The organism is Ruegeria sp. CDSB086, from assembly GCF_059611065.1.
On the sequence record NZ_JBXWOV010000002.1, the window covers coordinates 110202 to 225544 of the forward strand.

General features: G+C 57.8%; 109 protein-coding genes and 3 tRNA genes (1 of these 112 only partly in view). 45 read left to right on the top strand and 67 right to left on the bottom strand.

The window, feature by feature from the left end; translation table 11 throughout:
• From AC2FIO_RS04180 to AC2FIO_RS04190, 3 genes are all read right to left on the bottom strand, one after another.
• A protein-coding gene (locus tag AC2FIO_RS04180; protein WP_109313492.1) for an NAD(P)(+) transhydrogenase (Re/Si-specific) subunit beta crosses the window boundary here: on the bottom strand, nt 1–841 show its 5' portion. The gene continues 614 nt to the left of window position 1, outside the view; only the first 841 of its 1455 coding nucleotides appear in the window; its start codon is at nt 839–841; its stop codon lies beyond the left edge, outside the window.
• A 13-nt stretch (nt 842–854) separates the two neighbouring features.
• Nucleotides 855–2426, bottom strand: coding sequence for a Re/Si-specific NAD(P)(+) transhydrogenase subunit alpha (locus tag AC2FIO_RS04185; RefSeq protein WP_496695862.1), 1572 nt, complete (start codon nt 2424–2426; stop codon nt 855–857).
• A gap of 127 nt (nt 2427–2553) precedes the next feature.
• Nucleotides 2554–3003, bottom strand: a complete 450-nt coding sequence (locus tag AC2FIO_RS04190; RefSeq protein WP_282168805.1) for a methyltransferase family protein — start codon at nt 3001–3003, stop codon at nt 2554–2556.
• 217 nt (nt 3004–3220) lie between these two features.
• Here AC2FIO_RS04190 and kynU point away from each other — a divergent pair, with 217 nt between their 5' ends.
• A complete protein-coding gene (kynU, locus tag AC2FIO_RS04195) occupies nt 3221–4414 on the top strand; it encodes a kynureninase (RefSeq protein WP_496695864.1) in 1194 nt (397 codons plus the stop codon).
• On the opposite strand, the gene AC2FIO_RS04200 is transcribed toward kynU, so the two are convergent.
• The gene (locus tag AC2FIO_RS04200; RefSeq protein WP_496695866.1) at nt 4407–4985 is read right to left on the bottom strand and encodes a TetR/AcrR family transcriptional regulator; all 579 of its coding nucleotides are present in this window, start codon (nt 4983–4985) and stop codon (nt 4407–4409) included. The genes kynU and AC2FIO_RS04200 overlap by 8 nt on opposite strands.
• A gap of 99 nt (nt 4986–5084) precedes the next feature.
• Between AC2FIO_RS04200 and AC2FIO_RS04205 the strand changes: the two genes are divergently transcribed.
• Nucleotides 5085–5549 (top strand): (2Fe-2S)-binding protein, encoded by a 465-nt coding sequence (locus tag AC2FIO_RS04205; protein WP_282168808.1) that lies wholly within the window; start codon nt 5085–5087, stop codon nt 5547–5549.
• A gap of 3 nt (nt 5550–5552) precedes the next feature.
• On the top strand, nt 5553–7793 hold the full coding sequence (locus tag AC2FIO_RS04210; protein WP_496695867.1) for a xanthine dehydrogenase family protein molybdopterin-binding subunit: 2241 nt from the start codon (nt 5553–5555) through the stop codon (nt 7791–7793).
• Nucleotides 7794–7839: 46 nt separating this feature from the next.
• Here the strand turns inward: AC2FIO_RS04210 and AC2FIO_RS04215 are convergent, their stop codons facing one another.
• From AC2FIO_RS04215 to AC2FIO_RS04225, 3 genes are all read right to left on the bottom strand, one after another.
• Complete coding sequence (locus tag AC2FIO_RS04215; protein ID WP_496695868.1) at nt 7840–8619, bottom strand: gamma-glutamyl-gamma-aminobutyrate hydrolase family protein; 780 nt, start codon at nt 8617–8619, stop codon at nt 7840–7842.
• Between the two features lie 225 nt (nt 8620–8844).
• Nucleotides 8845–9270, bottom strand: a complete 426-nt coding sequence (locus AC2FIO_RS04220; protein WP_496695869.1) for a GlcG/HbpS family heme-binding protein — start codon at nt 9268–9270, stop codon at nt 8845–8847.
• A gap of 25 nt (nt 9271–9295) precedes the next feature.
• On the bottom strand, nt 9296–11428 hold the full coding sequence (locus AC2FIO_RS04225; protein WP_496695871.1) for a malate synthase G: 2133 nt from the start codon (nt 11426–11428) through the stop codon (nt 9296–9298).
• A gap of 206 nt (nt 11429–11634) precedes the next feature.
• On the opposite strand from AC2FIO_RS04225, the gene pepN reads away from it, so the two are divergent.
• The 5 genes from pepN to AC2FIO_RS04250 all read left to right on the top strand — a co-directional run bounded on the left by pepN (nt 11635) and on the right by AC2FIO_RS04250 (nt 18170).
• A complete protein-coding gene (gene pepN / locus AC2FIO_RS04230; protein WP_496695878.1) occupies nt 11635–14187 on the top strand; it encodes an aminopeptidase N in 2553 nt (850 codons plus the stop codon).
• The gene (locus tag AC2FIO_RS04235; protein ID WP_058274358.1) at nt 14184–14612 is read left to right on the top strand and encodes a hypothetical protein; all 429 of its coding nucleotides are present in this window, start codon (nt 14184–14186) and stop codon (nt 14610–14612) included. The genes pepN and AC2FIO_RS04235 overlap by 4 nt, the downstream gene beginning before the upstream one ends.
• A gap of 130 nt (nt 14613–14742) precedes the next feature.
• Nucleotides 14743–16005: a hypothetical protein gene (locus tag AC2FIO_RS04240; protein ID WP_496695880.1), complete on the top strand. Its 1263-nt coding sequence runs from the start codon at nt 14743–14745 to the stop codon at nt 16003–16005.
• 70 nt (nt 16006–16075) lie between these two features.
• Complete coding sequence (gatB, locus tag AC2FIO_RS04245) at nt 16076–17587, top strand: Asp-tRNA(Asn)/Glu-tRNA(Gln) amidotransferase subunit GatB (RefSeq protein ID WP_109313088.1); 1512 nt, start codon at nt 16076–16078, stop codon at nt 17585–17587.
• A 172-nt stretch (nt 17588–17759) separates the two neighbouring features.
• Complete coding sequence (locus AC2FIO_RS04250; protein WP_282119147.1) at nt 17760–18170, top strand: DUF4177 domain-containing protein; 411 nt, start codon at nt 17760–17762, stop codon at nt 18168–18170.
• A 36-nt stretch (nt 18171–18206) separates the two neighbouring features.
• On the opposite strand, the gene AC2FIO_RS04255 is transcribed toward AC2FIO_RS04250, so the two are convergent.
• The gene (locus tag AC2FIO_RS04255; RefSeq protein WP_058274355.1) at nt 18207–18596 is read right to left on the bottom strand and encodes a VOC family protein; all 390 of its coding nucleotides are present in this window, start codon (nt 18594–18596) and stop codon (nt 18207–18209) included.
• Nucleotides 18597–18636: 40 nt separating this feature from the next.
• Between AC2FIO_RS04255 and AC2FIO_RS04260 the strand changes: the two genes are divergently transcribed.
• Complete coding sequence (locus AC2FIO_RS04260; RefSeq protein WP_282119146.1) at nt 18637–19173, top strand: winged helix-turn-helix transcriptional regulator; 537 nt, start codon at nt 18637–18639, stop codon at nt 19171–19173.
• A 20-nt stretch (nt 19174–19193) separates the two neighbouring features.
• Here AC2FIO_RS04260 and AC2FIO_RS04265 read toward each other — a convergent pair whose 3' ends face one another.
• Nucleotides 19194–19448, bottom strand: coding sequence for a BolA family protein (locus AC2FIO_RS04265; protein WP_282119145.1), 255 nt, complete (start codon nt 19446–19448; stop codon nt 19194–19196).
• 108 nt (nt 19449–19556) lie between these two features.
• Here AC2FIO_RS04265 and AC2FIO_RS04270 point away from each other — a divergent pair, with 108 nt between their 5' ends.
• Complete coding sequence (locus AC2FIO_RS04270; RefSeq protein ID WP_058274352.1) at nt 19557–20183, top strand: J domain-containing protein; 627 nt, start codon at nt 19557–19559, stop codon at nt 20181–20183.
• Nucleotides 20184–20188: 5 nt separating this feature from the next.
• On the opposite strand, the gene AC2FIO_RS04275 is transcribed toward AC2FIO_RS04270, so the two are convergent.
• The gene (locus AC2FIO_RS04275; protein WP_496695884.1) at nt 20189–21094 is read right to left on the bottom strand and encodes a Hint domain-containing protein; all 906 of its coding nucleotides are present in this window, start codon (nt 21092–21094) and stop codon (nt 20189–20191) included.
• 321 nt (nt 21095–21415) lie between these two features.
• Between AC2FIO_RS04275 and cobS the strand changes: the two genes are divergently transcribed.
• The 5 genes from cobS (at nt 21416) to AC2FIO_RS04300 (ending at nt 26985) form a co-directional block, all read left to right on the top strand.
• Nucleotides 21416–22402, top strand: coding sequence for a cobaltochelatase subunit CobS (gene cobS / locus AC2FIO_RS04280; RefSeq protein WP_058274350.1), 987 nt, complete (start codon nt 21416–21418; stop codon nt 22400–22402).
• Nucleotides 22386–22844 (top strand): hypothetical protein, encoded by a 459-nt coding sequence (locus AC2FIO_RS04285; RefSeq protein ID WP_496695886.1) that lies wholly within the window; start codon nt 22386–22388, stop codon nt 22842–22844. Before cobS ends, AC2FIO_RS04285 begins: the two co-directional genes overlap by 17 nt.
• The gene (cobT, locus tag AC2FIO_RS04290; RefSeq protein WP_058274349.1) at nt 22837–24714 is read left to right on the top strand and encodes a cobaltochelatase subunit CobT; all 1878 of its coding nucleotides are present in this window, start codon (nt 22837–22839) and stop codon (nt 24712–24714) included. Before AC2FIO_RS04285 ends, cobT begins: the two co-directional genes overlap by 8 nt.
• Nucleotides 24715–24787: 73 nt before the next feature.
• On the top strand, nt 24788–26578 hold the full coding sequence (locus AC2FIO_RS04295) for an aminopeptidase P family protein (RefSeq protein WP_496695889.1): 1791 nt from the start codon (nt 24788–24790) through the stop codon (nt 26576–26578).
• A 65-nt stretch (nt 26579–26643) separates the two neighbouring features.
• Entirely contained in the window at nt 26644–26985 is a 342-nt protein-coding gene (locus tag AC2FIO_RS04300; RefSeq protein WP_496695891.1) for a DUF427 domain-containing protein, read from the top strand.
• Between the two features lie 5 nt (nt 26986–26990).
• Here the strand turns inward: AC2FIO_RS04300 and AC2FIO_RS04305 are convergent, their stop codons facing one another.
• Complete coding sequence (locus AC2FIO_RS04305) at nt 26991–28316, bottom strand: hypothetical protein (RefSeq protein ID WP_282168815.1); 1326 nt, start codon at nt 28314–28316, stop codon at nt 26991–26993.
• Between the two features lie 749 nt (nt 28317–29065).
• On the opposite strand from AC2FIO_RS04305, the gene AC2FIO_RS04310 reads away from it, so the two are divergent.
• A complete protein-coding gene (locus AC2FIO_RS04310) occupies nt 29066–30433 on the top strand; it encodes a DUF3179 domain-containing protein (protein WP_496695892.1) in 1368 nt (455 codons plus the stop codon).
• Here the strand turns inward: AC2FIO_RS04310 and AC2FIO_RS04315 are convergent.
• The 17 genes from AC2FIO_RS04315 to AC2FIO_RS04395 form a co-directional block, all read right to left on the bottom strand.
• Complete coding sequence (locus tag AC2FIO_RS04315; RefSeq protein ID WP_282119140.1) at nt 30430–32115, bottom strand: chloride channel protein; 1686 nt, start codon at nt 32113–32115, stop codon at nt 30430–30432. The two genes, AC2FIO_RS04310 and AC2FIO_RS04315, sit on opposite strands and share 4 nt — an antisense overlap.
• A 100-nt stretch (nt 32116–32215) precedes the next feature.
• Nucleotides 32216–33865, bottom strand: a complete 1650-nt coding sequence (gene recN / locus AC2FIO_RS04320; RefSeq protein ID WP_496695894.1) for a DNA repair protein RecN — start codon at nt 33863–33865, stop codon at nt 32216–32218.
• Between the two features lie 35 nt (nt 33866–33900).
• On the bottom strand, nt 33901–34743 hold the full coding sequence (locus AC2FIO_RS04325) for an outer membrane protein assembly factor BamD (protein ID WP_058279586.1): 843 nt from the start codon (nt 34741–34743) through the stop codon (nt 33901–33903).
• 127 nt (nt 34744–34870) lie between these two features.
• On the bottom strand, nt 34871–35791 hold the full coding sequence (gene lpxC / locus AC2FIO_RS04330; RefSeq protein WP_113789279.1) for a UDP-3-O-acyl-N-acetylglucosamine deacetylase: 921 nt from the start codon (nt 35789–35791) through the stop codon (nt 34871–34873).
• A 213-nt stretch (nt 35792–36004) separates the two neighbouring features.
• Nucleotides 36005–37624, bottom strand: a complete 1620-nt coding sequence (gene ftsZ / locus AC2FIO_RS04335; protein WP_496695896.1) for a cell division protein FtsZ — start codon at nt 37622–37624, stop codon at nt 36005–36007.
• A gap of 349 nt (nt 37625–37973) precedes the next feature.
• A complete protein-coding gene (locus AC2FIO_RS04340; protein WP_496695898.1) occupies nt 37974–38387 on the bottom strand; it encodes a hypothetical protein in 414 nt (137 codons plus the stop codon).
• Nucleotides 38374–39708, bottom strand: a complete 1335-nt coding sequence (ftsA, locus tag AC2FIO_RS04345) for a cell division protein FtsA (protein WP_058279582.1) — start codon at nt 39706–39708, stop codon at nt 38374–38376. The genes AC2FIO_RS04340 and ftsA overlap by 14 nt, the downstream gene beginning before the upstream one ends.
• Nucleotides 39709–39716: 8 nt before the next feature.
• Nucleotides 39717–40712, bottom strand: coding sequence for a cell division protein FtsQ/DivIB (locus tag AC2FIO_RS04350; protein WP_496695900.1), 996 nt, complete (start codon nt 40710–40712; stop codon nt 39717–39719).
• Nucleotides 40700–41623, bottom strand: a complete 924-nt coding sequence (locus AC2FIO_RS04355) for a D-alanine--D-alanine ligase (RefSeq protein WP_282119136.1) — start codon at nt 41621–41623, stop codon at nt 40700–40702. The genes AC2FIO_RS04350 and AC2FIO_RS04355 overlap by 13 nt, the downstream gene beginning before the upstream one ends.
• 102 nt (nt 41624–41725) lie before the next feature.
• Nucleotides 41726–42655, bottom strand: coding sequence for a UDP-N-acetylmuramate dehydrogenase (murB, locus tag AC2FIO_RS04360; RefSeq protein ID WP_496695902.1), 930 nt, complete (start codon nt 42653–42655; stop codon nt 41726–41728).
• Nucleotides 42656–42708: 53 nt separating this feature from the next.
• Entirely contained in the window at nt 42709–42999 is a 291-nt protein-coding gene (locus AC2FIO_RS04365) for a hypothetical protein (protein ID WP_282168822.1), read from the bottom strand.
• Nucleotides 42996–43250 carry a DUF2484 family protein gene (locus AC2FIO_RS04370; RefSeq protein WP_496695904.1) on the bottom strand — a complete coding sequence of 85 codons (255 nt, stop codon included), beginning with the start codon at nt 43248–43250 and terminating at the stop codon, nt 42996–42998. Before AC2FIO_RS04370 ends, AC2FIO_RS04365 begins: the two co-directional genes overlap by 4 nt.
• Entirely contained in the window at nt 43247–43495 is a 249-nt protein-coding gene (locus AC2FIO_RS04375) for a DUF2484 family protein (protein ID WP_199913475.1), read from the bottom strand. The genes AC2FIO_RS04370 and AC2FIO_RS04375 overlap by 4 nt, the downstream gene beginning before the upstream one ends.
• Nucleotides 43496–43571: 76 nt before the next feature.
• Nucleotides 43572–44981 carry a UDP-N-acetylmuramate--L-alanine ligase gene (murC, locus tag AC2FIO_RS04380; protein ID WP_496695906.1) on the bottom strand — a complete coding sequence of 470 codons (1410 nt, stop codon included), beginning with the start codon at nt 44979–44981 and terminating at the stop codon, nt 43572–43574.
• Nucleotides 44978–46075, bottom strand: a complete 1098-nt coding sequence (locus AC2FIO_RS04385) for a UDP-N-acetylglucosamine--N-acetylmuramyl-(pentapeptide) pyrophosphoryl-undecaprenol N-acetylglucosamine transferase (protein ID WP_496695908.1) — start codon at nt 46073–46075, stop codon at nt 44978–44980. The genes murC and AC2FIO_RS04385 overlap by 4 nt, the downstream gene beginning before the upstream one ends.
• Nucleotides 46075–47238, bottom strand: a complete 1164-nt coding sequence (gene ftsW / locus AC2FIO_RS04390) for a putative lipid II flippase FtsW (protein WP_058279575.1) — start codon at nt 47236–47238, stop codon at nt 46075–46077. Before ftsW ends, AC2FIO_RS04385 begins: the two co-directional genes overlap by 1 nt.
• Before the next feature lie 141 nt (nt 47239–47379).
• Nucleotides 47380–48192 carry an arylamine N-acetyltransferase family protein gene (locus tag AC2FIO_RS04395; protein ID WP_496695910.1) on the bottom strand — a complete coding sequence of 271 codons (813 nt, stop codon included), beginning with the start codon at nt 48190–48192 and terminating at the stop codon, nt 47380–47382.
• 149 nt (nt 48193–48341) lie between these two features.
• Between AC2FIO_RS04395 and AC2FIO_RS04400 the strand changes: the two genes are divergently transcribed.
• Nucleotides 48342–49523, top strand: a complete 1182-nt coding sequence (locus AC2FIO_RS04400; protein WP_496695912.1) for a BaiN/RdsA family NAD(P)/FAD-dependent oxidoreductase — start codon at nt 48342–48344, stop codon at nt 49521–49523.
• Here AC2FIO_RS04400 and AC2FIO_RS04405 read toward each other — a convergent pair.
• The 9 genes from AC2FIO_RS04405 to mraZ all read right to left on the bottom strand — a co-directional run bounded on the left by AC2FIO_RS04405 (nt 49520) and on the right by mraZ (nt 59177).
• The gene (locus AC2FIO_RS04405) at nt 49520–49894 is read right to left on the bottom strand and encodes a glycine zipper family protein (protein ID WP_233493524.1); all 375 of its coding nucleotides are present in this window, start codon (nt 49892–49894) and stop codon (nt 49520–49522) included. The genes AC2FIO_RS04400 and AC2FIO_RS04405 overlap by 4 nt on opposite strands.
• 105 nt (nt 49895–49999) lie before the next feature.
• Complete coding sequence (gene murD / locus AC2FIO_RS04410; protein WP_496695914.1) at nt 50000–51400, bottom strand: UDP-N-acetylmuramoyl-L-alanine--D-glutamate ligase; 1401 nt, start codon at nt 51398–51400, stop codon at nt 50000–50002.
• A 150-nt stretch (nt 51401–51550) separates the two neighbouring features.
• Nucleotides 51551–52633: a phospho-N-acetylmuramoyl-pentapeptide-transferase gene (mraY, locus tag AC2FIO_RS04415; RefSeq protein WP_058274330.1), complete on the bottom strand. Its 1083-nt coding sequence runs from the start codon at nt 52631–52633 to the stop codon at nt 51551–51553.
• Between the two features lie 39 nt (nt 52634–52672).
• A complete protein-coding gene (locus AC2FIO_RS04420; RefSeq protein WP_496695916.1) occupies nt 52673–54064 on the bottom strand; it encodes a UDP-N-acetylmuramoyl-tripeptide--D-alanyl-D-alanine ligase in 1392 nt (463 codons plus the stop codon).
• Nucleotides 54061–55542 carry a UDP-N-acetylmuramoyl-L-alanyl-D-glutamate--2,6-diaminopimelate ligase gene (locus AC2FIO_RS04425; RefSeq protein WP_496695918.1) on the bottom strand — a complete coding sequence of 494 codons (1482 nt, stop codon included), beginning with the start codon at nt 55540–55542 and terminating at the stop codon, nt 54061–54063. The genes AC2FIO_RS04420 and AC2FIO_RS04425 overlap by 4 nt, the downstream gene beginning before the upstream one ends.
• A gap of 21 nt (nt 55543–55563) precedes the next feature.
• On the bottom strand, nt 55564–57351 hold the full coding sequence (locus tag AC2FIO_RS04430) for a peptidoglycan D,D-transpeptidase FtsI family protein (RefSeq protein ID WP_109313115.1): 1788 nt from the start codon (nt 57349–57351) through the stop codon (nt 55564–55566).
• Nucleotides 57348–57716 carry a cell division protein FtsL gene (ftsL, locus tag AC2FIO_RS04435; RefSeq protein WP_058274326.1) on the bottom strand — a complete coding sequence of 123 codons (369 nt, stop codon included), beginning with the start codon at nt 57714–57716 and terminating at the stop codon, nt 57348–57350. Before ftsL ends, AC2FIO_RS04430 begins: the two co-directional genes overlap by 4 nt.
• Nucleotides 57713–58705, bottom strand: a complete 993-nt coding sequence (gene rsmH / locus AC2FIO_RS04440) for a 16S rRNA (cytosine(1402)-N(4))-methyltransferase RsmH (protein ID WP_282168833.1) — start codon at nt 58703–58705, stop codon at nt 57713–57715. Before rsmH ends, ftsL begins: the two co-directional genes overlap by 4 nt.
• A 4-nt stretch (nt 58706–58709) precedes the next feature.
• The gene (gene mraZ, locus AC2FIO_RS04445) at nt 58710–59177 is read right to left on the bottom strand and encodes a division/cell wall cluster transcriptional repressor MraZ (RefSeq protein ID WP_496695921.1); all 468 of its coding nucleotides are present in this window, start codon (nt 59175–59177) and stop codon (nt 58710–58712) included.
• A 943-nt stretch (nt 59178–60120) separates the two neighbouring features.
• Between mraZ and AC2FIO_RS04450 the strand changes: the two genes are divergently transcribed.
• Entirely contained in the window at nt 60121–60345 is a 225-nt protein-coding gene (locus AC2FIO_RS04450) for a DUF1127 domain-containing protein (protein ID WP_058279568.1), read from the top strand.
• A gap of 408 nt (nt 60346–60753) precedes the next feature.
• On the opposite strand, the gene AC2FIO_RS04455 is transcribed toward AC2FIO_RS04450, so the two are convergent.
• On the bottom strand, nt 60754–63150 hold the full coding sequence (locus AC2FIO_RS04455; RefSeq protein ID WP_496695923.1) for an ATP-dependent helicase: 2397 nt from the start codon (nt 63148–63150) through the stop codon (nt 60754–60756).
• Between the two features lie 181 nt (nt 63151–63331).
• On the opposite strand from AC2FIO_RS04455, the gene AC2FIO_RS04460 reads away from it, so the two are divergent.
• The 4 genes from AC2FIO_RS04460 to AC2FIO_RS04475 all read left to right on the top strand — a co-directional run bounded on the left by AC2FIO_RS04460 (nt 63332) and on the right by AC2FIO_RS04475 (nt 70335).
• On the top strand, nt 63332–65116 hold the full coding sequence (locus tag AC2FIO_RS04460) for a sensor domain-containing diguanylate cyclase (protein WP_496696509.1): 1785 nt from the start codon (nt 63332–63334) through the stop codon (nt 65114–65116).
• 39 nt (nt 65117–65155) lie between these two features.
• On the top strand, nt 65156–66313 hold the full coding sequence (locus AC2FIO_RS04465; RefSeq protein WP_496695925.1) for an alpha-hydroxy acid oxidase: 1158 nt from the start codon (nt 65156–65158) through the stop codon (nt 66311–66313).
• Between the two features lie 124 nt (nt 66314–66437).
• Nucleotides 66438–69875, top strand: a complete 3438-nt coding sequence (locus tag AC2FIO_RS04470; RefSeq protein WP_496695927.1) for a pyruvate carboxylase — start codon at nt 66438–66440, stop codon at nt 69873–69875.
• A 76-nt stretch (nt 69876–69951) separates the two neighbouring features.
• The gene (locus tag AC2FIO_RS04475; RefSeq protein ID WP_082637226.1) at nt 69952–70335 is read left to right on the top strand and encodes an MAPEG family protein; all 384 of its coding nucleotides are present in this window, start codon (nt 69952–69954) and stop codon (nt 70333–70335) included.
• A 15-nt stretch (nt 70336–70350) separates the two neighbouring features.
• On the opposite strand, the gene AC2FIO_RS04480 is transcribed toward AC2FIO_RS04475, so the two are convergent.
• Nucleotides 70351–70503: a hypothetical protein gene (locus AC2FIO_RS04480; RefSeq protein WP_158507079.1), complete on the bottom strand. Its 153-nt coding sequence runs from the start codon at nt 70501–70503 to the stop codon at nt 70351–70353.
• A gap of 149 nt (nt 70504–70652) precedes the next feature.
• Here AC2FIO_RS04480 and AC2FIO_RS04485 point away from each other — a divergent pair.
• From AC2FIO_RS04485 to AC2FIO_RS04500, 4 genes are all read left to right on the top strand, one after another.
• Nucleotides 70653–70727 (top strand) — tRNA-Gly (locus AC2FIO_RS04485).
• A gap of 35 nt (nt 70728–70762) precedes the next feature.
• Nucleotides 70763–70837 (top strand) — tRNA-Gly (locus tag AC2FIO_RS04490).
• Between the two features lie 85 nt (nt 70838–70922).
• Nucleotides 70923–71789: a GNAT family N-acetyltransferase gene (locus tag AC2FIO_RS04495; protein WP_496695929.1), complete on the top strand. Its 867-nt coding sequence runs from the start codon at nt 70923–70925 to the stop codon at nt 71787–71789.
• A gap of 55 nt (nt 71790–71844) precedes the next feature.
• The gene (locus AC2FIO_RS04500) at nt 71845–72447 is read left to right on the top strand and encodes a hypothetical protein (RefSeq protein WP_496695931.1); all 603 of its coding nucleotides are present in this window, start codon (nt 71845–71847) and stop codon (nt 72445–72447) included.
• Nucleotide 72448: 1 nt separating this feature from the next.
• On the opposite strand, the gene AC2FIO_RS04505 is transcribed toward AC2FIO_RS04500, so the two are convergent.
• Nucleotides 72449–72688, bottom strand: a complete 240-nt coding sequence (locus AC2FIO_RS04505; protein ID WP_058274459.1) for an Lrp/AsnC family transcriptional regulator — start codon at nt 72686–72688, stop codon at nt 72449–72451.
• A 153-nt stretch (nt 72689–72841) separates the two neighbouring features.
• Between AC2FIO_RS04505 and hisB the strand changes: the two genes are divergently transcribed.
• A complete protein-coding gene (gene hisB, locus AC2FIO_RS04510; protein ID WP_282151628.1) occupies nt 72842–73429 on the top strand; it encodes an imidazoleglycerol-phosphate dehydratase HisB in 588 nt (195 codons plus the stop codon).
• The gene (gene hisH, locus AC2FIO_RS04515) at nt 73430–74068 is read left to right on the top strand and encodes an imidazole glycerol phosphate synthase subunit HisH (protein ID WP_496695933.1); all 639 of its coding nucleotides are present in this window, start codon (nt 73430–73432) and stop codon (nt 74066–74068) included.
• A 4-nt stretch (nt 74069–74072) separates the two neighbouring features.
• Here hisH and AC2FIO_RS04520 read toward each other — a convergent pair whose 3' ends face one another.
• Nucleotides 74073–74474, bottom strand: a complete 402-nt coding sequence (locus tag AC2FIO_RS04520) for a DUF2147 domain-containing protein (RefSeq protein WP_058274317.1) — start codon at nt 74472–74474, stop codon at nt 74073–74075.
• 134 nt (nt 74475–74608) lie between these two features.
• Between AC2FIO_RS04520 and hisA the strand changes: the two genes are divergently transcribed.
• Complete coding sequence (gene hisA / locus AC2FIO_RS04525; protein ID WP_496695936.1) at nt 74609–75328, top strand: 1-(5-phosphoribosyl)-5-[(5-phosphoribosylamino)methylideneamino]imidazole-4-carboxamide isomerase; 720 nt, start codon at nt 74609–74611, stop codon at nt 75326–75328.
• Here the strand turns inward: hisA and AC2FIO_RS04530 are convergent, their stop codons facing one another.
• Nucleotides 75329–75775 carry a DUF302 domain-containing protein gene (locus tag AC2FIO_RS04530; protein WP_282119114.1) on the bottom strand — a complete coding sequence of 149 codons (447 nt, stop codon included), beginning with the start codon at nt 75773–75775 and terminating at the stop codon, nt 75329–75331.
• A gap of 418 nt (nt 75776–76193) precedes the next feature.
• Between AC2FIO_RS04530 and AC2FIO_RS04535 the strand changes: the two genes are divergently transcribed.
• From AC2FIO_RS04535 to AC2FIO_RS04550, 4 genes are all read left to right on the top strand, one after another.
• Nucleotides 76194–78242, top strand: a complete 2049-nt coding sequence (locus AC2FIO_RS04535; protein ID WP_496695938.1) for a fused MFS/spermidine synthase — start codon at nt 76194–76196, stop codon at nt 78240–78242.
• A gap of 115 nt (nt 78243–78357) precedes the next feature.
• Nucleotides 78358–79119 (top strand): imidazole glycerol phosphate synthase subunit HisF, encoded by a 762-nt coding sequence (gene hisF / locus AC2FIO_RS04540; RefSeq protein ID WP_496695939.1) that lies wholly within the window; start codon nt 78358–78360, stop codon nt 79117–79119.
• Nucleotides 79116–79433 carry a phosphoribosyl-ATP diphosphatase gene (locus AC2FIO_RS04545; protein ID WP_282151633.1) on the top strand — a complete coding sequence of 106 codons (318 nt, stop codon included), beginning with the start codon at nt 79116–79118 and terminating at the stop codon, nt 79431–79433. Before hisF ends, AC2FIO_RS04545 begins: the two co-directional genes overlap by 4 nt.
• A gap of 72 nt (nt 79434–79505) precedes the next feature.
• Entirely contained in the window at nt 79506–80081 is a 576-nt protein-coding gene (locus AC2FIO_RS04550; protein WP_282168843.1) for a hypothetical protein, read from the top strand.
• A gap of 3 nt (nt 80082–80084) precedes the next feature.
• Here the strand turns inward: AC2FIO_RS04550 and AC2FIO_RS04555 are convergent, their stop codons facing one another.
• The 4 genes from AC2FIO_RS04555 to rlmB all read right to left on the bottom strand — a co-directional run bounded on the left by AC2FIO_RS04555 (nt 80085) and on the right by rlmB (nt 82379).
• The gene (locus AC2FIO_RS04555; RefSeq protein WP_496695942.1) at nt 80085–80555 is read right to left on the bottom strand and encodes a CoA-binding protein; all 471 of its coding nucleotides are present in this window, start codon (nt 80553–80555) and stop codon (nt 80085–80087) included.
• Nucleotides 80556–80753: 198 nt separating this feature from the next.
• Entirely contained in the window at nt 80754–81206 is a 453-nt protein-coding gene (locus AC2FIO_RS04560) for a YHS domain-containing (seleno)protein (protein ID WP_282151636.1), read from the bottom strand.
• A gap of 104 nt (nt 81207–81310) precedes the next feature.
• Entirely contained in the window at nt 81311–81625 is a 315-nt protein-coding gene (locus AC2FIO_RS04565; protein ID WP_200833257.1) for a hypothetical protein, read from the bottom strand.
• Nucleotides 81606–82379 (bottom strand): 23S rRNA (guanosine(2251)-2'-O)-methyltransferase RlmB, encoded by a 774-nt coding sequence (rlmB, locus tag AC2FIO_RS04570; protein WP_282151637.1) that lies wholly within the window; start codon nt 82377–82379, stop codon nt 81606–81608. The genes AC2FIO_RS04565 and rlmB overlap by 20 nt, the downstream gene beginning before the upstream one ends.
• 116 nt (nt 82380–82495) lie before the next feature.
• Here rlmB and AC2FIO_RS04575 point away from each other — a divergent pair.
• Together AC2FIO_RS04575 and AC2FIO_RS04580 are read left to right on the top strand one after the other, a co-directional pair.
• Nucleotides 82496–82579 (top strand) — tRNA-Tyr (locus AC2FIO_RS04575).
• A gap of 71 nt (nt 82580–82650) precedes the next feature.
• Complete coding sequence (locus tag AC2FIO_RS04580; RefSeq protein ID WP_496695945.1) at nt 82651–83994, top strand: hypothetical protein; 1344 nt, start codon at nt 82651–82653, stop codon at nt 83992–83994.
• Nucleotides 83995–84001: 7 nt separating this feature from the next.
• Here AC2FIO_RS04580 and AC2FIO_RS04585 read toward each other — a convergent pair whose 3' ends face one another.
• The 7 genes from AC2FIO_RS04585 to AC2FIO_RS04615 form a co-directional block, all read right to left on the bottom strand.
• Nucleotides 84002–85123 (bottom strand): alanine racemase, encoded by a 1122-nt coding sequence (locus tag AC2FIO_RS04585; RefSeq protein WP_496695947.1) that lies wholly within the window; start codon nt 85121–85123, stop codon nt 84002–84004.
• The gene (locus AC2FIO_RS04590) at nt 85120–86367 is read right to left on the bottom strand and encodes a D-arabinono-1,4-lactone oxidase (protein WP_496695949.1); all 1248 of its coding nucleotides are present in this window, start codon (nt 86365–86367) and stop codon (nt 85120–85122) included. The genes AC2FIO_RS04585 and AC2FIO_RS04590 overlap by 4 nt, the downstream gene beginning before the upstream one ends.
• A gap of 86 nt (nt 86368–86453) precedes the next feature.
• Nucleotides 86454–86975: a DUF2478 domain-containing protein gene (locus tag AC2FIO_RS04595; protein WP_496695951.1), complete on the bottom strand. Its 522-nt coding sequence runs from the start codon at nt 86973–86975 to the stop codon at nt 86454–86456.
• 72 nt (nt 86976–87047) lie between these two features.
• A complete protein-coding gene (locus AC2FIO_RS04600) occupies nt 87048–87713 on the bottom strand; it encodes an NnrU family protein (protein ID WP_496695953.1) in 666 nt (221 codons plus the stop codon).
• A 108-nt stretch (nt 87714–87821) separates the two neighbouring features.
• Entirely contained in the window at nt 87822–89888 is a 2067-nt protein-coding gene (locus AC2FIO_RS04605; RefSeq protein WP_496695955.1) for an ABC transporter permease, read from the bottom strand.
• Nucleotides 89885–90934: a quaternary amine ABC transporter ATP-binding protein gene (locus AC2FIO_RS04610; RefSeq protein ID WP_496695957.1), complete on the bottom strand. Its 1050-nt coding sequence runs from the start codon at nt 90932–90934 to the stop codon at nt 89885–89887. Before AC2FIO_RS04610 ends, AC2FIO_RS04605 begins: the two co-directional genes overlap by 4 nt.
• A gap of 10 nt (nt 90935–90944) precedes the next feature.
• Nucleotides 90945–91895 (bottom strand): ABC transporter substrate-binding protein, encoded by a 951-nt coding sequence (locus AC2FIO_RS04615; RefSeq protein ID WP_058275748.1) that lies wholly within the window; start codon nt 91893–91895, stop codon nt 90945–90947.
• Between the two features lie 416 nt (nt 91896–92311).
• Here AC2FIO_RS04615 and AC2FIO_RS04620 point away from each other — a divergent pair, with 416 nt between their 5' ends.
• Together AC2FIO_RS04620 and AC2FIO_RS04625 are read left to right on the top strand one after the other, a co-directional pair.
• Entirely contained in the window at nt 92312–92974 is a 663-nt protein-coding gene (locus AC2FIO_RS04620; protein WP_496695958.1) for a DNA-3-methyladenine glycosylase I, read from the top strand.
• Nucleotides 92975–93033: 59 nt separating this feature from the next.
• Nucleotides 93034–93708 carry a hypothetical protein gene (locus tag AC2FIO_RS04625; RefSeq protein WP_496695960.1) on the top strand — a complete coding sequence of 225 codons (675 nt, stop codon included), beginning with the start codon at nt 93034–93036 and terminating at the stop codon, nt 93706–93708.
• A gap of 3 nt (nt 93709–93711) precedes the next feature.
• Here AC2FIO_RS04625 and AC2FIO_RS04630 read toward each other — a convergent pair whose 3' ends face one another.
• Nucleotides 93712–94110, bottom strand: a complete 399-nt coding sequence (locus tag AC2FIO_RS04630) for a c-type cytochrome (protein ID WP_496695962.1) — start codon at nt 94108–94110, stop codon at nt 93712–93714.
• 92 nt (nt 94111–94202) lie between these two features.
• Between AC2FIO_RS04630 and AC2FIO_RS04635 the strand changes: the two genes are divergently transcribed.
• Complete coding sequence (locus AC2FIO_RS04635) at nt 94203–94640, top strand: DMT family transporter (protein ID WP_058275676.1); 438 nt, start codon at nt 94203–94205, stop codon at nt 94638–94640.
• Here the strand turns inward: AC2FIO_RS04635 and AC2FIO_RS04640 are convergent.
• From AC2FIO_RS04640 to AC2FIO_RS04650, 3 genes are all read right to left on the bottom strand, one after another.
• Nucleotides 94624–95310: an ABC transporter ATP-binding protein gene (locus tag AC2FIO_RS04640; protein ID WP_496695965.1), complete on the bottom strand. Its 687-nt coding sequence runs from the start codon at nt 95308–95310 to the stop codon at nt 94624–94626. The genes AC2FIO_RS04635 and AC2FIO_RS04640 overlap by 17 nt on opposite strands.
• Nucleotides 95303–96598, bottom strand: a complete 1296-nt coding sequence (locus tag AC2FIO_RS04645; protein WP_282168854.1) for a lipoprotein-releasing ABC transporter permease subunit — start codon at nt 96596–96598, stop codon at nt 95303–95305. Before AC2FIO_RS04645 ends, AC2FIO_RS04640 begins: the two co-directional genes overlap by 8 nt.
• Nucleotides 96599–96662: 64 nt before the next feature.
• Nucleotides 96663–97649, bottom strand: a complete 987-nt coding sequence (locus tag AC2FIO_RS04650; protein ID WP_496695966.1) for a DUF6492 family protein — start codon at nt 97647–97649, stop codon at nt 96663–96665.
• A 337-nt stretch (nt 97650–97986) separates the two neighbouring features.
• On the opposite strand from AC2FIO_RS04650, the gene AC2FIO_RS04655 reads away from it, so the two are divergent.
• The gene (locus AC2FIO_RS04655; protein ID WP_058275672.1) at nt 97987–98337 is read left to right on the top strand and encodes a hypothetical protein; all 351 of its coding nucleotides are present in this window, start codon (nt 97987–97989) and stop codon (nt 98335–98337) included.
• Between the two features lie 5 nt (nt 98338–98342).
• On the opposite strand, the gene AC2FIO_RS04660 is transcribed toward AC2FIO_RS04655, so the two are convergent.
• On the bottom strand, nt 98343–99236 hold the full coding sequence (locus AC2FIO_RS04660; protein ID WP_496695969.1) for a glycosyltransferase family 2 protein: 894 nt from the start codon (nt 99234–99236) through the stop codon (nt 98343–98345).
• Nucleotides 99220–100560: a proline--tRNA ligase gene (proS, locus tag AC2FIO_RS04665; protein WP_496695970.1), complete on the bottom strand. Its 1341-nt coding sequence runs from the start codon at nt 100558–100560 to the stop codon at nt 99220–99222. Before proS ends, AC2FIO_RS04660 begins: the two co-directional genes overlap by 17 nt.
• Before the next feature lie 168 nt (nt 100561–100728).
• On the opposite strand from proS, the gene AC2FIO_RS04670 reads away from it, so the two are divergent.
• The 5 genes from AC2FIO_RS04670 (at nt 100729) to AC2FIO_RS04690 (ending at nt 106516) form a co-directional block, all read left to right on the top strand.
• Nucleotides 100729–102093 carry an FAD-dependent oxidoreductase gene (locus AC2FIO_RS04670; RefSeq protein ID WP_496695972.1) on the top strand — a complete coding sequence of 455 codons (1365 nt, stop codon included), beginning with the start codon at nt 100729–100731 and terminating at the stop codon, nt 102091–102093.
• Nucleotides 102093–103067 carry an isopenicillin N synthase family dioxygenase gene (locus AC2FIO_RS04675; protein ID WP_496695974.1) on the top strand — a complete coding sequence of 325 codons (975 nt, stop codon included), beginning with the start codon at nt 102093–102095 and terminating at the stop codon, nt 103065–103067. The genes AC2FIO_RS04670 and AC2FIO_RS04675 overlap by 1 nt, the downstream gene beginning before the upstream one ends.
• 90 nt (nt 103068–103157) lie before the next feature.
• On the top strand, nt 103158–104231 hold the full coding sequence (locus AC2FIO_RS04680; RefSeq protein ID WP_496695976.1) for an AI-2E family transporter: 1074 nt from the start codon (nt 103158–103160) through the stop codon (nt 104229–104231).
• A 1-nt stretch (nt 104232) separates the two neighbouring features.
• Nucleotides 104233–104922 (top strand): HdaA/DnaA family protein, encoded by a 690-nt coding sequence (locus AC2FIO_RS04685; protein ID WP_496695978.1) that lies wholly within the window; start codon nt 104233–104235, stop codon nt 104920–104922.
• Between the two features lie 49 nt (nt 104923–104971).
• Nucleotides 104972–106516 carry a Ppx/GppA family phosphatase gene (locus tag AC2FIO_RS04690; RefSeq protein ID WP_496695980.1) on the top strand — a complete coding sequence of 515 codons (1545 nt, stop codon included), beginning with the start codon at nt 104972–104974 and terminating at the stop codon, nt 106514–106516.
• A gap of 3 nt (nt 106517–106519) precedes the next feature.
• On the opposite strand, the gene AC2FIO_RS04695 is transcribed toward AC2FIO_RS04690, so the two are convergent.
• The 6 genes from AC2FIO_RS04695 to scpA all read right to left on the bottom strand — a co-directional run bounded on the left by AC2FIO_RS04695 (nt 106520) and on the right by scpA (nt 111975).
• The gene (locus tag AC2FIO_RS04695) at nt 106520–106894 is read right to left on the bottom strand and encodes a hypothetical protein (RefSeq protein ID WP_496695982.1); all 375 of its coding nucleotides are present in this window, start codon (nt 106892–106894) and stop codon (nt 106520–106522) included.
• 37 nt (nt 106895–106931) lie between these two features.
• Nucleotides 106932–107927: an endonuclease/exonuclease/phosphatase family protein gene (locus AC2FIO_RS04700; RefSeq protein WP_496695984.1), complete on the bottom strand. Its 996-nt coding sequence runs from the start codon at nt 107925–107927 to the stop codon at nt 106932–106934.
• A gap of 3 nt (nt 107928–107930) precedes the next feature.
• Nucleotides 107931–108611: a molecular chaperone DjiA gene (locus tag AC2FIO_RS04705; RefSeq protein ID WP_058275662.1), complete on the bottom strand. Its 681-nt coding sequence runs from the start codon at nt 108609–108611 to the stop codon at nt 107931–107933.
• Between the two features lie 9 nt (nt 108612–108620).
• Nucleotides 108621–109145: a GNAT family N-acetyltransferase gene (locus tag AC2FIO_RS04710; protein WP_496695987.1), complete on the bottom strand. Its 525-nt coding sequence runs from the start codon at nt 109143–109145 to the stop codon at nt 108621–108623.
• Entirely contained in the window at nt 109142–109744 is a 603-nt protein-coding gene (locus AC2FIO_RS04715) for a VOC family protein (RefSeq protein ID WP_496695989.1), read from the bottom strand. The genes AC2FIO_RS04710 and AC2FIO_RS04715 overlap by 4 nt, the downstream gene beginning before the upstream one ends.
• Before the next feature lie 104 nt (nt 109745–109848).
• Entirely contained in the window at nt 109849–111975 is a 2127-nt protein-coding gene (gene scpA / locus AC2FIO_RS04720; RefSeq protein WP_282119085.1) for a methylmalonyl-CoA mutase, read from the bottom strand.
• 168 nt (nt 111976–112143) lie between these two features.
• Here scpA and AC2FIO_RS04725 point away from each other — a divergent pair, with 168 nt between their 5' ends.
• The gene (locus tag AC2FIO_RS04725; RefSeq protein WP_058275658.1) at nt 112144–112590 is read left to right on the top strand and encodes a DUF4174 domain-containing protein; all 447 of its coding nucleotides are present in this window, start codon (nt 112144–112146) and stop codon (nt 112588–112590) included.
• Nucleotides 112591–112666: 76 nt separating this feature from the next.
• On the opposite strand, the gene AC2FIO_RS04730 is transcribed toward AC2FIO_RS04725, so the two are convergent.
• Both AC2FIO_RS04730 and AC2FIO_RS04735 read right to left on the bottom strand, forming a co-directional pair.
• Entirely contained in the window at nt 112667–114712 is a 2046-nt protein-coding gene (locus AC2FIO_RS04730) for an ATP-binding protein (RefSeq protein WP_496695992.1), read from the bottom strand.
• Between the two features lie 117 nt (nt 114713–114829).
• Entirely contained in the window at nt 114830–115033 is a 204-nt protein-coding gene (locus AC2FIO_RS04735) for a hypothetical protein (RefSeq protein WP_058275656.1), read from the bottom strand.
• Between the last annotated feature and the right edge of the window lie 310 nt (nt 115034–115343).

Consider the following 115343-nt stretch of genomic DNA (forward strand, 5'->3'; position numbering starts at 1 on the left):
TGTAAGACAGGATCGCACCCGACGAGCCCACAAGCGCACCAACCACGATCAGCAGGTCGTTACCGAGGCTGAAGCCGATCGCCGCAGCCGCCCAGCCCGAGTAGCTGTTCAGCATCGACACAACCACCGGCATGTCGGCACCGCCGATACCCATGATCAGGTGATAGCCGATGAACAGCGCCGCCAGCGTCATCAGGAACAGCGGGAAGAAGCCGCCCGATGCGGTGTACCAAATCAGACAGATCAACGAGAGACCCGCCGCTGCCGCGTTCAGCGCATGACCGCCCGGCAGCTTGGTTGCCGTAGACGTCACCTTGCCCGCCAGCTTGCCATAAGCCACGACCGACCCGGTAAAGGTGATCGCACCGATGAAGACGCCCAGGAACAGTTCGACATGCAGGATCGACAATTCCGCCGGGGTTTTCTTGGCGATCAGTTTGGCAAACCCTCCGAGGCCCGTGTACAGAACTTCTTTCGAGGCATCTGAGACCGCCATCACCTCGGCGACATTCAAAACTTCAAAATGCGCGTTGTATCCGACGAACACAGCTGCCAGACCGACCAGCGAGTGCATCGCGGCCACCAGCTGCGGCATCTCGGTCATCTGCACGCGCTGTGCGACGTACTGACCGATCAGACCACCGCCCGCGATCAGCAGCAGCGACAGCAGCCACAGACCCGAACCGGGACCAACCAGCGTGGCAAAAACCGCCAGCGCCATACCGACGATGCCATACCAGACCGCGCGCTTGGCGCTTTCCTGGTTCGACAGGCCGCCGAGCGAAAGGATGAACAGAACAGCCGCAACAACGTAGGCGGCAGTAGTGAAGCCAAATTCCATGTGCCCGGCCTCCTTAAGATTTCTGGAACATGGCGAGCATGCGCCGGGTTACGAGGAAGCCGCCGAAGATGTTGATCCCGGCCATGAAGATAGACAGCGCCGCCAGCAGAATGACCAGGATCGACCCCGATCCGATCTGCATCACAGCCCCGACGATGATGATCGACGAGATCGCGTTGGTGATCGCCATCAGCGGTGTGTGCAGGCTGTGCGCGACGCCCCAGATCACCTGGAAGCCCACAAAAATGGCCAGCACAAAGACGATGAAATGCTGCATGAAGCTGGCCGGAGCGATCAGCCCCACCAACAGCATCAGCGCGCCACCAACACCCAGCAGGGTGAACTGCTGTTTGGTCTGCGCCTTGAAGGCCGCAACCTCCTGTGCCTTTTTCTCTTCCGGGGTCAGTTCCTTGACTTCCGGTTTCTTCTGCGCCGCGATCGCCTGCACCTTGGGTGGCGGCGGCGGGAAGGTGATGTCCCCTTCAAATGTCACAGTCGCACCGCGGATCACGTCATCTTCCATGTCGTGATTGATCTGGCCGTCCTTTTCAGGCGTCAGGTCAGTCATCATGTGACGGATGTTGGTCGCGTACAAAGACGAGGATTGCGCCGCCATCCGGCTGGGGAAGTCGGTATAGCCGATGATGGTGACGCCATTGTCGGTCACGATCTTCTCATCCGCCACGGTCAGCTTGCAGTTGCCGCCCTTTTCCGCCGCAAGGTCAACAATGACCGAGCCCGGCTTCATCGCCTCGACCATATCCATGGTCCAAAGCTCGGGCGCTTCGCGGTTCGGGATCAACGCGGTGGTGATCACGATGTCTATCTCGGGCGCCAATTCACGGAACTTGGCAAGCTGCGCCTCGCGGAATTCATCCGACTGAACGCTGGCGTAACCACCGGTTGCTGCACCGTCCTGCTGGTCTTCTTCGAAGTCCAGATAGACGAACTCGGCGCCCATGGATTCAACCTGCTCGGCCACTTCGGGGCGTACGTCGAACGCATAGGTGATCGCACCCAGCGAGGTCGACGTCCCGATCGCGGCCAGACCGGCCACACCGGCACCAACGATCAGCACCTTCGCAGGCGGAACCTTACCGGCAGCCGTCACCTGACCGGTGAAAAAACGGCCAAAGTTGTTGCCCGCCTCGATCACCGCGCGGTAACCGGCGATATTGGCCATCGACGACAGCGCGTCCATCTTCTGCGCGCGGCTGATCCGCGGCACCATTTCCATGGCGATGACATTGGCACCCTTGGCCTTGGCCGCCTCCATCCCCTCTTCGTTGCCCGCAGGGTTGAAGAAGGAAATCAACGTCTTACCCTTGGTCAGACGCTTCAGCTCAGCCTCGTTCGGTTGACGCACCTTGGCAACAATGTCGGCCTGCTTCCACAGCGACGCAGCCGTCTTGACGACCTCAACCCCAGCTGCCTCATACGACGCATCCGAAAATCCAGCCGCAGCACCAGCACCCTTCTCAATCAGACATTCATAGCCCAACTTCTGAAGCTGCAACGCTGACTCTGGCGTCATCGCAACACGGTTTTCACCGTCATAAGTCTCTCTCGGTGTGCCTATCTTCACTGGCAGTCCCCCTAATTTTCACTCTGACCGAGCGGGTGGTCGGTATTGTTTGTTAAGCAAAGGTGTATCCTGCGCAACATTATTTCGCAAGCGCAGCATTATTACGTTGTGTCATTACCACATCACCTCATATCCATCGGCGGGTTTGGCGTTCATATCGGGCAAAGTCGGCGCGAAAAGTTCTGCGCATTCTGTCCTCTTCTGGCACGATGAAACGACGTTCCAGAAGCCATACAAATATTGGAATCAGAACCAAGGACGCAACCGCATCAAACCGCAGGATCAGGCCGGCTAAGATCAGCACATCGCCAACGTATATGGGGTTTCGGCTACGCTTGAAGATCCCCGATTGCACCAGCGATGTAGGCGTTTCATGCGGAATGATCGTGGTGCGATGACGGCGAAACTCGGCCGCAGCCAGGACGATCAGGATAATGCCGCCCCCGATCAGAACCCCGCTGAGCAAATCAACAAACCCATTGTCGAGCGACAAACCCATTGGGAAATGCCGCGCCTGCAGCCATGCCAGCACCGCAAAGCCCAGCAACCACACCGGAGGGACGTCGATTTTTCGCATGTCTGGCAGTCTTTCTTATCCGGGCGAAACAAAGTGTCGCTTTTGCCCGATGACCTACCGCTTTTTGCCGGAAATAGCAAAATCACAGTTGGTCGCAGCCGCGCAATCGACGCGGGTCCGGACATGGCTGCAGAGAGGGTCTTCGATGATGGACAGCCGCTTTTGGATCAGATAGCCATTTTGCATCAACAATTGCACACACAATGATGAGAAAACGATGACCGACTTTGCCGCGACAAAAGCCATGTTCAACCTTCCCCAAGGCGTCGTTTATCTGGACGGAAACTCGCTTGGACCGCTGCCCCGAGCCGCCGGAGATCGGGTCAGTGGCATGATGGTTCAGGAATGGGGGCAGATGCTGATCACCGGCTGGAACAAGGCAGGCTGGATGGCGATGCCGACCGGTTTGGGTGATCGCATCGGACGGCTGATTGGCGCAGAACCCGGTAGTATCGTCACCGGTGACACCCTGTCGATCAAGGTTTACCAGGCCGTTGCTTCAGCGCTGGAATTGTGCCCGGACCGCAAGGTCGTGCTTTCGGACAACGGTAACTTTCCTTCCGACCTCTACATGGTGGATGGCCTGCTTCGCTCACTCGGGCCGGAATATGAACTGCGCGTCGTCGCACCGGAAGACGTAGCTGACAATGTGACCAAGGATGTAGCCGTTTTGATGCTGACCGAGGTGGATTACCGCTCGGGCCGGATCCACGACATGAAAGCTTTGACAGAACTTGCCCATGCAAACGGTACAGTGACAGTCTGGGACCTAGCCCATTCAGCTGGCGCGATTCCCGTCAATTTGGCGGCATGCAATGCAGATTTCGCGGTTGGTTGCACCTACAAATACCTGAACGGCGGGCCGGGTGCGCCCGCATTCATCTATGTCGCCCCGCGCCTGACGGGACAGGTGCGCCCCGCTTTGTCCGGGTGGTTGGGCCACGAGTCGCCTTTTGCCTTTGATCTGGACTATCGCGCCGGCAACGGGATCGAAAGAATGCGTGTCGGTACGCCTCCGATTCTTCAGATGGTCGCCCTATCCGCAGCGATGGACATATGGGATATGGCTGACATGCAGGACGTACGGACCAAATCCATTGAATTGACCGAGTTGTTCATCAAACGTGTCGAAGCCGCCTGCCCCGATTTGCAACTGGCAAGCCCGCGTGATCCTGCCCAGCGCGGTAGTCAGGTGTCTTTCCGATTTGCCGACGGCTATGCCGTCATGCAGGCCCTGATTGCCCACGGTGTGATCGGAGACTTCCGCGCGCCTGACATCATGCGGTTTGGCTTCACGCCGCTGTACATTGATGAGCAGGATGTTGAAAATGCAGTCGGAATCTTGGCGGACATCATGCAGAACCGACTGTGGGACACCCCAGAATTCAAGGTGCGCCAGCGGGTTACCTGACTTCTAGCCCTGCCCCTACCAGAGCGGCAAACTGGGCAACACGGGTTTCATATTCTTCCGCGCCAATAGCGCTTGCCTTCAGCCCTTTCAGAGTGGCCGTTATCGTTTTGGCCGTCTCGTCTGCCTCCACCTGCAATCTGACTCGCCCGGCCTGATCTTCGCGCTTCAGCCACTCGGCATATAGGCGCGCAAGCTTAGCCTCGCCTTGCGATATGATTTCTGACGACATGGATTTGGTCGTATCCAACATTTCAAACCCATGTGGGGACGCTAGGATGGTGGCCATCCCTTCGGTTTGAGCTTGAACCGCGCCCTTGAAAATGTCCGAAACTGAGCCCGGTTTGGTCAGCGCCGCAGCCACTGCAACGCTTTTCGCGGCATAGTAGAGTTCGGTCAGCTTAGTGACGATCGCCTCTTTATTTTTAAAATGCAGATACACTGCCGGACGGGACATCCCTGCGCCCTGCGCTATGTCATCCATCGAGGTCTTGCGGAATCCATAAGTCGCAAAGGCCCGAAACGCCGAGTCCAGGATCGCCTGTTGCCGTGAATCTTCAGTTACATCTGCCATCCCCGAACTCGTGACACTTTTTGTTCATTTTGTCAATTGACATACTGACACTTTTCACCAATTATGTCAGAGACCAGCCACAGTTACGAGAGGTGCGCCATGGCGACCGCCCTTAAGATCAATGGAACGCAACATCAGGTTGACCTGCCCGATGACGTCCCCCTGCTTTGGGTTCTACGGGATGAGGTCGGCTTGACTGGCACCAAATTCGGCTGCGGCGTGGCCGCTTGCGGGGCGTGCACCGTGCACATTGACGGCGAGGCTGTGCGTTCGTGCCAAGTGGCCCTGTCCGATGTCTGGGGCGATGTGACCACGATTGAAGGCATTGGTACCCCGGACGCGATGGCCGCGATTCAGCAGGCCTGGGTCGATCATCAGGTGGCGCAATGCGGCTACTGCCAGTCGGGCCAGATCATGCAGGCCGCAGCGCTGCTGGCCGAGAACCCTGCGCCTTCGGATACCGATATCGACGATGCCATGCAGGGCAATTTGTGCCGCTGTGGCACCTACCCCCGCATCCGCGCTGCAATTCACGACGCGGCATCCAAGCTGAAAGAGGCATAAACGATGGCATCTGTTGGAAAAATCCTCCGTCGTACGTTCCTGATCGGCTCGGCCGCGATTGTCGGCGGCGTGGCATTCGGCGCCTATTACGTCAGCCGTCCGGCCGCCAATCCGCTCAAACCTGCTAAGGGCGAAACCGCGCTCAGCCCCTTTGTTCTGATTGATCAGCAAGGCGTCACCCTGTTCGCCCCGCGTGCTGAGATGGGACAAGGTGTAATGACCACGTGGGCGGCGCTGATCGCAGAAGAACTGGATGTGGAACTGGACCAGATTCGCGTTCTGCACGGCCCTGCAGCGACGGCCTACTACAACTCTGCCCTGATTGGGGAAGGCTTGCCGAACAAGGGTTATGACATCTCGGGCTTCCAGCACAATCTGGGGGAAGCGCTGGGTGTGTTAGGTCGAACGCTGGGCCTGCAAGTTACCGGTGGCTCGACCTCGATGAAGGACGGGTTCGAGCGTATGCGCGAGGCGGGTGCGACCGCGCGCGAAACGCTGAAACAGGCCGCTGCCGACCGTCTGGGCGTGGATCGTGCGCAACTGAAAACCGAGAATGGTGCTGTAGTCGCGCCGGACGGGACGCGCATTCCTTACACTGAGCTTGCCGAGGCTGCCGGCCAGATTGAACCGCCGGAAGTCGAACTGCGCGACCCGTCCAACTGGCGCTTGCTGGGGCGGAGCTTGCCGCGTGTGGATGCGGTCGGCAAATCCACCGGAACGGCTGAGTTCGGGATCGATGTGCGCCCCGAGGGTCTGAAATTTGCCTCGGTCCGGATCAATCCCAAGCTGGGCGGCGAGATGAAGGGTTTTGATGCCAGCGCAGCCGAGCAGATGCCGGGCGTGGAAAAGGTGGTTGATCTGGGCAATGGCATGGCTGTGATTGCCACCAACACATGGCTGGCCATTCAGGCGGTCGAGGCGATTGACGTAGATTGGGGCGACGCCCCCTACCCGCCGGAAACCGACGCCATTTTCACCGAAATTGCCAATGCATTCGACGCGTCACCCAATTCGACCATGCGCGATGACGGAGACGTTGACACTCTGCCCGACGGCGCCACCGAAATCACGGCCGAATATACGGTGCCCTATCTGGCCCATTCCACGATGGAGCCGATGAACGCCACCGCGCTGTTCACAGGCTCGGCGCTGGAACTGTGGTGCGGCAATCAGGCCCCGACGCTTGTCCAAATACGCGCGGCCAACACGGCCAACCTGGACAAAGAGGCCGTTCAAATCCACACCACCTATCTGGGCGGAGGGTTTGGCCGCCGGGGTGAGCTGGACTTTGGCGAGATCGCCACAAAGGTCGCAATGGCCATGCCCGGCGTTCCTGTCCAGACCACCTGGAGTCGTGAAGAAGACATGCGCCACGACTATTATCGCCCCGGCGCGATGGCCCGTATGCGCGGTGCTGTCAAAGACGGTCAAGCCGTTCTGATTGACGGCAAGGTCGCAGCGCAATCCTGCACGCAACAAGCGGTTCAGCGCTATACCGGCTTGCCGGCTGGCGGCCCTGACAAAGTGCTGGTCGAAGGTTTTTTTAACCAGCCCTACGCGGTGCCAAACTACCGCATGAGCGGGCACATTGCAGATCTGGATATTCCGGTTGGCTTCTGGCGTTCAGTCGGAAACAGCCACAATGGCTTCTTCCACGAGACCTTCATGGACGAGATGGCCCATGCCGCAGGACGAGATCCGCTGGAGTTCCGCTTGGAACTGGCCAAAGCCGAGCACGCGCCATCGGCAGGCTGCCTACAGGCCGTGAAAGAGATGTCCGGCTGGACCGGAGAAACCCCGGACGGTGTCGGGCGCGGTGTGGCGATGACCTATAGTTTTGGCACGCCGGTCGCACAGGTGATCGAGGTCGTCGATGAGGACGGCACTATCCGTATCGCCAAGGCATGGATCGCCTGTGACGTCGGTTTGGCCTTGGACCCCGGCACAGTCGAGGCACAGATGTTCGGCGGCATGATTTATGGCCTGTCGGCGGCCGTGATGGGTGAGATCACATTCTCGGACGGCGAGGTCGAACAGTACAACTTCCCCGACTACGACGCTCTGCGGATGCACAATGCTCCGGTGACACAGGTGAAAATTCTGGAAACGAACCACCACATGGGTGGCGTTGGCGAACCGGGGACACCCCCGTCCATGCCCGCGCTCGGCAATGCCCTGTTCGACCTGACGGGTGAGCGCGCCCGCACTCTGCCTTTGATCAATCAGTTCAATCTGCTGGTTTGATCGCGCTGCGCCGGTCCGAACTCTCTCTCTCGGATCGGCGCAGGAATTACGCGGATTGTTGGACCAGCGCCCTATCCGAACCGGTTGCCCATGCATGTACAGCAGCACCGAACGCCTTGAATAAAGGGCGGGACACGGGATCATTTTCGGCGTCCCATTCCGGGTGCCATTGCACTGACAATGTAAACCCGGGTGCGTCCTGAATATAAATCGCCTCGGGCGTTCCATCGGGTGCTTGACCATCAATCACAACCCGACGCCCAACCGATTTGATCCCCTGTCCGTGCAAGGTGTTCGTCATCACTTCGGTCGCGCCCATCAGGTGGTGGAATACACCGCCTTCGTTCAGCGCAACGACATGTCGCAGGGCAAATTTCTCTTCCAGGGTCCCATCGGGCGGCATGCGGTGGTTCATCCGACCCGGCAGATCGCGAATTTCCGGGTACAGTGTCCCGCCCATCGCCACGTTGACCTCTTGGAACCCTCGACAGATGCCAAAGAAGGGCTGCCCACGCTCCACACAGGATCGCACCAGCGGCAGGGTAATAGCATCGCGCGCCCGGTCAAATTCGCCATGGGCCTCAGTCGCGGACTCGCCGTATTCCTCGGGGTGGACATTCGGGCGCCCGCCGGTCAGCAGAAATCCGTCGCAGACCTCAAGCAGCTCATCGACCGAGACATAGCGCGGATCGGCTGGGATCAGCAGCGGCAGACAGTCCGAAACATTGGCAACCGCGTCTGAGTTCATCGTGCCACCGGCATGGGTCGGATATTGATCATTCATCAAGTACGAGTTGCCGATGATACCGACGACGGGTCGAGACATGCTGCGTTCCTGCGTTTTCTGTTTGCTTTCCAAAAACTATCGACCGCAAGAACAGCGCGCAATAGCACAGGCCCTGCGTGTCAGCGCAAGCTCTTGTTCAACTGTGCACATGTTGGAAAATGATCGCGCTTTGTCTGGTACTTTGGCCATTGCCCGTTTTTGTGGCTTTGCACGAACATCGCATTGGGGCGGAGAGCCCAAAAGGCTCTCCGCCAGTCATCAGGTTCAGATCTCGCCAATCAGGCCGGCAGTTTCGATCCCGGCCAATGCCGCTGCGGCATCATTGTCGGACGTATCGCCGGTCACGCCGACCGCACCGATCACCGCGCCCTTTTTGTCGCGCAGCAACACACCACCCGGAACCGGCACAACCTGCCCACCATAGACGCCATTCACAGCTGCCATGAAATAGGCCTGCGCTTCGGCCCGCTGCATCTGCGCTGTGCCGGCCAGACCAAGCATCACCGAGCCATAAGCCTTGCCATGCGCAATCGCGAACCGACCAGGGGCCGCGCCGTCTTCGCGTTCGAACGCGATAACATGACCGCCTGCATCAAGAACGACGACGGAAAGGGGTTTCAGCTCCCTTTCGTGCCCCTTCTCAAGGGTCTTTCGGATGATGGTGCGGGCTTTGCGGAGGGAAACTCCCATGTCGTGTCCTATCGTTCCTGATGGTTTAAAGGCTGGCTTTTAGTTCCAGACGGCGGGCATGCAGGACCGGCTCGGTATAGCCCGAGGGTTGCACACGCCCCTTGAAGACCAGATCACAGGCCGCTTGGAAAGCAATTCCGTCGAAACCGGGTGCCAACGGGCGATAGTCTGCGTCATTTTCGTTCTGGCGATCCACCACAGCGGCCATTTTTTGCATCGCAGCCATGACCTGCCCTTCCGAGACAATATCATGGTGCAACCAGTTGGCCAGCGCCTGAGATGAAATCCGGCAGGTCGCGCGATCCTCCATCAGACCGACATCGTTGATATCCGGCACCTTCGAACAGCCAACACCCTGATCAACCCAACGCACCACGTATCCAAGAATGCCCTGCGCGTTGTTCTCGATCTCGCGGGTGATCTCGTTCTCGCTGAGGTTTCGACCGCCCAGCAACGGAATGGTCAGCAAATCCCCCAGCGTCCCCCGCGCGCCACCGGCAGCCAGTTCATCCTGGCGGGCCAGCACGTCAACCTTGTGATAATGCGTCGCGTGCAGTGTCGCGGCCGTCGGCGACGGCACCCAGGCACAGGTCGCGCCGGATTTCGGGTGGCCGATCTTCTGCTCCAGCATGTCGCCCATCCGGTCGGGCATAGCCCACATGCCTTTACCAATCTGCGCCTTGCCCTTCAGGCCGCAGGCCAACCCAATATCTACGTTGCGATCTTCATAAGACGCAATCCAGGGCGTGTTCTTGATGTCGCCCTTGGGCAGCATTGGCCCGGCTTCGATCGAGGTGTGAATCTCATCCCCGGTCCGATCAAGAAAACCTGTGTTAATAAAGGCTACCCGCGATTTCGCAGCGCGGATGCATTCCTTGAGGTTGACCGACGTGCGGCGTTCTTCATCCATGATGCCCAGCTTCACAGTGTTGCGCGAAAGGCCAAGGATGTCTTCGACCATGTCAAAAATCTCAACCGAGAACGCGACTTCTTTCGGGCCGTGCATTTTGGGTTTCACCACATAGACCGAGCCTTGGACCGAATTTCCGCCGTCACGCTTGAGATCGTGCATGGAGATCAGCGTCGTGCAGAGCGCATCCATCAACCCTTCGCCGATCTCATTGCCCTGTTCATCCAACACAGCAGGGTTTGTCATCAAATGCCCGACGTTGCGGATCAGCATCAGCGAACGACCCTTCAAGCTGCCTGTCTCACCGGATGCCGTTGTAAAGCTCAGGTCTTTGGCAAGTTTGCGGGTGAAAGTCGTGTTGCCCTTGTTCACCTCTTCGGTCAGGTCACCCTTCATCAACCCAAGCCAGTTGCCATATGCCACCACCTTGTCAGCGGCATCGACGCAAGCGACCGAATCCTCGCAATCCATGATGGTCGACAAGGCCGATTCCAGACGCATATCGGCAATACGCGCCGGATCAGTGGCCCCTATAGCGCTGTGTCCGTCGATCCTGATCTGAATGTGCAGCCCGTTGTTGCAGAGCAGTACCGCATCCGGTTTGCCCGGATCTCCGTCGTAACCTACAAATTGTTTAGGATTGGCCAGAGTTGGCATCAGCGCGCCGTCCTGTACGCTCAGATCTGAGACATCAGCCCATGACCCGAAAGCCAGCGGCACTGCGTCATCCAAGAACCCTTTGGCCCATGCAATCACCCGCGCGCCCCGCGCTGCGTCGTAGCCGCCAGCCGCGGGCAGATCACCCATCGCATCCGTTCCGTAAAGCGCATCATAAAGGCTGCCCCAACGTGCATTGGCTGCGTTCAGTGCAAATCGCGCATTGGTAATCGGAACAACAAGCTGCGGTCCGGGGATCGAGGCGATCTCGGGGTCGACATTGGCGGTTTCAATCTGGAAATCCGCACCTTCCTCAACCAGATAGCCGATCTCGTGCAGGAAAGCCTGATAGGCCTCGGCATCGTGGTCCTGGCCTTGGCGCTCAAGATGCCATGCATCGACCTTACCCTGAATGTCCTGCCGCTTGGCCAGAAAGGCGCGGTTCTTGGGGCCAAGCTCGGCGACCATGCGCGCCAGACCATCCCAGAAGGCATTTGCTGTGACACCGGTTCCCGGCAGGGCTTGGCCTTCGATGAACTCGGCCAGAACCGTATCCACCTGCAATCCGCTGCGCGCCTGTCTGCTGCTCATTTTGTTTCTCCCGGGAATGTGCACGACTGTATGCCGTCAGCATTTAGGACGAAAGTTTCCGATAGGCAACGTGCGCCGCAGCGTCGCGGTCAAAAAGACTTACCAAAATCAATTTTCGGGACATTCCGACGCGCGGATCGCACCGCTTGCAGCCAACCGCCACAGCCCATACGTTCGCGCAAACACAAAATCACGCGAGGCCCCTGATGCGCGACGCTGCCCCAACGACGATCTATCTGAAAGACTACACACCCTTTGGTTATCTGGTGGACAGCGTGCACCTGACGTTCGACCTCGCCGCCCACGCAACCCGCGTCACCTCTCGCATTGCATTTCGCCCGAACCCGGAGGCCAGCGACAAGACGTTCTTCCTGCACGGCGAAGACCTCAAGCTGATCCGCGCATCCATCGACGGCGCGGATATCACCCCCGAGATTACCGACAAGGGCATGACCGTTGTTACCCCCGACGCGCCGTTTATCTGGGAGGCCGAGGTTGAGATCGATCCCGGCAATAACACGGCGCTCGAAGGCCTATATATGTCGAACGGCATGTACTGCACTCAGTGCGAGGCCGAAGGTTTCCGCAAGATCACCTTCTACCCTGACCGCCCTGATGTGATGTCCACCTTCACTGTGCGCATCAATGGTGATCTGCCTGTTTTGCTGTCCAACGGCAACCCTTCGGGCAAAGGCGAAGGTTGGGCAGAATGGACCGACCCGTGGCCCAAACCCGCTTACCTGTTCGCGCTGGTCGCGGGCGAGTTGATCGCCCATCCCGGCCAGTTCACCACCATGTCGGGTCGCGATGTGGAGCTGAACCTCTGGGTCCGTCCCGGCGATGAAGGTAAATGCGATTTCGGTATGGAAGCCCTGAGGAAGTCCATGAAATGGGACGAAGACGTCTATGGTCGGGAATACGATCTGGACGTTTTCAACATCGTTGCCGTGGACGATTTCAACATGGGCGCGATGGAGAACAAGGGGTTGAATATCTTCAACTCATCCGCTGTTCTGGCCAGCCCCGAAACCTCGACCGATGCCAATTTTGAACGGATCGAAGCGATCATCGCGCATGAGTATTTCCACAATTGGACCGGCAACCGGATCACCTGCCGCGACTGGTTCCAACTGTGCCTGAAAGAAGGGCTGACCGTTTTCCGGGATGCGCAGTTTACCTCGGACATTCGCTCGGCCCCGGTAAAGCGGATTGAGGACGCCATCGACCTGCGCGCGCGGCAATTCCCCGAAGATAACGGGCCCTTGTCGCATCCAGTCCGGCCTGAGAGTTTTCAGGAAATCAACAACTTCTACACCGCGACCGTCTACGAAAAAGGTGCCGAGATCATCGGTATGCTGAAACGTCTGGTTGGTGATGAGGCCTACTCAAAGGCCTTGGATCTGTATTTCCTCCGCCATGACGGACAGGCCTGCACCATTGAAGACTGGATCAAGGTGTTTGAGGACACCACCGACCGCGATCTGAGCCAGTTCAAGCGCTGGTACAGCCAATCTGGCACGCCGCGCGTGACAGTGAGCGAAGATTGGAATGACGGCACATATACGCTGACATTGGCGCAGCACACCGAAGAAACACCTGGGCAGTCCGAAAAGCTGCCGCAAGTGATCCCTGTCGCGGTGGGTTTGCTTGGACAAAATGGTGTCGAAGTACGCGCGACCGAAGTTCTGGAACTGACTGAGGCGAAACAAAGCTTCCAATTCACTGGGCTGGCGGCAAAACCTGTGGCCTCGATCCTGCGAGATTTCTCGGCCCCTGTGATCCTTGAGCACGATCACACTGACGCCGAACGCGCCTTCCTTCTGGCCCACGACACTGATCCTTTCAATCGGTGGCAGGCGGGACGGTCATTGGCGCAGGACACGCTGTTGCGCATGATCCTCGAAGACGCAACGCCGGGTGCGGATTACTTGGACGGGGTGCTGGCCGTTCTGCGCGACGGCGAATTGGACCCGGCGTATCGCGCCCTGATGCTGGGTCTGCCTTCCCAATCCGAACTGGCCGCTGCGTTGTTCGACCGGGGTGAAACACCTGACCCGATGGCGATCTGGACAGCGGTAGAAACACTGCGGCAGGCAACAGCCCAGCACGTTCAGGATCTTCTACCGCGTTTGCACAGCGAAACCTTGATTGAGGCGCCATACAGTCCCGACGCAGACCAAGCCGGCAAACGTTCGCTGGGCAATGCCGCACTGGCCCTAACATCCCGGCTTGATGGTGCGGCAATGGCGGCCGAGCAATACGCGGCGGCTGGCAACATGACGCAGCAGCTAAGCGCGCTGTCCTGCCTGCTGCGCGCAAGCAAAGGCGAGGCCGAGCTTTCTGCATTCTACGAACAATGGCAGCACGACCGCTTGGTGATGGACAAATGGTTTGCCCTTCAGGTCGGGATGGCCTCGCCGGCGGCCACGGCAGACATCGCCCGCACCCTGACCGAGCACGCCGATTTCAACTGGAAAAACCCCAATCGTTTCCGGGCGGTGATGGGTGCGCTGGCGATGAACCACGCCGGTTTCCACCGCGCAGATGGTGCGGGTTATGCGTTGCTGGCCGACTGGCTGATCAAACTGGACCCTGTCAACCCGCAGACCACGGCGCGGATGTGTTCGGCCTTCCAGACCTGGAAACGCTATGACGCGGACCGTCAGGACCTGATCCGCGCACAGCTGACCCGCACCGCAGAAACGCCCGACCTGTCGCGCGACACGACCGAAATGGTTTCGCGCATTCTAAACGCATGACAGAATTCAAGTTTACACGTCAGAACCGGGCACCGCGCACTGTCGGTGTCCTGATCTGCGTTTATGCGGCCTTGCTGGCACTTGTGATCCTGTTCGACGCGGCATGGTGGCTGATGGCGCTGTTGGCGTTGCCTACGTTACCGGCCATTTGGGATATTGCGCAGAACACCAGCGCAGGGCTGGTTCTTGATCAAAACAAACTGCGCTGGTTTACCGGCACCCGTGAGGCCGAAATTGATCGTTCGGACATTGATTATGTTCGCTTTGACACGCGTTGGGATTTCTCGGTGCGCGTTTCTCTGATTTTGAGATCCGGCAAGCGGATTCGGCTGCCTGATGAGTCGTCTCCGCACCACAGGGACTTCGAACAGGTCCTGCAACAGGCTGGTTTTCGAATTGAACGTCATCACTTCGTCACATTTTGAAACAATAGGTTCATTTTTGAAAGATTAGAGGCAAATGCTAACCGGTCCCCTTCAAAGACCTTGAATTTGACACCGATTACGGCAAAGCTCTTACCCTCAAGTTTCTGGTTTGTTTGTTTCGAGTGCCGCCATGTTCTGGTTTTTTAGGGACCGTTCGTCCCGTTCCCGATCTTCTATTGCTCATCCCGCTGCATCCGGCGCGTATTTCGCTGACCCGGCTGTTTCGCCCGTGTTACCGGACCAAGGGCAACTGAACATCCCATTGGCTGATGTTCAGGCCCAGGATGAGATTGGGCGCAGCTCGATAGAAAAAGGCCGTTTCCTCGCCAGGCAGGATCGCTGGGCAGAATTGTCCGACCTGATGCACAAAGCAGACGACGCACGGGAAACTGCACCCGACGGCATGCCTGTCGCGGAATTGCTGGCGTTTGGGGCGCGGGCCGATGTGGTTCTGGCGGCAGAACATGCGCTGTCCGATGCCAAAGCGCTATCAGAGTTTGACGTCCTGAGCGGCATTTCCGAATTGGAAGACGAGATGCGCGCGCATTCGTGTGACCCGATGATCGCCTTGGTTGTCGCTTTGGCCCACATTGATATGGCATGGGCATGGCGCGGTACGACGAACGAAGCAACCCTGCCCTCGCTGCACCAATCCCGCTGCGCCGCCCATTTCGATCGGGCAGCTGCAATCCTTCCCAATTGTCGCGAGGCCGCAGCGGACAGCCCCATTGTCGCCTCGGCTGGCTGCGCAATTTTGGCAGGTCAGCGTAGAGCCAACACACGGGTGGCGGATGAATACGAGCGGTTGATTAAGCTCGACCCGTTGAATCATCGGCACATGCGCGCGATGGGGACCCACCTGCTGCCGCGCTGGTTCGGAAGCTATGGCGAGCTCGAGGTCCAGGCGCTGCGTATGGCGGCTCAGACCCGGGACATCTGGGGGGCCGGAGGCTATACTTGGGTTCAGTTCGACGCAATTGCCCTGGACGAAGAGGCCTGCGCGCGTCTGGATGTCGATTTCTTCCTGGAAGGCATGCACGATATTCTCCGTCGGCGTCCTGACCAGCAAACCGTCAACATGTTGTCTGCCTACTGCGCCATCACGATCCAGAACGGTGCTGGCCAGTGCGACAAGGCTGATCTGGTGCGCAGCCAGATACACCAGGCTGCAAACTGGCTGATCCGCGATCACCTGACAGAACTGCACCCGTTGATTTGGGCCCATGCAGCAAATGGGTTCAACAACAGTGTTCGGATCAATTCACCCGAACGGTTCGCGGCCCGCGGGCAGCGCGATGCCCTGCGTGCAATTGGCGATCTGTTCCGCGATGAGCTGCGCAGCGGATTGGATGTGACGTTTACTCCGACGGGTTTGCGCCTGTCCGGGCACTGATTCCCCCTTGCCCCTAGGCCGTGCCGGGCCTAATACGCAGGCTTAGACTTCTGCGGAAATGAGGCGCGCCATGCTCGACCTGACATACGAAATGCCCAAACCCAAAACCATTGCCGGGGCCAAGCACGATTGGGAACTGGTCATCGGGATGGAGGTGCATGCGCAGGTCTCGTCCAATGCCAAGCTGTTCTCGGGAGCATCGACTCAATTCGGGGCCGAGCCAAATTCGAACGTGGCATTCGTGGACGCGGCGATGCCGGGAATGCTGCCGGTGATCAACGAATACTGCGTTGAACAGGCGGTACGAACCGGTCTGGGCCTGAAGGCGGATATCAACCTGGTATCGGCCTTTGACCGCAAGAATTATTTTTATCCGGACCTGCCGCAGGGTTACCAGATTTCTCAGCTGTACCAGCCCATCGTGGGCGAAGGTGAAGTGCTGGTGGAAATGGGCGACGGCACCGCGCGCATGGTGCGAATTGAACGCATCCACATGGAACAGGACGCAGGCAAATCGATCCATGACATGGACCCGCATATGTCCTTTGTCGACCTGAACCGGACCGGTGTTTGCCTGATGGAGATCGTCAGCCGCCCCGATATTCGCGGCCCCGAAGAAGCAGCAGCCTACATCGCCAAGATGCGCCAGATTCTTCGTTATCTGGGTACCTGCGATGGCAACATGCAAAACGGCAACTTGCGGGCGGACGTCAATGTTTCGATCTGCTTGCCCGGTGCCTATGAAAAGTATCAGGAAACGCAGGACTTCTCGCATCTGGGTACGCGTTGCGAGATCAAGAACATGAACTCGATGCGCTTTATCCAGCAAGCGATCGAGGTCGAGGCCCGGCGTCAGATTGCCATCGTCGAAGGTGGCGGTACTGTCGATCAGGAAACCCGCCTGTATGATCCGGACAAGGGTGAGACACGCTCGATGCGGTCAAAGGAAGAAGCGCATGATTACCGCTATTTCCCCGACCCTGACCTGCTGCCCCTGGAAATTGAACAGGCGTGGGTTGATGACATCGCAGCCAGGCTTCCGGAACTACCGGATGCCAAAAAGGCGCGTTTTATTGGCACCTTCGGTCTGACGGATTACGATGCGTCGGTTCTGACGGCCGAAGTAGAGTCGGCTGCCTATTTCGAAGAGGTCGCCAAAGGCCGCAACGGTAAACTGGCAGCGAACTGGGTCATCAACGAACTGTTTGGCCGCCTGAAGAAAGAAGACCACGACATCACCGCCTCGCCGGTCTCGCCTGCGCAGCTGGGTGGGATCATCGACCTGATCGCCTCAGACGCCATTTCTGGCAAGATCGCTAAGGATCTGTTCGAGATTGTCTACACCGAAGGCGGCGACCCGGCGCAGATCGTTGAAGAACGCGGCATGAAACAAGTTACCGACACCGGTGCCATCGAAACTGCGCTGGACGAAATCATCGCGGCCAACCCATCGCAGGTCGAAAAAGCCAAGGTGAACCCGAAATTGGCAGGCTGGTTTGTTGGTCAGGTCATGAAAGCAACCGGCGGCAAGGCGAACCCCAAGGCCGTCAATGAGTTGGTCAGCAAAAAGCTGAGCTCGTAAGCCTTTCGGTTCATGAAACTGCAACGGCAAGTTCCGTGCGTCTGGCGCGGACCTTGCCGGTCCCGCGCGCGGGACGCAACAGACAAAACAGAATTTGCCCAACGGGCGATGATGACTGTTCGAAACCCGACAACATGTTAGATTGCCAGGGATCGGCAACCAGGAAAATCTGATGCAGCGCTACGAATACAAAGTTGTCCCCGCCCCACAAAAAGGCACCAAGGCCAAGGGCGTCAAAACTGCCGAAGGGCGGTTTGCAGTGTCGATCGAACAGATACTGAATCAGATGGGGCAGGATGGCTGGGATTACCAACGTGCGGAACTTTTGCCCAGCGAGGAACGCGCGGGCCTGACCAGTTCCACCGTGAACTGGCGCAATGTTCTGGTGTTTCGGCGAGAGGTTGCAGTTGAGTTTTCTTCAGAGCGTGAGCCGGTTGAGGACAGCGATGATGCACCCGTGGCTCAGCCGGTGCCCGGACCAGAAGAAGTGCAGGCCCCTGCACCGATTTCAGAAGAGGTCAAAGACCCGCCATTGACCCTGAAGCCCACGGATCTGTCCGAAAAGGACAAAGAGCAGACCTAAACGGTCTGCTCCGCGTTTTCACAGCATGCAGCTGAATTACTCAGCAGCGCTTGCCGCTTGGCTAAGATCCTGCGCCAGCATCAGCGCATTGCCGTCCGGGTCGTAGAACGTTGCGGTGCTGACCATGCCCTCGATCGTTTCAGTCGCCCCATCGAACCTGACGCCCGAGGATTCGAGCGCCTGACGCGCCGTCGCAATATCGGACACCCCGAACACCGGCACCGTATTGCCTGGCGCAGGCTCGGCCTGCTCACCCAGGCCCAAGGTCACACCGTCGGTTTTGGTCTTCATCTCGCTCCAACCGGCTTCGTCAATATGGTGGATCAGCTCGAACCCCAGCTTGGCCTGATACCATTCGGCACTGACATGCCTGTCTTGCACGGACATGGCGAGCGTGATCGTGTTTTCCAGTGAAACGAGTGGCATTGAACTATCCTTTTGGCGAAAATTAAAGTAACTATACTTTATGGACATAAAGATTCTTGTCAAGCTTACGTCCCGCGCCTGGTCCCTGAACATTCTGGCGTTAATGCATGAAGGCATGCCGGGACGACAGGCACCGCTGCTGGCTGCGACAAGCGCCGGCAGAACGGCATTTGCCCAAAGCCTTGACCACCTGATTCAATTGGGTTTTTTGGAACGGAATCCCGGCCACGGTCATCCGCTGCGTCCCGAATTTCGATTGACCCAAGCGGGTGTATCTGCGGCCGAAATCGCCAGCAGGATCGTGAATGTCGTGCCAGATGACGCTGATTTCGCGTTGCTCAGACGCAGTTGGACAGCACCTATTCTGGCGCTGACCGACAGGCCCCAACGATTTTCGACTCTCAAATCCGGTCTGATCACGATTTCCGATCGCGCACTTTCGACGTCGCTTCTGCGCCTGGAAGAGCAAGCGTGGATACGGCGAGACATTGATGCGACGCACCGGCTGCCTTTTCCCACCTATCGCGCGGTGAATCAGGGAATCGCGGTCAACAGGGCCATTTCTCTGGTCGCCTAGGCATCGACCAATGGGTCTGTTCAGGCATCAATATCCAGCGCCAGCGCATGAATGCGGGGCACGATGTCGCCCAATGCCTTATGTACCGCACGGTGGCGGGCGACGCGGGATTGCCCCTGAAAAGCGTTGGCACGAATGCGGACGTTGAAATGGCTTTCGCCGCCCTCTTGAAACCCGGCGTGCCCGCGGTGGCTTTCGCTATCATCTACGACTTCCAACTCGCGCGGTTCAAAGGCTGCCATCAGGCGGGTTCGGATCTCATCGGTCACGGTCATTTTTTTGCTCACGGGCGAAAATTTTACCGCCCCCCCTCTTCTACTTTCGGCTGCTTAGACTAAACTGCTGCCTCCGAGTCGAAAAGATGCGTTCTTAAGGATGAGCACATGGTGAAGTCAGACCCCTTCGGATTTGATATGTCCGTATCCACTTCCAAGAAAAAGAACCCGCGGGGGCGTCGCGGAATGTCGGGCGCGTCTGAAACCTCGACGCGTATCTGCGATCACGAAGGTTGCGAAGAACCGGGCAAGTTCCGTGCACCCAAGGCCCCGGATGTACTGGACGACTTTTTCTGGTTCTGCCAGCAGCACGTTCGCGAATACAACAACAAATGGAACTTCTTTGACGGCACCACCGAGGCCGAGCTGAACGCCCAGCGGTCCAAGGACAAAGTGTGGGAGCGCGAAACAAAGCCTATGGGTGACCCCGAAGCGCGCGCATGGGCGCGTCTGGGCATCGAAGACCCGCATCAGGTACTTGGCGCAAACAGCACCCAAAACAAAGGGCGCACGTCAGGTGGTGGCGGTCGTCGCCTGCCCCCCACGGAACGCCGCGCGATCGAAATTCTGGAAGCCAATGACAGCTGGACCAAGGCCGAGGTGCGCAAAGCGTACAAAAAGCTGATCAAGGTTCTGCACCCCGACATGAACGGCGGCGATCGTTCCCAGGAAGAACAGCTGCAAGAGGTTGTCTGGGCGTGGGATCAGATCAAGGACAGCCGGAATTTCAGATAGTCGATCTATTGTTTGATCATTTCCCGTAAAAGCTCGGCTTCGGGGCGCTTCAAGCAACGCACACGCGTTTGTTTCCAGGCGGATCCACGGCTGAACCGTTCTGGAAAGAGCACACGAAGTTCTTCTACATCTCCGCGACCGAAAGACAACAGCGCCATATCACCCAGAAACAAGCTTTCCGTCGGCAAACCGTGCGACATCAAAACTGCGTGGCGGTTGCAGGCAATATGGAAGTATGTCACCGCCTCATTGGACCACACCTGTCGAATAGTGTTGTCGTTCACAAGATGTATTGCTGCTGCAAAAACCCTCGGCTCACCGAACAACAATTCGGCGCGCCACCCTTCTAAAACAATTCTGTGTTGCGGTGACAAGTACAAATCGCGGTCAGGCAAAGCATCTCCGATCGCTCCTTTTTTGATACAAACGGGACGCAATCGCGGGTTTTGCTGCAACGCTTCCGCGCTAAGGGTCTTCTTGCCAATCCACAGAATGGATAGCAACTCACCCCTGGAAACACGAACTTTGTCCCCAACCGACAGTTCTTCGACAGGGCGAGGGCCTTTTTCGGTTTCTATCAAGGTGCCCTTTACAAAACACGGCACTGTTCCCGCAGGAAGGTCGACTGTCACATTCAGGATGGCATTGTTACCGGCTCCTGGCTGCCCGTTCGTCGCCCCTATTCGAACCGAGAGTTGCGTATTCGGAGGGATGTCTGCCCCCTCAGTAAGCTCAACGGTCAAAACTCCGCTAGGTGAAATTGAAACAGTGTAGTCGGAAGGGTCCAATCCGCCATCGCCAGTTACGGTCACGCTCCACGTCACAGCTTTGGTCGTGGTATACTGCTCCATAACCGAGGTCGACCCACTGGGGATCGAGATAGAAGTCGGACCTGAGATTACTAACGACATTTGTACCTACACTCATAAAATAACAAAATCGGGAACCGCTTTTGCATAATCATATATGCATATTTAACTCATCACATCTTACTATTGCAATATTAATGCTTCACGGGACTGCGTGGCGGCGTTCTGGGCCCAAAATTCGGGCTGTCCAAGATTTGAAAGATTAGCTCGAGACATTGGACGCAACATCGATAAGGCCAGTTTCAAAGAAACATCCGCCTAAGTACCTAGCAGCACGGCTTTCCCTTGCCCTTGCCCGCAATATGTTGCACCACACACGAGTTCAAACCCGGCAACGCGGGGCAAAGGATAAGGACAAGGCGAATGGCTGACGGATCGATCGACGTAAACGCAAAACCCACCGAAGAAATTTCGGTCCGTGACGTGTTCGGTATTGAAACCGACATGGCGATCAAGGGCTTTGCTGACCGCAGTGACCGCGTACCCGCGATCGACCCGACCTACAAGTTTGACCCCGAAACTACACTAGCCATTCTGGCAGGCTTTTCGCACAATCGGCGTGTGATGATCCAAGGCTATCACGGCACAGGCAAATCGACCCATATTGAACAGGTCGCGGCCCGCCTGAACTGGCCCGCCGTCCGTGTGAACCTCGACAGCCACATCAGCCGGATCGACTTGATCGGTAAGGACGCGATCAAACTGCGTGATGGCAAACAGGTGACCGAGTTCCACGAAGGCATCCTGCCCTGGGCTCTGCGGAACCCCGTTGCCATCGTTTTCGACGAATACGACGCGGGCCGTGCCGACGTGATGTTCGTGATCCAGCGTGTTCTCGAACATGACGGTAAGCTGACCTTGCTGGACCAGAACGAGATTATCACGCCGAACCCGAACTTCCGCCTGTTTGCCACCGCGAACACCGTCGGTTTGGGCGACACAACTGGCCTGTATCACGGAACGCAGCAGATCAACCAGGCGCAGATGGACCGCTGGTCGCTGGTCTCGACGCTGAACTACCTCAGCCACGATGCCGAGACGATGATCGTTCTGTCCAAGGCGCCGCATTACAACACCGAAAAGGGCCGCAAGACCGTCAGCCAAATGGTCACCGTCGCCGACCTGACCCGGACCGCCTTCATGAACGGCGACCTGTCCACCGTCATGAGTCCCCGGACCGTGATCAACTGGGCCCAAAACGCCGAGATCTTCCGCGACGTCGGCTATGCCTTCCGCCTGTCCTTCCTGAACAAATGCGATGAACTGGAACGCCAGACCGTCGCCGAGTTCTATCAGCGTTGCTTTGACGAGGAGCTGCCGGAAAGCGCGGCGAGTGTCAGCTTGGGTTAACTCAAATCTTTGGGCCGGATTACTCTGCTCGGCGTTCTTAGCAAACCCCCTTGTGGGTTCGGCTAAAACGTCGAACGGAAACGGCAACAAAGTGCTGTTTCCAATAGCAGCAAGCCCAAAGCACGATGAAACAGAGTTCGTTAAAAAGAGGTGCCTTGCGTTTCTAGAAGCTGTGTTTCTTTACCGCATGATCCTTGCCAACCCTTTTGTTTTTCCCGAAGGTGCGGCCGAGGGTACATTTAATTGGGCATTGGACCTTAGGATGACTGACAAACTGGCTGTTATTTCGGATCTGAAATTCGCGCCTGAAGTTCAGGAATATACAGACCAATACTTGGTGGAGTTTGGCCCAGTAACCTACCCTTCTCCAGTACCAAGCAAAGGTTTATACCTTTCAGATAAGACGACATGCCAGCAAGAGTTCGGGGACAGCGATGAGTAAACCAAACGACAACCCCGCCGATCCGTTCAAGAAGGCTCTGGCCGAGGCCACCAAGGTGATGGCCGATGATCCCGAACTATCGGTAAGCTATACTGTCGACCCCTCGGGTCTGTCGGGCGAGTCGATGCGTTTGCCGCAGGTTTCTCGGCGCATGACTCGCGAAGAGGTTTTGCTGGCGCGCGGTACGGCGGATGCTTTGGCGTTGCAGCGCCGGTACCATGACGATGCGACCCATAATCGCTATGCGCCTCCGGGTGATATGGCGCGGGATCTTTATGAGGCCATGGAAGTTGCCCGGTGTGAGGCGATGGGCGCGCGGGATATGCCCGGCACGGCCTCTAACATCGATGTTAAAATTGGGCACGAGGCGCTGCGCCGTGGGTACGACCAGTGCAAGCAGCCTGCTGATGCCCCCTTGTCGGTGGCCGCGGGTTATCTGATCCGTCACTTGGCAACCGGACGGGACCTGCCGCCTGCGGCCGAGAACATCATGAACCTGTGGCGCGGCTTCATCGAAGAGCAGGCTGGCGGCACGCTGGAAAACCTGCAGGAAATCCTGTCGGATCAGGCCGAGTTTGCCAAATTTGCCCGTCAGATGATCAAGGATCTGGGGTATGGTGACCAGCTGGGCGAAGATCCGGACGAGCTGGACGAAGATCAGGAAGATCAGGCCGAGGACGACGCCGAAGAACAGCCCGACCCCGATAGCACTGGTCAGGATGATCAGGACGAGCAGGACGCCGACGCGACCCCCGAGCAAACGCAGGAAGAGCAGCAGGACCAATCTCAGGCCCAGGTCTCGATGGACGAGATGGCCGAGGATGAGATGGGCGATGAGGCCGAGATGCCTGACGGTGAGGCCCCGATGGAGCCGCCGTCCCCGCCCCCTGCATCCGAGGCCGACCCGGACTACAAGGTTTACCTTGGCACCTTCGACGAAGAGATCGCAGCCGAGGATTTGGCCGAGCCTGCTGAATTAGAACGGCTGCGCGCCTATCTGGATCAGCAGCTTGAGCCGCTTAAGGGTGCCGTCAGCCGTCTGGCGAACAAACTGCAGCGCCGATTGCAGGCGCAACAGAACCGTTCTTGGGAATTTGACCGCGAGGAAGGCATTCTGGATGCCGGTCGTCTGGCGCGTGTTGTGGCCAACCCGACCACGCCGCTGAGCTTCAAGGTCGAGAAAGACACCGAGTTCCGCGATACAGTGGTGACGCTGCTGCTGGATAACTCGGGCTCGATGCGCGGTCGCCCGATCTCGATCGCGGCGATCTGTGCCGATGTTCTGGCCCGGACGCTGGAACGTTGCAACGTGAAGGTCGAAATCCTTGGCTTTACTACGCGCGCTTGGAAAGGCGGCCAGGCACGTGAGGCATGGCTGAATGACGGTCGCCCGCAACAGCCGGGGCGTCTGAACGATCTGCGCCACATCATCTATAAAGGTGCGGATGCCCCGTGGCGTCGCGCGCGACCCAATCTGGGGTTGATGATGAAAGAAGGCCTGCTGAAAGAGAACATCGACGGCGAAGCACTGGAATGGGCGCATCGCCGGATGCTTGCGCGACGCGAGCAGCGCAAGATCCTGATGGTGATCTCGGACGGTGCGCCTGTTGATGATTCAACGCTCAGCGTTAACCCAGCAAATTATCTGGAAAAACACCTGCGCGACGTGATCGGGATGGTCGAAAAACGTAAGATGGTCGAGCTTTTGGCCATTGGTATCGGCCACGATGTGACCCGGTACTACGACCGCGCGGTAACAATCACGGATGTCGAACAGCTGGCAGGTGCGATGACTGAACAGCTAGCGGCATTGTTCGACAGCGATCCGCGGGCGCGCGCGCGTGTGATGGGGATGAAAAGGGCCAGCTGACGCTGGCCCTGCCTCCGGCAGGAATATTTTTCGAAAGATGAAGGGGCAGCCCCCCGTTTGCGAGAGGTGTCACATGTTTCAGTCCTTTGCAGTCACTGCGCGTCCGGAACAGGGACCGCCCAGGCTGGCCGCTTTGCGATCACAGATGGCACAGGATGGGCTGGACGGTTTTTTGATCCCACGCGCCGATGCGCATCAGGGCGAGTATGTGGCCCCTCGCGATGAACGTCTGGCATGGCTGACGGGTTTCACCGGGTCGGCCGGTTTCTGTGCAGTGCTGACCGGTATTGCGGGCGTTTTCATCGATGGCCGATATCGCACGCAGGTCAAGGCACAGGTTGCGGCGGATTTCACGCCCGTGCCGTGGCCCGAAACCAGCCTAGGCGCATGGCTTAAAGACCAGCTGCCGAACGGCGGAAAGGTTGGCTTTGATCCCTGGCTGCACGCAGCGGGGCAAATTGCCAGTTTGAAGAAAGAGTTGAACGCGAACGGTATCGATCTTGTGCGATGTGACAATCTGGTGGATCGGGTGTGGCCGGATCAGCCGGACGCCCCGATGAACCCGGTTAAGGCGCATCCGATTGAGTTTGCAGGGGAAACAGCCACAAGCAAAATCGCGCGGCTAGCGGAGGATTTAAAACGGAACGGGTGTGATGCGGCCATCATTACATTGCCGGATTCGATCATGTGGCTGCTTAACATTCGTGGATCAGATATCGGGTATAACCCGGTGGCACATGGGTTTGCCATTCTGCATGCTGATGGTCGGGTTGATCTGTTCATGGCGGCGCAAAAGCTGGCCGGGGTGTTGGATCACCTGGGCGACCAAGTTCAGGTTCACGACCCACAGTTGTTTCTGGAAGCCGCTGCGGGTTTGGACGGCAAGGTTCAAGTCGACTTGGGGACTTTGCCGCAAGCAGTTGCTGACGTTCTCAGCGACAAGATGATGGATGCAGGGGATCCCTGTGCCTTGCCCAAAGCTCGCAAGAATCCGGCCGAAATCGCTGGAAGTGCCGAAGCGCATCTTCGCGACGCGGTCGCCGTTATTGAGACGTTATGCTGGCTGGATGCACAGACCCCGGGCACAATGACGGAAACGCAGGTGGTCACGCAGCTTGAGGAAAACCGCCGCCGGGAAAACGCGCTACAGGATATCTCGTTCGACACGATTGCGGGCACCGGGCCCAACGGCGCGATCATGCATTACCGGGTGACCGAAGAAACCGACAGCCGGCTGGAGTATGGGCACCTGTTGGTTTTGGATAGCGGTGGTCAGTATCTGGATGGCACAACTGACATCACCCGCACCATTGCGATAGGGGAAGTAGGCGATCAGGAAAAAGCCTGCTTTACCCGCGTGCTGAAAGGGATGATCGATATGTCCATGCTGCGCTGGCCCGCCGGGCTGGCCGGACGAGATATCGAATGCATCGCACGCGCCCCCTTGTGGGCAGCGGGCCAGGATTTCAATCATGGGGTCGGCCATGGCGTCGGTGCGTATCTGAGCGTCCATGAAGGGCCGCAGCGCTTGTCAAAGGTCAGCCACGTACCGCTCGAGCCAGGTATGATCCTGTCCAACGAGCCCGGATATTATCGCGAAGGCGCGTTCGGCATTCGGATCGAGAACCTTGTTGTGGTGCAGGATGCCCCGACGCTGCCCACCGCTGACACCGAGCGTGCGATGCTGAACTGGCGGACACTTACATACGTACCGATTGACCGGCGGCTGGTAGTAGTTGATATGCTAACGGTAGATGAGCGCGCGTGGCTGAATTCATATCACCGCGACGTTGCGGAAAAAGTCCGCCCAAGGCTGGGCGACGACGCTCAACTGTGGTTGGATGCCGCAACTGCGCCGATCTGACACTGGACTGTCACATAAACCGGGCAGAGGAGTGATCCGTACTGAAGACGAGGGAAGAAGCAGAGATGACAGACATAACGATCCGCAAAGCAGCTGGTAAATGGAGCGTTCGTTCCGGGGGCGCCGTTCTCGGAGAGAGCATGAATGCGCTGGAGCTGCTGGAAGGTGATCTGGATCCGGTGATCTATTTCCCTCGCGCCGATATCGGAATGGCATTTCTGGACCTTACAGAAAAGGTTACGCACTGCCCGCACAAAGGCGATGCGACGCATTTCTCAATCGTCAATAAATCATCCGTGACCGAAAACGCAGCGTGGAGCTATGAGGACCCGGTCGCCGCAATGGCCGAGATCAAGGGTTATGTCGCGTTTTACCGCGTCGATTCCGTTAAGGTCGAACAGATTTAAATCCCTCAGATGGCCTCTCTGACCCGCTCGGTCGCGGCCATGTCGTGACGCACACGCCCATAGGCCTGTGCCATGGATGTCAGAGTATGCGGCGGGCAGCCAATTTCTGCGAGGCAAGAGGCATCGATCACACGCACGCGCCGCTGAAAGGCCTGTTCAACTACCTGATCTACAGGTTCATCGCCCGGTCCAAAGGTCAGGTTGTGATAGTGGAACCCCTGCCCTGGCGCAGTAACGCCCAGATTGTGTCGCACGCGATGCGAGCCCAGCCAGTGCAATAGAAACTGTAGCCCCTCGTCCTGCCCCGGGTCCGGTACATGCGTCGCCTCGATCTGACCAAGCTCAGGTTGCAGACGAAACTGTACATATGTCTTGGGCGTCCAGATCCGAACGGGTTGCACGAAATCAATGAAACGTCCCATGCGCCAGCCGCGCAGACGCGGACCCAGGCCCAGGGTTGTCGTAACAAGGCTTACCGGGGCTTGCGACACGGCATAGACAGATGCAAAAAGGCTGCATCGACCATCCTGTTTCCGCTTGAGTGTCAGCGCATTGAAATTTCCACGATTCGTGTAGTTCCGCGGGGATCCCAACGCGCGCGCCAGCCTCAGACAGTTGATCGTATAAGGCGCGTGGTCCAAAAAGCCGATCTGAGTGATTTGTGGCAGGCTTCGCGCAAGCAATGTGGCCGTGCCCAGAACGCCTGCAGCCAGGAACACCTGGCGGGCCTGAATGCGTGTCCCATCCGCCAGTTCCAAGCTTACACAATTCTGGTCATTTTCGATCCGTTGCACACGGCCAGCACGGACTTCGACATTTGGCATTTCGCTTAGACGGTTTCCTACGGCCCGCGCCATTGCACCCAAGCCGATATCCGGGGCGTCTTTTGTTCCCGTCAAAAGGCGTGGCACACTTTTTTCCAACCCATCGCCCAGTTGCTCGCGCCGGATGCCGCCTATGACCTGCAGGTCACTTTGCACGGTCTCGCAGGCGGCGGTGTAATCTGCCCAGCTTTCAAGATATCGCCCCTGACCCCAGGGATCATCGTTATCGTAGACCTGCAATTGTTTGCCCCAAAAATTGGCAAGCCCACCCACTTCGGCGGCGACGAACAGCGGCGGGGCATCCCCGGATACATCGGTCCGTTCGGTCATAAAGGCCGGCTGCTGACGTTCGTACGCGACAGACACAATCTTGGCCGGGCCGTCCTCACATGGTTCAGATCCCGCGCCTGTAATCACCACCACCGAACCTGAAACCGCTCGCATTGCAGTCAAAGCGGCGTAGCCAGCGGGGCCCGCGCCTATCAACGCAACATCAAATACTCGCATAGTGTGGACCTTTGCCCGGCGCCCACCGTTGTATTGACCTGATGGTCGCCAAACAGTGGCTGAAACAGCCTCGTGGGGGCATTGCAGAAAAACTGGTAAAAAATTGGACGTCCTGAGATACTTGTTTGCCTGACCCGTCCCGATCAGCAAACCACCTGCCTCCCAATTTGGCGAGGTACGAACCTCCTTGTTCGGACAACAACCCGCCCATCCGGTTATTTCCGTGCGAGACCCTCACACCAGGTCTCCGAGCCGGATACCTGAAGGAGGGGTTTTGAAACATAGCCGTTGAGACACATGATGCGTGTAGGCTGCATAAATCCGGGAGTGCAAATCAAGATGCAGAAATAGCATTTTCAAAGTACTCCCGTTCGCGCGAGTTTCAGTTCAAAAATAAGTCAATGCAGTTATGTCGTTCAAGATCTTGAAATTTCTTGGCTCCCGACACTCGCTTTGGGAGTAAATTTCCTTTAGTCGCGTAGGGATATCGCTGCAATCGTCACAAATATTAACGATTTTTTGGCCTTTTGATCAAGAAATTCGGAAAAAAAGTGAAATTTTTAGCTGTATTTGGGATGCAGCTTACCAGCAAAAACCCGCCAAGACATGCAGCCAGAAGGGTTTCGCCAACAGTTCAACCCGGGCCACACCCCCAAAAACATCGGGTTCACGATCTAATCACGGGGCTGTTGCATGCATGTGAGGCATCAAGAGTGCACAATGCCACCAAACACCGCCCAGAGGATGCCATGTCACTTACCCGTCGCAGTTTCGCAGGATCATTGGGGACCGTGCTCTTGTTGCCTGGCGCATTGTCCGCGCAACAAGACCCCGTGCTGGATGCTGTGCGTTCCACCTTGTTCGGAAGCAACGCGGAGTTTGAGCAAGGCATGGCCATTCTCGTGCAACGCGACAACCCGGATGTGGTGCCTGCTTTGCTGACCGGTATGCGATACGCCAGACGTCGCAGCAGCAACATCGTGAAGGTCATGCAGACCCTGACAGGTGAGAGTATCGGCCAAGACTGGTTTGAGTGGATGCTCTGGCAGGAAAAGAACCCGCAAATCGTGCCGCACCCCTCGCTCATCCCGTTCAAGCGCGAGGTTCTCCTGGGGATAGATACGAATTTCGATGTCTTCCTGAAGCCAAAGTACTTGCAGCGCGACAAGATGAAGATCCGGCTTGAAGAGATCGCGTGGGGTGGTGTGAACAAGGATGGTATCCCATCGCTGGACAATCCGGCGCTGATCCCTGCCGCGCGCGCAGATTACCTTAAGGACGATGACCTGGTCTTTGGCGTTTCGATCAACGGGGACGAACGGGCTTACCCGCTGCGGATCATGGGCTGGCATGAAATGTTCAACGAGGTGATTGGCGGGGTTCCGGTAGCCTTGGCCTACTGCACACTGTGTGGTTCAGGCATTCTGTTTGAAACGCAAGTGCCGGGTCGCAGCAAACCGCTGATCTTCGGCTCATCCGGTTTTCTGTACAGATCCAATAAACTGATGTTCGATCGTCAGACGCATTCCCTGTGGAACCAATATACCGGTAAGCCAGTTGTTGGCGCGCTTGTCGGCAGCGGTATCGAGTTGAAACAACGCCCGGTGGTTATCACCACATGGCAAAGTTGGAAAACATCGCATCCCAAAACGAAAGTTCTTTCAATGAACACCGGTCACCGGCGGAACTATGGGTCGGGTGTCGTGTATCGGGAGTATTTCGCTTCGTCCGAATTGATGTTCCCGGCGCTGGTCGATCAGTCCAGCCACAGGCAGAAAGACTATGTTTTCGCCATCCGGCAATTCGGCGCGGCGCGAGCATGGCCCCTGGATGCGTTCGGCAGGAGCCGGGTAATCAACGACGCCATCGCCAACCGGCCTCTGGTGCTTATCGGAAACGACGAGAAGCGCGCAGTGCGGGCTTATGAACGCGCATCCCACAAGTTCGCTGCGTCTGGCAGCGAATTGGTGGATGAAACGGGTCAGAAGTGGACCATGACCGAAGAGGCGCTGGTTGGACCGGGAGGCACGGAATTGCCCCGGGTCGCAGGCCATATTTCGTACTGGTTTGCTTGGGACAACTACCTAGGCGATACCGCGACCGTGTATAAACGCTAAGAGTGCTCTTCAGCCGCCGTGGCAGCCAAGGCGCGATTATACGCTTTCAGTGCATCGACGTGGTAAAGCGCTCCGACCGGGTTTTCACTGCCGTCCTCTTCGACAATCACCACCGGAATACAGGGGATGTCATCCCTGTCGAAATAAGGCATCGCGGCCTCTAGCGTGGCGCTAGCTTGAACACATAGCCCTTGTTCGATCAATTCGACCGCCTGTTCTTTCGTGATCGAGCGCGAATCGCCCAAGGGGCGCATGACCGCCCCGGTTCGCAGCATCGCCAGCAGATAGGCTTGCGGCCCTGCGGCCAGATGCACGTTACGACGTTCCAGCTGGGTCAAGAAGAAGGACCGATCCACAAGACGCGAGGCCAGCGCTGTCGACATCGACACCGAAACCATCACAGCCAGGCCGATCTGCCAGTCTCCGGTCAGTTCAAAGACAATCATCGTGGTCGAAATCGGTGCGCCCAGAACCGCGGCAGCAACGGCCCCCATTCCGGCAAAGGCATAGAGCGTATGGGTGCCAGAAACATCAGGCAGCAGCCCGGTTGCGATCAGGCCGAAGGCCAGTCCGGTCAACGCCCCAATCATCAGCGATGGGGAAAACACCCCGCCGCCCATACGTCCGCCCATGGTGATCGCTACGGCAACCGTCTTGATTACCGCAAACAGGATGGCAAAACTCAGGGTCAGGTCACCTGCCAAAGCGCGGATCGTGGTTTCATACCCGACGCCGATGATGTGCGGGAACCAGATCGCCAGCAGCCCCAACATCGCGCCTGAAACAGCTGGGCGCAGCCAGCCAGGCAAGGCAAGCCGGTTCTGGATATGGTTGCCGATATCTTCCGCAAAAAAGATCGACCGCATGAGCAGAAGCGAAACCAGCCCGCAGATTAGGCCAAGTAGCAGGAAGGCGGGCAATTCCACGTAGAATTGCAGGGAACCGGGTGTATCCAGAACAAACTCGGTCACGTCGCCATATTCCAGCCGGTTGATTACTGTCCCAGCAACCGAAGCGATCACGATGGGCGCAAACGCATGCACTGCAAAGTGGCGCAGTACGACCTCAAGCGCGAAAAGTGCACCTGCGATCGGTGAGTTAAAGCTGGCCGAGACGGCGGCGGCAACGGCGCATCCCAACAGATCGCGCCCGGTGATGCCATCGGCATGGATGCGGTTGCTGACCCAGGTTGAGATCACGCCAGCCATGTGCACGACCGGCCCCTCTCGGCCCGTGGACCCGCCTGTACTGAGCGTGACGAGCGAGGCAAAGAACGACGCGATACCCGCCTTGCTTTCCACGCGACCATCGGTCACCGCGGCCCCTTCGATGACGTCAGCGACGGATCGCACGCGTCCGTCGTCGGTGAACTTGTTCAGGATCACGCCCACGATTAGCCCGCCGATGATGGGAATGATCAGGATCAGAAACCAAGGCAGCTTTTCCGCATGGCTGTGCAGCAGCAAAATGTCATCCGTATCATAGACATAAGCCTGCAGCGACCGGATGGCCTTGCGAAACCCCAATGCCATGAAACCTGCCGCAATCCCGATCGCCAGCGCGATGAACCAGAATTGAATCTGGCTGGGCCCACGCCGTCGCATCACCCGCCAAGCGTCCTTGATCGCGGCCAAAGCCTGATTGAGCTGGTTGCGCAGAACAGTGCGGGTTGATTGGGTCATTGGCTCTCGGGGATCACGTCTTTCCCCTTAGTAAGCCACGGAGCGCCCTTATAAAAGTGGGATCGCGACGGATTGAACACGCGAAAGCGGCAGAATTGCCTCAGGCCTGCAAAAGGGCCCGGGCGGCAGCGCGGGCTTCGTCCGTGATCGTGTCACCTGCGACCATACGGGCAATTTCATCCACGCGGTCGGGTTCGGCCAGCGGAACAACGGTAGAAAGGGTCTGCCCGTCGGTGACGTGTTTTTGCACCCGCCAGTGATGCGCCGCGCGGGCCGCCACCTGCGGTGAATGCGTCACAACCAGCACCTGCCCGCCCTGCGCCAGCGCCGCCAGACGCCGCCCGACCGCATCGGCAGTTGCACCACCAACGCCCCGATCGATCTCATCAAAAATCATCGTGCGCGCGCTGTCATCCCCGGTCAGGCAGACCTTGAGCGCCAGAAGAAACCGACTGAGTTCGCCGCCCGAGGCAATTTTGTTCAGCGGACCAGAAGGTGCGCCGGGGTTGGTGGCAACTGTAAACGCGACAGCGTCGATGCCTTCCGGACCGGGGTCTGACGCCATGATTTCCGTTTGGAACACGGCACGCTCCATCTTCAACGGGGCGAGTTCGGTCATCACGGCGACATCCAGCTGCCCGGCTGCCTTCTGGCGCGCAGCACTAAGCTTGACCGCTGCATCGTCATATGCGGTCTGAGCGGCGTCCACCGCTGCCCGCTGAGCGGCAAGATCCGCATCGCCTGCGTCAAGTCGGTTCAAACGGTCACGCAAAGTTTCGGCAAAGGTGCCCAGATCATCAGGTACAACATCATGTTTACGAGCCAGTGCGCGGATGGCGAACAGGCGTTCTTCGGCCTGCTCCAATTCCACCGGATTGAAATCCAATTTTTGCAGACAAGCATCGACACCGTCCTGCGCCTCACCCAATTCGATCAGGGCGCGCCCCAGGGCCGCGATTGGTGCCTCCAATTGGCCGCCGGCATTGTCCGAGACGCCTTCGAGCCAACGCACAGCGTCCGCTATTGCGCTTTCAGCCCCGTCCCCGCCAAGCAGAGAGAAAGCCCGAGCGACATCATCCCGGATACGCTCAGCTCCTTGCATCATGCGACGGCGAGCATCGAGCTCAGCGTCCTCGCCGGGTTGCGGGTCCAGCTGATCAAGCTCAGATACTGAATGCCTCAGAAATTCCTCTTCCGCGCGCATCGCCGCAAGGGTGGATTCTGTTTGAGCAAGAGCTTTGCGCGCACGTGACATCTCGGACCAAGAGGACCGCACCGTTGCAAGGTGGCCATCGACTCCGGCGTAATCATCCAGTATTGCCCGGTGACCGCGCGCGTTCAACAGGCCGCGATCATCGTGTTGACCATGCAGTTCGATCAGGGTCTCGGACAATGCGCGCAGCACCTCGCCCGAACAACGGCGATCATTGACCCACGCGGTCTTGCGCCCCTCGGCCGTATTCACCCGCCGCAGGATCAGTTCCTCTCCCCCGGGCAGGCCCGCCTCGGCCAGAATTGCATGTGCAGGATGGTCTTCTTCCAATTCGAACTCGGCCACGACTTCACCCTGGGCGGCGCCCTGACGGACCAGTTCAGCCCGGCCACGCCAGCCCAGAACAAACCCCAGCGAATCCAGAAGAATCGACTTGCCCGCACCGGTTTCACCAGTCAACGCATTCAGGCCCGGCTGAAACGTCAGTTCCAGCCGGTCGATGATCAGCATGTCACGGATATCGAGGGCGCGCAGCATCGGGTCTTAGCGTCCCACCCCATTGGCCATGGCGATTACAACCACTCACCTTTGACGGTCTGACGGTAGATCGTGCTGAGCCAGTTGTTGCCACGGCTCTTGAGATCCAACCCGCGTGACGTCAGCAACGAATAGCCCGCATCGTACCATTCGGACGATTGATAGTTGTACCCAAGAATGGCCCCTGCCGACTGTGCCTCATCCGCAAGACCCAGTGCCAGATAGGCTTCAATCAAGCGGTACAGAGCTTCGGCGGTATGAGATGTGGTCTGGAAATCTTCAACCACCACACGGAACCGGTTGATGGCTGCGGTATAATGGTCCTGGCGCAGATAATAGCGTCCAATTTCCATCTCTTTGCCAGCCAGATGGTCAAATGCCAGATCGAATTTCAACACCGCAGAGGTCGCGTATTCGCTATCCGGATAGACCTCGATCACTGTGCGCAGCGATTGCAACGCCTGAAAAGTCAGGCCCTGATCGCGCCCGACCTCGTCAATCTGGTCATAATAGCTGAGCGCCAGAAGATATTGGGCATAAGCCGCATCTTCGTCCGTCGGGTAAAAGTCGATGTACCGTTGTGCGGCGCCTCGGCTCTCTTCGTAGTTTTTGTCCGAGTGGTATGAGAACGCCTGCATGATCAGCGCGCGCTTGGCCCAATCGGAATACGGATACAGACGTTCAACTTCTGAAAAATACCACGCCGCATCGTCCGAACGATTCTGCGACAGCTCATATTCGCCGCGCGTGAAAATCTGTTCAGGAGTGAACCCTTCCAGGTTCTGATTGCGGTCTGCGCCTTTTCCAGCGCACGCCGTCAAAACTGCTGTCAGAAGAATCGCGCCTGCGAACCTGACTGCCGCTTTGCTGCCAACCATTCCGCCTATCCTTGTCGTATTACTTGACGGGGTTAAGCCCCGATTTAGGCCAAGGTCTAGCACATAAAATTCCGGTGCAAAACGTCTTATGCGCCCCTTCGCGGAATTGTCGACAGAGTTGATCCAATCAGGCGACTTCGGGGATTTCGTCCCGGACCAGGCCCTGCCCCGGAAGGCGGGCTGCCTGTTCGGGCGTACACAGGATCGGACGGACGGCACCCGGTGTTTCGAACAGCTTGCGCAGCAGAGTATTGGTCATTGCATGGCCGGATTTGTCACCGGTAAAGTGACCAAAGATCGGACCGCCTGCCAAATACAGGTCACCAAGGGCGTCCAGCATCTTGTGACGCACTGCCTCATCCGCGTGGCGGAAACCACCCGGGGTAAGGACTTCATCACCCTGGACAACGACGGCATTTTCCAGCGTACCGCCCAAAGCCAGCCCGTTTTCGCGCATCGCCTCAACATCAGTACGGCGACAGAACGTCCGGCAGTCACACAGCTCACGTGCGAACGAGCCGTTGCGCATATCCAGTGTCTTGGTCTGGCTGCCGATGGCACCGTCTTCGAAGTCGATATGGAAATCGATGATCAGACCATTTGCAGGCGCAATCGATGCGCTGGCACCTTCGCGCACAGCGGTCACCGGCTTAAGAACCTCATAGGCCAGAACCGGGCTGGCTTGGCGACGCACGCCCTTCGCCATGATACCGCGAACGAAATCAATCGAAGACCCATCCATGATCGGAACTTCGGGACCATCAATCTCGATCAGTGCGTTATGTATTCCGCAACCGGCCAGCGCGGCCATAATGTGCTCAACCGTAGACACAGACACACCTGCGTCGTTGATCAGGCGGGTGCACAGCGGGGTGCGCTCGACCACGTCATAGATCGCAGGGACAAGGGCATTGCCCAGCTCAATATCCGTCCGTTTGAACCAGATGCCGTGACCGGCGGCCGCCGGTTTCAGGACCATCGTCGCAGGCTTACCGCTATGCAGTCCGACGCCTGTAAACGTGACCGGAGATTTGAGCGTATGTTGCAAGGTGAACCTCGAAGAGTGGTGTCCGGCCTCGGTTGGCCGTGTTGGACACTCAGTTAAGGAAGGCGGCGTCAAGGCTCAACTCACTCTTTGCAACCGAATGAAACATGTATGTGACAGATCGGCAAATCCCTGCTTACACCCCATTAAGCATCTGTAAAACAAAAGAAAAGGGCCGCCATTTGGCGACCCTCTGCATTCATTTTGTTACCGCGATCAGTTGGCCTGGCGCCGCAAAAAGGCGGGAATTTCGATCCGGTCCTGTTCGGGATCGATCTCATCCCTTGCAGGTGCCGTAGCGTCAGATTGGCGCATAACGGGCTGCTGGCGCGGTGGTTGCGCCGGAGTATCTGCCGCGTGACCGGTCATCCGATCGATCAATCGGTTAAAGCCAAACCGGGGACGATCATGCGCTTCTTCCTGCGGCGCAGGGGTCGGCTGTGGGGTCGCAGGGCGAGCCATCGAAGGGCTCCGCTCGGACGGCGGAACGTTCTGGACTGCGGCCTGCAAGCGCTGCAGCGCCTCGGGCGACGGTGTTCCCGCTGCCGGTTGAGGCTGCGGCGCGACATAGTTTTCGGACGCAGGCTCAACCGGTTCGGGGGTCGGCTCGAATTCGGCAACGCGCGGCTGATAGGCCGGCGGAGGCAAACCATCATCATCCTGCCGGGCACGCGACTGGAACTGCGGCTGGGCAGGCTCTTCCGGCGCTTCAAACAGCGAGGGTTCGCGGATCATATCTTCCTGCGGCGCTTTCTCAGCGACTTCCGCAGCAACCGGGACCTCTTCCTGCACCGACTCTTCTGCCGAAACGGTGCGGGTCAGCGGTGCCGACATAGAGCGGCGCGCGACAGGGACATCTTCCTGCTTTTCACTGGCATCGATACCGGTCGCGACAACCGATACGCGCATGCCGCCTTCCATCACGGTATCCAGTGTCGAACCAACGATGATGTTCGCCTCGGGATCCACTTCTTCGCGGATGCGGTTGGCGGCTTCGTCCAGTTCGAACAGGGTCAGGTCGTGCGAGCCGGTGATGTTGATCAGAACGCCCTTGGCACCCTTGAGGCTGATTTCGTCCAGCAGCGGGTTGGCGATCGCCTTCTCGGCGGCCTGAACCGCGCGATCTTCGCCGGTGGCCTCGCCGGTTCCCATCATCGCTTTGCCCATCTCATCCATCACGGCGCGAACATCTGCAAAGTCGAGGTTGATCAGGCCCGGACGGACCATCAGATCGGTCACGCCTTTGACGCCCTGATAGAGAACATCGTCCGCCATCGAGAACGCCTCGGTAAAGGTGGTCTTTTCGTTGGCCAGACGGAACAGGTTCTGGTTCGGGATGATGATCAGAGTGTCGACGACCTTTTGCAGCATCTCAACGCCGTCTTCGGCCTGACGCATCCGCTTGGCACCCTCAAACTGGAAGGGCTTGGTCACAACACCAACAGTCAGAACGCCCAATTCCCGTGCAGCTTGCGCGATGATCGGGGCCGCGCCTGTACCGGTGCCACCGCCCATTCCGGCGGTGATAAAGCACATATGCGCCCCAGCCAGATGATCAACAATCTGTTCAATGCTTTCTTCGGCTGCTGCCGCACCCACAGTCGGACGGGCCCCTGCCCCCAGACCTTCGGTGACTTTCACGCCCAGTTGAACCCGTGCCGAGGACTGGCTTTGTTGCAGTGCCTGTGCATCGGTGTTGGCGACCACAAAATCGACGCCGTCCAGCTGTTTCTCAATCATATTGTTGACAGCGTTGCCGCCTGCACCACCAACGCCAAATACTGTGATCCGAGGCTTCAGTTCGTCGTGCCCGGGCATCGAAAGATTCAATGTCATGCTCTGTCCGCCTGTTTTTTTGTTCCCGCCAAAGCGGTGTTTTTCTTACCTATCCACTAACAATCCTACCGTTTGAAACGGCAAACGTCACGCCAAAAATCGCGCAATTCCACAAAATATGGAGGAAATAAGGCGCTGACCGGCAGTATTTCGCAAATACCGCCAGATGTTGCGCAAAGAACTCAATGTAGCACAAAACAGGCAATTTGCGCGCGGCACTCAACCGACGCATCACCAAAGGGACTCATAAACTGTCAAACTGCGGAAAACTGCTCAGGTCCTGCCGCGGGCCTCTGTCGGGCCTTGTGGATATCTTGCGGGATAAACGAGTCAGCTGCAACCCATTTCTTTAGCTGATCGGGGCACTTGGACAATTCAAACCGTCCTCGGTGATGCTGCGCACCTCCTGGATTTCGCTGTCCGCAAAAGTGGCCAGTCGCACCATCAACTTGCCCTTATATTCGAAAGGCCACCAACACACCGCTGGCCCTTCGACGGCATCATCATAGAGAAAACAGATTTGGCCGTTCGGCGTTGTGATATGCCCATAAACGCACCCTCTTCCTTCACGGCGCCAAACCGAAACGGTGGAGCTGAGAAATTCTTCGGTGCCAACAAGGTCGCCGCTGCGAAAGTCATGAAAGTCGACGGTTTTGCCCAGAACCGCATCCAGAAATGCCTCGGGGGTGATCCGGGTTTGCGCCTGAGCGGTCAGCGGTGTCAGGGCCAGCAGCGCTGCGACCCCTAGCTTACCAATTGTCACGGAACCAACGCACGGCCCGCTTGAACGGGCGCGCGGCATAGGTGTCGACAGGGATTTCAAAGTCCCACCATTCGTCCTGTGGGTGCGCTGCAAACAGGCTGAGCCCCACTGCGGAAGAGAATCCCGGCCCGGTCGCCGATTGCGGTAGACCATGCACACGCAGCGGTCGGCCAAGGCGGACACGCTGCCCAAGGATGCGGGTGGCCAGTCCGTCCAGCCCCATGATCTGACTGCCACCACCGGTTAGGACAATCTGCTGGCTGGGCATATGCTCGAACCCGGCCGCATCCAGACGAACGCGCACTTCTTCAAGAATTTCCTCGACCCGCGGGCGCATGATTCCGATCAGTTCAGCACGGCTGACGGTGCGGCGGTCATGTTCCCAATCGCCGGTATCCCCGCCGATGTCGATCAGGTCCCGATCATCCGCGCCCGTTGCGTGAACGCCGCCGTTAAAGGTTTTTATCCGCTCGGCGACCGAGGCGGGAATGCCCAACCCCATCGAAATGTCCGAGGTCACATGATCACCACCCATGCGCACGCAATCGGCATAGATCATGTGCTTTTTCATAAAGATCGACACGCTGGTCGTGCCGCCACCCATGTCGATACAGGCCGCGCCCAGTTCCTGCTCATCCTCGACCAAGGCGGAAACACCAGACACATAGGCCGAGTTTGCAATTCCGGCCAATTCCAGATCGCAGCGTTTAATGCAGCGCACAATGTTCTGGATCGCGGTCGCGTCAACCGTCAACATGTGCATGTCGACGGCTAGGCTCTGCCCCATTTGGCCGCGCGGGTCGATCAGTCCTGAGCGGTTGTCCAAAGCGAAGTTGACCGGTTGGGCATGCAATACCTCACGCCCTGCCCCGTAGTCCGGCACATCACAGGCGTTCAGAACACGGCCAACTTCGGCCTCCGTCACGACCTGACCCTCAAGATCGACCTGCGCATCTAACCCGTAAGAGCGCGGGTTCGCACCCGAGAAACTCGCGATCACGTGATCGACCCGGATATCAGCCATCTTTTGCGCCGCCTGCAGGGCGGTTCGGATCGCCCGTTCGGTTTCTTGCATGGCGGTGACTTCGCCAAATTGAACGCCCCGCGACCGTGTGGTCGCAGCACCAATCACTCGAAAGCCGGTCTGCCCGGCCATCGACCCGATGGTGTTGTCCTCGCTCAGGCGGCCGGTCCCGTCAAAGCGCAGTACAAGACAGGCAATCTTGGAGCTGCCAACATCGAGAATGGCGACAACACCGCGCTGCATGGCTTGTCTGCGCATCTGCCGCATGGCGCGCTGGGACTGATAAAGATCGGTCATCATGGTCGTTACTGCTCGCTACCCACTGTCACTTTTGTATTCCACCAGTCTTCGCTGGCAGCTTTGGTCATTCTTATTGTCGGACGTTGCCCAAGGCGCATGTCGACCACCGCCACGTCACGTTCCAAAAGGTCCTGAACTTCATTCACTGCCAGAACACGTTCCAACGCGCGTACGGGGCGCTCGGTCGGCAACATGATGCGCTGACCGCGGTCCATAACCAGGTCCCAGCGACGCTCACCAATCCGGACCAGCCCGCGCACACGGCCGCCCAGGCTGCGGGCGGTTGTCAGCAATTCAAGCGCCTCACCTACGTGACCGTCTGCACCTTTGCCCGCGATCAGAGGTAAATTAGAGTGATCCTTGCGCGACGCGATGCGTTCCACATGCGCGCCGGTCTCATCCAGCAATTCGATCCCATGGCGCGTACGCCAGACGATGACGGGCTGACGCTCGACAACATCCACCTGCAGAATGCCGCCCGGGCGCACCCGTACCGTGGCGGATTTGACCGGATTCAGCCCGGTAATCGTGTCGCGGATTTGCTCAACATCCAGATCCCATGAGCTGACAGGGAAATCCAGCGGCACGACCTCACGAATATCCTCGGACAGGTTGGTCCCTGCCCCGTCAATGGCCATCAGATTGACCATGAACTCTGGCCGTTGCTGGATCGAGGTTTTGATGTCGATGACATAGGCCACCACCGCATCGCGACGCTCTTGCGAGCCGAAATAGATGCCAATTGCGGCGCAAACCGCAAATACCGGCAGGCCAATCTTTAGGCTGCGCCGAACGCCCCGCGTCAGCATCCAGCGCTGCAAGCGGTAGCTGAGACGAGACGGGGCCGGGTCGAGGCGATCGCCCTTGCGGCCAAACATTCCGCGCAACCGCAATTTGGGTGCGGCTCCGGTACGCGCGCCGGATTCGAATTCGGCATCGGGACCGGCCAGTTGCTTGGGCCGGTGAACCACAGGCGCTCGGGTGGCTCTTAGCGGTCGCATGATGCGTCCTCCACCATCCAGGCGCAAAGCTGCCCGAAACTCATCCCCAGATGTGCGGCCTGTTCAGGCACCAGGGACGTCGGCGTCATGCCGGGCTGAGTGTTGGTCTCGAGAAGGAAAAGCCCATCGGCACCCATACTGTCATCCCAGCGGAAATCCGTACGGCTTACGCCCTTGCATCCCAGCGCAGAATGAGCGCGCAATGCGTAGTCCATGCACAGGTCAAATATCTCGGTCGGTACGTCAGCGGGCAAAACATGCCACGATCCGCCGGGCTTGTACTTGGCGTCATAATCATACCAACCGCCATCGGTCATGATCTCGGTAACCGTTACGGCCTTGTCGTTCATCACCGTCACGGTCAACTCGCGCCCGGCAATGTACTTCTCTACCATAACCTGATCGGGCATCTCATCCGACAGTTGCGGTGGACCATTGGACCCTTCATGCACGATGTAGATCCCGACGCTGGAGCCTTCGTTGTTGGGCTTGGCCACGTAGGGCGGCTCCATCACGTGAACCTCGACCACTTCGATCTTGGGGACGATCACGCTGGGAACAACGGGCAGGCCCACAGCCTCATAAACCTCTTTGCTGCGTTGCTTGTCCATCGCCAGAGCCGAGGCAAGAACGCCGGAATGCGTGTACGGAATGCGCATCCATTCAAGTAACCCCTGCACACAGCCATCCTCACCCCAGCGGCCATGCAGGGCGTTGAACACAACGTCTGGTTTGATTTCCAAAAGGCGCGCATAGAGGTCAGGACCTGCGTCCAGCTCAACTACTTCAAAGCCTTCTCCCACAAGGGCGGCCGCGCATTCGCGCCCAGAGCTGAGAGACACCTCGCGTTCCTTCGAGGGTCCACCCATCAATACCGCCACTTTGGGGTTTGTCCTGCTCGACATACCCAACGTGCGCCTCAATGTCCCCGGACCTTATGTGGTGGTCCGTACTGCGTTTATCTCCTTGATCCGTCGCCTTAATTTGCCTGTTATGGTCTGACGGTCAGGGCTTTATTTTGTCAACGGATCACCGACCCGCATGATTTCCCACTCTAGCGTGATGCCGCTTGTTTCGTAAACCTTTTTTCGCACCTCTTCGCCCAGACCTTCGAGGTCCGCGGCAGAGGCATCACCGGTATTGATCAGGAAATTCGAGTGCTTTTCGCTCATCTGTGCGCCGCCGCGCGTCGCGCCGCGCATGCCCGCATCGTCAATGACCTTCCATGCCTTGAGGTCGTGCACATCATCCGCCCGCCCGGTCGAAGAAAACCCTGCCGGGTTGCGGAAGGTTGACCCGGCGCTGCGGTCTTTGGTCGGCTGTGTTTCGTCGCGTTTTTGCAACTGCGCGGACATCCGGGCGTGCAGCTCTTCCGGATCGCCGGATGGACCTTCGAAAGTGCTCGAGATCAGCACCGCGCCTTCGGGCAGATCGGACTGGCGATAACGAAAATTCAGGTCTTCCGGAGTCAGTTCCACAAGCTCTCCCTGCCGGGTAACAATGGTCGCCTTGCGCAGCACGTCCGCCGTGTAGCTGCCATAACACCCTGCGTTCATCCGCACCGCACCGCCAATTGAGCCCGGGATGGTACGCAAAAAGGTCAAGTCCACGCCCTCATCCGCCGCCTTGCGCGCCACATGCGCATCCAACGCAGCTGCTCCGGCGGTAACGATGTTTCCCTTTACCGAGATAGCATTGAACCCGCGCCCCAATCGGATCACAACCGCGCGCAGACCGCCATCACGCACAATCAGGTTTGACCCGACCCCCATCGGGAAAACCGAAATATCTGCGGGTAACCCACTCAGGAAACTCTGTAAGTCTTCTATGTCAGCTGGCTGGAACAGATAATCCGCCGGACCGCCAACGCGCAGCCATGTCAGATCATTGAGGGATCTCTGCTCGGTAAGTCTACCGCGAACCGGGAATGAAGTAAGTGTCATCGGCCTCTTCTATAACTGGCTTTCGTGGATGTCATCCTTCGAACAAACAATGATCAATGATTATCCCGCATCTTCTTAAGGGCACCAATCAACCCGCCTAAGATGGCTCCCGCCAGAGCGGGAAGTACCAATGACCACGTCAAAATGACCGCCAAAAAATCAGCGTCTTCTGGCGGGCCGTCGTTACCAGAGGGGAAGAGATATGCGATGCTCATAGCTGATACCACGATTGCCACAATCACGATCCACGCAAATCCGCCCCTAAACAACAAATGGGCGACGGTTGTAGTGGCAAGAAAAGAAACAACACCCAGGAAACATAAGGCGATTAATGCAGCTGTCATTCAAAACTGCGCCCCATCCGCCGTACCCACCGCCCCAAATAGATCACCGGCCAACGCAGCACCGACATTCCTGCGGCCAAAACGATCAGTCCAATCCATGGGCCGTTTTGCAAGGTGACGTAACCCAATATCGGAATCCCCACAGCGATCAAAACATAGGCGCGCGTCCAGTGGTTGTCCTTGCTGGGGATCATCGCCAGCACATTCGCCGAAATTCCCCAAAGCGCAGCGAGGGCGATCGACAAATTCATTCCTCGACCTCCTGCCCGGTCCAGCGGCGCCAGTAATAGCGAATGGGATTGCGGAACATGGATGCAAAGGCGGCAAAGGCCAGCACCGAAAAAAACCAGCCAAAGTCATGGCCTAACCAGACGATCAGCGCAGGTGCAGAAATGAACAGCACAACGCCCGGCGGAAATTGAAGGCGCATCGGCAGCATGGCCACGATCGTTGAGGCCAAAACCCACAAGCCAGCAAAAAGCACTGAATATACCAACTGCCCCTCCGAGGACGATCCTTGCTGCAACTGCAACATCACACTTTAAAGTTGCAATGCTAGAGAGTCCATTCCATCAAACGGCTTGCTTTTGTCGCAGCCTTTCTGGCAGCCCGTTGGCCCAAGTGCTGATCGTACCAGCGCCGAGACAGACGACCATGTCGCCGGGGCGGGCCTGTTCGCGCACAAGGCGCTCCAGATCGTTTTCGTTCAGCAATGCACGCGCGTGGCGGTGGCCGTGACGGATCAGGCCCTGCACCAGATCATCTCTACTGGCTCCTTCGATCGGGTCCTCTCCGGCAGAGAAAACATCGGCGATGGCGACAACGTCCGCGTCATTGAAGCAGGTGCAGAAATCGTCAAACAGATTGGACAGGCGCGAGTACCGGTGCGGTTGGTGCACGGCGATAACGCGCCCGTCGGTTGCCTGACGCGCGGCTTTTAGAACGGCTGCGATTTCTACCGGGTGGTGGCCGTAATCGTCGATGATGGTAACTCCATCGACCTCTCCGACTTTGGTGAAGCGGCGGTTGACGCCACCGAAATTGGCCAGCGCATCGCGGATTTCTGAGGCCTTCATTCCCAGATGGCGGGCAACGGCCACTGCAGACAGCGCGTTCGAGACATTGTGGTCGCCAGGCATCGGCAATGTGCAGCCCTCGATCATCTTGTCTTCGTACTGAAGGTGGATGTCGAAATGCGCCACGCCGCCTTTGTAGGTCAGGTTCAAGGCGCGCACATCGGCCTGCGCGTTGAACCCATAGGTCCGGACACGGCGGTCGGTGATACGTCCAACCAACGTCTGCACTTCGGCGTGGTCCGTGCAGCACACAGCCAGACCGTAGAATGGCAGGTTCGAGACGAACTCATAAAACCCGTCACGCAATTGGTCGAAGTCACCCCAGTGCTCCATATGCTCGGGGTCGATATTCGTAACAATGGCAATGGTCGCGGGCAGTCGGTTGAACGAGCCGTCGGATTCGTCGGCCTCGACCACCATCCATTCGCCTTGCCCCATCCGTGCGTTCGAGCCGTAGGCGTGGATGATGCCGCCATTGATGACGGTCGGATCGAAATCACCCGCCACCATCAGCTCGGCCATCATGGTGGTCGTGGTGGTCTTGCCGTGGGTTCCGGCAATGGCGATGTTGGATTTCAGGCGCATCAGCTCGGCCAACATGTCGGCGCGACGAACAACCGGCAGGCCTTGCGCCCGGGCGCCGTCCAGCTCGGGGTTGCCAGGCTTGATCGCAGTCGACACCACGACAACGGCCGCGTTTTCAAGGTTTTTGGCACGCTGGCCGACAAATATCTCAGCCCCAAGGCTCGCAAGACGATCAGTGATCTTGGACGCTTTCAGGTCTGACCCCTGCACGCGGTAACCGAGGTTCAGCAAAACCTCGGCAATGCCCGACATCCCAATCCCGCCGATCCCCACAAAGTGAATCGACCCTACGTCTTGCGGCAGTTTGGTTGCAGGATTCATGTGGTCTCCTTCTGCGCCAGTTGTTCGACAAGGGCCGTCAGACGTTCAGTCGCGTCGGGGGCACCGGTCGAGAGGGCGGCATGGGCCATCTTTTGGGCGGCTTCGGGGTTAATAAGAACGGCGCTGATTTGCTCTGCAAGCGCGGGAACGTCAAGTGCGCTTTCCGGGATCATGATCGCACCGCCTGCCTGAACCAATCCTCGCGCATTGGCGGTTTGATGATCGCCTGCGGCTGCGGCAAACGGGATCAGGATCGATGGACGTCCGATGACCGAGATATCCGCCACACTGGATGCGCCGGACCGGCTGATGACAAGTTGTGCATCCGACATGCGACGCGGAACGTCGTCAAAGAAAGGTTTGACCTCCGCCCGAATGCCATGCTCGGCATAGAATGCCGTAACACGTTCCCCATCTTCGTCGCGGGCCTGATGTGCAACGCGTATATGGCTGCGCAAATCGTCAGGCAAGGCTGCGATTGCTCCGGGGACAACATCGCTGAGGATGCGAGCGCCTTGAGAGCCACCCATTACAAGGATCGACATCGGATAGTCGCCAGGCGGAATGTATCCTGCTGCCGCACGTTCCAGAACTGCCGCGCGAACCGGGTTGCCGGTGTGGATTCCGTGCGCGCCTTCGGGCAGATCTGTCGGCCAAGCACCGCAGGCCACATTGGCAACGCGTGTGGCAAAAACTTGATTAACGCGACCCAGAACCCCGTTCTGTTCGTGGATCATGCGGGGAAGTTTCAGCATAGTGGCCGCCCCCAGCGCCGGGATTGACGGATATCCGCCAAAGCCGACCACCACATCCGGTTTGTCCCGTGTCATCTGAAAGGCCATACTGGCAACGCCGCCCACGATTTTGGGTCCAGCCATTGCCTTGGCCGCAAGACCGCCGCGCGCAAAAGTAGCCGAGGCAACTTCCACAATCTCGACCGTTTGCGGAAAGCCACCAGTGTAACGCGCGCCACGCTCATCCGTAGACAGGCGCACACGCCAGCCTTTCTTCAGCATCGCTTCAGCCAGCGCTTGCGCCGGGAACATGTGGCCCCCGGTGCCGCCCGCCGCTATCAACAGGTAAGGTGTCCCCATTATCCTCTTCCGCGCAGAATATCGCCAAGTTCGCCCTGTGGGCGGCTTCGGGTGAACGCCAGCAACATGCCGACCGCGATACCACCCGCAATCAGCGACGAACCACCATAGCTGACAAAGGGCAGCGTCATGCCCTTGGCGGGCAGCAGTCGCACAGCCACACCCATGTTGATCATGGCCTGAACGCCAAACATGCAGGCCAGACCGGTCCCGGCCAGACGGATGAACATATCGCGCTCACGCATCAGCCGCAGAAGCGAGCGTACAACAATCAGTGAATAAAGCGCGATGATGATCAGCACCAGGATCAGCCCGTATTCTTCGGCCGCAACGGCGATGATGAAATCCGTATGGGCATCGGGCAAGGACCACTTCACCTGTCCCTCACCCACGCCGACACCGAACAGACCGCCTTCGCGGATGGCGTTCGTGGCATAGCCAAGCTGGGTGGTGGGGTCGACCTCCTGGTTCAGGAAGCCATCAATACGGCGGGCAAAGTGTTCCGAATTCGAATAGGCGAACATACCCCCCAGGACTACGACGCCCGCCATGCCAACCAGCAGCAGCATCGGCGCACCGGCCACAAAGTACATCACACCCCATCCAAACAGGATCAGGCAGGCCTGACCGAAGTCAGGTTGCAAAACCAGCATCGCCACAATTGCAATGCACAACGCAAATGACCACAACCGACCCGGAGGGCCGTTGATCTGTTGCGACGCAGCCAGCAGCCACGCGGCCACGACGACAAATCCGGGTTTCAGAAATTCCGACGGCTGCAAAGATGCAAAGCCCAGCGAGTACCAGCGCACCGCCCCTTTTCCGAAATCCGTTCCGAAGACGGGCAGAAAGGCCAGCGCCACAAACGAGGCAAGGAACCCAAGTACTGCCAATCGGCGCACCAGTGTCGGCGACATCATCGACGTCAGCAGCATCGCAATCAGCGCCAGTCCGCCGAACAGCGCCTGCCGTTCGACATAGTGGAACGGATCAAACCCGTTGCGCCCTGCCAGTGGTGGTGATGAGGCCAGCCCCAGCAACAATCCGATGACAAACAGGATCAGAACGCAGGACATCGTCCAGCGATCAATCGTCCGCCACCATTTCGGAAGAATCGGTTCTCCGCGCTGGTCCTGGACCGCGCCATACACCATCTCAGTCATGAGATACCGCCACTATCTGCCTCGTTAACGTCCCGTTTTTCGGGATCTGATTGAGAGTCTACAGGGATTTTTGCGTTTGGGCTAGCGGAATGAATAAGGATTGAGAAAACTGCTCATCGTTGCGGCTGAGCGGGGGAACACCTACCGGACTTTATCATGAAAAAGCTCGTCATGACGTTTCTTGATCTTGGGCCAGACTTCGGCAACCGCCGGGACATTCAGGCCAAAGTCATACTTCAGGCAGTCAACCAACTCCTTTGGTGTCGAAATGGTTTCCTCACGTATTCTCATAGTATCAATCGTCCTCATCACCAGACCGCGTAGTATGATATGCCTGTTGGTATAACGCCTTTGCGCGGTCAGGGTGCGTAGAAATGGCGAGTTGGGATCGGTCTGCAAATGTCGACTGGCAGACTGGAACAAGCTTGGTTCGACACTTTCCTGAGTAAACCAATAGCCTGTTTCCCCTCCGCCTGCGCTTTCTGAATATTGAACAAAGCCATCACGCTGGGCGGTTAGCGAAATATTGTAAGGCTGCTGCAATCCCGTGAATGGTTCCAGCGGGATTGGAGTAGACATCGCGCCACCAAATCCAACATCAACAAGCAAATGCTCATCGCACTTGACCTTCAAAAGCATATGATCCGGTGCCTGATCTGGAGAAGGTTTGTCCGGGCCGACGTATCCAGCCAGGTATGACACCTGAAATCCGATTTCCTGCAGTACCCAACTGAAAAGAGAGTTTAGCTCAAAACACCATCCGCCACGTTTCCGCGCAACGACTTTTTCAAACACGTCGTTCTGATCAAACGAAACCGGAACCCCCAATTGTTGATCGATATTTTCGAAAGCAACCATCCTTAGTTGCGCCGCGAAGAGATTGTCGAGCGTCACCCGATCTGGCTTTAGGTCGCCCGAATACGCTATTCGGTCCAAGTAGTTTTTCAAATCCATTTAAGCACCCTCAAAAGCACTGCACTGTTTGGCGTCATAAACTTGCTTGTAATTCCTCAAGCTAGGTTGAGCTCAAGACAAAATTCTGGATCGTTCATCTGAGACTTTGACCCCTTGCCTTCCTTTGCGATCCAAGCCATGCGCAGCACATGACCTATGACACGATCATCCTTGGCGCCGGTGCAACCGGTATGATGTGCGCCGCCCATTGCGGCGGGCGCGTTTTGGTGATCGACCACGCCAAGGCTGCCGGAGAGAAAATTCGTATCTCGGGCGGTGGGCGCTGCAACTTCACCAACATGTACGCGGGACCGGGAAACTTCCTGTCGCAGAATCCGCATTTCTGCAAATCCGCGCTGGCGCGGTATACGCAATGGGATTTCATTGATCTGGTCGGTCGACACGGCATTGCGTGGCATGAGAAAACGCTGGGGCAACTGTTCTGCGATGGGTCATCAAAACAGATCATCCAAATGTTGCTGGATGAGATGGAGCGCGCCGGGGCGGAATTGTGGGTTCGGACTGAACTGAAGAACCTGCGTAAGACCGATGGCGGATTTTCTGTTGACCTCGAATGTGAAGGGCAGCGGCATAGCCTTAATTGCACCAACCTCGTGCTGGCTACTGGCGGCAAGTCGATCCCCAAGATGGGCGCGACCGGGCTGGCCTACGAAATTGCGCGCCAGTTCGGACTATCGATAACCGAAACGCGGGCGGCACTCGTGCCGTTTACGTTTTCGGATGGTAAATTCAAGGACCTGTCTGGCGTATCCCTACCCGCGCGGCTGTCGAATGACCGGACCAGCTTTGACGAGGCTTTGCTGTTCACCCATCGCGGGCTTAGTGGACCATCGGTTCTGCAGTTGTCTTCCTATTGGCGCGAAGGCGAGGCGGTCCGCGTAAACCTGATCCCGGATCTGCCGCTGTTTGATTTGCTGCGGGATCAGCGGCAAAGCGGCGGACGCAAGGCGCTGACCACGGAACTGGCGCGCCACCTGCCCGGGCGTCTGGTCGAGTACCTGAGCCATCATATCCCCATGCCAGGCAATCTGGCCGATCAGTCGGACGCCGCGCTGTCCGAACTGATCGCAGCACTGTCCGACTGGCAGCTTACCCCCTCGGGCACCGAAGGGTATCGTACGGCCGAGGTGACGCTGGGCGGGATTGACACTGATAACTTGTCGTCAAAAACGATGGAGGCCAGGGATGTCCCCGGCCTCTATGCGATTGGCGAAGCGGTGGATGTCACCGGATGGCTGGGCGGTTACAACTTCCAATGGGCGTGGTCCTCGGGCCACGCCGCAGGAATTGCAATCGCCGGGCAGAGTTAGCCGACGACGTTGTAGCCACGTCCGCGCATGCAGTTGCGCACGATAACTTCTTTGTTCTGGTTTTTGTTAATCACGTCTGCGCCGGCGCCAACAAGCGCACCGGCAACTGCCGCACGGCCCAGATTGTCACTGCTGTCCTGAACAATCCCGGTTACAGCCGCCGCACCTGCCGCGCCTATCGCTGCGTTTCCTGCGGTAGAGCCATCAACGCTGGCTTGTGATGCCGCCAGTTGTTGGCACTGCTGAAGGTCTACGTTGTAGTTCGGGCCGATCGGGCCGTCGACGATTGGTTGATAATTGGCACCTGTGTTGGTGCAGGCACCGGCAACGAGAATGGCAGGCAGGATCAGAGAAAACTTACGAAATGGCATAGTCATAACCTCGTGTTGAATTTGCAGGCAAGCAAAACCAATAATGATGGCGCGTCAAGCTGATAGCATCGCAGCTTGGCCCAACCGGCGGTCTATTGCAAATGGCTATTCCGGAAGCCGTTGCCTGACTTCCGCTACAAAGTCCTCTCCGCGCTGCTCGAAATTGTCATATTGGTCGAAACTGGCCGCGGCTGGCGCAAGCAGGACTGTCTCGCCGGGTTGGGCATCCTTCATGGCTTGCTCAACAGCCACGGACATGGTGGTGCAAACCAGCGCATCGGCCTTAAGTTGCATGGCGAAACTCGCGGCCTCGCGACCAATGACATAAGCTTTGACCACCTGGTCTGCGGCTGCGTTCAGAGCGGCGACACCGCCTTCCTTCTCAAGCCCCCCACAGACCCAGCGGACCTTCCTGAAAGCGCTCAACGCCTTGAGAGCGCTGTCCACATTGGTGGCTTTTGAGTCATTCACATAAGTAATACCGCCTACCTCGGCGATGATCTGACTGCGATGCGGCAGGCCCGGATAGCTGTGCAGCGCGTCTTCGATTACGCGCGGTGCCAGCCCAAGCGCGCGACAGGCGGCATAGGCCGAACAGGCGTTTTGGTGGTTATGTGCGCCGGGAAGGCCCGTGATTCCGCGCAGGTCAATCGAGCCCGCTTGCCGTCCCTTACGGTATTCCGACAAGAACCCTTTACGCGCAAACACCTGCCATCCGGGTCCCGTCAGTTTGCGCGCAACCGACACCCGGATAACCCGATCGTCTGCGCGGCCCTCTGCCAGTTGACCGGCCAAAAACGCGCCCTCTTTCTCGTCAATGCCAATCACGGCGCGGTCCGGGCCACCTTCGGCGAACAACCGACGCTTGGCGGCAAAATAGCCCCCCATCCCGCCGTGGCGGTCAAGATGGTCGGGCGACAGGTTGGTGAAAACGGCCACGTCCGGGGTCAGGGCCCGGGCCAGTTCTGTTTGATAGCTGGACAGCTCCAGCACAACGACCGAACCGTCACCGCCCGGATCAATATCCAGCACCCCACGACCGATATTACCCGCCAGCTGTGCCTCGCGCCCGGCTTCGGTCAGGATATGGTGGATCAAGGCCGCGGTGGTCGATTTCCCGTTCGACCCGGTCACCGCGATCACACGCGGCGGAGAGTCATAATTGTTCCACTCAGGCCCTGCAAAGGATCGGAAAAACAGCCCGATGTCGTTATCGACCGGGACACCGGCCTCAAGCGCCGCAGCCACAATTGGATTGGGGTCAGGATAGAGATGAGGAATACCGGGCGAAACGATCAGCGTGGCGATATCGTCAAACGCTCCATGACGGCGCAGATCGGCACAGACGAACCCTTCGGCCTCAGCCACTTCCCGGGCGGCAGGATTGTCATCCCAACACACAGGCTCAGCTTTACCTGCCTGCAGGGCACGCGCCGCGGCCAGCCCCGACCGGCCAAGCCCCAGAACCGCAACCTTCTGCCCTGAAAACCCTTTGACCGGGATCATACTGCTTACCTTTTATTGACTTAAATTTGGCCGCCACACTGCACCGAAGAAATCACCGAAGGCAAGGGTGACGAAAGGCTCGCGCGTCAGCGCGAGCCCGGCCCAACAGGTGACAGGTGGACCGCAGGTCCGCCGAACCTGACGGGAGCGTTACCGGACTTTCAGCGTTGCCAGACCGATCATTGCCAGGATTAGCGAGATGATCCAGAACCGGATCACGATCGTCGGCTCTGCCCAGCCCTTTTTCTCATAGTGGTGATGGATCGGCGCCATCAGGAACACCCGACGTCCAGTACGTTTGAAATACAGCACCTGGATGATCACGCTCAGCGCTTCGACTACGAACAAACCACCTACGATCGCCAAAACCAGTTCGTGTTTGGTGGCTACCGCGATGGCACCCAATGCACCGCCCAGCGCCAGCGATCCGGTGTCGCCCATAAACACCGCAGCTGGTGGCGCGTTGTACCAAAGGAAGCCAAGACCGGCCCCGAACAGGGCCGAGGTAAAGACGAAAATCTCACCTGTTCCGGGCACGTAATGGACATCCAGATATTCGGTAAAGTCGACCCGTCCAACGGCATAGGCAATCACTCCCAGCGTCGAAGCTGCGATCATCGCCGGCATGATGGCCAGACCATCCAGACCATCGGTCAGGTTCACAGCGTTGGCCGCCCCTACAATCACGACGATCGAGAAGGGTATGTAGAACATGCCCAGATTGATCAGTGTATCCTTGAAAATGGGCAGCGCCAGCTGGTTCTGCAGGGCCTCGGGATGGTGCAGCGTGGCCCAGGCCGAGGCCAGAACTGCGATGATAACCCCCAGTGCCATACGCATTTTACCCGAAACGCCCTTGGTGTTCTGTTTCGACACCTTCGCATAGTCATCAGCAAACCCGATCGCCGCATAGGCCAGCGTTACAAACAGAACCATCCAGACATAGGGATTGTCCCACCGCGCCCAGATCAATGTCGATGTCATCAGCGCGCCCACGATCAGCAGCCCGCCCATCGTCGGTGTGCCCGCCTTCGAAAAATGCCCTTCGGGCCCATCATCCCGGATCGGCTGGCCCTTGCCCTGCTTTTTGCGCAGCACGTTGATCAGCGGTTTGCCAAAGAGAAAACCGAAAATCAGCGCGGTCAAAAAGGCGCCGCCTGCGCGGAACGTGATATAGCGGAAGAGGTTGAAAAAATCCCCTCCGTCCGACAGGGCGGTCAACCAATAGAGCATTTCAAAACCTTTCTCACACTGAGGTGGCGGGCGCGATCATCAATCAAGCGCGCCCCCTTGCCCCATTTTACGCAAACCGTCAACAATCTGCGCCAATGCCATGCTCAGCGATCCCTTGGCCAACACAGTATCACCGGCCTGAACAAGCTCGGGCAGTTGAACCGCCATCTCGGAGCTGGTCTCGAACCAAAGCCCGCGTTTATCCGCCGGAAGTGCATCGTACAGCGCCTTCATCAGCGGGCCGACGCAATGTACTTTGTCCACGCGCTGCATAGCCGAAACATCCGCCATCGCCGCATGCATAGCAGTTTCTTCCTGCCCCAACTCCTTCATATCCCCAAGAAAAGCGATACGACGATGCCCTTGCGCCGCGGCCAAAACATCCAGTGCGGCCTCCATCGACGTCGGGTTAGCGTTATAGCTGTCATCCAGCAGTTCGATCCGGCCACCGTCGGTCAACGCGATCTGTTCGCGCACCCCGCGACCCTTGACCGGCGACCATCCGCCGAGACCTGCAATCGCCTGATCCAGATCGATGCCCAATTCGACACAGGCAGCCAATGCCCCCAGGGCGTTCATGGCGAAATGCGTGCCCGCTGATTGTACGTCAAACGCAAACTGGCGTCCTGCGACTGTTGCCTTTGCATGAACCGAGTCAGCCTCTTGGGTTACATCGGTCAATGTGTAGTCGGTGCCATTGCGGCCGAAATCCACCGTTTTCGCGCCCAAGTCCCGCGCACAGTCGCGCAGGATGTCCGCATGCTCGATATCCGCGTTCAGGATGGCCGCGCCGCCCTCGATCAGGCCGTCAAAAATTGCCGCCTTTTCATGCGCAATACCGGCCACCGACTCAAAGGCTTCTAGGTGCACTGCCGCCACGGTCGTGACCAGCGCCACATGCGGGCGGGCTTGCTGCGCCAGCGGTGAAATCTCTCCGGGGTGGTTCATACCGATTTCGATCACCGCGAATTCTGTGTCACGCGGCATCCGCGCCAAGGTAAGCGGCACGCCCCAGTGATTGTTGTAGCTGGCAACGCTGGCATGAGTTTTTCCCTGCGTTTCCAAAATCGTGGCCAGCATTTCCTTCGTCGATGTCTTGCCGACGCTTCCGGTCACCCCGAGCACCCGCGCATTGCAGCGGTCACGACCTGCGCACCCCAGCGCCTCAAGCCCCAACTGCACGTCTTCGACGATCAGCAAGGGCGCATCTTCGGTTACGCCCTCAGGAATACGCGACACCAAGGCCGCCCCAGCGCCTTTTTCCAAAGCCTGTACCACAAATTCATGCCCGTCCCGCGCGGCTGTGAGTGCGACGAAAAGATCGCCAGGCTGGATGGTGCGCGTGTCGATCGACACACCATCGACCGCCCAGTCCGAAGTGACGCGTCCACCGGTTGCTTCGGCGGCCTCGGCTGCAGTCCACAATGTCATGCCACCCTCCCGTCTAGTGCGGCCACACTTATGCTGGCTTGTTCGACATCATCAAATGGCAGAACCTGATCACCAACGATCTGGCCGGTTTCATGCCCCTTGCCCGCAATCAAAAGCGCGTCGCCGGGTTGCAGCGCGTCTATCCCGCGCAAGATGGCCTCGGCCCGATCGCCGACCTCGGTGGCCTCTGGTGCCCCATCCATCACGGCCGCGCGTATGGTGGCCGGATCTTCGCTGCGCGGGTTGTCGTCGGTGACGAAAACCACATCTGCGTGATTGGTGGCGGCTTGCCCCATCAGCGGGCGCTTGGTCGCGTCGCGATCACCGCCCGCGCCGACAATGGCGATCAGGCGGCCCATCACATGCGGGCGCAGTGCCTTGAGTGCGGTCGCCACTGCGTCAGGTGTATGAGCGTAATCTACAAAAACCGCTGCCCCATTCTCTCGCGTCGCGGCCAGCTGCATGCGTCCACGAACCGTCGTGAGATGCGGCAGGGTTTCGAAAACGTGTTCAGGCTCTTCCCCTGCAGCAATAACCAAACCGCAGGCCAACAAGATATTTTCAGCCTGAAAACCGCCGATCAGATTCAAACGGGTTTGGAAGATCTTGCCCTGCCAAGAAAACCGCAGGTCCTGACCTGTTGCGTCAAACCGCTGATTCATCAGGCACAGGTCTGCTTCCCCAAGCCCAACGGTCAAAACCTTCTGCCCCCGGTCTTTGGCAATTCGGAGGACCTGAGCGCCCTTGGGATCGCTCATGTTGACGACAACAGTGCCGTCGTGCGGCAGGACCCGATCAAACAGACCTGCCTTAGCGTTGAAATACGCCTCATACGTTTCGTGGTAGTCCAGATGGTCCTGAGTGAAGTTCGAAAACCCCGCCGCAGCCAGCTGTACCCCATCCAAGCGGCGCTGTTCCAACCCGTGCGAGGATGCCTCCATCGCAGCATGAGTCACTCCGTTCTCCGCAGCCTCGGACAGGCAACGATGCAAAGTGATTGGTTCGGGCGTTGTATGGGCTAGTGGTGCGGTCCACGCCCCCTCAACCCCTGTGGTCCCGAGGTTGACCGCAGCGTGACCAAGTTCGGTCCATATCTGGCGAACAAATGTCGCGACCGAGGTTTTGCCGTTGGTGCCAGTAACCGCAACGGTGGTCTTAGGCTGCGCTCCGAACCACAGCGCGGCGCACCCGGCCAGCGCCTGACGCGGGTCCTCGAGCACGATCAGCGCCGCATCTGATGCGGCCAGTTCCTCGGCTGCGATCTCTGCCCCTTCAGCATCCGTCAGGATGGCTGCGGCCCCCATACGCAAAGCGTATTGAATGAACTCACCGCCATGAACACGTGTACCGGGAAGTGCCGCAAAGAGGAAACCGTCTTTGACTTCGCGGCTGTCGACCGCCAGCCCTGTGATATCAGGATTGGTGCCACCTCGGGCGGTCAGGGCCAGTTGGCTGAGTTTCTTTGTCCTTGCGCCCATGACCCACCTCGTTTGGACAGCCTAATTTGAGGTCAGCGTTATAGCAGCGCCGGCCTCAGGCTCAACCCGAGGACGCAGGCCCAGCAACGGTGCGATGCGCCCGATCAATTCTGCGGCCACAGGAACCGCTGTCCAGCCTGCCGTACGGCGCTTTTCGCCATAAGCAAGGATGGATGGTTCGTCCAACGTTACGATCAGGACGTATTTTGGGTCATAGGCGGGAAAGAACGTCGCAAAGGTCGCAATCACCTTGTCGTCGTAATAACCACCACGCGGCTTGGGCTTATCCGCGGTGCCGGTCTTACCGGCCACATCATAGCCTGCCACATCGCCAAAACTTGCGGTGCCATCTGTTACCACCCGGCGCAACATGTTCTGCGCCTGGTTTGCCGCGTTATCAGACATCACCCGAGGACCGTATTGCGGCCCATTTTTGCGCAGGATCGTCGGGCTTACATAGTGCCCGCCATTGGCAATCGCCGCATACCCCGCCGCCAGGTGCATGGGGCTGGTCGACAGACCATGACCGTATGAGATGGTCACCGTGCTCAATTCGCCCCATTTCTTGGGCTTCAGCGGTTCGCCGCCCTTGGCTTCGACGATTTCGAACGGGGTGGGATCGAACATACCAAGCGATTCCAGGAAATCCTGCTGCCGTTGCGCGCCGATCTGCAGCGCCAGTCGCCCGGTGCCCCGGTTCGAGCTGTGGACGATCACATCGGCTACGCTGATCTTGCCGTAATTCTTGCCGTTGAACTCACCAATCGGGAAACGGCCGATCTTCATCGGCCCCGAGGTATCGATGATCGTGTTCGAATTCACCAAACCCAACTGAACCGCCTGCGCGGCGGTGAAAATCTTAAACACGGATCCCAGTTCGTAAACGCCCTGTACATAGCGATTGAACAGCGGGCTATCTGATGGATCGAACCCCGAGGTCGGCGGGCGCGGGCGATCATTGGGATCGAAAGACGGCAACGAGGCCGCTGAGATCACCTCGCCCGTATGCGCGTTCATCAGAACCGCCGACGCACCCTTGGCGTTCATGATCTTCATGCCGCCATATAGCACCTGCTCAACGGCGGCTTGAACCGTCAGGTCCAATGAAAGTTGCAGCGGCTTAGTCCCATTCGCGGGATCACGAAGGTAGTCGTCGAATTGCTTTTCAACACCGGCCACACCGATCACTTCAGCAGCGCTGACGCCTTCGCGCCCAAAGCTTGACCCGCCAAGGATATGCGCCGCCAGACGGCCATTCGGGTACAACCGCATCTCACGCGGGCCGAACAGGATGCCAGGATCACCGATATCGTGCACGGCTTGTTTCTGCTCGGGCGAGATACGCTTTTTGATCCACAGGAATTTGCGATTGCCGGTGAAGTCCTTGACCAGGCGTTCTTTTTCCAGATCTGGGAAAATCGCCACAAGCTGATCAGCTGCGGCAATCGGGTCGATCATCAGCGGCGGCTGCGCATATACCGAATAAGTGTCCAGATTGGTCGCAAGAATGCGCCCTTCCCGGTCTACGATGTTGGCCCGCTGCATCGCAATGGCTGCACCAGGGGCCGAAGCCACAGGCTCCTGCGCTTCGGATGTGGCCAACATGCCCATCCGGACGCCCACGACTGAAAAGGCACAGAAAAAGAACAGACCCAGCACCAGCAAGCGGCCCTCAGCACGGGTGCGGCTGCGGTCTTTCATGTCTTCGTGACGCTTGCGGATGTTTTCGCGCTCAATGGCTTTGGGATTCTCGCCCCGCGAGCGCGCGTCAAGGATTCGGGCGAGAGGGCGCAGCGGCGTGCGGGTCATGGAATCTGCACCTCACCCAGCGCCTGAATATTCGTGATGGCCTGCAGCTCGATCGGGTCGACGATCGGCAGGTCAGGATCTTCCGCATAGGCAATCTGATCGGCGCGACCGAATTGCTCAGCCCGCAGGGGCAAAAGGCCCAGCCGTTCAAAGTTTAGATCTGCAAGCTCACGCAACCTATCGGGGCGGTTCAGATAAGCCCATTCGGCGTTTAAAACCGCCAGCTTCACCTGCGCCATACCAATTTCGCGCTGCAGCTTCTGCGTTTCCTTCACCACCTGCTGCGTGCGATAGTTTTCCTGATACGCCCACAGCGCCAGTCCAAACACGGACAGAGCAGTCAACACATACAAAACACTCTTCATTTTGCTCTTCCCCCTAGTTGCGGCATGCCAACGGCGCGGGCATCAATTTCCCCCGACGGCGCATCCGTTCGAATTGCAACACGCAGCTTTGCCGAGCGTGAACGCGGATTTTCCTGCAGCTCCTGATCATCCGGCCCCACGGCCTTACGAGTCTTAAGCGTGAACTGCGGCAGCTCCTGCTCAATCTCGGGCGCATAGCGATTGGCCCGGCCCGTTTTGCCCGCACGGGACTGAAAGAACCGTTTGACCATCCGGTCTTCGATGGAATGGAACGTCACGACTGCCAGTTGCCCGCCCGGCTTCAAAGCGCGCTCAGCAGCCATAAGGCCCTGATACAGCTCTTCATATTCAGCATTCACTGCGATCCGCAGGCCCTGAAAACTGCGCGTTGCAGGGTGGGACTGCCCCGGCTTGGGACGCGGCAAACAGGATTCGATGATCTGAACCAGGCGCAGAGTTGTTGTTATCGGCTCTTCCGCACGCGCTTTGGCGATGGCTTTGGCAATGCGGCGGCTGGCACGCTCTTCGCCATAATGATACAGGATATCAGCCAGTTGTTCCTCGGTCGCAGTATTGACCAAATCTGCCGCGCTTTCGCCCTCCTGACTCATACGCATGTCGAGCGGGCCGTCCTTCATGAAAGAAAATCCGCGTTCCGCCAGGTCGAGCTGCATCGACGACACACCCAGATCCAGAACGACACCATCCAGATCCTGTGCGTATTCGTCCATGCGCGAGAATACACCCGGCTGCATCACAAGCCGGTCGCCATAATCTCCGACCCAATCCGCCGCCATTTCAAAGGCCAATGGATCACGGTCCACGCCGATGACCTTATCTGCGCCAGCGTCCAGCAGGCCCCTTGAATATCCGCCTGCGCCAAACGTTCCATCCAGCCAGACGCCCGACACGGGCGCAACAGCAGCCAGCAATGGACGCAGCAGAACGGGAATATGAGGTTTATCAGAAGGGGTGTTAGCGCCGGCCATGCCGTTACGCATCCCCGGTGCCGTCAAGGAACTCCAAAGGATCAAAGTCCTCGGGCTGTTCGTCCAACCACTCTTCGGCCGCAGCCAATTCTTCGGAATCGTAAGTTTCAGGCTTCCAAATCTGGAACGTGTCACCCGCGGCGATAAAGAATGCCTCACCTTCAAGATTGATCTTGTTGCGCAGCTTGGCCGGCAGCACCAGACGGCCGGTTTCATCCACTGTGGTCGGGAAAGATTGACCGTGGAACATGCGCTGCAACATCTTCCGCTGCATCGACCCGCGCGGCAGCGCATCGATCTTGGCATCGACCTCTTCGATCGCCTGCATAGTATAGCATTCCAAGAATTTGCGTCGGTGGTCGCCGTAGACAATTACAAGCTCAGGAGTGTCGCCGGGCTGCCAGTTCGGGTCAGAGGATTCAAGCACACGGCGAAACGAGGCCGGGATCGACACCCTGCCCTTCGTATCCACCTTGTGGTGGCTTTCACCTCTAAACCTGCGCGCCAAGACGACTGTCCCTTCCGCTTGCGCCCCACTTAAAATTCACTCCCCCAGATGAAAAACGGCGGGTTGATCTGCTGCCACTGATCAACCCGCCGCATTGACCCGCTGTGCGGGATGTCCAGCTGCGCGCGCCACCTGGGGGGATGTCTGCTCGCCCGCGCGCCGGATCTCTTGATTGATGAAAGCGAGATGCCTGTATGAAACCTGTTTTTATTGGTTCGGGGTCGTTTGGCGCCCCATGTGCCTCGTCCTCATCGGATGAACTAGGGATGACATGGGAATTCATGGAAATCAACAGAAAATTTGCCGACCCCATGTTCAGAATCACAGTTTAGCCAACGCAACTGGGAAAGAAAACCATCCCGTAGACACCAATTGTAGGTAGTTTATGTTATCAATATACTAAATAGGCCAAATTCGGAGCCACCCCAAATATTCCCATAATTTCCCAGAAAATTCTCCCAGAGGTGATATTTTATGATGAGCATAGCGAAAATGGGCCACTGGGTTAACGAATCATCCCAATTTTTAACCTCAGCCACATGTGGATTCTGCGCCGCCCCAGCTGACGCCCATGAATTCCCACGATCAGAAATCATCATGTCAGCCGCCGCGCGCCTGGCCCGTCCAATACACAAAGCGCACAAGAATTGACAAACTACGCTCAAAAGACGCGCAGACACGAAAATTCAGAAAACCTTGTTAAGACCTTCCCTAGGGGAAACACTCACTGAAGGCCTTATTTTATTGGCTCGGCCAAACCCACACTGGCAACCGGTTGATATCTATGCATTTGCTGCATAGCAGCATTGACGTTGTCGGGTATTGTGCAATCGCAGCATTTGATTATTTTCAATCTCAAGCAAGCGCCGGACAACACCGGCAACAACGAATACATCGAGTAAAGCAAATGGCTGTAGCAACACAGAACACCGCGCTCAAAGGCGCACCGGCAGTTAGCCTGGCTTCGCTGTTCGAGGCGGCAAAGACCCGGTTCACCCGATATCGCGTCTATCGCCAGACAGTTCACGAACTGTCTGATCTGTCGAACCGCGAACTGGCTGATCTGGGGCTTCACCGCTCAATGATCCGCCGCCTGGCTCAGCAAGCGGCCGAAGAGCACGTCGCGCGTTAAGCGACACAGAAACATCGAGATCAGGTCCTTCCTCCTCCCTTTTGGACCTGTATTTCAGCGGCGACATCTCTCCTCCTCCCTGATGTCGCCGCCCTTAATACCGGCCTTGAACGCCGGAACGTGACACACCGGGTACTCCTCCTCCCTTTCCCGGTGTTGAAAGCGCGCGGCGACGTCTCTCCTCCTCCCTGACGTCGCCGCGTCTTCCTCATACCGGGATCAAACCCGGGTTCGGATACATCGGGGCTCTCCTCCTCCCTGCCCTGATGTTGAAAAGAACGGCGGTTCCCTCTCCTCCTCCCTGGGAACCGCCGTTTTTGTTTTTGCAGACAAGAAAAAAGCGCCGCGGTCGAAACCGGGCGCTTTTCAAAAAGATCGAGCATGTGCCGTCAGGCAAATTCCGTTTGCTTAAAACGGCACATCATCCTTGGCGGACAGAAAGCGGGAAACCACTTTTTTCAATCCAGCCTTTTCGAAATCGACCTCAACCTTGTCGCCTTCGATGCCGATCACTGCGCCATAGCCGAATTTCTGATGAAACACGCGCTCGCCAAGGGTGAAACTGGCGACCGCAGTCGCGTCAATCACCGTATTGCGGCTTTCGCGGGGTTGGGACGTTCCATACTGCCCCTGCCGGGCCTGCAATCGCCGCCAACCGGGGGAGTTATAGACATTGGCCTCGGCCGCACGGGTTTCGATACCGGCAGTCGGCTGACCACCCCCATACAGCCCCGGCGGCGTCAGAACTTCGACATGATCTTCAGGCAACTCGTCAATGAACCGCGACGGCATCGCGTTTTGCCATTGACCAAACACCCGACGATTGGCCGCAAAAGAAATCGTACAGATCTCTTCCGCGCGTGTGATGCCGACATAGGCCAATCGCCGTTCTTCCTCGAGTCCCTTGATCCCGGATTCGTCCATCGACCTTTGCGACGGGAACAACCCGTCCTCCCACCCCGGCAGGAACACGGCCGGGAACTCCAGCCCCTTTGCCGCGTGCAGGGTCATGATCGAGACTTTTGCCCCGTCCGATTCCTTCTCGTTGTCCATCACCAGGCTGACATGTTCCAAAAACCCTTGCAGATTCTCGAAATTATCCAGTTGGTTGACCAATTCCTTGAGGTTTTCCAACCGCCCCGGAGCCTCAGGCGTTTTCTCGTTCTGCCAGTGGGCCGTATAGCCGGATTCGTCCAGGATGATCTGCGCCAACTCAATATGTGACACCTCTGGCTCACCAAACCGCATCGGAGCTGTGCCGTCATCAATCACAGAATCATCGTCGACTTCGATCTTGGGCCCGCGCGTCATCGCGTTCCAACGCGCCAACCCATCGATAAGCTCGCGCAGTGCTTTGCCGCCTTTGCCTTTGATCAGCCCATTGTCGACAGCAATCCGCGCCCCATCGACCAGCGACACGCCATTTTCCCGCGCCGTCATCTGAATCGTCTGCTGCGCCTTGTCACCAAGCCCGCGTTTCGGGGTATTCACGATCCGCTCGAAGGCCAGATCGTCGCCGGGGCTAACCACCAGCCGGAAATAGGCCATCGCGTCACGGATCTCCATCCGCTCATAGAATCGTGGGCCGCCTATGACCTTGTAGGGCAGGCCGATGGTCAGAAAACGGTCCTCAAACGCGCGCATTTGATGGCTGGCCCGCACGAGAATCGCAATTTCATCCAGATTAAAGGGCCGCGCACCGCGCGTTCCCCCCTGCATTGCGTCGATCTCTTCACCGATCCAGCGCGCCTCTTCCTCGCCATCCCAGTGGCCAATTAATCGTACTTTTTCGCCATCCTGCGCATCAGTCCACAGTTCTTTGCCCAACCGGCTTTCATTGCCGCGAATTACATTGGACGCAGCCGCCAGAATATGTGGGGTTGAACGATAATTTTGTTCCAGCCGGACAACATAAGCCCCGGGAAAATCTTTCTCGAACCGCAGGATGTTGCCCACTTCGGCCCCGCGCCAGCCATAAATTGACTGATCATCGTCCCCCACGCAACAAATGTTCTTGTGCACCCCGGCCAGCAACCGCAACCACAAATATTGGGCGACGTTGGTATCCTGGTATTCGTCCACGAGAATGTAGCGGAACCAGCGTTGGTATTGCTCCAACACATCCTGATGAGTCTGGAAGATCGTGACCATGTGCAACAGTAGGTCGCCAAAATCCACCGCGTTCAGCTCTCGCAGACGAGTTTGGTACTGCGCGTAGATCTCGAGACCTTTGTGGTTATAAGCCCCCGCATCGGCTGCCGGCACTTTGTCGGGCGTCAGGGCGCGGTTCTTCCAGTCATCAATGATGCCGGCCAACATGCGCGCAGGCCAGCGTTTGTCATCAATATTAGCCGCTTGAATCAGCTGTTTGAGCAGCCGCAACTGATCATCCGTATCCAGAATGGTGAAATTTGATTTCAGATCGACCAGTTCCGCGTGCCGCCGCAGCAGCTTGACGCAGATCGAGTGGAACGTGCCCAGCCAAGGCATCCCCTCGGCTGGTTGCCCCAACAAACGGCCCACGCGGTTCTTCATCTCGCGCGCGGCCTTGTTGGTGAATGTCACCGACAAGATCTCGTTCGGGCGCGCACGCCCAATACTAAGCAGATGCGCGATACGCGCGGTCAGTGCCTTGGTTTTGCCCGTACCTGCGCCTGCCAGCATCAGGACAGGCCCATCCAGTCGCTCGACCGCGTCACGTTGCGCCGGGTTCAGCTCGTCCAGATAAGGCATAGGGCGCGCGGCCATGGCGCGCGCGGACAGGGATGCGCCCTCAAAGGCGTCCATTTCGTCGAAACTGCTCATCTTGCCAAACTACGCTGGATGTTGGCCGAGGGAAAGGGTTTGTTCACGCCTTGTTCGCATAGATTTTGTTACTCCGTTACGATCAATTCTAATCAAGCGACTTGGACTGAGAACGATTTCATTAACCATCTGTAAAACACCCGCCGCGATGATCAGTAAATTGCTGTGGGAGCGCGTAGGTATGACTCAGGATAATCGGGGGGCCGTAAATCACCGGCTGAAATGGATCGGTATCAGCATGTTGCTGATTTCTCTGGCAATTGGATGCGGCTGGGGAATTTACAAATTGCCTGCGCCGCTGGTCGACAGGATGCTAAAGGTCGACATTCTCAAGCAAGCCGAGCTGTGGAAGCGCCGCGTCGTCTTGCATCTGGAGGACCCCGAGAGCGCGCTTAAGACCGGCGTGATTGATGCGCATGACGCCGAATTTCTGGCCGCGATGCCCGAAGCTTCTGATGTTTACCGCTTCAAATTGCTCGACTCGAATGGGCGTGTCACCTGGTCGACTCGTCCGACAGAGGTAGGCAGTGTTGAAAACCGTGATTTCTTTCGCAGCGACGTAGCCAGAGGAATGATTCACTACATTCAGGAAGTAGTTCCACTGTCCGAGATCGACGGGCTTGATCTGCATACGGACAATATCCTGAACGCAACGCAGCACCATGTTGCCGAAGTTTTTATGCCCGTGGCCAAGAATGGGCGTTTTATAGGCGCCATTGAATTCTTTACTGATATCTCCGACTTGCGCACCACGTTCATCACGCGGCTTAGGATTTCTTTGACCGTTCTAAGTGGCATCGCCCTGCTTGCGCTTGTTGCCGTGTCCTTTGCCAGCTACCGGGCGAACCGCTTGCAATTGCGGGCCCTGCAAAAACAATCCGCCAAAGAGCGTGATCTGATGGAAGATCAGCTGCGCCTGGCCCGCGAAGTACGATTGTTAGGCGAATTGAACGAGTGGTTGCAATCCAGCCGGTCCTTGGACGAGCTGTTCGATATGGTCTCGCGCTTCATGACCCATATCCTACCCGAGGCTGAGGGCAGCGTTTACGTGTATTCCAACTCGCGCGACGTCCTGGATGGCTGTGCCAGTTGGAATGGCGGGACCCATAAGGCGCACATCCATCCCGAAGGGTGTTGGGGGCTTCGGCGTGGCCGAACCTATGAATACGGCGCGTCCGAGATCGACTTTGTCTGTGAACACGCCGAACCACATGACGGGCGACCTTATTTCTGCTTTCCGATACTGGCGCATGGGGAAACGGTCGGCCTTCTGCACCTCCGCGCCCTTGAGGGTACAGATGAGGCGTTTCACACGAGTAAAAAGCTGGCACAGCTCAGCGCCGAACAGATCAGCATGGCGATTGCCAATGTACGGATGCGCGATCAGTTGCATGACCAGTCCGTCCGGGACCCGTTGACCGGGCTGTTCAACCGGCGGCATATGCTTGAAACCCTGCGCAAATCCATCAATCGCAGTCAGCAAACCGGAGCGCCGCTCAGCCTGATTGCCGTGGATGTCGATCATTTCAAGAAATTCAACGACACCCATGGGCATGATGCCGGTGACATGGTGTTGCGTGCAGTTGGTGCCGCTTTGGAACAGGGCTGCGACCGGGATGAAGTTGCCTGCCGCATTGGTGGTGAAGAATTTATGCTGATCCTGCCTGACAATACATCAGACGACGCAGTCACCCGCGCCGAACAATTGCGGCAAGCGGTCGAGGCCGTCTCGGTGCGCTACGGTGAGAAATCCCTGCCCCGTATCACGATCTCGGTTGGGGTTTCGCATTATCCGGCACATGGCACCATGCCGCAGGATCTGATGCGCGCTGCCGATGATGCGTTGTATGCGGCAAAGGACAAAGGTCGCAATCAAGTGCAGGTCGCCGGCAGCGGAAGTGACTCACAGCAGATTTCCCAGCTCAAAAAGCCGGTAAAAGCCATTGGTGGGAAATCAACGGCTTAAAATCCTTGCCGAATCGCGCCTTTGGTCCGATCAATCCCCATGGACCTTCATAGTCGCTTTCCCGGCATCGCCGATCTGAAACACCGCGCCCAGCGCAGGATTCCTCATTTTGTCTGGGAGTATCTGGACAGCGGAACCGGGGTTGAAGCCACGCTGCGCCGCAATCGCGAGGGATTGGACCGCGTCGGTTTCCTGCCGTCTATCCTGCACGGACCATTGGAATTTGACACTTCGACCGAGTTCCTGGGTCAGACCTACCCATTACCGTTCGGCGTTGCCCCGATCGGTATGGCCGGCCTGATTTGGCCTGATGCCGAAGCTCATCTTGCCCGCGCTGCCGCAAGCGCCGGTCTGCCTTTTACCCTATCCAACGTTGCCTGCCAAAGCCCCGAGGACGTCGCGCCGCATCTGGGTGACAACGCGTGGTTTCAGCTTTATCCGCCAAAGGACCCGGACATTCGTAAGGATCTTCTGAATCGGGTCCGGGATGCTGGCTTTACGACGCTTGTGATGACCGCAGACGTTCCGGTTGCATCCCGACGCGAACGGCAGACACGCTCGGGCCTGACCAATCCACCAAGATTGACGCCGCGCCTGCTAGCCCAAATCGCGATGCGGCCGGAATGGGCGCTTGGAATAGCGCGCAGCGGGCCGCCGCGGATGCGGACACTGGACAAGTATACGGACAACTCCAGCAACTTGCCCCCGACGGCCCATGTTGGGTATCTGCTCCGCACGTCTCCGGACATGGACTATGTTCACTGGCTGCGCGATGCCTGGGATGGCCCGCTGATTGTGAAAGGCGTGCAGCGCCCTGAAGATGCCGAGCCATTGCAGCGGGCTGGCGTCGACGCCATCTGGATATCGAATCACGGCGGACGACAATTCGATGGTGCCCCCGCCGGAATCGACGCCTTGCCTGCAATCCGCGCGGCCACAGACCTGCCCCTGATCTTCGACAGTGGTATCGAAGGTGGTCTGGACATCTTGCGTGCCAAGGCCCTTGGGGCCGATTTTGTGATGCTGGGCCGTGGCTTCATGTATGGGCTGGCCGCCCTCGGCGCCAAAGGCCCTGCCCATGTCATCGACATTTTGCGGCAGGATATGCACGCGAATATGGGTCAAATGGGGGCTGTGTCGCTGAATCACCTGCCCCCAGTCGTACCGCTTGCCGATGCTGCGGTGCAGCGTTATTAGATAAATAGCGCTAATAGGGGGCGTTTGCGAGCGTTAACATGCCGGTTCTACCCAGAACGACTGATATACGTGCGCGTATTGTCCGCCTATCAACACGGCCAAACAAGTAGGACCGGGACTCGACATGACTGAATTCACCAAGATCCTGATCGCCAACCGAGGCGAGATTGCCATTCGCGTTATGCGCGCCGCCAATGAGATGGGCAAACGCACCGTTGCCGTCTTTGCCGAAGAGGACAAGCTGGGCTTGCATCGGTTCAAAGCGGACGAAGCCTATCGCATTGGCGAAGGGATGGGGCCTGTTGCGGCCTACCTGAGCATCGATGAGATCATCCGCGTCGCTAAAGAATGTGGGGCAGATGCGATCCATCCCGGCTATGGCCTGCTGTCCGAGAACCCGGACTTTGTCGATGCCTGCGTGCAGAACGGCATCACCTTTATTGGCCCGAAGGCGGAAACCATGCGCGCCTTGGGTGACAAGGCCAGCGCGCGCCGCGTGGCCGTCGCGGCGGGTGTGCCTGTGATTCCGGCGACTGAGGTTCTGGGCGATGACATGGATGCGATCCGGGCCGAGGCAAAAGAAATCGGTTATCCCCTGATGCTCAAGGCGTCGTGGGGCGGTGGCGGGCGCGGTATGCGCCCGATCCTATCCGAGGATGAACTGGAAGAGATGGTTCTGGAAGGCCGTCGCGAGGCCGAGGCCGCGTTCGGCAATGGCGAGGGTTATCTGGAAAAGATGATCATCCGCGCCCGCCATGTCGAGGTGCAGATTCTGGGCGACAAGCATGGTGAGATCTATCACCTGTATGAACGCGACTGCTCGGTCCAGAGACGGAACCAGAAGGTGGTCGAGCGCGCCCCTGCCCCGTATCTGTCCGAAGAGCAGCGTGCCGAGATCTGCGAACTGGGCCGCAAAATCTGCGCCCATGTGAATTATGAATGCGCCGGCACTGTTGAATTCCTTATGGATATGGAAACCGGCAAGTTCTACTTCATCGAAGTGAACCCACGTGTTCAGGTGGAACACACCGTCACCGAAGAAGTCACCGGTATCGACATCGTTCAGGCGCAAATCCTGATTGCCGAAGGCAAAACTCTGGCCGAGGCCACCGGCGCAAACAGCCAGTCGGATGTGCACCTGACCGGCCACGCGCTGCAAACCCGGATCACCACCGAGGACCCGCAAAACAACTTCATTCCCGACTACGGTCGTATCACTGCCTATCGCTCGGCCACTGGCATGGGCATCCGTCTGGATGGCGGCACCGCTTATGCGGGGGGTGTGATCACGCGCTATTACGACTCGCTGTTGACCAAAGTGACTGCCAAGGCGCCGACACCCGAGGCTGCGATTGCCCGGATGGACCGCGCTTTGCGTGAATTCCGAATTCGCGGCGTCAGCACCAATATCGACTTTGTCATCAACCTGCTCAAACACCCGACTTTCTTGTCGAATGAATATACGACCAAATTCATCGACACGACGCCGGATCTGTTCTCCTTTAAACGCCGCCGCGACCGGGGCACCAAGGTTCTGACCTACATCGCCGACATCACGGTGAACGGGCATCCCGAGACCAAGGACCGCCCCGAACCTCGCGCTGATCTGAAAGACGCAAAGCCCCCGGCACCGAACTCCGAGCCGCAGATGGGCGCTCGCAACCTGCTGGAACAAAAAGGTCCGCAAGCCGTTGCTGATTGGATGAAGGCGCAGCGCCAGCTTCTGATCACCGACACAACCATGCGTGACGGGCATCAGTCTCTGCTGGCGACCCGGATGCGTTCGATCGACATGATCAAAGTGGCACCAACCTATGCAGCGAACTTGCCCCAGCTATTCTCGATCGAGTGCTGGGGGGGCGCGACCTTTGACGTGGCCTATCGTTTCTTGCAGGAATGCCCGTGGCAGCGCCTGCGCGACCTGCGCGAGGCGATGCCGAACCTGATGACCCAGATGCTGCTGCGCGGCGCGAACGGGGTCGGTTACACCAATTACCCTGACAACGTTGTGCAGGAGTTCGTGCGTCAAGCATCGCAGAACATCGACGTGTTCCGTGTGTTCGACTCGTTAAACTGGGTCGAGAATATGCGCGTGGCCATGGACGCCGTGGTTGAGAACGGCAAAATCTGTGAGGGCACCGTCTGTTACACCGGTGATATTCTGGACCCGGACCGCGCCAAGTATGACCTGAAATACTATGTCGGCATGGCGAAAGAACTGCGCGATGCAGGTGCACACGTTCTGGGTCTGAAGGATATGGCGGGTCTTTTGAAACCGGCCTCGGCCAAAATCCTGATCCGTGCGCTGAAGGAAGAGGTCGGCCTGCCAATCCACTTCCACACACACGATACTGCCGGTATCGCCAGCGCCACCATTCTCGCTGCATCCGAGGCGGGCGTGGACGCGGTGGATTGCGCGATGGACAGCTTCTCGGGCAACACTTCGCAGGCGACGCTGGGCACCGTGGTCGAAGCACTGCGCCATACCGAGCGCGACACCGGGTTGGACATCAAGGCCATCCGTGAGATCAGCGACTATTTCGAAGCGGTTCGCGGCCAGTACGCAGCCTTCGAATCCAGTCTGCAGGCTCCGGCTTCTGAGGTTTACTTGCACGAGATGCCCGGCGGACAGTTCACCAACCTCAAGGCGCAGGCGCGTTCGCTGGGGCTGGAAGAACGTTGGCACGAGGTCGCTCAGATGTATGCTGACGTGAACCGGATGTTCGGTGACATCGTGAAGGTGACACCGTCATCCAAGGTGGTCGGTGACATGGCGCTGATGATGGTCAGCCAGAACATGACCCGCGAACAGGTCGAAAACCCGGATACCGATGTGGCCTTCCCCGACTCGGTTGTGGACATGATGCGCGGCAATTTGGGTCAACCTCCGGGCGGGTTCCCCGACACTATCGTAACGAAGGTCCTCAAGGATGAAACACCCAACACAGATCGCCCGGGCAAGGATGTCCCACCGGTTGACCTTGAAGGCACACGCGCCGAGCTGTCCCAACTTTTGGAAGGCAAAGAGGTCGATGACGAGGATCTGAACGGCTATCTGATGTATCCAAAGGTGTTCCTGGACTACATGGGGCGTCACCGGGCTTACGGACCTGTGCGCACTCTTCCCACGCGCACCTTCTTCTACGGCATGGAACCCGGCGAAGAGATCACGGCCGAGATCGACCCCGGCAAAACACTGGAAATCCGCTGTCAGGCCATCGGTGAGACCGATGAAAAGGGCGAGGTCAAAGTGTTCTTTGAACTCAACGGCCAACCGCGCGTGATCCGGGTTCCAAACCGACTGGTGACCTCAACCACGCAATCCCGTCCTAAAGCCGAGGCAGGCAACCCCAACCACATCGGCGCGCCGATGCCAGGTGTGGTGGCCACCGTCGCCGTGGCTGCGGGTCAGGAGGTCAAGGAAGGCGACATGCTGCTGACCATCGAAGCGATGAAGATGGAAACCGGCATCCACGCCGAGCGCGATGCGACGGTCAAGGCTGTGCATGTTCAGCCGGGCAGCCAGATTGACGCAAAGGACCTACTGGTCGAACTGGAATAAACGACCTAACCTTTTCGGGAACAAGGGCCGTTCGGGGAACCGGGCGGCCCTTTTTTGATCCTGAAAGGAGCAGACCATGCTGTCCATCACCCCAGTCTATGCCGCATTGCTGGCACTTCTCTATGTCGCGCTCAGTGTGCGGGTCATCATGCAGCGCCGCGGCGACAAGATTTCTTACGGCGATGGTGGCAACACCGACATGCTCAAAGTGATGCGCACGCATTCCAACTTTGCCGAATATGCACCGTTTGCCCTGTTGCTGATCGCCATGGTCGAGCTGCAGGGCGCCGGTGGCTGGTTGGTCAATCTGTTGGGCCTTGGCATTCTGGCCGGGCGCGTGCTGCATGCCTATGGGTTCGGCCGCAAACCGCAGATCGTGATTCTGCGCCAGATCGGCATGTTGCTGACCTTCGCCGTGATTGTGGTAGCAGCCATAGCCAGCCTTTTGATGGCGCTGTGAACCGGATGGCGGGGATTACCCCGCCAAAATCTGCGTTTCGATTCGAGGGGATTCCGTAAAAATTGATTCGACATCGCCCATTCGATTCTCGCCTTTGCCAGACACCGCCGTAGCCAGCAAAATCATCGCCGCCAGGGCCGCCATCTTCAGATCCTTAGTATACGTCATTTTCGTCACCTCCACCGTTCTTATTCTTGGATGCTCAGGTTCTTGAACGGTTAAGAGGCGCGTTTCCGTCGCAAAGAATTTTCCTCTTTTTTGTTTTTTCCGCTTGAAGCCCTGCTTGGGAATTAATACACCCCTCCTCACTCAACGGCGCGGGCGTAGCTCAGGGGTAGAGCATAACCTTGCCAAGGTTAGGGTCGGGCGTTCGAATCGCCTCGCCCGCTCCATTGAGAGACCGAATGGTCGAAAATATGTATCTGATGCGGGCGTAGCTCAGGGGTAGAGCATAACCTTGCCAAGGTTAGGGTCGGGCGTTCGAATCGCCTCGCCCGCTCCAGATACAAACCTCTCTGAACATGCTGGTTCTTTGTCTGGTGTTGCGGCATTCTCGAATGGCACGCAATCACAACAGAGGTGCGCTGATGCCAGAATACGTTATTCGCGCTTTGACTGAAGACGAAGTTCAAACGGCCGTCGATTGGGCCGGCCAGGAAGGCTGGAACCCGGGGCTAAACGACGCGGTCTGCTTTCGGGGTTCCGACCCCGAAGGGTTTAAGGGCGGGTTCCTGGATGGGCAGATGATCGCATCGGCCTCTGCCGTGAATTATGACGATAACTACTCGTTTTTAGGCTTTTATATCGTGCAACCCGAGTATCGCGGATCGGGATATGGGCTGCAGGTTGCCGAGGCAGTCAAGGCCCATTGTCAGCACCGGAACATGGGCATGGATGGCGTTGTCGAACAGCAGGACAATTATCGAAAATTCGGGTTCGAGCTGGCCTATGACAATTACCGCTTCTCGGGCACGGTGGGTAAAATCCTAGATCAACTGGGCCGGTCCCTTCACGATCAGATCACGCCCCTCAGCGCCCTGACGGACGAGCTGAAATCGTATGACCGGGGCTTGTTCCCTGCCCCGCGCGACACATTCCTTCACGCCTGGCTCGGTGCGCCCAGCCACGTCTCTCGCGTGTTCGAAGAAGATGGTCAGATCAAGGGCTATGCAACCCTGCGGCGATGTTTGAGTGGTTACAAAGTTGGCCCCCTTTTTGCGGACCGCCCTGAGATCGCACAAGCCCTTTTGGTATCGCTGCTAACGACACTTCCCGCCGATCAGATGGATGCGGAGGTCTTCATCGACATGCCCAACCCCAACGCGCATGCTATGGCAATGGCGCAACAGTTGGGTCTGACCAAAGTCTTCGAAACAGGTCGCATGTATTCCAGCCACGCACCGGATATTGATCTGGACCGGATTTACGGCATCACAACATTCGAACTGGGGTAATTTCACCCCACACTCGACATTCCAAAAGCGCAATTACAAAAAGGAAATCTACAGAATGCCCAGCGAAACCCAAAAGCGGTTGCTGCTTGAGATGTTTGAGAATCTGCCGGGCGTGGTTTTCATGCTTTTGTTTCGGGCCACGGATGATATGCGATTGGCCGGGTGGATCGGCACGGTTCTGGCCGCCTCGGTTTGCGTTACCTATGTCAGGAAAACGCTGCGTCCACAGCCCATTTTACTTGGTATCAATCTCTTCATGGTGGCGATCACGCCACTGATCGAATGCCTGATCTTGCTTGGCTATCGCGACACGGCGACGATTTTGACCCGGAACATCGCGACCCTCGTTATTATGAGCGTTTTCTTGACGGGTGTCGTTTTGACCTTGTTCAGAACGAACGGATTCCTGAACTATCAGACCAATGGGACAAAACAGAGAAACACGCACTCTGCCGTTTTGCTGATTGTCTGCGCTTTCGGTGTGGTTTGGTCGCAATTGGCCGGAGAAAACTATCTGGTCTCGCTTGGCATTCCGCTGATGGTATTGTTCGGTGTGCATCAGTTGCTCCGGGCAGGAACAACTGATCAGCAGGCGCGCAATGGCGCGATTTTGGCAAGTGCCGCGCCACAAGGTTCCGTGTCCGACGCTTCGGCCTGACTCAGAACGCCTTGAAGGTCATAGTGGTCAGCGAACGCTCGATATTCGGGATCACAAGCAGGTTTTCATTGATGAAATGACCGACATCGTCGGTTTCAGGGATGTAGAGCTTGAGTAGCAGGTCATATTCGCCGCTGGTCGAGTAAAGCTCGGAGTGAATCTCGCGCAGCGCGATCTCTTCGGCGACCTTATAGGTGGTGCCGGGTGTGCAGCGGATCTGAATGAAAACGCAGGTGGACATGTTTTGGACCTGTTGATTGAGTTTCCGGCAGGCTGGCATGGCACGTCACCGGGCGCAATCCCCTGCAACAGATTGTAGTGAAAGCAACGCTTGGCCTGGATAAGCCGACCAATCCCCGTCTATAAGCGCGCCTGTAGCAAAAGGAATTCGCCCATGCGCAGCGCAAAGATCAGCCGTCAAACCGCCGAGACCGAGATTTCGGTCGAGGTCAATCTTGACGGAACCGGCACCTATGACAACCAAACCGGTGTTGGGTTCTTCGATCACATGCTGGACCAACTTGCGCGCCATTCGCTGATCGACATGACGATCCGCGCCAAGGGTGATTACCACATCGACGACCACCACACGGTTGAGGATACCGGTATTGCACTGGGTCAGGCGCTGACACAGGCCTTGGGCGACAAGAAGGGTATCCGACGCTATGGCGAGTGCCACCTGCCCATGGATGACGCGCAAGTACGCTGCGCTCTGGACTTGTCCGCGCGTCCTTTTCTGATCTGGAACGTGGACCTGCCGACACCCAAGATCGGCAACTTTGACACCGAATTGGTGCGCGAGTTCTTTCAGGCGCTCAGCACCCACGGCGGCATCACGCTGCACATCGACCAGTTACACGGCTTCAACAGCCACCACATCGCCGAGGCCGCGTTTAAGGCCGTCGCGCGTGCGTTGCGTTTGGCGGTCGAAACCGATCCGCGCAAGGCGGACGCGATTCCGTCCACGAAGGGCGCGTTGTAGATGCTGACGGCCATTATCGACTACGAAAGTGGCAATCTGCACTCGGCCGAAAAGGCGTTTCAGCGCATGGCGCGCGAGATGGGCGCGGGTGAAGTTGTCGTAACCTCGGACGCGGAGGTGGTTGCCCGTGCGGACCGGCTGGTTCTACCCGGTGACGGAGCTTTTCCCGCCTGCGCGAATGAGCTACGCGGGCACAAAGGCATCTACGACGCGATGGTCGAGGCCGTCGAACAGAAAGGCCGCCCCTTTCTGGGCATCTGCGTCGGCATGCAATTGATGGCCTCCAAGGGTCACGAATATCGCGAGACCGACGGTCTTGGCTGGATTGCAGGTGATGTGGTGCGGATCGAGCCGTCAGATAGTGCGCTGAAAGTACCGCATATGGGCTGGAACGATCTGGTTCTGGAAAGCGAGCACCCGGTCTTTGCCGGGGTGCAATCAGGCGATCACGCCTATTTCGTGCACTCCTACCATTTCCGTGTCACCGATCCGGCGCAGCGTCTGGCCTTTGTGGATTATGGGCAGGAGGTCACGGCCGTGATCGGCCGCGACACAATGGTTGGGATGCAGTTTCACCCTGAGAAAAGTCAGGATGTGGGCCTGCGGATGATCGGGAACTTCCTGACCTGGACGCCCTGAGCGTTTACTGAACCCGCGTCCAGTCCTGCCCGCGACACACGAGACCGCCCACAGCACAGCCTTTGACGGTCAGCTTGTTCTGGCTGTCCAGCGTCATTTTCGAGCTGTAGGTCTTGTCCCGGTCCGGGGCCCAGATCTTGCCGCCGCTATAGCTGCCGCCGCCATCGGGCACCATATCCCAGATGATCTGCTTGCCGAGGTTTTCATACGCCAGCTGCTCATTACCGTCTTTGTCAAAGGCGGTGTCGATGGTGCCACAAATCGCGCTGCCGCATTCCGAAATCGAAACGTGTAGATACCCACCGGTATCCCCGGGCTGAGTCTTCCAAAGACCGTCAACCGGATCGGCCGCAAAAGCAGCGCTGGCCAATACCGCAAACCCGGCTGCAAGTGTGAATGTTTTCATGATTTCCTCCCTTATTTCTGCTCAGTCTGGCCCGGCTGGGCAATTCCGGCAAGATTGACTTGGCGTCGCGTTGCATCCCCTGCCCCGCATGTGCGATATCCCGCGCGAACAAATCAGATATAGGGCCGCCTGACATGATCCTCTACCCCGCCATCGACCTCAAAGACGGACAGGCCGTACGCCTGCTGCGTGGTGAAATGGATAAGGCAACGGTGTTCAACGAAAACCCGGCGGCACAGGCCCGTGCTTTTGTCGAGGCAGGCTGTGAATGGCTTCACCTCGTCGATCTGAACGGCGCTTTCGCGGGTGAGCCGGTCAACGCCGCCCCGGTTGAAGCGATCCTGAGAGAATGCAACGTGCCCGCGCAGTTGGGCGGTGGCATTCGCGACATGTCCACGATTGAGACATGGATCGACAAAGGTCTGGCGCGCGTGATTCTGGGCACCGTGGCGGTCGAAAACCCCGATCTGGTGCGTGAAGCTGCCAAGGAATTTCCGGGCAAAGTTGCTGTCGGCATCGATGCGCGCGACGGCATGGTGGCCACTAAGGGCTGGGCCGAAGAGACCAACGTGAAGGTCACCGATCTGGCCGGCAGTTTCGAGGACGCAGGCGTTGCGGCCATCATCTATACCGACATTAATCGCGACGGGGCGATGCAGGGGCCGAACATCCAGGCAACGGCAGATTTGGCCCGTGCGGTGTCAATCCCGGTCATCGCCTCGGGTGGGGTCAGTTCGCTGGATGATCTGATCGCCCTGCGTGATTGTGGCGTGGCATTGGACGGCGCGATCTCGGGCCGGGCGCTTTATGATGGCGCGATTGACCTTTCCGAGGCCATTCGGGCCTTAAGCTGATCACTCGGCCGCAACCGAAGTCAGCTTTGCAAGCGCACCGCGCATCTTTTCGATGACAGGTGATTTCTCGACTTCGTCGAGCTCATCCATCGTCTCTTTCGGGTCCTCATAGGCCAGCCAGACCTGCCCGGTCTCGTCTTCGTATGCCTGCACTTTGAGCGGCAGGAAAAGCCCGGCACGTGGATCAATCTGCATCGCGGGCGTACCCAGTGCCGGGTTGCCAAAGATCAGAACCTGATTGGCGGGGATGGTCAGACCGACCTTTTCCGCACCAGCTGCATGATCGACGCGTGCAAAGACGGTCGCGCCCGCATTGCCAACGGCAGCTTCTAGCGCGTCCAACGCCTCTTGCACCGATTTGTTCGTGTTTACCTTGATGATGTCGTCAGCCATTGCAGACATCGCCCCTCCAAAAGTCAAAATTGTTGCCAATATCAGATTTCGCATATCGGGTTTCCTTCTGTAAATTTCATCCAAATTGTCTCAGCTTTTCGCGAACTTGCAATCACATCTCCGGCATCGGCGAAGCCTTGCCACGCACCCGACCCGTCGCAACTTTGAAACCCGCGCAGACCGTCCCGTATTCGAGAACAATAACCCATTCTGACAGATATTTTACCCAGCTTGGCCCAAACTTCGTCTTAATTCGCCTGTAGCAGTTCGCAAAAGAACTCGAGCAGGGAATTCCACCGTGAGTATTACCAGCACAGAATATTCGAACAATTCTTGGTTCAGAATTGCGATCATATTCAGCTTTTGCACCACAGTTTTTGTCAGCGCTTCTCTATTGTTTTTTGTTCAGCCCCTGTTTGCCAAGCTGGTCTTGCCGCAAATTGGTGGCGCTCCTGCGGTTTGGACGACCGCTATGCTGTTCTTTCAGGTGGTTCTGATCGTTGGCTACATTTACGCCCATGTGTTGACGAAATGGATCCCCTTGCGCTGGCAGCTTGTGACTCACCTGGCACTTTGGGCGGCTGCACTGACATACCTGCCCCTCTCAATTAGCGACGGCTGGAGTTATGACGCATCCAGCTCGACCGCGCTGCAAACCCTTAAGTTGTTTGCCCTGGGTGTCGGCCTGCCATTTGCGGTTCTTTCTGCGAATGCGCCATTGCTTCAGGCGTGGTATTCACGGTCCGGTGGGCCTTCGGCAGACGACCCCTATTTCCTATACAGCGCAAGTAACGTCGGTTCCCTGCTGGCTCTTTTGGCTTTTCCTTTGCTGGCAGACCCCCTTCTGGGTGCCAGTGCGACCAGTAAAATTTGGTCCATCGGGTTTGTCATCTTCGGTGGGTTAATGGCGATAAGTGGCCTTTTAGCGCTGCGCGGATCGAGCAGCGTCATTGCGCCGATCGCAGCTGATATCGCGAAGAGCACCCCAAAAATGAAGCAGATTGCAACCTGGATTGTGATCGCCTTTGTACCTTCATCTCTGATGCTGTCATTTACCACGAAAGCCAGCACAGATCTGGGCTCAATCCCGCTTATCTGGGTTGTGCCTCTGGCAACTTACCTTCTTTCCTTCATTTTCGCCTTTGCGAAATTGAAAAGACTAAGTGCGAAATCTCTACACGTTCCAATGATTTTGGCACTGGCGACAGGTGTAGTCTTGCTGTCCAACAAAATCGGCCACCATTCGGGCCCAATCGTCTTTTTGTTGTACGTTCCCGTACTGTTCGTAATCGCCCTGTATGCGCACAGGTTGCTTTACGAAATGAGGCCGCCAGCAGAACAGCTTACAGTGTTCTACATCGCGCTGTCGGTAGGCGGCGCATTCGGTGGATTGTTCAATTCAATCCTTGCCCCTTTAGCATTTGCCCAAGAAGTCGAGGCGCAGCTGACACTATTCCTGGCCAGCGGATTGCTCTTGATAGGAAAAGGAACAGTTACGCCCAGAAACCTGGCGATTGGTCTGATTGTCAGCTACCCGATCCTCCTTCTGTTCGGCATGATCGATGGAGTTGATCTTATTGCAGACGGGCCTCTGAGTGCACTTGTAGCAACCGCAATGCTGCTGGGTGCATTGATCCTGTTTCGCAGTCAACCTGCACGTATCGTCGCCATCATCGCGGCGCTGATGCTGCCGGTCCTTTGGCCACATAAGGGTTCGCTGCTTCAGGATCGGAGCTTCTTTGGAACCCATAGGGTCTACTCGGAATCGGGTCTGAGAATTTATCAAAACGGGACCACTCTGCACGGTTTGCAATTGGAGTCAGAATTTGGCGAAAAACCAACGCCGAAGTCATACTTCTACCCCAACGGTCCGATCGCTCAGGTCATAACATCCGATTTTGGGCGTGACGCCGACAGCATTGGTATTATCGGCCTCGGAGTTGGGGCTCTGGCCTGCTACAAACTTCCATCGCAGGAATGGGCCTTCTTTGAAATCGACGCCATGGTGGATCAAGTAGCGCGCGACCCATCCCTTTTCACCTACATCTCGGAATGTGCACCAAATTCGCCAACGCATCTTGGTGACGCTCGTATCGTCCTGGCGCAGACAGACTATACCTTCGATGTACTCGTTCTGGACGCCTACAGCTCTGACGCAATCCCCCTGCATCTGACAACTGAAGAAGCGGTGCGGATGTACATGGATCGACTGGTTGATGACGGGATTCTGGTTTTCCACATCACCAATCGCTACTACGACTTAGTTGACCCGCTGGCGCGCATTGCAGGCAAGCTTGGGCTTCATACCGCCAGTCAATTTCATCAGATCGAGCCGGACAGCAATGAACTTGGCGCGCACGAATCCCATGTGATGATTGCCAGCCGAGACCAGTCTAAGATCGACAGTTTTGTTGAGAGCGGAAAATGGAAGGCCGTGGTTTCGGATGGAGGTGAGCCGTGGACGGACGACAAGGCCAATCTTCTGTCTGCGCTCAAATTGCTAAAGGACAAAAAGCAATAGAACCGGCGCAAGATCTTAGCCAATGCTTGACCCCGCCATTTTCCGCAACGCGCCCTAACGGTACTGGAAAAGGCGGGGTTTTGCCGATACAGGTGCGCCAACAAAGGACGCCGGTATGCTGAAAACCCGTATCATTCCCTGCCTGGATGTCGCCGATGGCCGTGTTGTCAAAGGTGTCAATTTCGTTGGCCTGCGTGACGCGGGCGATCCTGTAGAGTCGGCCAAAGCCTATGACGCAGCAGGCGCGGATGAGATCTGTTTTCTGGACATTCATGCCACCCATGAAAATCGTGGCACCATGTTCGATGTGGTTCAGCGCACGGCAGAACAATGCTTTGTTCCGCTGACCGTCGGCGGAGGTGTCCGCACCAAGGACGACGTGCGTGCGCTGTTGCTGGCTGGCGCCGACAAGGTCAGCTTCAATTCGGCCGCTGTCGCCAACCCGGATGTCATCGCAGAAGCTGCCGATCAATTCGGTAGCCAGTGTATTGTGTGTGCCATCGACGCAAAAACAACCAGCCCAGGCAAGTGGGAGATCTTCACCCACGGTGGCCGCAAGCCGACCGGTATCGACGCGCTTGAGTTCGCCAAAACCGTTGTCGCCAAAGGGGCTGGCGAAATCCTTTTGACCTCAATGGACCGCGACGGCACCAAGGCAGGCTTCAATCTGCCGCTGACCCGCGCGATCTCGGACGCGGTGGACGTGCCGGTGATTGCTTCTGGCGGCGTAGGCAACCTGGATCATCTGGTCGAAGGTGTGACAGAAGGCGGGGCCAGTGCCGTGCTGGCGGCCTCGATCTTCCATTTCGGCGCATACACCATCCGCGAGGCCAAAGAACACATGGCTGCGGCTGGCATCCCCATGAGGCTGACATGAACATCCTGCACGATCTGGCCGCGACAATTGAGACCCGCAAAGGTGCCGAGCCCGACTCTAGCTGGACCGCAAAACTGCTGGCCAAGGGGCCAGAGAAATGTGCCGAGAAGTTCGGGGAAGAGGCTGTTGAGGCCATCATCGAAGCCGTCAAAGGCGACAAGGACAAGCTGACCGCCGAGGCTGCGGATGTCCTCTATCACCTGTTGGTCATGCTGGCCGCGCGGGACGTGGCGCTGGATGACGTTTTGGCCGAGTTGGCCCGACGCCAGGGCACAAGCGGAATCGCGGAAAAGGCATCACGCCCAAAGACCTAAGCGCGGGTTCCGTCCTGCCGCCCTGCCCTGTATAGTCAGGGACCAGTGTGGGACCGACCGAGGAACGCGGGAATGACCAGGGCTCTGGCCAGTGTAATGGCTTTGCTTTCGCTTGTGATGATTACCGCGTGTTCGGCGCCGCCGCGCACGACCGGTGATGAAGTTCAAAGACTGGCAACGGAAATCCGCAGCCTTGGTCCCGACATCGACCCCGAAGAAGCCGACCGCGCGGCCCGCATCGCCTATTCCTATACTGCGCAGCTGGTTCAGGAATACGAAATTACTGACCCTCCGCTGATCCACAATGCCAAGGTCAACAAGGGTCTACGCCCGCGTGGGCTGTGTTGGCATTGGGCCGAGGATATCGAACGTCGACTGAAGCAAGAGAACTTCCGGACGCTGGACTTGCACCGTGCGATAGCAAATGCGGACAACCAGTTCAGAATCGACCACAGCACAGCCATCATCAGCCGCAAGGGCGAGACGATGTACGAAGGCGTGGTGCTGGACCCATGGCGGTACGGCGGTGTTCTGTTCTGGTCGCCCTTGGTGGAAGACACCAAGTATGAGTGGGTGCCCCGAAGCGTTGTTCTGGAAAAGCGCCGCCAGGAACAATACGGGGAATTGCTGCCGTATGTCGGCGGCTAACCTTCACAGTCTGGAAGAAATCACTCCGGTCGCGAATCCACCCATGCGCAGCTCGCCAAACAGGCGCTGATATTCGATTTTAGGGCAGCGATTCATCACCACATCCACGCCGCGCGCCTGTGCTTTGGCTGCGGCTTCGGGGTGTTCAACGCCGATCTGCATCCAGATCGTGCGTAGGTCGGGAAAAGAAGACAGTGCTTCGTCGACTATTGACGGAACAGCTTCGGAACGGCGAAAGATGTCAACCATATCGACCGGCTGAGTAATCTCGGACAATGACGCGCGAACGGTCTGCCCGAAAAGTACTTTCCCGGCATGACCTGGGTTCACCGGGATCACCGTGTATCCCTTAAGTGAAAGATACCGCGCGACATAATAGCTGGGCCGCACCGGGTTCATCGAAACGCCCACGACAGCAATCACTTTGGTGCGACGCAGGATGTCTTTCAGGAATGGGTCTGTGTAATTCGGCATGCGGGCACCCTAGACTTGGCGCAGCAAAGAAAAAAGCGCTCAGGTCGAACCTGAGCGCCAGTTGTTGGAACGAGGGACAGTGAAATGACCCGCGGCAGTTCCGTTCCGCGGTCACTGTGACATTTAGGCATAAGTTTAGAGAAAAAAAGAGGGGCGTCGCATTTTTGTGATGACAGTCCGAAGAAGGCGGAAATTCGCCTAGTCTTGATACAGCACCACAGGCCAGTTTTCCTCGGCCATGTGAATGTATTCTGCACGATCTCCACGCCAGAGCTGCTCAATCTCAGGCGAGTGGGTCAGGTACAGCCGGCCTTCCACCATGTCCCAAAGCATCGGATCGGTGCTTTTTAAGATACCTTGCGCCATGGCATAGGCGCAGTAGCCCCCGAACTGAGGGGAAAAGGCGCGAGGATTGCTTTCAAACAGATCGCGATTCTCGGCCGAGGCGAAATGCCACTCGGCCCCTTTCCAGATCACAGAATATTCTGGCAATCCGCGGACCGGCGTTTCCTCAAGAAAATATGAGACAGGGTCGTAGCCGGCCATGACGGCACCGTCCGCCTCATAGAAGACGGGCATGTCCTGTGCTTGGGCGGCAGAAAGAAGGGCAACGGCGGCTATCGCGCCAAGTATGAAACGTTTGATTGGCATCACATGCTCAGGATTACAAATTCAGGGTATCAAAATGCAATCTTTTGTCGCGCGAAACACCCCTATTAACGCGGTTGTGAACGCTCGTGTCGCTTTATCCCGCGTCAGTCAAAGATATCCTCGACCACATCCCATGCTTCATCAATGACGCGCGCAAAAATCCCCTTTTTCTTCTTTTTCTTTTTGGACTTGTATGCGGTAGCGGTTTTGTAGCTGTCGCGCTTTGGCTTGTCATTGCTCAGCTTGCGCTTGGGAACCATCTTGAGGTCATGCAAAGGGGCCCCACAGCTAGAGCAGCTGAGTTCGTGGCGTTGCTTCCCTTTCAGAACCAACGCAGCGCGCGTTCCGCAGTAACAGCAAGTAGCGATTTTGGTCGGGCTGGTAATGGCTCTCTCCTGTCTATCGATGCCTTGAAGCATATAAGGCAATTGCGGCAGCATTTGAGACGTTAAGAGAACCAAACCCACCGGCTGCGTCGATTTTCACCAGTTGATTGACAGTTTCCTTGGTCTTTTGCCGCAGGCCGGGTCCTTCGGCCCCCAGCACCAACGCGACAGGTTGGTCCAGTTTGCCGCCCAACGCCGTCTCGATGGTTTGTTCGGCCTCACCGTCCAGACCCAATACCTGAAAGCCCATGTTCTGCAGCTCGACAATAGTATCCGCCAGATTGCGCACGCGCAGATAGGGCTGACGCTCCAGTGCTCCACTCGCGGTTTTGGCCAGCGCGCCCGTCTCCGGCGCCGAATGGTGCCGCGTACCGATCACGGCACTGGCTCCAAGCACTTCGGCCGAGCGAAGAATCGCCCCAACATTGTGCGGGTCGGTAACACGGTCCAATAAAATGACCCTGGGATGCTCACGCCCAATGCAATTTTCAGCCAGCCCGCCCCAATCCAGCGGCTTGACCTCAAGTGCAGCCCCCTGATGGACTGAACCGGGATCAATGGGCGCGGTGAATTTTCGCGGATCGACCATTTCGGCCTCAATCCCTGCAAATTCAATCGCTTCTGCCAGTTTATCCCGTGCGTTCCGCGTCACAATCAGTTTCAATTTCTGCCGGTTCGGGTTCATCAAAGCATCCCGAACGGCATGCAAACCGAACAGCCAAACGGTTTCAGACGCCGCAGCTTTGCGCGCCTGTTCCTTTTCAACGACCCACTTGGGTTTCTTCATTTCTTGGGCCTCCGGGCCGGGAATTCGGTTTCCTGCGTCAAAGCCAAATTTTCCTGTTGACGCTTCTTCAAGGCGCTAGTAATCACGCCTCCACGTCAGGTGCAACGCCTGACAGTGGGCGACAGGCCGCAAGGTGTGGCAGGGGACTGTAACTCCCTCGCGGAGACGCACGCCTGGTTCGATTCCAGGGTCGCCCACCACTTTCCAATCACATGCAGATCACTCGATCCAAGCATTTTCGTTTGCACTGGCCTTCGATTGCGAGGCTCTGTTGCAAATTGTTGACATTGGCAGAACGCTACGCGATTGCGCCGACGCTGGCCTACAGCTGTTGATTCTGGGGATCGCGGTCGACACCGGAACGGTCATAGCAGGCGATACACTGGTCGATCTTGGAGCCAGTCCGACTTGGTGCGATCTGGAAAACTGGCTTGAAAATCTGGCCGGGCGCTTTGTCATATTCAGCAGGCTTGGACGCGAGCAAAGGCTGTACATCGACCCTACCCTGAAATTGTCCTGTTTCTATGATCCAAAGACCGGCCTTATCGGCTCATCACCTTTCATGGCGCTGGACCAACCCATTGAGCCAGGTCGCTATATCCGGGTCGAGGACGTCATGTCTGGGGCAACCAACTTTTCACTGGGCATCACTGGTGATCGCGATTTGCGGCTGGCGCGGCCAAATCACGCTCTTACCCTGGACCGGTATCAGCAATACCGCCATTGGCCCCGGTCGGACGCACCGTTTACCGCAGATGTAGATATTGACACTGTTGCATCAGAAATAGTGACGCGTCTCGGGGCGACAGTTGGTGCGCTTGCGGGATCCTTTCGGGCCGCCATTCCGATTACAGGTGGGTATGACAGCCGGGCACTGGTCGCGTCGGCCAAGGAGCACCTTGAACATGTCAGTGCGTTTTATACGCACCGGATTAACTATCTGTCATCTCTGGATTGTCTGCTTGCCCAGAAAATTGGACAGAAACTTGGATTCGAACCCGATTTGATTGACGGCATGAAGTTGACCGAAAAACGTGACCCCTCGGATGCACCCAGCTTAGAGGAGAAACTATTCGGCCTACGCACGGGCGGGCACACGTCGACGATGGGGTATCGTGAACTGGCGGCACACGAATTCCTGCCTGATGCCGAGATTTCGATGCGTGGAAATGTCATGGACATGAACCGTGCAAATCAGTGGAAAGGGCAGGATGCGTTTCGATTTCCACATCTGGTGCGGCGCCTGCGCTTAAGGGCGCCTGAAGGCATTCCACCCGCTGTCTATTGGCAACGTGAGGTGATGACTTGGCTTGACACACTGCCACCGGAAACGCACCGCTACGCGTTTGACCTATCATTTCTTGAGAACATCCTTCCAAACACAATGGGTGCCGGGCTGAATGGGATGCCGCGTCACTTTACGCTCAATCCGTTCAATGACAGATATCTAATCTCACGCAGTATGAGCATTACTCCTGCCCTGCGCAGGAACGGAGATTTGAACGCGGCGATCTTGCGTCAGTCGGTGCCCGAACTGGCCGAGCTTCCTTACAACCAAGAAATCAAACGCGACCCCGAGGCGCGCCGTGCCGCCGAAGCCCTGTTTGCAGATTAACCGACGCCTAGTTAGGCAGGCATGGCCATTCACTAACCACCTGCCCGCCTCGGACGGCCAGAATGGTGCCGAACTGATTCAGCACAGCCTCGCTTTGATCAGGGCGCAGCAGTGCGATGTCGCCCGGCGATACGTCTGCCGAACGTGGACCTGTCCACACTTCCTGATTGCTTGAACGGCCAAAGACCGCTGAGTAGCCAAACGCTGCTGGGAAAACCGGCTGGGCAAGGAAGTGGCCGCCAAAGATCGCAATATCCGTTTTTTGTCGCGGCAAGAACTCCAGACCCGGCAATGCGTTTCTCGGCATTACTTTCAGAACTGGTGTCGCAATGAACGCGGCTGGGTCAAACGCCTGCGTCGTGGCGTGGTCAAAATCGCCGGGCTTTACCAGGACCGAGCCGAATGCCACCTCATTCGCAGAACCCTCGGCAAGGTAGGATTGAAAGGTCAGGCTGCCGCCTGTGTTCAGACACAACCCATCCTCGTCACGCGGCAAAGCGGCGATGGCTGTGTTGAACGCATCTGCACTGGCCCGAACCGCTCGGTTGCGCAGAATGCCGGGCAGTTTCGCCAAATGCGCCTCGTACCCCATGACCCCGGCAAGCTGCCCGTATGGGTGCGCCATTATTTGTTGGGCAAGTTCTGGGACATTCTGAGAATTTAGCCCGCCACGGTGCAGGCCGATATCCAGTTCCAAAGACAAACGCAGTGATGTCTGGCGATCTGAAGCCAACGCCAAATATTCCCCAAGCCGAGCTGGTGTGTCGATCAACCATTGAACGCGCCTTGCCGCGTCGTGATTGGTGGTCAGAAGCCTTGCAGCCGTACTGACAGGCAGGGGCTTCCCGATCAGATGGTCCGTATCGGGCTCGGCCGTCAAAAGCGCCTGCAACATCGGTTCGGAAAACGTCATCAGGCCAGAGGTCGAGATGCGCTCGCGAATGAAATCCAACAAAGGAAGGCAGGGCAGAGACTTGGCGACCAGCCTGCGGGCCAGCCCAGCGTCAGCAGCCCTTTTCGCGACAACACAATTGGCGTCCAACAAGTCTAAGTCCACTACGACGACGGGCTTGTCGACCCCGTGTGATCGCAGAACATCTGACAGGGCTTTCAGGGCTGCTGCATTCATGGTCGAAACAACCGAGCAAGCGCGGGGGTCAAAAACTTACCCTGTGGATCGAGCCGTTCGCGCAGCGCACAAAACCGATCAAAATCCGGATACATTGCGGACAGGTCTTTGTAAGCCAAATTGTGCATCTTACCCCAATGAGGGCGGCCCCCTGCTTCGACAAATAGCGGCTCAATGGCTTCGAAATACCGTTTATGATCCTCGGCTGCGTCGGCGTGAATAGCGATGGAAATGCGCGGCCCACCCTGGAACGGAGACAGACAGGCCGTGTCGCCAGCAGTCTGGCGCACTTCGATCGGAAAGTAGATGTCCTTGTGGTCGCGATGTAGGCGCGTCAGAACCTCTTGCAGAACATCCCCAGCCACATCTGGCGGCAGATGGAATTCCATTTCCTTGAAACGAATATGCCGGTCGCTACACAAAACCCGCCAGCTTTCGCCGATATAATCCTCGTCCGACTGCGCAAGCGTCAGTAGCTTGAGTATCGCACTGCGCAACCCTTCGCTGATCCGCCCCGCGCTGCGCGCAAGTTTCAGTACCTTTACAGCAATCATATCCAAATCGCGCGGTGCTTTGCTTTCGGCTGCATCCGTGATGGCGTGACGAAGTTCGACAGTCTTTCCGGTAAACGGGATGCAGAAGAATTCGAAATTCCGGTTCTCTGCCCATTTCTCGTGCATCGTGGCCAGACTTTCCTCGACCGAGGCAAGCTGAACCTGACGACGTAAGTTGTACTTTGGCACGACCGAAATCTGCGCTTCGGTCAGAACGCCTAGCATCCCCAAACTGACTTGTACCATCTCAAGCGGGATTTCATCCGAGGTCAGAATATCTCCACTTGCTCCGATCATCCGGGCTGCAGTGATTTCTGCCGCAAGGCACGGCAAGTCCCGCCCGGTCCCATGCGTCGCAGTCGACGCCGCACCCGCCAGCGATTGGGTGTTGATGTCCCCAAGGTTTCGAAATGCCAGTCCTTTGTCCGCCAGCGCCGGTGACAGATCCCGCAACCGCGCATTGGCGTTGACCCACACCCGATCCTGCCGGGCATCACCAAGCGTTGGCAGATCCAAATCAGACAAGTCCACGATCCGGTCACCACCGGCTACGATTGGCGTAAAGGAATGCCCCGCACCCAAGACCCGCAGGCTTTGGGGTCGCGCGATCTCATTTTGCAGTTCAGCAATCGACGTCGGGCGCGCTATTGGCGTATCCGTGCGCTGGTTTCCGGCCCAGTTGGTCCACATGCACTGTCTCCTCCGAGAGAGAGGATTGCAGCACATGCGACACGAAACAAGTTAGGAAAACAGAAGCTTACCCAACGGGAGCTTTGTCAGGCCGCGGCCTCACGTTGCGCAGTGACGCGGTCGAACCAAGCAATGATGCTTTCAGAATCAGGTTCGATCTGTTCGGCAGCACCACCAGTGAACGCGTCGAATTTCTCTTTGTTCAGACCGTTCACACCAACAAGGACGGGAACATCCAGCGCCAGAGCTTCGGCAATTACGGGGCGGAATCCACGCCCGTCAGCCTCATGCTTGCCGAATTTGTTGATGATCAGCAATTGGGGCGCATCGGCCAGCGAAGACGTCACATATCCTGCGGCCTGTTCCAACGCAGCAGGATCCAAACGGCAACCGCGCGACTGCTCACCAAGGGATTGCGAGATGCGAATGGTCTCTCCCTCGGGCAGAACCCGAACATCCATGTCACACTTGCTGCTATCCGCGCATTCGGTATTAGTTTGCACGACTCCGGCAAGGCTCGCGCCTTTCGCGAGCAGGTGTTCGGCAACCGCGCTTAAAAGACGATCGGTTGCGCCGCGGTCGGTGGTAGTGACATAGGCCAGATGCATCTAAGGACCCCTAAGTACAGATTTGTGACATTCCAGATAGCACGCAAGTACTCGCGCGGCCACTCTCTTGCTTTACGGCAGTGGCGACAACCCGATCACAGGCGCGTGCAGATGAAGCAGGGCCATGAAGATGGCGATAGCAACAAACCAGACCCAAGGGCGCGGCCAGGGACGCGGCGCGCGCAGCGACAGACGACCTGTATTGCGGGACAACCAAGTCCATTCCATGCCCATATCGCGTTGTTTACGGCGGTCGATCAAGGCCATGCCTAAGACAGCAAAACCGGCAAAAAGGCCAAACAGGATCACGTGTGACAGACTGCCATTGGCCAGCAGATGCGCCACGGCCCACAGCATTAAGGCGACAAGAATAGGGTGGCGCGTTGTCCGCAGAATGCCCGGTTTTTCAGGATCGAAGGCGCGGCGCCCCATCCCGCCAAAAGAGAACGGGTTTTGGATCGACAAGCCTGCAACCGCCAGCCAACACACGATCGGCATCACCAAGAGTGGTGCCCAGCGAAAAATGGCAAACGGTGGTATGACCTCAACATATGGTGCTTGGGCTGCAGCGACGATCAGCCACGCGAGAACCAATAGGGACAATGCGGAATATGCAGCGAAATACCCCCTGCGCCCCAACATATCGATCAGCCGACCGCGCACGGCCGGTCTTACCGGGATGGCGTGGCTGAGAAGAAAGGTAATCAGTGCTGCGAGGAAGAAGGCCCAACCGGTCATCGTGTTCTCCGAACGTGTTACGCGCGGTCTACGTCTCGAACGCTGTCCGGTCTTTGTCTAAGATCAAGTGCAGGGCAAAAGGGGCGGACGCGCCGCCCCTGCCCCATTTTACAGTCCCAGCGCTTTGCGCCGTTCTTCGGCAAAACCCTGTACGATACGGTCGGCAACAAGCGCCAGAATCGCCATAGCAGCACCGGCCGAGATGCCCAGACCCACATCCGCTTGCCCTAGTGCAAGATAGATCGACTGCCCCAGACCGGTGGTCCCGATCAGTGCCGCGATCACCAGCATTGCAAAGGCATAAAGGATGGTCTGGTTCAACCCCAGCAGGATCGTCGGCGCAGCATATGGCGCGCGCACGTCGCGCATGATCTGCCACTCGGTCGCACCGCTCGAGATTGCGGCCTCCATCATCTCTTCCGGTGTGTTGACCAAACCGTGCCTCGTGTAGCGGATCATCGGGACAATGGCGTAGGCACAGATCGCCAGAAAGGCCGAGAACTCGCCAATCTGGAAAACCATCAGCACAGGGATCAGGAAGACGAACAGCGGGATTGTCTGCAGCATGTCGCAGATCGGACGAACGACCTTCCAGACCGGCAACCATACGGCGCTGGCTAGGCCGATCAAGCCACCTGCGATGGCGCAGGAAAACACCGCAGCACCGCTGAGGTAAAGCGACAGCAAGGCGCGCTCCCACAGGCCGGACACTAGGATGGTGCAAAGCAACCCAACGGAAAGCGCCGCCAGACGCCAGCCCCCCGCGACATAGCTGAGCGCAGCCGCCCCGGTCAGGACGAAGGGCCATGGAAGGTTTGAAATACCCGTTTCCAGCATTCCGATCAGGATCAGAACAACCAAACCACCTGTCAGGTGGCCGCGCCATGCCATCAATGCGGCGATGACGCCGCCGGCAGCAAAAAGGCCAAAGCTCATCCCTGCTGTCCACTGGAAACCCCATGTGAAGGGCAGAACAGCTTGATCCAGTCCGATCCGCAACGGCAACAGCACGTAAAACAACGAGTTGTTCTTGAGAGCATCCAGCCAAGGACCATTCGCCTGCGTGAACGCTGTCAGTCCGCTGTCGACAGCCTCAGCCATCGGGTCCAGCAGGGTCAACTCGGACGGGTTCGGCAGCCAAGCCCAAAAGGCGGCGGTAAACAGGACCGTAAAGCCCAGAACTGCCCAGACAACGCGTGGATCATAGCGCTTACGCTCGGTCGCCAACGTACCGCTCATCCGATCGATCACCACGGCAAAGACCACGATGACGAGACCGGCCATCAGCGACTCACCAAACTGCGCCTTGCGCATGGTCAGAAGAACTTCCCAGCCGATATCGTTGAACCCGCCGATAACGGCGGCGATGATGACCATCGAAAGGGCGGCCATCAGGCATTGGTTTACGCCCACCATGATCTGCGTCGCCGCTGCGGGGATTTCGACCTGAAACAACTGCTGAAACCGCGTGCCGCCGGACATGATGGCGGCCTCTTTGATCTCGGGCTCGACCCGTTCCAGACCCAGCATCACGTTGCGCGCCATTGGCGGGGCCGCATAGATGGCCGAAGCGATCAGCCCTACGACCGGACCAAAGCCGAACAACAGCAACAGCGGGGTCAAATAGGCAAAAGTCGGGACCGTCTGCATCACGTCCAACACCGCCTGAACAAAGGACTTCACGCGCGGCACCTCGTTGGCAAGGATGCCGATGGCACCGCCGACGACTAACGCGACGGGCACAGAAACGGCAACCAGCGCCAGCGTATTCATACTCTCGGCCCAGTAGCCAGATGCCAGCACAAAACTCAGGCCAAAGAATCCCAACGCCGCCATCGGCAAGCCGCCCAGAAACCAGCCCAGCGCCGTCACCAGTCCAATCAGAATCGGCCATGGTGTATTACCTAATACGAAATTGGCCCCGTTCATGGGATATGCCATCAGGTCAGAGAACAACCGCATCGCCGGTTTGATACCGTTCAGAAACCAGTCCAGAAACGCGCCGACCCATTGCGTGGCGGGCAGTTCCCAAGTGGCGGGCCACTTGACCAACCAAGGCGCAAGACCCTCCAACGCAAGGCAAATCGCGCCGACAACGACTGTGATTAATGCCGCCTTCGCGCCAACCGTCAATTGGATCGCGCTGTTGCTGGGGATGTCTGACACGGCAGTCATGTCTCATCCACCTGGAGCGCGGCGGCAAGATCAGAAGGATGAACCGTGCCAACAATATTGCCGTTTTCATCTCGCACAGGAACGGGCTCATAAAGCTCCATGCAATGCGCCAACGCAGCGTCTAGCGTCATCGAGGTTGTCAGGCCAGGATCATCCGGGCCACGTTCAGACTCGTCCCGCATGACCGAGGCAACCTTGGCGTGCTGACCCTTGGCCACGTCTTTCGAGAATTCGCGCACGTAATCATCTACGGGGCGCAATACGATATCCGTCGGCGTTCCGATCTGGACGATCTTGCCATCGCGCATGATGGCGATGCGGTCGGCCAGTTTCAGCGCCTCTTGGATATCATGAGTAATGAAGACGATGGATTTCTTCAGCGTCGCCTGAATGCGCAGGAATTCGTCCTGCAGCTGTCGGCGGATCAGCGGGTCGAGGGCCGAGAACGGCTCGTCCAGAAACCAGATGTCCGGGTTCACCGCCAAAGACCGTGCAATTCCCACGCGCTGACGCTGACCACCGGAAAGCTGACGCGGGTAGCTGTCCTCGCGCCCCTCCAATCCGACCAGAGTGATGACCTCTTGCGCACGGGCCATTCGTTCCTTTTTGCCGACGCCCGATACGCGCAGTGGATAGGCCACGTTGTCCGCAACAGTCATGTGTGGAAACAGGCCAAAATGCTGGAACACCATGCCCAGTTTTTTGCGCCGCAATTCGGTCAGCGCTTTCTTCGACGCGCCGATAACGTTTTCGCCGTCGACACGGATTTCGCCGCCCGTGCCCGGCAGCAATTGCGAGATACAGCGGATCAGTGTGGACTTGCCCGATCCCGACAGCCCCATGATGACGAACAGCTCGCCCTCTTTAACTTCAAAGTTTGCGTCCTGAACGGCCGGGATGAACCCGTGTTCGCGCAGATCGGCGGCGGCTTTGTCTGCGTCATTCCCTGACCGAGACAGCGCGTCGGTCAGGGCTTTGTCTGCGCCTTGACCAAAAACCTGCCAGAGATTCTGGCAGGTAATGGCTGGCGTATTCGCGTCAGTCACTTATGCGAACTCACTGCGTTGCCGCGTCAACAACCGGACGCCATTTGTCTTCGTTCGCAGCCATCCATTCGGCGACAACTTCTTCGACTTTACCGCCGTCAACGTCGATCGCGCCCATCATCGGCTGTTGGTCCTCGACCGCCAATTGATAGTTGGACAGGATTTCATAAGCCGCGGGCCATTTTTCTTCCATCCCGTTCCAGCTGGCTTTGAAGATGCGTGAGGGCGAGAAATCGCAGTCGTTCACGGCGTTCGGGTTCGGTCCCCAAGCCGGATCGTTAAAGCAAGCTTCTTCACCGGCAGGCAATTCAACGAACTGAACGTCATAGGCCGACATCGCCCAATGCGGCTGCCAGAAAGTGATCAGCAGCGGCGACTTGCGCTCGGTCGAGGCGCGCAATTCGGCGATCAGAGCACCTTCGGAACCGGCAGGCACAGCTTTGAACGGCAGTTCAAGACCGGTCATACGGTCAGCGCCGGGCGTACCCCAATCGGCAGGATAGTCGACCAGACGACCACCGGGCAGAGTTTCAGCGGTCGCGAAGACCTGCGCGCAATCCTTCAGCGCTTCCCATGCCGGCAGACCGGGGCACAGATCGGCCACGTGCGCCGGATAAGCGATGCCTTCCTTGGCATCCAGACCCAGATCGCCGATTTCGACGACGGTGCCTTCGTCGATTTTCTTGGCGTATTCGTCCGAGACGTTTGACGACCAGATTTCCAGCGTCGCAGTGATGTCGCCATCCGCGATTGCCTGGAACTGGTTCATCATACCAGCGGTCACGTATTCGACGTTGTAACCTGCGGCTTTCAGCATCTCGCCCGCTACTTGGGTCGTTACGTGCTGACCGGTCCATTCGTTGATCGCCAGTTTGATCGGCTCGTCCACGGCCCCCATATCGGCGGCGTAAGCGGAACCGGCTACCATCATAGCCAACAGGCTGACACTAAGTTTTTTCATCGACATTCTCCCTGTCTTTTTTTGTTTTTCGTCCACCTCAGCGCACAGGTGCGCGCCGGAAGGTTGAACAGACGACAATACCATGTCGCAACATGCACAATATTGGCCGCAAAAGGGAAGTGAACACTTTGAACAAAGGCGGAATTTTTCGCCTTGTATTAAGCCGCAAGTCCCCACTCGCTGCGTTGTACTGATCGCGCGCGTTTTTGCTTAACACAAATATCTGGCGCAGGTCTTTGATTGACGAGTCAATCACAAACCCGAATCCCCTGTTTTGTCGAGCATTTCTTTGCTCGATGTTCGATTTTTCTGCATTTTTTTGATCTTAGACGCACCAAATGTCCAAAACCTCACTCTCTTTGAGACCTTGCAACGAAGCGTTCAACAGGCAACTTTATCGGTGGAGGACATGATTGATGCATCATTTCGATGAAATTTTTGTAATGGCTGCCAATCGCCATGGTGGCCCGGATGCGTTGAATGAAAAATTGAGCAAACCCAAAAGCCTGGCCGAGCTTGCTGAGATGCCGGAAGATCGCTGGCTTTCGATTATCACCAAATCCATCTTTCAGGCGGGGTTCAACTGGAAGGTCATCGAAAACAAGTGGGACGGGTTTGAAATCGCATTTGACGATTTCGATGTCGGACGCTGCGCCTTCATGGATGATGAGAAATTCGACGCCTTGCTGCAGGATACCAGCATTGTGCGCAACGGGACCAAGATCGCGACCGTTCGTGACAATGCTGCATTTTTGCTGGAGCTGCGTGATGAAGGCGGTGTGGGTCAAGTTCTTGGCGGTTGGCCATCTGAGGATTATGTCGGTCTGTTGGCGATGCTGGGCAAGCGCGGGTCGCGTCTGGGCGGGGCTTCGGCCCAATACGCCATGCGATTTGCAGGGCGTGACAGTTTTATCCTCTCGCAAGATGTGACCGCGCGGCTGATTGCCGAAGGGGTGGTCGATAAGGCCCCAACATCAAAAAAGGCGATGGCTGCGGTGCAAGAGGCCTTTAATACATGGATGGATCAATCAGGCCGGTCGCTGACCGAAATCAGCAGGGTTTTGGCGATGAGCCTGTGAAAACGGGTTGCAGCGCGGGCACTTCGCATTAGGCTTTGATTATGGCCTTTCGTATTTTGATGACGCTATTAATTTTGCTTGCTGCCTGTGGTCGCCCTTTGACGGATCAGGAACGCGCATTTGCAAGTGCCGTTCAAGGCGACACGCTGGATTTGGATCGCGTGCGACTTGTCGAAGGTGCGCCGGTAACGCCGATCACGTTTTACCGCAAGGACCGGCCGCGCCTGGCCTGTCGGGAACGTATCCTGCCACCAACCGAAGAAGGGGTCGTAACCGCGAAACCCGCCGCTGTTGCGTTGTTTAATAAGGTCTATTTTAACAAGGACTGGTACCTTGAGGACTATATGTCCGATTTCCCGGAACAGATGGACCTGATTGCCGGGATGTTGCTTGCACACGAACTGACACACGTCTGGCAATGGCAGAACCGCCAGTCCACTGGTTACCATCCCTTGCGAGCCGCCGCCGAACATGGCGGAAGCAAGGACCCGTACTTGTTCGACCTGCAGACATCGCCTGATTTTCTATCCTATGGATTCGAACAACAGGGGGCGATCGTCGAGGAATACGTCTGCTGCCGGGCATTGGACCCTACCGCACCGCGGACCCTGCGCTTGCATGACATGTTGGGCGCGCATTTCGACTTGTCACCGCTGCCTGGCGCGCAGCGCGAGCGTGCCGTTGTCATTCCGTGGAGCGGAGCGAAGGTCGAAGGGATTTGCCGCGAAGGCTAAGCCTTATTGCAGCGTCTCCAGATAAGCCACCAGATCCACAATCGGCTGACTGGTCAGGATCGGCTGCCCATCGGGTGTTTTCATTGTGGTATCCTGCCCGTCGAAATAAGGACCGTAAACCGGCATCGGGCTGCCATGACTGACCAAGGGATCACGCCCGTCGATACGCGCCACAACACGGGCTGTAGGGAATACTCCATCCCTGGATGCCAGCAGGGTCAGATCAGTCGGCTGTATCACCAACACACCAGCCATTGGCCCATGCCCGGTCGCATCGATCCCATGACAAGTCGCACAATAATGCTGATAGAGTTCGGCACCGGTTTCAACGTTCTGCGCCATGGCCGGAGACGCCAACGCAGCAACACTCGCACAAACGGCCCTGAACATCGGTCTGATCATCGCATCCTCCTGTCACGATTGACATTTGCAGGCTTGCCCGCCGGGCGGCTTGGCGCAATGATCCAGATCAACGAAGCGGGAGGATACGGGCAATGACACAATACGCAGCCATTATGCTGGCGGCCGGGATCGGCGTTCCGATTCTGGCGGCTTTGAATGCCGCACTGGGCAAGCTGATCGGGTCCCCGACAACCGCCGGCGTAGTCCTGTTTGCCATCGCGTTCGTGGCGTCAGCCCTGGTCATGCTGCTGTTTCCAGGAATGGAAGCGCTATCCAAAGTGGCCCAAGCCCCGAAACACTTGTTGCTGGCCGGTGTTTTGATTGCGTTTTATGTTCTGTCGATCACGCATGTTGCCCCCCATTTCGGGGTCGGTAACGCAGTGTTCTTTGTTCTGCTGGGACAGCTGATCAGCACGGCGGCCATCGATCATTTTGGCCTGTTTGGTGCTCAGGTCACGCCGCTGACATGGATAAGGGCCGGGGGTATCGCCGTGATGGCGGCCGGCGTCGCCATCACTCAACTGGCTTAAGAACACCCGCCTCCAGCCGCAGTTTTCGGTCCATCCGCGCGGCCAGATCCATGTTATGCGTGGCAATCAACGCTGAAAGCCCTTCATCCCGGACCAGCGACATCAAAGCACCAAATACCTGATCCGAGGTTTCGGGATCCAGGTTACCGGTCGGTTCATCCGCCAGCAAAACGCTTGGCTTGTTCGCCAGGGCCCGGCAAAACGCAACACGCTGCTGCTCGCCCCCTGACAGGGCGGCGGGGCGGTGTTTGGCACGTGCCGCCACTCCAACGCGGTCCAGCAAGGCCATCGCCCTGTCCAGTGCAGCCTTCTCAGATACACCGTTAGCCAGTTGCGGCAGGGTGATGTTTTCCAGCGCAGTAAACTCGGGCAACAAATGATGGAACTGGTACACGAACCCAACGTCCTGCCGTCTAAGCGCTGTACGGGTTCGATCCCCCCTGCCCGCTACATTCTGGCCCGCGATCTCAACTGATCCTTCATCTGGTTTGTCCAGTAGCCCAGCAATGTGCAACAGTGTCGATTTGCCTGCCCCGGATGGCGCGACCAAAGCCACAGCCTCACCTGCGCGCAATTCCAGATCGACCCCACGCAACACCTGCACCTCACCTGGAGTGCCCTTGAGGTAGGTCTTGGTCAAACCGTTCAGCCGCATCGTCAGATCATTCATAGCGCAGCGCCTCAACCGGGTTCAGCCGCGCCGCGCGGCGGGCCGGGAAATAGGTGACGATGAATGACAGCCCCAACGACAGCCCAATCGCCTTGAGAACATCTGAAAGGTGCAACTCGGCGGGTAAGGAGTAGATGCCGCGAATGGACGGATCCCAGACGCCGCCGCCCATGACGTAGTTCACGAATGAGAATATCGGGTCGATATAGATGGCAAACAGGCAGCCGAGGATCACGCCCATGACGGTGCCAATGATGCCTGTGAATGCACCGCAGATGAAAAAGACCCGCAGGATCGACCCTTCGCTCAGGCCAATGGTGCGCAGGATACCGATATCGCGCCCCTTGTTTTTCACCAGCATGATCAGGCCCGACACGATGTTCATTGCTGCGATCAGGACGAGGATCGACAGGATGATAAACATCACGTTGTCCTCAACCTCAAGCGCACGCAGAAATCCGCCCGACGCATCCTGCCAAGTCCAGATCTGGCTGCGCCCGCCTGCGGCCTCGAGGATGGGAATCAGAACCGGGGTCATTTCCTCGGGCCGTTCGACCATCACTTCGATCTCGTCGGCCACACCGTCGCGGTTGAAAAAGCTCTGAGCTTGCGTGAACGGCATATAAACGCGGGTGCGGTCGATGTCATACCGCCCGGCCGAGAACACATAGACCACCTGATAAGCGTTCACGCGCGGAGACGTCCCAAAGGCGGTTTTCACCCCATTGGGTGAGGTCAGTTTGACCGTGTCACCAACCGTCGCTCCGATGCTGCGCGCCACACCGGACCCAATGGCAATCACATCCTCTCCGTCTTGAAACTGGGTCAGATCACCGACGGCTTGTTCGCTTTGCGCGACGCCCGGCAGATCGCGCAAGTCGTCGGGGCGGATACCAAAGACCTCGACCCCGCTGCTGCGATCGCGATTGGTAATCAGGACCTGCCCTTTGACCAGCGGGGCCGCGCGTTCCACGCCCGGAACCTGCGCGATCCGACTGGTCATCTCTTCATATTCCGCGATTGTGCGGTCAACGCGCCCCTGCGCATCAAACTCTCCGGCGGAGTACACAGTCACATGGGCGTTTGCGCCCAGAATAGTGCCGACGAATTCGGACCGAAATCCAGAACGGACGGCCAGAGTGGCAATCAGGGCAAAGACGGCCAGCGTGATCCCGATCAGGGAAATCCACGTCATAACGCTCACGCCACCTTCGACACGGCGCGCGCGCAGGTAACGCCACGCGATTTTCCACTCAAATAGGGCAAAGGGCGGGGGTGTTCTGGCCATGCCTGCTCCGGTTATTTTGTTGTCGCGACCCTTTCGGCATTTCACCGGATGGTCAAGCCGGTTGTCAGCCGGTCAGCGTCGCCGCGCGGTTTAGCACCTCTTCGGCGCGCGGTCGGGTACAAATACCCCTGTCTTCCAACTCGGAAAACACACGATCCCGCAGATCGCCGGGCAACAGCGACAAGGCGCGGTTATGCAGACCCAACGTCAATGCAGCGGGATCATCCAGCATCGCCAACTGCGATGCCATTTCCTCGGGCGAATAGGTCGGCCAGAGCCCGATATTGCATTGCGCGTGGTCCTCGAACCACGGTGCATAGCCATCCGGCGATTTGAGGCAGAACGCATTCAGCAACATGAACTCGGACGGTCGCCTGCGCGATCCGAACAGCGCCTGAACCGAACCGTAGCGATCATTGATCTCGTCCAGCAGCGCCAAGGCCAAGGATCGGCGCATCGCGAAAGGGGTCGCAAATGTCGTAGTCCTTAACCCGTTGAGGTCGGCACCTGACGCGCCCAGAGCATCAAGGCTCTCGACCAGCCAATTGCGGTGGTAATCGCTTTGGACGTCGATGAAAGCGATACGCGCCGCACCGTTGTCAGCAAAGAACTCAGCCGGGTCAAAGCTACGTAGAAAGACATTCTTGGTGTCCAGGATAACCATGTTCTCGGACGCCGCAACGCGCGCGGCGCCCAGCTTCAGAACTTGCTGACTGCGATACCCGTTGGACCCGCGCCACCCCTGCCTGCGAATGCCGGGAATACGAAACCGATTTTCGATCATGATCCGATCCGACAAGGATCGCCGCGCGTACTGACCGGGCTGCAACATCAGGTCATCGCCGCCCAGGACCTGAACCTTGGATCGCAGTGGGCCGTATGAAGCCAAAAGGGGTTCGATTTTTGCCCTGAGCGTATCTTCGTCGCAGTCATTCATGATCACGTGAATCGACGAAACCATGTCCGGATCGACAAAACGGGCAAAAGACAGCGCCTGAAGTTCAAGCAGGGGAAAGTCCTTGGAATACACGACGGTCGCGAAACTCAGCACAGCGCGGGCCCTTTCATCGTTTTGCTCGGTTTATCAGCAATTTCGGCGCGGTCAAATTCACTCTCAAAGCCTCGAAAATGCGAATCAGTAGGGCCACGGGTCGAACGGTCACACGAATTTAAGGAGATCGTCCGCCACCAAAATATACCCCCGGTTGTGACGCTCTTCACAGACAGCCCGGTATTGTTTCAGGTATGAAGTCAATGTGAGCATGGCGAGGCAAACTGAACTCAAAATGCAACATTTGAAACGCAACTTTATTTCGCGTTTTGCTTATTTTTGGAAACTTTGTCACCCTGATTGTGGGGGAATACATTTTTTAGAGCGGGGGTCGCTCATGAGTATTCGAATTGAAACTGAACAACCGGACGCATTTTCGGTCCGACAAACATCAACAGAACTGGATTGTGAATCCGCAGTTCTACTGCGAGCAACGATCCTTCCGATCTTTGCCAGCGCGGCAAGCTGGGCTGGTTTGACCGACATCCTGAACGACAAGGGGTATCGCCTGGTCTTCCGGGATGGACGGATGTGCCTAACCGATCAAACCACCGGAGACCGGATTTGCGGTCTGCGCTTTCTGGGCCTTGAGTTCAGGGATTTGGTGCGACGGCTGGGCCGTCCAGTCGTTGTCGCACGGGGCCATGAGGCAGACGGAGATGTTCTGACCGCCCGACCGACGGCCTGACGCGCCTAAAAGCTGCGCCAGAACTGAACGGATCGGCGCGTCGTCTTCCACAGACTATGGAGCGCGGCGGCTTTGATGGCATCCGACGTGCCGGGCTTTGACAAGCGCTCAAGGATCAGCGCCACGGGCATGTGACCGCGTTGGTAATATCGAGCGAAATCGGACTGTGTCAGGCCATCGGCCGACCTGTACCCGCCGTAGTAATTCATCCAGACACGGGCGTAGTCTTCCGCTGTTGCGTCATCATCGCTGGTGACGCCCCTGCCCCAGAACATGGATATCGGATCATCAATGCGCTCGCCCTGATACCCTTCGGTCAAAAGGCGTAGCATCAGATCGTAATCGGCCGCGACGCTAAACTGCGTGTCATGTCCGCCCAGCGCCAAAAACACATCCCGCTTCAGCAACACAGAGTTATGACAGAACGGCATCCGCTGCAGAATCGCAGTCAGCGACATCCGTTTCTCTCGGCTTTCCGACCCATCCTCGAACCGGCGCAGGGTCGAGCCGAACTGGAAATCCGGCTGTGTCGCTTCAAGGCGATCAGCGACGATGTTCAAAATGTCGTCGGATGCCAGCGAGTCATCCGAGTTCAGGAACAACAGATATTTCCCACGCGCGGCCTTCGCGCCCTTGTTCATCGCGTCATACAAACCGGTATCCGGTTCGCTAATAAACCGGGTGCGAGCCGCGTCCGCGGTCAGGTTCTGTAGAAACTCGACCGAGCCATCACTCGACGCCCCATCCTGAATGATATGCTCAGCCCGGTCGCAATTCTGACGGGCCATGCACTCGATTACCTCGCGAAAACTGTCCTGCCGCCCTTGCGACAGCAGGTCATAGGTCGCGGTAATGACCGAGATCAGCGGCGCGTCTGAGGTATCAGGCGATGCGCTCATAGATCTCGGCGATCTTGGTAACGGCGGCTTCGGGGGACATCTCCTCGCTTTCGCCTGTACGGCGACGGGTCAGTTCAACTACTCCGTTTTTCAAACCGCGCGGGCCAACGGTGATGCGCCAGGGCAGACCAATCAGGTCCATGGTGGCAAACTTGCCCCCTGCCCGTTCCTTACGGTCATCATACAACGGGTCGAGGCCCAGCGCAGTCAGCGCGCCGTAGATCTTGTTACAGGCGGCGTCGGCCTCGTCATCACCCTGTTTCAGGTTGACGATACCGCAATGGAACGGCGTCACGCCTTCGGGCCAGATGATGCCCTTGTCGTCATGGCTGGCCTCGATGATCGCGCCGATCAGGCGGCTGACGCCGATACCGTGGCTGCCCATGTGAACAGGAACCGGCTTTCCATCGGGGCCTTGAACAGTTGCGCCCATGGCTTCGGAATACTTGGTGCCAAAGTAGAAGATCTGGCCAACCTCGATCCCGCGCGCCACGCGGCGGCGCTCTTCGGGGACCTGATTGAACAGCGCCTCGTCATGGGTTTCATCCGTGCGCGCGTATTTCGAGGTGAACTCTTCGAGAATGGCCTGACACTGCTCGCGGCTGTCGTAGTCGATTTGACGATCACCAAAGGTCAGGTCGGTGACTGCACTGTCATAGAACACCTCAGATTCACCGGTGTCGGCCAGAACGAGGAACTCGTGCGTGTTGTCGCCACCGATAGGGCCGGAATCGGCACGCATCGGGATGGCTTGCAGGCCCATGCGCTCATAGGTGCGCAGATAAGTGACCAGATGGCGGTTGTAGGCGTGCAGCGAGTCCTCTTTGGTCAGGTCAAAATTATACCCGTCCTTCATGTAGAATTCGCGTCCGCGCATTACGCCGAAACGGGGGCGGATTTCATCGCGGAACTTCCACTGGATTTGGTACAGCGTCAGCGGCAAGTCTTTGTAGCTACTCACATGACCGCGGAAGATGTCGGTGACCAGTTCTTCGGCAGTCGGTGTGAATAGCATATCCCGGTCATGCCGGTCTTTCATGCGCAGCATTTCCTGCCCGTAGTCATCATACCGCCCGGATTCGCGCCACAGGTCCGCCGACTGAATGATGGGCATCTGGATCGCGATATGGCCAGCGCGTGCCTGCTCTTCATGGATGATGTTTTCCAGCTTGCGCAGCACTTTGAAACCCAGCGGCAACCATGAATAAATTCCGGCAGCAGCTTGCTTGATCATCCCGGCGCGCAGCATCAGCCGGTGGCTGACGATCTGGGCCTCGGAGGGGTTTTCCTTGAGAACGGGCAGAAAGTAACGGCTGAGGCGCATTGGTGAACCTTTGAAGGTGAATTTGGACTTCAAAGTTGCTTATGCCAAAGCCCCGCCGGGGGCAATCATGCATTGGTTATTTTGCGACCTCGGGCCGGTCGGTTTTTTGATTGACCCGCCAGTCAGGGTTTTCAATTGTGACTGAAATACAGAATCCAAGGGGCACCCATGCAAACCATTCAGGAAACCGCGCGTCAAATACCCGTTGTTCATCAGACAGACGTTCTTGTGGTCGGGTCAGGACCGGCAGGGCTGGCTGCCGCGCTGGCCGCCGCTCGGGCCGGGGTCGAGGTTTCGCTTGTCGACCGCTTCGGCTGCATGGGTGGCAACATCACCGCCGTCGGCGTTGAGGGCTTCGCCTGGTATCGCCATGAACAGACGGTCGAAGCTGGCGGAATCGGCATGGAGTTCGAGACCCGCGCCAAGGACATGGGCGCCGCGGTGCCCGAAAGCCAGTCGCTGAGCTATGAGTTGGACAGCGAAGGTTTTAAGCTAGTGGCCGACAAGCTGGTTGAAGAGGCAGGCGTTCATCCGATGCTGCACCGGCAATTCGTCGCTCCGATCATGGAGGGAGACCGGATCACAGGCATCATCACCGAATCCAAAGCTGGGCGCGAAGCGATCCTGGCCAAGGTTGTGATCGACGCCACCGGCGACGCCGATGTAGCACACCGCGCAGGCGCGCCAACCCACAAAACCGCCCGCGAAGACATGATGGCAGCCTCGGTCATGTTCCATCTGGCTGGTGTCGACAAACGCGCCTTTATGGAGGGCGTCAAGGCAGATCCCCAGACCTACAAGGATTGGGGCGGCGGCGGCGAGTGGAACATCGAAACTTCGGGCAAAGAAGACGACATGTTTTCCCCCTTCGTGCACAAGCCGTTCCAGCAGGCCATCGATCAGGGCCTGATCCCGCCGCATCTGAACACCATCGCGGGCACATGGGGTGCAATGCATGACACGGGTGAGCTCACTTACATGAACCTCATCCATCTGGGCGAAATCGACGGGACCGACCCCGACAGTCTGACAAAGGGCGAGATTGAAGGCCGCCGCCAATCCATGCTGGCAATCGAAGCGCTTCGTCGCTTTATGCCGGGGTGTGAAAACGCGCGGCTGCGCAATTTTGGGATGACCATCGGCATTCGCGACACGCGGAAGATCGACGCGGTCTATAACATGACTGAAGATGACGCCCGCCGTCAGGGCCGGTTTGAGGACACGATCGGCATCTACCCTGAATTCATTGATGGCTATGGCATCCTGATCCTGCCGACAACGGGACGGTACATGCAGGTCCCCTATCGCTCGCTGCTGCCCAAAGGTGTCAAAGGGCTGCTGGTAGCGGGCCGTTCGCACGGTGCCGACAAGGTTGCCCATGCCGCGACGCGCAATATGGCTTGCTGCGCGGTCATGGGTCAGGGTGCAGGAATTGCCGCAGCCATGTCGCTAAAAGGCAATCAGGGTCTGCACGAGATGAACCTCGCCCCTGTTCACACTGAGCTGGACCGGCAAGGCGTGAGGATTCACTGATGCAATCAATCCCGACGATCGACATCTCTCCACTGAAAGACACGGCCCATCCGGACCATGACGCAACCGTTCAGCGGATATTGGACGCCTGCACCGACATCGGCTTTCTCTCCATCACAGGCACTGGGGTTTCGCCTGACACCGTTGATCAGGTCCGCGTCAAGACGCGCGCGATCTTTGACATCGATGAACAGAGCAAGTGGGATCAGGCGATCACCCGCGACAACTATCGCGGATATATCCCCATGGGTTTCTTCACGCCCAATGATGGCTCGGGCAAAGCGGACAAATACGAAGGTTACAAGCTTCATTTCGAAGTTTCCGAGGACCACCCGGTTCGCGATGACTGTGCCCTTTATGGACCGAACCTTTGGCCAGCGGAGGTACCGGGCGCGCAGGATGTGATATTGGAGTATTGGTCGCAACTGGACCACGTGGCCGAACTGCTGCTGGGCGCGCTTGAAATCGGTCTGGCTCTGAAGCCCAACGTCCTGAAAGCGGCCTTTGCCACCCCCATGACAAACATGACGCTGTTGCACTATCCGCCGCAGGCCCCGGATGAGGAAGGCTTTGGCATTCATCCGCACAAGGACACGGATGCCCTGACCATCATTGCCCCCGACCCCGTCGGCGGGCTTGAGGTGCAGACCCGCAATGGCGGATGGATCACCCCGGATTGCCCTCCCGGCGGCTTTGTCGTGAATATCGGCGATATGCTTGAGCTTTGGTCCGGCGGACAGCTTAAATCCACTCCGCATCGGGTGGTCAATAAATCTGGCAAAGAACGCTATTCCTTCCCTTACTTCGCAGTTCCGCGTCATGACGTGGTCGTTGAACCGCTACTGCCGCCCCTGCCCGGCTTTGATCGACCATCTGTTCATTGCGGACATTGGTCCGCCGAAATCTGGCGCACCAACTGGCCCGATGAAAATGCCACCGTCGATACACCCGAGCTTGGGACGCTCAGCTCATAATCCTTGGAAATCTCCATGGCATGAACCGCTTGCATCACGTGGCCGCTTACGCCAAGAACACCAGTAAGAGCCAAAAACAAGGGGACGAGCATGGCCTTGCCGGTAAAGGATCAACTCAGGTACTGGGGCGTCGCGGCTGTCATTTTTGTGCTTTGCCTATGGGCACTTGGCGACGTTTTGCTGCCGTTCGTGATTGGCGGTGCGATTGCCTACTTCCTTGATCCGCTCGCAGATCGTCTGGAAAATGTGGGCCTGTCGCGCATGGCGGCTACTGCGATAATAACGGTTGTCGGTATTTTGGGCTTTGCTCTGGCGATCCTGATGGTCGTTCCCGCGCTGATTACCCAGTTGATCGAATTGGTCGAGGTTATGCCAAGCCTGTTCCAACAGCTGCGCAGTTTCATCGAACAACAGTTCCCGTCCCTTCTGGACCGCGAATCCAACTCGCATCAATTCCTTGTCTCTTTGGGCGAAACGCTGAAGTCCAAAACAGGCGATGTATTGCAATCCGTAGCAGCCTCATTGGGTTCGGCGATCAACGTCGTAGTTCTGTTGGTCATTGTTCCGGTTGTGGCCGTCTACATGCTGCTGGACTGGGACCGCATGATCGCCCGGATCGGGGATCTGCTGCCCCGCGATCACGCCCCCACGATCAAACGCCTGGCCGGTGAAATTGACGCCGTCCTGGCCTCATTCGTGCGCGGCATGGGCACGGTCTGCCTGATCCTTGGCACCTATTACGCCGTGGCACTGATGGCGGTCGGCCTGCAGTTCGGACTGATCGTCGGTTTCATCGCGGGTCTGGTCACATTCATTCCCTACCTCGGCGCGCTTATCGGCGGCACGCTGGCCATCGGTCTGGCGCTGTTCCAGTTCTGGGGGGATTGGGCGCATATCGGTCTGGTTGCCGGGATCTTTGCGCTGGGCCAGGTAACCGAAGGCAATTTCCTGACGCCAAAGCTGGTAGGTAGCTCAGTGGGTTTGCACCCAGTGTGGTTGCTACTGGCTCTGTCAGTTTTCGGTGCCTTGTTCGGCTTTGTCGGGATGCTGATCGCGGTGCCCGTTGCCGCGGCGCTGGGAGTGCTGGCGCGGTATGCAACATCGGTCTATTTGGGCAGCCGCCTGTATACCGGCCTCGAAAGCGCGGATCAGGAAGACCTGTAAGATGGCCCTTCAGCTAAGCTTTGATCTTCCGGCGAAAACTGCGCTGGGGCGTGAGGATTTTTTCGTCTCTCCCGCGAATGCACTTGCGGTTGCCATGATCTCGGCCACGTCCTGGCCGGGCAACAAACTGGTTCTGAGCGGCTCTGCGGGTGCAGGTAAAACCCATCTGGCACAAGTCTGGGCGGCCGAAACCGGTGGTCGGATCATTCAGGCCGTGGATGTGCGTCACGAAGACGTGCCGGATCTGGCACGCGCGCCTGTCGCGGTTGAAGACGTCCCGATGATCGCGGACGACTTAGAACAACAGAAAACACTGTTTCACCTGCACAATCTTGTGTTGGCCGAAGGCAACGCCCTTCTTATGACTGGCCGGCTGGCCCCTAATTTCTGGCAACTTCCGTTGCCCGATCTCCAAAGCCGGATCGAGGGTGCGCATCACGTAGCGCTTGACCCGCCGGATGACGCATTGCTGGGCGCGGTTCTGGCCAAGCTATTCGTGGATCGGCAGTTGAACCCCAGCCCCGAGGTTATCGCCTATCTGGTCAAACATATGGACCGGCGCTTTGAAACTGCCGCCAGTGTGGTGGCGCAACTGGACCAGCTTGCGCTATCGGAAAAGCGCGACATTACCCGCGCCTTGGCGGTGCGTGTTTTGAGCGCAGATTTGGATGATATCCAATCTGGGAATTGACCCACGCCGGGTCATCTCGCATTCTGCACGCGGAATATCTGGAAGAGACATGGATCAGACTGTCGTTACCGAAATCCCTGACTGGGGTCCGTTCGGAAAGCCCCTCTTTGATGACCCCCAAGCCCGAGCTCTGTCACGCGTGGGCGTGGTTGACGTCGGATCAAACTCAGTCCGGATGGTGATCTTTGACGGTGCAGCGCGCTCACCGGCCTATTTCTACAATGAAAAAGTGATGTGCGAGCTGGGCGCGGGCCTGTCAGACACAGGGCGGCTCAATCCAACGGGTCGCCAGCGCGCTCTGGCCGCTTTGGGCCGGTTTGCCCAACTCTCCGATGACCTTGGCCTGCCCGGCCTGCATGTCGTCGCCACCGCAGCCGTACGCGAGGCCGAGGATGGCCCCGAGTTTTGTGCCGTGGTCAAAGCCGAAACCGGCCTGACCGTATCGGTCATCAACGGCGATGAGGAAGCTCGCCTTTCCGCGCAGGGTGTCCTGCTTGGGTGGCCCGGCGCATATGGCCTGATCTGTGACATCGGCGGGTCCTCAATGGAATTAGCCGAGATCGGAGACGGCGGCGTCGGCCGGCGCCTGACCTCGGTGCTGGGGCCGCTGAAACTGCGGGACATCAAAGGTGGCCGGCGTGCGCGCAAGGCGCACATCAAAGCCACGATGGAGGATCTGCGCGACCAGATGGGGCCGCAACGGGACCGGTTGTTCCTAGTGGGCGGAAGCTGGCGGGCCTTTGCGCGTCTGGACATGCTGCGCCGGGGTTATCCCCTGAACGTGCTGCATGAATATCGCATGACCACCAAGCAGGTGCGCGAGACCATTAAATTCATCGAAAAAGGTGACCCGGAAAAGCTGCGCAGCAAAGCCGGTGTGTCGGGATCACGGATGGCGCTGATCCCCTATGCGATGGATGTGCTGGCACGCTTGATCCGCACGTTCAAACCCAAGGATATCGCCATTTCCAGCTATGGTATCCGCGAGGGTCTGCTTTACGAGCAGATGCCACAAAACCTGCGGGACCGCGATCCGTTGATCGAGGCGAGCCGTTTTTCCGAAGCCAAGGACGCCCGCCTGCCCGGTTTCGGAAAACATCTGCTAGATTTCGTGATGCCGCTGTTCAAATCAGCCCCACCCGCGCGCATCCGCCTGATAAAGGCGGCCTGTCTGTTGCACGACGTCAGCTGGCGCGCACATCCTGACTATCGCGCCGAGGTCTGTTTCGACTACGTCACACGTGCCAATCTGGGCGGCTTGAAGCACTCAGAACGAGTCTATATTGGGCTGGCCCTGCAGCACCGGTATCGCAACAAACGCGAGGGCAACCGGTTCACCGCACTGTACGAACTCCTAGACGAGAAAGACCAGAAACAGGCCGAGATCTTGGGCAAGGCTATGCGGTTTGGTGCCATGCTGTGGATGCAGAACGATGCGCCGATGGCGACTTTGAAATTTTACCCCAAGAAGCAACAACTGGACCTGTTCTTGCCAACTGCAGCACGCCCTCTGTTCAACGAAGTGGCCGAGGCACGGCTAAAGTCACTCGGCAACGCTTTGAAATCCGAAACCCGCGTCATCATCCGGGGCTAGATATCAAATCTCGGTTTCGCCCTCGGGCGGGCCTTCAGGGATCTCTGGCTGTATTTCTGGGTCCTGCGGCGGCTTTTTGCGGATAATTATATCGCCGTTAGGCAGGATCTCGGGTGCTTCATAGGCGCTCCAATCCTCAATCTCATCTGCCAGCTCGGCCAAGGCGGGGCCCATTTCCGCAATAAATGACTGCATTGCAGGGCCAAACTGTTCAGCGAGTCCCAGCAGTTCATCCAATGCAGGCTCCATCTCCTGGCGCAAGCCTTCAAAGAACAGCTCTGCCCCCTGCTCCATCAGGGATTTGTTCCCCTCTTCCTCGGCAGAAGCCGGAAGGGCCATAGTGACGGTCAACGCGCAGATTGGAATGAAACGTTTCATATCGAAAATATAGGGCAACTGAAACGCGGTTGAAAGATCACAGCTCGATATCCAGAGTGACAGGGAAATGGTCAGACGCGGTTAGCAACGCTGCATGTAGATCCTGCGCATCACGGCAAGCCGGATCGCGAAACGGATGCCATATGCGCCAGTCCGGGCGACGATCCTTTAACCCATCGCTGATCATAATATAGTCCAGCAACGCCTCAAGATACCCGCGATCTTGGGGCCGATAAAAGCGCGCGGTCGACGGGCGTTCACCCGGTTCTGACCCGAAGGCCGTATCCGCGTGGGGGTCAAACACCCCCGATTGCAGCAGGATTTCAACCGATGAGCGACCAAACAAGTTTTCGAACTCGTCCAGCCCCGGACCATCGTTCAGATCGCCCATTAAGATCACCTGTTCATCAGCCGCCAGATGCGCCTTGATCCGCCTGCCCAGCCAGATCGCCTGAGCCAGCTGTTTTCGGCGATTGGCGATCGAGATGCGGATCGCCGCATCGCGGGTTTCCGCCCCATGAGGCGCCTTTGACTTCAGATGCGCGCCAATAAGACGGAACCGTTCGCCTGCCTTGGTTTCAACTGCCAATTCCATAGGCGGCTTGGAAAACTGCACCTGATCCTCAGTTGCGTCGATATCGAGGTCGATGTGAAACACGTGATCGAAACGCGGAGACCGTTGCCCTCCGTCTTTTGGATCATGTCGCACCGTCAGAACGCGCGGGTCATACAACAAGGCCAGTTCTTGGTGCGTATCGTTGGCAAATCCCATCACGGCTTCGCTGGTGCGCAGATCGAAAGCCTCGGCAAAGTTTTGTAGCGCGCGGACCGTGTTCTGAGATTTCCCTGTGTTTGGTGCTTCGACAACCAGCACAGCATCCGCATCGATCGCCGTCAGAACCTTGGCGATAGCCTCGATCTGCTGCGCATTGGTGACATCATGGCGACCTGACCAACTGTCATCGGCGATCAGTTCGTCATGACGATCAAACAGGTTGGCGAACCACTCGATGTTATAAGTCGCGAGGCGCATGCCTCAGGCCTGCGCGCCGTTGATTTCGTCCCAGGCGCGGTTGATGTCGATCATCTTCTTTTCAGCCAGACGTACGGCCTCTTCGGGAACTCCACGTGCCAACATCGCATCGGGATGTGTTTCGCGCACAAGTTGCCGCCAAACCTTGCGAATATCGGGTAACGGCATGTCCCGTGGCACCCCAAGAACCGTGTAAGGATCATTGGGCGCATCAGGCACAAAACGGGCACGCAAGGCCATGAACTGCGCATCGGTCTGGCCGAAAATATGGCTGACCTCTTCCAGAAACTCGTTTTCGTTGGGGTGATAGAACCCGTCCGCCATGGCGATGTGGAACAACCCCTCCATCAAATCGCACAACGTGGTGCTGTCTTCGGAAAACATGCGCGCGATCTTGCGGGCGTAGTCCTGATAACCCGCGACATCTGTACGGGCCATGTTGAATACGCGCGCCGCGCCTTCCTCATCATCGCGGGCAATCTGGAACACGTCACGAAACGCCGTGACCTCATCCCGCGTCACCTGCCCATCCGCCTTGGCCATTTTCGCACCCAAGGCGATCACAGCGATGGTGAAAGCCACCGACCGTTCGGGCGGCGAGCGCAGCTTTTCAAAGACTGCGGTAAGGCTTTCACCCTGGGCAAGCGCGCTTAGCGCATCGGATATACGGATCCAGATCGACATGAGCGCACCCTAGCGTCCCAAATCGGGACTGTCAGGTGCAACCAAACCGTCTGAGGCAAGAATTTTCTGCATCAGCACAAGGTCCAGACGTTTCCCCCACTTGAACCCAACCTCGGGCATGCGCCCTACCTCGACAAAGCCCACGGCCGCGTGAAAAGATACTGCCCCCGGATTTGCCGAAGAAATCCCCGCCACCAGTGCATGAGCTCCCTCTGCCCGGGCGGCGGCCTCAAGCGCCCGCATCAAAACGCGCCCCGTACCTTGTTCACGCGCATCAGTGGCCAGTTGGATCGTTAGCTCTCGGCACTGCGCGTATCCCGGACCGGATCGAAACGGACCATAGGTGGCAAACCCAAGAATCTGGTCGTCCTGTTCAGCCACAAGATAGGCCGGACCGCGCGCTTCGATGTCACGCGCAATGCTGTCTACACTGCGTTCGTCGGTTGTGAATGTTACCAGCGTGTCGCGGATGATTGCGTTGGTGATCGCAGCTATCTCTTTGGCATCCGCAGCTTTGGCTTGTCTAATTTTCATTCCAAAACGCGTTTCCCATGCGGAGTTTCGAACTCTGCTCGCAATGCGACCGGGCCTGTGTCGAAAACCACAGCGTCCATTTCGCCTAGCAGCTTGGCTAGCTCCAGTGCGTCCGGGTGAAAAACCACCAATCGACGCAAACGGCAGCCGCTATCCTGCAGCATATTTGCCGGATGCAAATCTCCGTGCCACTGAATAAGCGCCGGGAACAGATTGTCGAAAGGCAGACGCCCGTTTGGCGGAACCGCCATTTGCCAGCGTAACGCCCCGCGGGCCAAGTCGATCGGGTGGCCCACCCCATCCGGAAACACGGTCAACGAGGCTGAAATGTCCGGCACCCGGCATATCCAGTTGGTAAGGCGCGGCACGCCCTTGAACCGGTCCAGATCGAACCATCTGGTTCTTTGCGGATTCGGTGCCTGTGGGTCAATCGCGATGGCCTCAAGATACAAGCCGTCTCGCAATCCTAACAGGCGGTTATATGTGCCAAACCTTTCATGCTTGCCGCCGTCCTGCAGCGGTACTCCCAATGCCTGTTCGACATGGGCAGACGCTTCTTCGAGCGTTTCGCCCGCAACCGCCAGATGATCCAGTAACACGCAGCGCCTCCTATTAAAAACGACCAAACCCTATCGGATCTGGTCGCATGTTTTCCTTAAAGGCGGTGGATCACAAGATTTTTCGACGAAAATCTTTGAAACCCTCAGCCTTTCGCTTCACCGATCAGGCGCAGGATGTCCTGAGCGGCTTCGGGGATGTTGGTGCCCGGGCCAAAGATCGCTTTGACGCCGTGATCATAGAGGAATTGATAATCCTGCTGCGGGATCACCCCGCCGCAGATTACAAGAATGTCCTCGGCACCGGCTTTCTTCAGCTCTTCTACTAGCTGCGGTGCCAGTGTTTTGTGCCCCGCTGCCTGCGACGAAATACCGATGACGTGCACGTCGTTGTCCACGGCGTCCTGCGCGGCCTCAGCCGGGGTTTGGAACAGCGGGCCTACATCCACGTCAAACCCGATATCCGCAAAGGCGGTTGCGATCACCTTGGCACCGCGGTCATGCCCGTCTTGCCCCATCTTGACCACAAGCAGGCGTGGACGGCGGCCTTCGGCCTCGGCAAACTCTTCGATGGATTTCTGGATCGCAGCAAAGCCTTCATCGCCTTCATATGCCGCGCCATAGACACCGGCCAGCGTTTTCACTTCGGCGCGGTGGCGACCGAATTCTTTTTCCATTGCCATGCTGATCTCTCCTACGGATGCACGGGCGCGGGCGGCCTCAACGGCAGCAGCCAGCAGGTTTCCACCCTCGCGGGCGGTCTTGGTCAGAGCATCCAGTGCCGTTTGACAGGCGGCTTCGTCACGGGTTGCACGGATACGTTCCAATCGCGCGACCTGAGCTTCGCGCACGGCCACATTGTCGACGTCCAGAATGTCGATCGGGTCTTCCTGTTCCTTGCGGTACTTGTTGACGCCGACGATGACCTCGTCACCCCGATCGATCATAGCCTGACGGCGGGCGGCGCTTTCCTCGATCCGCAGCTTGGGCATACCGCTGGCAACGGCCTTTGTCATGCCGCCCATTTCCTCGACCTCTTCCATCAAGGCCCAGGCTTTTTCGATCAACTCGTTGGTCAGGCTTTCGATGTAATACGAACCGGCCAGCGGATCGACCACATCGGTGACACCTGTTTCCTCTTGCAGAACCAGTTGCGTGTTCCGCGCGATGCGGGCCGAGAAGTCGGTCGGCAGCGCAATCGCCTCGTCCAGAGCATTGGTGTGCAGCGACTGCGTGCCGCCCAGAACCGCGCTCATCGCTTCATAGGCGGTACGGATCACGTTGTTATACGGGTCCTGTTCCTGCAGCGACACGCCCGAAGTCTGGCAATGAGTTCGTAGCATTTTGGAGCGTTCGGATTTCGCGCCAAAATCCGTCATCACCCGGTGCCACAGCGTACGCGCAGCTCGCAGTTTGGCGATTTCCATAAAGAAATTCATGCCGATAGCAAAGAAGAAGGACAAACGCCCAGCGAACTTGTCGACATCCATGCCAGCCTGCGTGGCGGCACGGACGTATTCCCGACCGTCGGCTAGCGTATAGGCCAGCTCTTGCACAAGGTTCGCCCCAGCCTCTTGCATGTGATAGCCCGAGATCGAGATCGAGTTGAATTTCGGCATCTCATTCGACGTGAACTCAATGATGTCCGAGATGATCTTCATCGAAGGCTCGGGCGGGTAGATGTAGGTGTTGCGCACCATGAACTCTTTCAGAATGTCATTCTGAATGGTGCCGGACAGGACGGATTTGTCATGCCCCTGCTCTTCGCCCGCGACGATAAAGCTTGCCAAAATCGGGATCACCGCCCCGTTCATGGTCATCGAGACCGAGACCTTATCCAACGGAATACCGTCGAACAGGATCTTCATGTCCTCGACGCTGTCGATTGCCACACCGGCCTTGCCCACGTCACCGACAACGCGCGGATGGTCACTGTCATAGCCGCGGTGCGTCGCCAGATCGAAAGCGACCGACACACCCTGCTGACCGGCCGCCAGATTGCGGCGATAGAACGCGTTTGATTCTTCGGCGGTCGAGAAGCCTGCATATTGGCGGATCGTCCAAGGGCGGCCCGCATACATGGTCGCCTTCACACCGCGCGTAAAAGGACCGAACCCAGGCAGCGACCCCATATGCGGCAGCTCAGCGGTGTCTTCCTGCGTGTAAAGAGGTTTGACGTCGATACCTTCCAAAGTCTCTTTGGTCAGGTCGTCCAACGGGCGTCCGCGCAGCTCTTTCTCGGCCAGCGCCTGCCAGTCTTTCGTATCGGTCATTGCGTATTCCTTTTCTCAATTCGGGTCGCGAACAGGCTTGGCCTGCGCGTTTTAACGTTCGGTGCCGCGCGTCGCGGCAGGTGTAAACGCGATATTTTGAAGCCTGCGTGCATTTCGCCGGTCGCATTCACCGGCGCAGAGGCTATATTCAAACGAACAGGAGGCCCTATGACACGAACGCTTGCCCTTGTTTTCTCGGCACTATTCCCGCTGGTCGCGATGGCGGCAGATGGGTCTGCGCCCGCCGATGAAGATTTTGTCCGCCCCGCTGGTGATAGCGAGCTGAGCGAATACTTATGGGTCAACCGGCCCATCGTCGTCTTTGCCGATACCCCAGCCGACCCGCGTTTCCGGCAGCAAATCGACATGCTTCTGGAAGGCGAAGAAGCCATGCGCGACCGGGATGTGGTCGTGCTGACCGATACCGATCCGTCTGCCCGTTCTCCGATCCGGTCACAATTGCGCCCGCGCGGCTTCCAGATGGTGTTCGTCGACAAGGACGGCGTGGTTAAACTGCGCAAACCCTCGCCGTGGAGCACACGTGAAATCGGCCGTTCCATCGACAAAACGCCCCTGCGCGAACGCGAAATCCGCGAACGACGCGAGGGCGGCTGAGCGCTTTCGCCACGCCCAAAGCTCCCGGCGCGAACCGCCGGGAAACCATGGAGATATGGTGAAAACGCGATCATGATCACTCGAACTCTATGATCACGTCGTCCACGGCGAGGTTGTCGCCGGGGCCTGCGTTGACTTTGGACACGACACCCTTCTTCTCGGCGCGCAGGATGTTTTCCATCTTCATCGCCTCAACAGTGCACAGTGCCTGACCTTCCTGCACTTCCTGCCCCACTTCGACATCGATCTTCACGATCAGGCCGGGCATCGGGCACAGCAGCATTTTCGAAGTATCCGGCGGCAGCTTTTCGGGCATCATACGGGCCAGTTCGGCCTGACGCGTCGTACGGACATGGACTTTGAGGTCTGCACCCCGGTTGCGAATACGGAACCCGCCCGAGATTTTTCCGACCTTCAAAACCAGCGGGCTGCCATCGACGTCCAGCACCGCCAAATGATCGCCCGGCGTCCAGTCCGAAGTGACCCGCACGGTATTACCGTCCGAGAACGTCACGGTTGACCCATCGCGATCCGCATCAATCTCAACCGCATATTCCTGCCCTGGCAGTGTGACGACCCAATCAGAGCCGACCTTGCGTTCGTGATTGTCCATCCGGCCAGAAACGCGGGTGCGGCGAATCTCGGCCACGCGGTGCATCGCGGCGCAGGACGCGGCTATGCGGCGCAAGTCGGCCTCGGGCAGTTCAACGCCTTCGAACCCGTCGGGATATTCCTCGGCGATAAAGGCTGTGGTCATGTCACCGCTGACGAATTTCGGATGGTCCATCACAGCCGACAGGAATGGCAAGTTGTGGCCAATGCCTTCGACCTCGAAACTGTCCAGCGCCACGCGCATCGCCTCGATCGCCTGTTCCCGCGTCGGAGCCCAGGTGCACAGTTTGGCGATCATCGGGTCATAGTACATGCTGATCTCGCCGCCTTCGTAGACGCCGGTGTCGTTGCGCACGGCGGCTTCACCTTCGGGCGCTTCACCTTGCCATTTATCGTTCACCAACAGCGGACCAGAGGCAATCTCTTGCGGCGGACGATAGCGGGTCAGACGACCAATCGACGGCAGGAAGCCACGATACGGATCTTCGGCATACAGGCGGTTTTCGATGGCCCAGCCGGTCAGGGTCACGTCGTCCTGTGTGATCGACAGCTTTTCACCTGCTGCGACGCGGATCATCTGCTCAACCAGATCGACTCCGGTGATCAGTTCGGTGACCGGGTGTTCCACCTGCAGACGCGTGTTCATTTCCAGGAAGTAGAAATTCTTTTCGCCATCGACGATGAATTCAACCGTACCGGCGCTGGCATAGTCTACGGCCTTGGCCAGTGCCACGGCCTGTTCGCCCATCGCCTTACGGGTCGCTTCGTCCAGGAAAGGTGACGGTGCTTCTTCGACCACTTTCTGGTTCCGGCGCTGGATCGAGCATTCACGCTCGCCCAGATAGATGCCGTTACCGTGACTGTCGCATAGAACCTGAATCTCGATGTGACGCGGCTGGGTCACGAATTTTTCAATAAAGATACGGTCATCACCGAACGAGTTTGCCGCCTCGTTCTTGGACGACTGGAACCCCTCGCGCGCTTCCTCGTCATTCCACGCGATCCGCATGCCCTTGCCGCCGCCGCCGGCACTGGCCTTGATCATGACCGGATAGCCGACTTCGTTGGAAATCTTGACGGCCTCTTCTGCGTCTTCGATCAGCCCCATGTAACCGGGAACAGTGGAAACACCGGCTTCTTGCGCGATCTTCTTCGAGGTGATCTTGTCGCCCATGCTTTCGATTGCCCGAACCGGTGGACCAACAAATGCAACGCCTTCAGCCTCAAGCGCCTCGGCGAATTTCGAGTTTTCCGACAGGAAGCCATAACCAGGATGCACCGCCTGGGCCCCACTCTGGCGAATGGCATCCATGACCTTGTCGATCACGATATAGGACTGGTTCGCAGGCGGCGGGCCGATATGCACCGATTCATCCGCCATCGACACATGCAAGGCGTTCTTGTCTGCATCCGAATAGATGGCAACGGTGCCGATACCCATCTTGCGGGCTGTCTTGATGACCCGGCAGGCGATCTCGCCCCGGTTGGCGATCAGGATCTTGTTAAACATGGAACGTCCTTTGTCTTGATGTTCTGAGAACGCAAAACGCCGCCGCAGGGAACGTTCCCCACGGCGGCGTGATGCGCGATTACGGTCGGGGCGACGCGCGCCCCGAAAAACCCGGTATTACCTACAGTTGTTTTGTGTCTTGCAGTACAGGACGTTGCCCGCCGCGCCGACAACCGCGCCGAACAGCGGATCGGCGCTGACAACAGCCGCCCCGACGGCGCCTGCGCCACCGCCAAGCAGCGCCTGTTCGCCCGTCGTGTCACCACAGGCGGCAAGGCCTGCGCAGGTCGCCATTGCAAGAACGAGTTTCGAGATTCGCATGATATCTGCCCCTTTGGAATTCTTGATGCGTTCCGGGGCAGATGTCCGATTTCGACCTTGTTATTCAATAACAGGCCGTCCTGAACAGAGTTTTGCGCAGATTTGTGCCGCTTTACGCTTGGATATTGCGCAAAGAAAAACGCGGGCAGGACTTTGTGAACATCACAAGCCTGCCCGCGGAAGGAAGGGGTACGGAATAGTAGGTGCTTGTGCGACGCAGGCAAAGTAGAGCCGCACGGCTTGGTCAGGTTGCTTGGCACAATCAAATGCGTAAACAAAGTATTGTTTCCGGTCAGGATTCCGGCTGGAA

Coding starts and splice junctions, on each gene's coding strand:
- AC2FIO_RS04295 (WP_496695889.1), top strand. CDS start 24,788: ATGTTTCAGTCCTTTGCAGTCACTGCGCGTCCGGAACAGGGACCGCCC.
- AC2FIO_RS04560 (WP_282151636.1), bottom strand. CDS start 81,206: ATGCCAATCAAACGTTTCATACTTGGCGCGATAGCCGCCGTTGCCCTT.
- AC2FIO_RS04240 (WP_496695880.1), top strand. CDS start 14,743: ATGTTCTGGTTTTTTAGGGACCGTTCGTCCCGTTCCCGATCTTCTATT.
- AC2FIO_RS04655 (WP_058275672.1), top strand. CDS start 97,987: ATGAGTATTCGAATTGAAACTGAACAACCGGACGCATTTTCGGTCCGA.
- AC2FIO_RS04460 (WP_496696509.1), top strand. CDS start 63,332: ATGACTCAGGATAATCGGGGGGCCGTAAATCACCGGCTGAAATGGATC.
- proS (WP_496695970.1), bottom strand. CDS start 100,560: ATGCGCCTCAGCCGTTACTTTCTGCCCGTTCTCAAGGAAAACCCCTCC.
- AC2FIO_RS04625 (WP_496695960.1), top strand. CDS start 93,034: ATGACGCTATTAATTTTGCTTGCTGCCTGTGGTCGCCCTTTGACGGAT.
- hisB (WP_282151628.1), top strand. CDS start 72,842: ATGCGCAGCGCAAAGATCAGCCGTCAAACCGCCGAGACCGAGATTTCG.
- AC2FIO_RS04235 (WP_058274358.1), top strand. CDS start 14,184: ATGACAGAATTCAAGTTTACACGTCAGAACCGGGCACCGCGCACTGTC.
- AC2FIO_RS04585 (WP_496695947.1), bottom strand. CDS start 85,123: ATGAATGCAGCAGCCCTGAAAGCCCTGTCAGATGTTCTGCGATCACAC.
- AC2FIO_RS04555 (WP_496695942.1), bottom strand. CDS start 80,555: ATGCCGAATTACACAGACCCATTCCTGAAAGACATCCTGCGTCGCACC.
- AC2FIO_RS04660 (WP_496695969.1), bottom strand. CDS start 99,236: ATGAGCGCATCGCCTGATACCTCAGACGCGCCGCTGATCTCGGTCATT.
- ftsL (WP_058274326.1), bottom strand. CDS start 57,716: ATGAAGAGTGTTTTGTATGTGTTGACTGCTCTGTCCGTGTTTGGACTG.
- ftsZ (WP_496695896.1), bottom strand. CDS start 37,624: ATGACATTGAATCTTTCGATGCCCGGGCACGACGAACTGAAGCCTCGG.
- AC2FIO_RS04615 (WP_058275748.1), bottom strand. CDS start 91,895: ATGAAAAAACTTAGTGTCAGCCTGTTGGCTATGATGGTAGCCGGTTCC.
- AC2FIO_RS04505 (WP_058274459.1), bottom strand. CDS start 72,688: ATGTCCACCTGCGTTTTCATTCAGATCCGCTGCACACCCGGCACCACC.
- AC2FIO_RS04500 (WP_496695931.1), top strand. CDS start 71,845: ATGCCCAGCGAAACCCAAAAGCGGTTGCTGCTTGAGATGTTTGAGAAT.
- AC2FIO_RS04400 (WP_496695912.1), top strand. CDS start 48,342: ATGACCTATGACACGATCATCCTTGGCGCCGGTGCAACCGGTATGATG.
- ftsA (WP_058279582.1), bottom strand. CDS start 39,708: ATGACCGATCTTTATCAGTCCCAGCGCGCCATGCGGCAGATGCGCAGA.
- AC2FIO_RS04300 (WP_496695891.1), top strand. CDS start 26,644: ATGACAGACATAACGATCCGCAAAGCAGCTGGTAAATGGAGCGTTCGT.
- AC2FIO_RS04620 (WP_496695958.1), top strand. CDS start 92,312: ATGCATCATTTCGATGAAATTTTTGTAATGGCTGCCAATCGCCATGGT.
- AC2FIO_RS04205 (WP_282168808.1), top strand. CDS start 5,085: ATGGCGACCGCCCTTAAGATCAATGGAACGCAACATCAGGTTGACCTG.
- AC2FIO_RS04405 (WP_233493524.1), bottom strand. CDS start 49,894: ATGCCATTTCGTAAGTTTTCTCTGATCCTGCCTGCCATTCTCGTTGCC.
- AC2FIO_RS04255 (WP_058274355.1), bottom strand. CDS start 18,596: ATGCCACTCGTTTCACTGGAAAACACGATCACGCTCGCCATGTCCGTG.
- AC2FIO_RS04670 (WP_496695972.1), top strand. CDS start 100,729: ATGCAAACCATTCAGGAAACCGCGCGTCAAATACCCGTTGTTCATCAG.
- AC2FIO_RS04700 (WP_496695984.1), bottom strand. CDS start 107,927: ATGCGCCTCGCGACTTATAACATCGAGTGGTTCGCCAACCTGTTTGAT.
- hisA (WP_496695936.1), top strand. CDS start 74,609: ATGATCCTCTACCCCGCCATCGACCTCAAAGACGGACAGGCCGTACGC.
- AC2FIO_RS04535 (WP_496695938.1), top strand. CDS start 76,194: ATGCTGTTCTTTCAGGTGGTTCTGATCGTTGGCTACATTTACGCCCAT.
- AC2FIO_RS04635 (WP_058275676.1), top strand. CDS start 94,203: ATGACACAATACGCAGCCATTATGCTGGCGGCCGGGATCGGCGTTCCG.
- mraY (WP_058274330.1), bottom strand. CDS start 52,633: ATGCTCTATTGGTTGACCGCCCTGTCGGACGGAGGGGATTTTTTCAAC.
- murC (WP_496695906.1), bottom strand. CDS start 44,981: ATGAATCCTGCAACCAAACTGCCGCAAGACGTAGGGTCGATTCACTTT.
- AC2FIO_RS04640 (WP_496695965.1), bottom strand. CDS start 95,310: ATGAATGATCTGACGATGCGGCTGAACGGTTTGACCAAGACCTACCTC.
- rlmB (WP_282151637.1), bottom strand. CDS start 82,379: ATGAAGAAACCCAAGTGGGTCGTTGAAAAGGAACAGGCGCGCAAAGCT.
- murD (WP_496695914.1), bottom strand. CDS start 51,400: ATGATCCCGGTCAAAGGGTTTTCAGGGCAGAAGGTTGCGGTTCTGGGG.
- AC2FIO_RS04275 (WP_496695884.1), bottom strand. CDS start 21,094: ATGTCGTTAGTAATCTCAGGTCCGACTTCTATCTCGATCCCCAGTGGG.
- hisF (WP_496695939.1), top strand. CDS start 78,358: ATGCTGAAAACCCGTATCATTCCCTGCCTGGATGTCGCCGATGGCCGT.
- AC2FIO_RS04455 (WP_496695923.1), bottom strand. CDS start 63,150: ATGAGCAGTTTCGACGAAATGGACGCCTTTGAGGGCGCATCCCTGTCC.
- cobS (WP_058274350.1), top strand. CDS start 21,416: ATGGCTGACGGATCGATCGACGTAAACGCAAAACCCACCGAAGAAATT.
- AC2FIO_RS04725 (WP_058275658.1), top strand. CDS start 112,144: ATGACACGAACGCTTGCCCTTGTTTTCTCGGCACTATTCCCGCTGGTC.
- AC2FIO_RS04385 (WP_496695908.1), bottom strand. CDS start 46,075: ATGGGGACACCTTACCTGTTGATAGCGGCGGGCGGCACCGGGGGCCAC.
- AC2FIO_RS04705 (WP_058275662.1), bottom strand. CDS start 108,611: ATGTCGATCTGGATCCGTATATCCGATGCGCTAAGCGCGCTTGCCCAG.
- AC2FIO_RS04710 (WP_496695987.1), bottom strand. CDS start 109,145: ATGAAAATTAGACAAGCCAAAGCTGCGGATGCCAAAGAGATAGCTGCG.
- kynU (WP_496695864.1), top strand. CDS start 3,221: ATGACCGACTTTGCCGCGACAAAAGCCATGTTCAACCTTCCCCAAGGC.
- AC2FIO_RS04545 (WP_282151633.1), top strand. CDS start 79,116: ATGAACATCCTGCACGATCTGGCCGCGACAATTGAGACCCGCAAAGGT.
- AC2FIO_RS04690 (WP_496695980.1), top strand. CDS start 104,972: ATGGATCAGACTGTCGTTACCGAAATCCCTGACTGGGGTCCGTTCGGA.
- AC2FIO_RS04260 (WP_282119146.1), top strand. CDS start 18,637: ATGGACATAAAGATTCTTGTCAAGCTTACGTCCCGCGCCTGGTCCCTG.
- murB (WP_496695902.1), bottom strand. CDS start 42,655: ATGACACTTACTTCATTCCCGGTTCGCGGTAGACTTACCGAGCAGAGA.
- AC2FIO_RS04685 (WP_496695978.1), top strand. CDS start 104,233: ATGGCCCTTCAGCTAAGCTTTGATCTTCCGGCGAAAACTGCGCTGGGG.
- AC2FIO_RS04190 (WP_282168805.1), bottom strand. CDS start 3,003: ATGCGAAAAATCGACGTCCCTCCGGTGTGGTTGCTGGGCTTTGCGGTG.
- AC2FIO_RS04550 (WP_282168843.1), top strand. CDS start 79,506: ATGACCAGGGCTCTGGCCAGTGTAATGGCTTTGCTTTCGCTTGTGATG.
- AC2FIO_RS04395 (WP_496695910.1), bottom strand. CDS start 48,192: ATGGATTTGAAAAACTACTTGGACCGAATAGCGTATTCGGGCGACCTA.
- AC2FIO_RS04480 (WP_158507079.1), bottom strand. CDS start 70,503: ATGACGTATACTAAGGATCTGAAGATGGCGGCCCTGGCGGCGATGATT.
- gatB (WP_109313088.1), top strand. CDS start 16,076: ATGCTCGACCTGACATACGAAATGCCCAAACCCAAAACCATTGCCGGG.
- AC2FIO_RS04595 (WP_496695951.1), bottom strand. CDS start 86,975: ATGCATCTGGCCTATGTCACTACCACCGACCGCGGCGCAACCGATCGT.
- AC2FIO_RS04680 (WP_496695976.1), top strand. CDS start 103,158: ATGGCCTTGCCGGTAAAGGATCAACTCAGGTACTGGGGCGTCGCGGCT.
- AC2FIO_RS04495 (WP_496695929.1), top strand. CDS start 70,923: ATGCCAGAATACGTTATTCGCGCTTTGACTGAAGACGAAGTTCAAACG.
- AC2FIO_RS04450 (WP_058279568.1), top strand. CDS start 60,121: ATGGCTGTAGCAACACAGAACACCGCGCTCAAAGGCGCACCGGCAGTT.
- AC2FIO_RS04520 (WP_058274317.1), bottom strand. CDS start 74,474: ATGAAAACATTCACACTTGCAGCCGGGTTTGCGGTATTGGCCAGCGCT.
- ftsW (WP_058279575.1), bottom strand. CDS start 47,238: ATGACTGAGATGGTGTATGGCGCGGTCCAGGACCAGCGCGGAGAACCG.
- AC2FIO_RS04250 (WP_282119147.1), top strand. CDS start 17,760: ATGCAGCGCTACGAATACAAAGTTGTCCCCGCCCCACAAAAAGGCACC.
- AC2FIO_RS04565 (WP_200833257.1), bottom strand. CDS start 81,625: ATGCTTCAAGGCATCGATAGACAGGAGAGAGCCATTACCAGCCCGACC.
- AC2FIO_RS04730 (WP_496695992.1), bottom strand. CDS start 114,712: ATGTTTAACAAGATCCTGATCGCCAACCGGGGCGAGATCGCCTGCCGG.
- AC2FIO_RS04465 (WP_496695925.1), top strand. CDS start 65,156: ATGGACCTTCATAGTCGCTTTCCCGGCATCGCCGATCTGAAACACCGC.
- AC2FIO_RS04220 (WP_496695869.1), bottom strand. CDS start 9,270: ATGGGAGTTTCCCTCCGCAAAGCCCGCACCATCATCCGAAAGACCCTT.
- AC2FIO_RS04350 (WP_496695900.1), bottom strand. CDS start 40,712: ATGCGACCGCTAAGAGCCACCCGAGCGCCTGTGGTTCACCGGCCCAAG.
- AC2FIO_RS04470 (WP_496695927.1), top strand. CDS start 66,438: ATGACTGAATTCACCAAGATCCTGATCGCCAACCGAGGCGAGATTGCC.
- AC2FIO_RS04645 (WP_282168854.1), bottom strand. CDS start 96,598: ATGGCCAGAACACCCCCGCCCTTTGCCCTATTTGAGTGGAAAATCGCG.
- AC2FIO_RS04215 (WP_496695868.1), bottom strand. CDS start 8,619: ATGTCTCGACCCGTCGTCGGTATCATCGGCAACTCGTACTTGATGAAT.
- AC2FIO_RS04310 (WP_496695892.1), top strand. CDS start 29,066: ATGTCACTTACCCGTCGCAGTTTCGCAGGATCATTGGGGACCGTGCTC.
- cobT (WP_058274349.1), top strand. CDS start 22,837: ATGAGTAAACCAAACGACAACCCCGCCGATCCGTTCAAGAAGGCTCTG.
- AC2FIO_RS04270 (WP_058274352.1), top strand. CDS start 19,557: ATGGTGAAGTCAGACCCCTTCGGATTTGATATGTCCGTATCCACTTCC.
- pepN (WP_496695878.1), top strand. CDS start 11,635: ATGCGCGACGCTGCCCCAACGACGATCTATCTGAAAGACTACACACCC.
- scpA (WP_282119085.1), bottom strand. CDS start 111,975: ATGACCGATACGAAAGACTGGCAGGCGCTGGCCGAGAAAGAGCTGCGC.
- AC2FIO_RS04370 (WP_496695904.1), bottom strand. CDS start 43,250: ATGAATTTGTCGATCGCCCTCGCTGCGCTTTGGGGAATTTCGGCGAAT.
- AC2FIO_RS04315 (WP_282119140.1), bottom strand. CDS start 32,115: ATGACCCAATCAACCCGCACTGTTCTGCGCAACCAGCTCAATCAGGCT.
- AC2FIO_RS04695 (WP_496695982.1), bottom strand. CDS start 106,894: ATGAAACGTTTCATTCCAATCTGCGCGTTGACCGTCACTATGGCCCTT.
- AC2FIO_RS04675 (WP_496695974.1), top strand. CDS start 102,093: ATGCAATCAATCCCGACGATCGACATCTCTCCACTGAAAGACACGGCC.
- AC2FIO_RS04200 (WP_496695866.1), bottom strand. CDS start 4,985: ATGGCAGATGTAACTGAAGATTCACGGCAACAGGCGATCCTGGACTCG.
- AC2FIO_RS04325 (WP_058279586.1), bottom strand. CDS start 34,743: ATGGTTGGCAGCAAAGCGGCAGTCAGGTTCGCAGGCGCGATTCTTCTG.
- AC2FIO_RS04735 (WP_058275656.1), bottom strand. CDS start 115,033: ATGCGAATCTCGAAACTCGTTCTTGCAATGGCGACCTGCGCAGGCCTT.
- AC2FIO_RS04590 (WP_496695949.1), bottom strand. CDS start 86,367: ATGTGGACCAACTGGGCCGGAAACCAGCGCACGGATACGCCAATAGCG.
- AC2FIO_RS04475 (WP_082637226.1), top strand. CDS start 69,952: ATGCTGTCCATCACCCCAGTCTATGCCGCATTGCTGGCACTTCTCTAT.
- hisH (WP_496695933.1), top strand. CDS start 73,430: ATGCTGACGGCCATTATCGACTACGAAAGTGGCAATCTGCACTCGGCC.
- rsmH (WP_282168833.1), bottom strand. CDS start 58,705: ATGGCCGGCGCTAACACCCCTTCTGATAAACCTCATATTCCCGTTCTG.
- AC2FIO_RS04305 (WP_282168815.1), bottom strand. CDS start 28,316: ATGCGAGTATTTGATGTTGCGTTGATAGGCGCGGGCCCCGCTGGCTAC.
- AC2FIO_RS04265 (WP_282119145.1), bottom strand. CDS start 19,448: ATGACCGTGACCGATGAGATCCGAACCCGCCTGATGGCAGCCTTTGAA.
- AC2FIO_RS04530 (WP_282119114.1), bottom strand. CDS start 75,775: ATGCGAAATCTGATATTGGCAACAATTTTGACTTTTGGAGGGGCGATG.
- AC2FIO_RS04365 (WP_282168822.1), bottom strand. CDS start 42,999: ATGACAGCTGCATTAATCGCCTTATGTTTCCTGGGTGTTGTTTCTTTT.
- AC2FIO_RS04605 (WP_496695955.1), bottom strand. CDS start 89,888: ATGACTGCCGTGTCAGACATCCCCAGCAACAGCGCGATCCAATTGACG.
- AC2FIO_RS04600 (WP_496695953.1), bottom strand. CDS start 87,713: ATGACCGGTTGGGCCTTCTTCCTCGCAGCACTGATTACCTTTCTTCTC.
- AC2FIO_RS04630 (WP_496695962.1), bottom strand. CDS start 94,110: ATGATCAGACCGATGTTCAGGGCCGTTTGTGCGAGTGTTGCTGCGTTG.
- AC2FIO_RS04420 (WP_496695916.1), bottom strand. CDS start 54,064: ATGACATTGTGGACTGCAGCCGAGGCCGCCGAAGCAACCGGTGGACGC.
- AC2FIO_RS04225 (WP_496695871.1), bottom strand. CDS start 11,428: ATGAGCAGCAGACAGGCGCGCAGCGGATTGCAGGTGGATACGGTTCTG.
- AC2FIO_RS04430 (WP_109313115.1), bottom strand. CDS start 57,351: ATGACCCGCACGCCGCTGCGCCCTCTCGCCCGAATCCTTGACGCGCGC.
- AC2FIO_RS04425 (WP_496695918.1), bottom strand. CDS start 55,542: ATGGGCGCAAGGACAAAGAAACTCAGCCAACTGGCCCTGACCGCCCGA.
- recN (WP_496695894.1), bottom strand. CDS start 33,865: ATGCTGCGCGCCCTCGATATCCGTGACATGCTGATCATCGACCGGCTG.
- AC2FIO_RS04210 (WP_496695867.1), top strand. CDS start 5,553: ATGGCATCTGTTGGAAAAATCCTCCGTCGTACGTTCCTGATCGGCTCG.